Source organism: Fibrella musci (genome assembly GCF_041321105.1).
GTDB classification, from domain to species: Bacteria; Bacteroidota; Bacteroidia; order Cytophagales; family Spirosomataceae; genus Fibrella; species Fibrella musci.
The window spans coordinates 634387-749729 of sequence record NZ_JBGGWD010000003.1 but is presented as its reverse complement, the minus strand read 5'-3'; the positions used below and the strand labels follow the sequence as shown (position 1 = coordinate 749729).

At 55.4% G+C, this 115343-nt stretch carries 93 protein-coding genes and 1 pseudogene (2 of these 94 only partly in view); 54 read left to right on the top strand and 40 right to left on the bottom strand.

What is annotated here, in order from left to right; all coding sequences use genetic code 11:
- From ACAW74_RS13000 to ACAW74_RS12985, 4 genes are all read right to left on the bottom strand, one after another.
- Nucleotides 1-217: the beginning of a CHAT domain-containing protein gene (locus ACAW74_RS13000; RefSeq protein ID WP_370698629.1), read on the bottom strand. 1058 nt of this gene lie to the left of the window's left edge; the window shows 217 of its 1275 coding nt (coding positions 1-217); its start codon is at nt 215-217; the stop codon falls past the left edge of the window.
- Between the two features lie 108 nt (nt 218-325).
- Nucleotides 326-994, bottom strand: a complete 669-nt coding sequence (locus ACAW74_RS12995) for a hypothetical protein (RefSeq protein WP_370698628.1) — start codon at nt 992-994, stop codon at nt 326-328.
- A complete protein-coding gene (locus ACAW74_RS12990; protein WP_370698627.1) occupies nt 991-1920 on the bottom strand; it encodes an RNA polymerase sigma factor in 930 nt (309 codons plus the stop codon). The genes ACAW74_RS12995 and ACAW74_RS12990 overlap by 4 nt, the downstream gene beginning before the upstream one ends.
- 138 nt (nt 1921-2058) lie before the next feature.
- Nucleotides 2059-2259, bottom strand: a complete 201-nt coding sequence (locus ACAW74_RS12985) for a hypothetical protein (RefSeq protein ID WP_370698626.1) — start codon at nt 2257-2259, stop codon at nt 2059-2061.
- A 176-nt stretch (nt 2260-2435) separates the two neighbouring features.
- Between ACAW74_RS12985 and ACAW74_RS12980 the strand changes: the two genes are divergently transcribed.
- Entirely contained in the window at nt 2436-2984 is a 549-nt protein-coding gene (locus tag ACAW74_RS12980; protein WP_370698625.1) for an RNA polymerase sigma factor, read from the top strand.
- A gap of 71 nt (nt 2985-3055) precedes the next feature.
- Complete coding sequence (locus ACAW74_RS12975) at nt 3056-3751, top strand: anti-sigma factor (protein ID WP_370698624.1); 696 nt, start codon at nt 3056-3058, stop codon at nt 3749-3751.
- Between the two features lie 10 nt (nt 3752-3761).
- Here the strand turns inward: ACAW74_RS12975 and ACAW74_RS12970 are convergent, their stop codons facing one another.
- The gene (locus ACAW74_RS12970) at nt 3762-6542 is read right to left on the bottom strand and encodes a CHAT domain-containing tetratricopeptide repeat protein (RefSeq protein WP_370698623.1); all 2781 of its coding nucleotides are present in this window, start codon (nt 6540-6542) and stop codon (nt 3762-3764) included.
- A 115-nt stretch (nt 6543-6657) separates the two neighbouring features.
- Here ACAW74_RS12970 and ACAW74_RS12965 point away from each other — a divergent pair, with 115 nt between their 5' ends.
- From ACAW74_RS12965 to ACAW74_RS12935, 7 genes are all read left to right on the top strand, one after another.
- Nucleotides 6658-7071, top strand: a complete 414-nt coding sequence (locus tag ACAW74_RS12965) for a hypothetical protein (RefSeq protein ID WP_370698622.1) — start codon at nt 6658-6660, stop codon at nt 7069-7071.
- A gap of 134 nt (nt 7072-7205) precedes the next feature.
- Nucleotides 7206-9206 (top strand): caspase family protein, encoded by a 2001-nt coding sequence (locus ACAW74_RS12960; protein ID WP_370698621.1) that lies wholly within the window; start codon nt 7206-7208, stop codon nt 9204-9206.
- Between the two features lie 33 nt (nt 9207-9239).
- Nucleotides 9240-10808 (top strand): S1C family serine protease, encoded by a 1569-nt coding sequence (locus ACAW74_RS12955; protein ID WP_370698620.1) that lies wholly within the window; start codon nt 9240-9242, stop codon nt 10806-10808.
- A 359-nt stretch (nt 10809-11167) separates the two neighbouring features.
- Entirely contained in the window at nt 11168-13084 is a 1917-nt protein-coding gene (locus tag ACAW74_RS12950) for a caspase family protein (RefSeq protein WP_370698619.1), read from the top strand.
- 56 nt (nt 13085-13140) lie between these two features.
- A complete protein-coding gene (locus ACAW74_RS12945; protein WP_370698618.1) occupies nt 13141-16608 on the top strand; it encodes a tetratricopeptide repeat protein in 3468 nt (1155 codons plus the stop codon).
- Nucleotides 16609-16656: 48 nt separating this feature from the next.
- The gene (locus ACAW74_RS12940) at nt 16657-19044 is read left to right on the top strand and encodes a PEGA domain-containing protein (protein WP_370698617.1); all 2388 of its coding nucleotides are present in this window, start codon (nt 16657-16659) and stop codon (nt 19042-19044) included.
- 12 nt (nt 19045-19056) lie between these two features.
- On the top strand, nt 19057-19953 hold the full coding sequence (locus tag ACAW74_RS12935) for a hypothetical protein (protein WP_370698616.1): 897 nt from the start codon (nt 19057-19059) through the stop codon (nt 19951-19953).
- A 4-nt stretch (nt 19954-19957) separates the two neighbouring features.
- Here ACAW74_RS12935 and ACAW74_RS12930 read toward each other — a convergent pair whose 3' ends face one another.
- Both ACAW74_RS12930 and ACAW74_RS12925 read right to left on the bottom strand, forming a co-directional pair.
- Nucleotides 19958-20926 carry a hypothetical protein gene (locus ACAW74_RS12930; RefSeq protein ID WP_370698615.1) on the bottom strand — a complete coding sequence of 323 codons (969 nt, stop codon included), beginning with the start codon at nt 20924-20926 and terminating at the stop codon, nt 19958-19960.
- Between the two features lie 12 nt (nt 20927-20938).
- Entirely contained in the window at nt 20939-21808 is an 870-nt protein-coding gene (locus ACAW74_RS12925) for a hypothetical protein (protein WP_370698614.1), read from the bottom strand.
- Between the two features lie 73 nt (nt 21809-21881).
- On the opposite strand from ACAW74_RS12925, the gene ACAW74_RS12920 reads away from it, so the two are divergent.
- From ACAW74_RS12920 to ACAW74_RS12905, 4 genes are all read left to right on the top strand, one after another.
- Nucleotides 21882-22793: a caspase family protein gene (locus ACAW74_RS12920; protein WP_370698613.1), complete on the top strand. Its 912-nt coding sequence runs from the start codon at nt 21882-21884 to the stop codon at nt 22791-22793.
- 173 nt (nt 22794-22966) lie between these two features.
- On the top strand, nt 22967-24520 hold the full coding sequence (locus ACAW74_RS12915; protein ID WP_370698612.1) for an IPT/TIG domain-containing protein: 1554 nt from the start codon (nt 22967-22969) through the stop codon (nt 24518-24520).
- A gap of 27 nt (nt 24521-24547) precedes the next feature.
- Nucleotides 24548-25429 carry a hypothetical protein gene (locus ACAW74_RS12910; RefSeq protein ID WP_370698611.1) on the top strand — a complete coding sequence of 294 codons (882 nt, stop codon included), beginning with the start codon at nt 24548-24550 and terminating at the stop codon, nt 25427-25429.
- Between the two features lie 32 nt (nt 25430-25461).
- Entirely contained in the window at nt 25462-26916 is a 1455-nt protein-coding gene (locus ACAW74_RS12905; RefSeq protein WP_370698610.1) for an LbetaH domain-containing protein, read from the top strand.
- Nucleotides 26917-26977: 61 nt separating this feature from the next.
- Here the strand turns inward: ACAW74_RS12905 and ACAW74_RS12900 are convergent, their stop codons facing one another.
- From ACAW74_RS12900 to ACAW74_RS12860, 9 genes are all read right to left on the bottom strand, one after another.
- Entirely contained in the window at nt 26978-27769 is a 792-nt protein-coding gene (locus ACAW74_RS12900; protein WP_370698609.1) for a TPM domain-containing protein, read from the bottom strand.
- 96 nt (nt 27770-27865) lie between these two features.
- Entirely contained in the window at nt 27866-28291 is a 426-nt protein-coding gene (locus ACAW74_RS12895) for a TPM domain-containing protein (protein ID WP_370698608.1), read from the bottom strand.
- A gap of 87 nt (nt 28292-28378) precedes the next feature.
- Nucleotides 28379-28969: a LemA family protein gene (locus tag ACAW74_RS12890; protein WP_370698607.1), complete on the bottom strand. Its 591-nt coding sequence runs from the start codon at nt 28967-28969 to the stop codon at nt 28379-28381.
- A gap of 192 nt (nt 28970-29161) precedes the next feature.
- Entirely contained in the window at nt 29162-30265 is a 1104-nt protein-coding gene (locus tag ACAW74_RS12885) for a BamA/TamA family outer membrane protein (RefSeq protein ID WP_370698606.1), read from the bottom strand.
- Nucleotides 30266-30390: 125 nt separating this feature from the next.
- Complete coding sequence (locus tag ACAW74_RS12880) at nt 30391-31161, bottom strand: DUF4397 domain-containing protein (protein WP_370698605.1); 771 nt, start codon at nt 31159-31161, stop codon at nt 30391-30393.
- Nucleotides 31162-31243: 82 nt separating this feature from the next.
- Nucleotides 31244-32785: a SusD/RagB family nutrient-binding outer membrane lipoprotein gene (locus tag ACAW74_RS12875; RefSeq protein ID WP_370698604.1), complete on the bottom strand. Its 1542-nt coding sequence runs from the start codon at nt 32783-32785 to the stop codon at nt 31244-31246.
- Between the two features lie 137 nt (nt 32786-32922).
- Complete coding sequence (locus ACAW74_RS12870; RefSeq protein WP_370698603.1) at nt 32923-36036, bottom strand: SusC/RagA family TonB-linked outer membrane protein; 3114 nt, start codon at nt 36034-36036, stop codon at nt 32923-32925.
- Between the two features lie 146 nt (nt 36037-36182).
- Entirely contained in the window at nt 36183-36869 is a 687-nt protein-coding gene (locus ACAW74_RS12865) for a TIGR04283 family arsenosugar biosynthesis glycosyltransferase (protein WP_370698602.1), read from the bottom strand.
- A gap of 152 nt (nt 36870-37021) precedes the next feature.
- Nucleotides 37022-38500, bottom strand: a complete 1479-nt coding sequence (locus ACAW74_RS12860) for a DASH family cryptochrome (protein WP_370698601.1) — start codon at nt 38498-38500, stop codon at nt 37022-37024.
- A gap of 231 nt (nt 38501-38731) precedes the next feature.
- Here ACAW74_RS12860 and ACAW74_RS12855 point away from each other — a divergent pair, with 231 nt between their 5' ends.
- From ACAW74_RS12855 to ACAW74_RS12825, 7 genes are all read left to right on the top strand, one after another.
- Entirely contained in the window at nt 38732-39709 is a 978-nt protein-coding gene (locus ACAW74_RS12855; RefSeq protein ID WP_370698600.1) for a T9SS type A sorting domain-containing protein, read from the top strand.
- Nucleotides 39710-39863: 154 nt separating this feature from the next.
- A complete protein-coding gene (locus ACAW74_RS12850; RefSeq protein WP_370698599.1) occupies nt 39864-42287 on the top strand; it encodes a TonB-dependent siderophore receptor in 2424 nt (807 codons plus the stop codon).
- A gap of 135 nt (nt 42288-42422) precedes the next feature.
- On the top strand, nt 42423-44006 hold the full coding sequence (gene nadB / locus ACAW74_RS12845; protein ID WP_370698598.1) for an L-aspartate oxidase: 1584 nt from the start codon (nt 42423-42425) through the stop codon (nt 44004-44006).
- Between the two features lie 79 nt (nt 44007-44085).
- Nucleotides 44086-45294: a 5-(carboxyamino)imidazole ribonucleotide synthase gene (locus ACAW74_RS12840; protein WP_370698597.1), complete on the top strand. Its 1209-nt coding sequence runs from the start codon at nt 44086-44088 to the stop codon at nt 45292-45294.
- A gap of 7 nt (nt 45295-45301) precedes the next feature.
- Nucleotides 45302-46453 carry a helix-turn-helix transcriptional regulator gene (locus ACAW74_RS12835; protein WP_370698596.1) on the top strand — a complete coding sequence of 384 codons (1152 nt, stop codon included), beginning with the start codon at nt 45302-45304 and terminating at the stop codon, nt 46451-46453.
- Nucleotides 46454-46504: 51 nt separating this feature from the next.
- Complete coding sequence (locus ACAW74_RS12830; protein WP_370698595.1) at nt 46505-48013, top strand: S41 family peptidase; 1509 nt, start codon at nt 46505-46507, stop codon at nt 48011-48013.
- A gap of 216 nt (nt 48014-48229) precedes the next feature.
- Entirely contained in the window at nt 48230-50128 is a 1899-nt protein-coding gene (locus ACAW74_RS12825) for a tetratricopeptide repeat-containing sensor histidine kinase (protein WP_370698594.1), read from the top strand.
- Here ACAW74_RS12825 and ACAW74_RS12820 read toward each other — a convergent pair.
- Genes ACAW74_RS12820 through ACAW74_RS12810 form a run of 3 tightly spaced genes read right to left on the bottom strand, consistent with a single transcriptional unit; the run spans nt 50125 to nt 54247 of the window.
- Nucleotides 50125-52980: a phosphotransferase gene (locus ACAW74_RS12820; protein WP_370698593.1), complete on the bottom strand. Its 2856-nt coding sequence runs from the start codon at nt 52978-52980 to the stop codon at nt 50125-50127. The genes ACAW74_RS12825 and ACAW74_RS12820 overlap by 4 nt on opposite strands.
- 56 nt (nt 52981-53036) lie before the next feature.
- On the bottom strand, nt 53037-53555 hold the full coding sequence (locus ACAW74_RS12815) for a hypothetical protein (protein WP_370698592.1): 519 nt from the start codon (nt 53553-53555) through the stop codon (nt 53037-53039).
- A 32-nt stretch (nt 53556-53587) separates the two neighbouring features.
- Nucleotides 53588-54247, bottom strand: coding sequence for a response regulator (locus ACAW74_RS12810; RefSeq protein ID WP_370698591.1), 660 nt, complete (start codon nt 54245-54247; stop codon nt 53588-53590).
- Nucleotides 54248-54617: 370 nt separating this feature from the next.
- On the opposite strand from ACAW74_RS12810, the gene metG reads away from it, so the two are divergent.
- Entirely contained in the window at nt 54618-56735 is a 2118-nt protein-coding gene (gene metG / locus ACAW74_RS12805) for a methionine--tRNA ligase (RefSeq protein ID WP_370698590.1), read from the top strand.
- A gap of 110 nt (nt 56736-56845) precedes the next feature.
- Here the strand turns inward: metG and ACAW74_RS12800 are convergent, their stop codons facing one another.
- The 3 genes from ACAW74_RS12800 to ACAW74_RS12790 all read right to left on the bottom strand — a co-directional run bounded on the left by ACAW74_RS12800 (nt 56846) and on the right by ACAW74_RS12790 (nt 59348).
- A complete protein-coding gene (locus ACAW74_RS12800) occupies nt 56846-57259 on the bottom strand; it encodes a hypothetical protein (RefSeq protein WP_370698589.1) in 414 nt (137 codons plus the stop codon).
- Nucleotides 57260-57442: 183 nt separating this feature from the next.
- Complete coding sequence (locus tag ACAW74_RS12795) at nt 57443-58297, bottom strand: class I SAM-dependent methyltransferase (RefSeq protein WP_370698664.1); 855 nt, start codon at nt 58295-58297, stop codon at nt 57443-57445.
- 238 nt (nt 58298-58535) lie between these two features.
- The gene (locus ACAW74_RS12790) at nt 58536-59348 is read right to left on the bottom strand and encodes an alpha/beta hydrolase (protein WP_370698588.1); all 813 of its coding nucleotides are present in this window, start codon (nt 59346-59348) and stop codon (nt 58536-58538) included.
- A gap of 156 nt (nt 59349-59504) precedes the next feature.
- Here ACAW74_RS12790 and ACAW74_RS12785 point away from each other — a divergent pair, with 156 nt between their 5' ends.
- The gene (locus ACAW74_RS12785; protein ID WP_370698587.1) at nt 59505-60662 is read left to right on the top strand and encodes an ROK family transcriptional regulator; all 1158 of its coding nucleotides are present in this window, start codon (nt 59505-59507) and stop codon (nt 60660-60662) included.
- 25 nt (nt 60663-60687) lie between these two features.
- Here ACAW74_RS12785 and ACAW74_RS12780 read toward each other — a convergent pair whose 3' ends face one another.
- From ACAW74_RS12780 to ACAW74_RS12760, 5 genes are all read right to left on the bottom strand, one after another.
- Entirely contained in the window at nt 60688-60987 is a 300-nt protein-coding gene (locus tag ACAW74_RS12780) for an ImmA/IrrE family metallo-endopeptidase (protein WP_370698586.1), read from the bottom strand.
- Nucleotides 60988-60997: 10 nt separating this feature from the next.
- Complete coding sequence (locus ACAW74_RS12775; RefSeq protein ID WP_370698585.1) at nt 60998-62599, bottom strand: FAD-dependent oxidoreductase; 1602 nt, start codon at nt 62597-62599, stop codon at nt 60998-61000.
- Between the two features lie 14 nt (nt 62600-62613).
- Complete coding sequence (locus ACAW74_RS12770) at nt 62614-64761, bottom strand: hydantoinase/oxoprolinase family protein (protein WP_370698584.1); 2148 nt, start codon at nt 64759-64761, stop codon at nt 62614-62616.
- A 25-nt stretch (nt 64762-64786) separates the two neighbouring features.
- Nucleotides 64787-66094 carry a citrate transporter gene (locus ACAW74_RS12765; protein ID WP_370698583.1) on the bottom strand — a complete coding sequence of 436 codons (1308 nt, stop codon included), beginning with the start codon at nt 66092-66094 and terminating at the stop codon, nt 64787-64789.
- A gap of 81 nt (nt 66095-66175) precedes the next feature.
- The gene (locus ACAW74_RS12760; RefSeq protein ID WP_370698582.1) at nt 66176-67717 is read right to left on the bottom strand and encodes a DUF4127 family protein; all 1542 of its coding nucleotides are present in this window, start codon (nt 67715-67717) and stop codon (nt 66176-66178) included.
- Nucleotides 67718-67910: 193 nt separating this feature from the next.
- Between ACAW74_RS12760 and ACAW74_RS12755 the strand changes: the two genes are divergently transcribed.
- The 4 genes from ACAW74_RS12755 to ACAW74_RS12740 all read left to right on the top strand — a co-directional run bounded on the left by ACAW74_RS12755 (nt 67911) and on the right by ACAW74_RS12740 (nt 75235).
- A complete protein-coding gene (locus ACAW74_RS12755) occupies nt 67911-70940 on the top strand; it encodes a SusC/RagA family TonB-linked outer membrane protein (protein ID WP_370698581.1) in 3030 nt (1009 codons plus the stop codon).
- Nucleotides 70941-70948: 8 nt separating this feature from the next.
- Nucleotides 70949-72724 (top strand): RagB/SusD family nutrient uptake outer membrane protein, encoded by a 1776-nt coding sequence (locus ACAW74_RS12750; RefSeq protein WP_370698580.1) that lies wholly within the window; start codon nt 70949-70951, stop codon nt 72722-72724.
- A gap of 79 nt (nt 72725-72803) precedes the next feature.
- Nucleotides 72804-73940 (top strand): glycoside hydrolase family 10-like protein, encoded by a 1137-nt coding sequence (locus ACAW74_RS12745; RefSeq protein WP_370698579.1) that lies wholly within the window; start codon nt 72804-72806, stop codon nt 73938-73940.
- A gap of 89 nt (nt 73941-74029) precedes the next feature.
- Nucleotides 74030-75235 (top strand): n-acyl-d-glucosamine 2-epimerase, encoded by a 1206-nt coding sequence (locus tag ACAW74_RS12740; RefSeq protein WP_370698578.1) that lies wholly within the window; start codon nt 74030-74032, stop codon nt 75233-75235.
- A gap of 30 nt (nt 75236-75265) precedes the next feature.
- Here ACAW74_RS12740 and ACAW74_RS12735 read toward each other — a convergent pair whose 3' ends face one another.
- Nucleotides 75266-76384: a Zn-dependent alcohol dehydrogenase gene (locus tag ACAW74_RS12735; RefSeq protein ID WP_370698577.1), complete on the bottom strand. Its 1119-nt coding sequence runs from the start codon at nt 76382-76384 to the stop codon at nt 75266-75268.
- A gap of 99 nt (nt 76385-76483) precedes the next feature.
- Nucleotides 76484-77383 carry a DUF2911 domain-containing protein gene (locus ACAW74_RS12730; protein ID WP_370698576.1) on the bottom strand — a complete coding sequence of 300 codons (900 nt, stop codon included), beginning with the start codon at nt 77381-77383 and terminating at the stop codon, nt 76484-76486.
- Between the two features lie 51 nt (nt 77384-77434).
- Between ACAW74_RS12730 and ACAW74_RS12725 the strand changes: the two genes are divergently transcribed.
- A complete protein-coding gene (locus tag ACAW74_RS12725; RefSeq protein WP_370698575.1) occupies nt 77435-77995 on the top strand; it encodes an NUDIX hydrolase in 561 nt (186 codons plus the stop codon).
- 62 nt (nt 77996-78057) lie between these two features.
- A complete protein-coding gene (locus ACAW74_RS12720; protein ID WP_370698574.1) occupies nt 78058-78459 on the top strand; it encodes a hypothetical protein in 402 nt (133 codons plus the stop codon).
- Nucleotides 78460-78465: 6 nt separating this feature from the next.
- Here ACAW74_RS12720 and ACAW74_RS12715 read toward each other — a convergent pair whose 3' ends face one another.
- The 7 genes from ACAW74_RS12715 to ACAW74_RS12685 form a co-directional block, all read right to left on the bottom strand.
- Nucleotides 78466-78993, bottom strand: a complete 528-nt coding sequence (locus ACAW74_RS12715; protein WP_370698573.1) for an O-acetyl-ADP-ribose deacetylase — start codon at nt 78991-78993, stop codon at nt 78466-78468.
- Nucleotides 78990-80747, bottom strand: coding sequence for a hypothetical protein (locus ACAW74_RS12710; RefSeq protein WP_370698572.1), 1758 nt, complete (start codon nt 80745-80747; stop codon nt 78990-78992). Before ACAW74_RS12710 ends, ACAW74_RS12715 begins: the two co-directional genes overlap by 4 nt.
- A gap of 24 nt (nt 80748-80771) precedes the next feature.
- Nucleotides 80772-82415 (bottom strand): S8 family serine peptidase, encoded by a 1644-nt coding sequence (locus tag ACAW74_RS12705; RefSeq protein WP_370698571.1) that lies wholly within the window; start codon nt 82413-82415, stop codon nt 80772-80774.
- Nucleotides 82402-83091, bottom strand: coding sequence for a hypothetical protein (locus tag ACAW74_RS12700; RefSeq protein ID WP_370698570.1), 690 nt, complete (start codon nt 83089-83091; stop codon nt 82402-82404). The genes ACAW74_RS12705 and ACAW74_RS12700 overlap by 14 nt, the downstream gene beginning before the upstream one ends.
- A gap of 88 nt (nt 83092-83179) precedes the next feature.
- Nucleotides 83180-83836, bottom strand: coding sequence for a response regulator transcription factor (locus tag ACAW74_RS12695; RefSeq protein WP_370698569.1), 657 nt, complete (start codon nt 83834-83836; stop codon nt 83180-83182).
- A 13-nt stretch (nt 83837-83849) separates the two neighbouring features.
- Nucleotides 83850-84674: a sensor histidine kinase gene (locus ACAW74_RS12690; protein WP_370698568.1), complete on the bottom strand. Its 825-nt coding sequence runs from the start codon at nt 84672-84674 to the stop codon at nt 83850-83852.
- A gap of 125 nt (nt 84675-84799) precedes the next feature.
- Nucleotides 84800-85126: a HesB/IscA family protein gene (locus ACAW74_RS12685; RefSeq protein ID WP_015334120.1), complete on the bottom strand. Its 327-nt coding sequence runs from the start codon at nt 85124-85126 to the stop codon at nt 84800-84802.
- A 112-nt stretch (nt 85127-85238) separates the two neighbouring features.
- Here ACAW74_RS12685 and mce point away from each other — a divergent pair, with 112 nt between their 5' ends.
- The gene (mce, locus tag ACAW74_RS12680; protein ID WP_370698567.1) at nt 85239-85655 is read left to right on the top strand and encodes a methylmalonyl-CoA epimerase; all 417 of its coding nucleotides are present in this window, start codon (nt 85239-85241) and stop codon (nt 85653-85655) included.
- A 306-nt stretch (nt 85656-85961) separates the two neighbouring features.
- Here mce and ACAW74_RS12675 read toward each other — a convergent pair whose 3' ends face one another.
- Entirely contained in the window at nt 85962-86627 is a 666-nt protein-coding gene (locus tag ACAW74_RS12675; protein ID WP_370698566.1) for an ABC transporter ATP-binding protein, read from the bottom strand.
- A gap of 147 nt (nt 86628-86774) precedes the next feature.
- Here ACAW74_RS12675 and sucC point away from each other — a divergent pair, with 147 nt between their 5' ends.
- On the top strand, nt 86775-87992 hold the full coding sequence (sucC, locus tag ACAW74_RS12670; protein WP_370698565.1) for an ADP-forming succinate--CoA ligase subunit beta: 1218 nt from the start codon (nt 86775-86777) through the stop codon (nt 87990-87992).
- A gap of 140 nt (nt 87993-88132) precedes the next feature.
- On the opposite strand, the gene ACAW74_RS12665 is transcribed toward sucC, so the two are convergent.
- A complete protein-coding gene (locus ACAW74_RS12665; RefSeq protein WP_370698564.1) occupies nt 88133-88951 on the bottom strand; it encodes a M48 family metallopeptidase in 819 nt (272 codons plus the stop codon).
- Nucleotides 88952-89194: 243 nt separating this feature from the next.
- Here ACAW74_RS12665 and ACAW74_RS12660 point away from each other — a divergent pair, with 243 nt between their 5' ends.
- The 12 genes from ACAW74_RS12660 (at nt 89195) to msrB (ending at nt 100014) form a co-directional block, all read left to right on the top strand.
- On the top strand, nt 89195-89806 hold the full coding sequence (locus ACAW74_RS12660) for a fumarylacetoacetate hydrolase family protein (RefSeq protein ID WP_370698563.1): 612 nt from the start codon (nt 89195-89197) through the stop codon (nt 89804-89806).
- A gap of 85 nt (nt 89807-89891) precedes the next feature.
- Nucleotides 89892-90602 carry a glycosyltransferase family 2 protein gene (locus ACAW74_RS12655; RefSeq protein ID WP_370698562.1) on the top strand — a complete coding sequence of 237 codons (711 nt, stop codon included), beginning with the start codon at nt 89892-89894 and terminating at the stop codon, nt 90600-90602.
- Between the two features lie 252 nt (nt 90603-90854).
- Nucleotides 90855-92699 (top strand): M23 family metallopeptidase, encoded by a 1845-nt coding sequence (locus ACAW74_RS12650; protein ID WP_370698663.1) that lies wholly within the window; start codon nt 90855-90857, stop codon nt 92697-92699.
- A gap of 126 nt (nt 92700-92825) precedes the next feature.
- Nucleotides 92826-93275 carry a thioredoxin-dependent thiol peroxidase gene (gene bcp / locus ACAW74_RS12645; protein ID WP_370698561.1) on the top strand — a complete coding sequence of 150 codons (450 nt, stop codon included), beginning with the start codon at nt 92826-92828 and terminating at the stop codon, nt 93273-93275.
- 112 nt (nt 93276-93387) lie between these two features.
- Nucleotides 93388-94260: a transketolase gene (locus ACAW74_RS12640; RefSeq protein WP_370698560.1), complete on the top strand. Its 873-nt coding sequence runs from the start codon at nt 93388-93390 to the stop codon at nt 94258-94260.
- 72 nt (nt 94261-94332) lie between these two features.
- Nucleotides 94333-95265: an AAA family ATPase gene (locus ACAW74_RS12635; RefSeq protein ID WP_370698559.1), complete on the top strand. Its 933-nt coding sequence runs from the start codon at nt 94333-94335 to the stop codon at nt 95263-95265.
- Nucleotides 95226-95846, top strand: coding sequence for a hypothetical protein (locus ACAW74_RS12630; protein WP_370698558.1), 621 nt, complete (start codon nt 95226-95228; stop codon nt 95844-95846). Before ACAW74_RS12635 ends, ACAW74_RS12630 begins: the two co-directional genes overlap by 40 nt.
- 47 nt (nt 95847-95893) lie before the next feature.
- Nucleotides 95894-96847 (top strand): transketolase family protein, encoded by a 954-nt coding sequence (locus ACAW74_RS12625; protein WP_370698557.1) that lies wholly within the window; start codon nt 95894-95896, stop codon nt 96845-96847.
- A 93-nt stretch (nt 96848-96940) separates the two neighbouring features.
- Nucleotides 96941-97501, top strand: a complete 561-nt coding sequence (locus tag ACAW74_RS12620; RefSeq protein WP_015334107.1) for an RNA polymerase sigma factor — start codon at nt 96941-96943, stop codon at nt 97499-97501.
- Between the two features lie 30 nt (nt 97502-97531).
- Nucleotides 97532-98014 carry a hypothetical protein gene (locus ACAW74_RS12615; protein WP_370698556.1) on the top strand — a complete coding sequence of 161 codons (483 nt, stop codon included), beginning with the start codon at nt 97532-97534 and terminating at the stop codon, nt 98012-98014.
- A gap of 81 nt (nt 98015-98095) precedes the next feature.
- A complete protein-coding gene (locus ACAW74_RS12610) occupies nt 98096-98527 on the top strand; it encodes a hypothetical protein (protein WP_370698555.1) in 432 nt (143 codons plus the stop codon).
- Nucleotides 98528-99498: 971 nt separating this feature from the next.
- Nucleotides 99499-100014: a peptide-methionine (R)-S-oxide reductase MsrB gene (gene msrB, locus ACAW74_RS12605; RefSeq protein WP_370698662.1), complete on the top strand. Its 516-nt coding sequence runs from the start codon at nt 99499-99501 to the stop codon at nt 100012-100014.
- 41 nt (nt 100015-100055) lie between these two features.
- On the opposite strand, the gene ACAW74_RS12600 is transcribed toward msrB, so the two are convergent.
- A complete protein-coding gene (locus ACAW74_RS12600; RefSeq protein ID WP_370698554.1) occupies nt 100056-100778 on the bottom strand; it encodes a Bax inhibitor-1/YccA family protein in 723 nt (240 codons plus the stop codon).
- Between the two features lie 171 nt (nt 100779-100949).
- On the opposite strand from ACAW74_RS12600, the gene ACAW74_RS12595 reads away from it, so the two are divergent.
- Nucleotides 100950-102020 (top strand): DUF6807 domain-containing protein, encoded by a 1071-nt coding sequence (locus ACAW74_RS12595; protein WP_370698553.1) that lies wholly within the window; start codon nt 100950-100952, stop codon nt 102018-102020.
- 85 nt (nt 102021-102105) lie between these two features.
- On the opposite strand, the gene ACAW74_RS12590 is transcribed toward ACAW74_RS12595, so the two are convergent.
- A complete protein-coding gene (locus ACAW74_RS12590) occupies nt 102106-103236 on the bottom strand; it encodes an ABC transporter substrate-binding protein (RefSeq protein WP_370698552.1) in 1131 nt (376 codons plus the stop codon).
- A 343-nt stretch (nt 103237-103579) separates the two neighbouring features.
- On the opposite strand from ACAW74_RS12590, the gene tssD (ACAW74_RS12585) reads away from it, so the two are divergent.
- The 11 genes and pseudogenes from tssD (ACAW74_RS12585) to ACAW74_RS12535 form a co-directional block, all read left to right on the top strand.
- Nucleotides 103580-103834 (top strand): type VI secretion system tube protein TssD, encoded by a 255-nt coding sequence (tssD, locus tag ACAW74_RS12585; RefSeq protein WP_370698551.1) that lies wholly within the window; start codon nt 103580-103582, stop codon nt 103832-103834.
- Nucleotides 103791-104351: pseudogene (gene tssD / locus ACAW74_RS12580) on the top strand (type VI secretion system tube protein TssD); the annotation flags it as partial. The gene tssD (ACAW74_RS12585) and the pseudogene tssD (ACAW74_RS12580), both read left to right, overlap by 44 nt.
- Before the next feature lie 74 nt (nt 104352-104425).
- Nucleotides 104426-104641, top strand: a complete 216-nt coding sequence (locus ACAW74_RS12575) for a hypothetical protein (protein WP_370698667.1) — start codon at nt 104426-104428, stop codon at nt 104639-104641.
- A 15-nt stretch (nt 104642-104656) separates the two neighbouring features.
- Nucleotides 104657-105244, top strand: a complete 588-nt coding sequence (locus ACAW74_RS12570; protein ID WP_370698550.1) for a hypothetical protein — start codon at nt 104657-104659, stop codon at nt 105242-105244.
- 930 nt (nt 105245-106174) lie between these two features.
- Nucleotides 106175-108556, top strand: a complete 2382-nt coding sequence (locus ACAW74_RS12565; protein WP_370698661.1) for an RHS repeat-associated core domain-containing protein — start codon at nt 106175-106177, stop codon at nt 108554-108556.
- Between the two features lie 7 nt (nt 108557-108563).
- A complete protein-coding gene (locus ACAW74_RS12560; RefSeq protein ID WP_370698549.1) occupies nt 108564-108887 on the top strand; it encodes a hypothetical protein in 324 nt (107 codons plus the stop codon).
- Between the two features lie 368 nt (nt 108888-109255).
- Nucleotides 109256-110917 carry a S8 family serine peptidase gene (locus tag ACAW74_RS12555; RefSeq protein WP_370698548.1) on the top strand — a complete coding sequence of 554 codons (1662 nt, stop codon included), beginning with the start codon at nt 109256-109258 and terminating at the stop codon, nt 110915-110917.
- 155 nt (nt 110918-111072) lie between these two features.
- Nucleotides 111073-112740: an amidase gene (locus ACAW74_RS12550; protein ID WP_370698547.1), complete on the top strand. Its 1668-nt coding sequence runs from the start codon at nt 111073-111075 to the stop codon at nt 112738-112740.
- A gap of 168 nt (nt 112741-112908) precedes the next feature.
- Entirely contained in the window at nt 112909-114213 is a 1305-nt protein-coding gene (locus ACAW74_RS12545; protein WP_370698546.1) for an aminotransferase class I/II-fold pyridoxal phosphate-dependent enzyme, read from the top strand.
- Nucleotides 114214-114351: 138 nt separating this feature from the next.
- Entirely contained in the window at nt 114352-114537 is a 186-nt protein-coding gene (locus ACAW74_RS12540) for a BF3379 family histone-like protein (RefSeq protein WP_015334094.1), read from the top strand.
- A 303-nt stretch (nt 114538-114840) separates the two neighbouring features.
- On the top strand, nt 114841-115343 hold the 5' portion of the coding sequence (locus tag ACAW74_RS12535; RefSeq protein ID WP_015334093.1) for a rod shape-determining protein. Its footprint extends 523 nt past the window's final position; the window shows 503 of its 1026 coding nt (coding positions 1-503); the start codon lies at nt 114841-114843; its stop codon lies off the right edge, out of view.

The following is a 115343-nucleotide window of genomic DNA, read 5'->3' as shown; positions in this document are numbered from 1 at the left end:
CTTCGATATGATAAAATAACAACGCTGTTTTGCCAGAGGGGTCGTAGTCACGTAACGCTGCCGTAAGGATCTGTTGATTCAAGTATTGGGCATTTGTCCAGTGAAATCCTCGAGTATTTTGCAAGTTTTTGATAAACAGCTGATTCGTAGCTAAATGTTTATCGAGTCGTATGCGCGACAGCTCCTTATTCAAATTGCCTGTACTGAGCGAACGCATCGGTGTTTGACTATGACCGTTAATAGCGTAAAACAGCCAAATGCACAGGACGTGAAAAGAACGAATTACAGCATAGCACTGACTGGGCATGTTAGTTCGGAATCAAGATTATAAGGGTTGACGCTTGCCGTAGGTGTTGCGCTCAAGTGCAAACCGCTGCCCGGTTGGGGTGGTGAGCTGGAATCCGCCTGTTTCGGGGTCATCGCGTAGCCGCCATTGGGTGTCATCGGCTGGCAGGTCAGGTACGTAGAGTGTTAGCGTGGTGCCGTCGGTGCTGTAGGCGATGGGGTCGCTGCCGTCGGCGACAAACGTAACCAGGTACGTGGTAGTGCGGTAGTCGTCGGGGGTGCCGGCTGCGCCAAAACTCCGCTGTTCGTAAACAATAGTTGTTGTTAGTGAGGCATCCGCACTGAGCATCATATACGCGGGCCAGCCGAGGCCCACAAGTAGCACCAACGCGGCGGCGGCCCGCACCCAGGTACGTTGCCAGAACGGCATAGTCGGGTGGAGGGGCCGGATTCGGGATTCCGGCTGGGTGGGTACGTCGGGTGAAGCCGATTCCGTGGCCCATTCGGTCATCAGGTTATCGACAAGCGCTTCATCCGCACGGCGTTGTTCCTGATTTAGGTGTTGGTGAAGGGCCAGTTGCAGCGCCATCTCAGCGCGAAAATCGGGGTCGGTAGCCAGTTTTTCGTCGACCTCTGCCCGGCCGGCCTCATCGAGCAGACCATGCAGGTAGGCGTCGATCACCTGCCATTGGTTATCGGGCGTAATCATCGGGCAACAAGTTGGCGTTTACGTTGGATACAGTCGCGAAGGGCAGCATGGCTTTCGTTGAGCCGAACACTGGCGATGTGAGCACTCGAATACCCGACCCGCTCGGCAATGTCCTGCATATCCTGATCCGTAAACAGGGCTTCGATTGCCTCCGTCGACAGGGTTTGCAAATCGCTGTTGGTCAGGTACTGATGCTTCTGCCGAATCAGCTCCCGGCGTTTGTCGGGTAGTTTATCGAAGCAGTCGGCCAGCCATTTTCGGAGTTGGGCCATCGGCACGCTGTCGGGGAGTGCGTCGGGCGTGGCAGCGGGCAGAGGGTAGGGCTGATCGTCGTCGGCTTCGGTGCCGGGATAGAGTGGCCATTCAAACGAACCGGTATCCACATCTTCAATGGTAACGAACGAGGTTTCGAGCCAGGCGGTGGCGTTGCGCCCCCCCGATCGGTCGTGCCGAAGCTGGTGCAGGGCTTTATGGCGCGCAATGCCGATGAGGTAGGTCAGCACCAACGATTCGATAGATAGCTGCCGGGTGAGCCGGTCGAAAAAGGCACTGAATGTGTCGCTCACCACTTCGTCGGCCACGGCGGTGGTATGAAACTGATAATGCCGACGGAGGTAGCGCCCAACCGCGTCCTGATGCTGCGCCATCAACTGTGTTTGCGCATTAGCCTGTTGCAAAGGTGTTCCCTGCTGTGCCAGCCAGATCAGCACCTGCTCGCCCGCTACTCGTTTGGCAAACGCCAGCCAGTTGAGCCGTTGCTTGGTGGCCTTCCGCCGGATTGCCAATAGCGTCAGCAGAATTTGCTTCAACAGAAAAGGGCGTGTTGTGGCGGGTAACGGGGGTTGGTAGGCCGCCAGAAACTGCGCCAGTACAGGGCCAATTTTCCGCAGTAATGCCTCGTCGGTTGGATAGTCGTCTGCCTGCATAGGGTATGTGAAGTAAGCGTACCGATATATATTTCATGAAGACTACGAAAAGTAACGCCGCGCTACGAGAAACATAGCGCGGCGTTGGTATAATTGGCTATTTATGAACGCATACCCACTGGAAACAAGCTTTGAGAGTTAGCCGCCATTACCACCCGGTGGGCGGACAGGGGTCGTGGGTGGATCTTCGGCAACTGCTCCCTTCGGAAGGGTTGGGGCGGCTTTCGGTTTTACGGGTTCGACGGGGGGCGTTTCGCAGGCTGTTGCGACAATCATCAGCCCTGCGATTATCCCCGTCGCCAGCAGGGCCTTAGCCCCGGTCGACTTGTGCGTATTCATGGCGCAACAGGATTTGAGGTTGATGAAAACCGCCTTCGGGGACGTCCGCTAAAAGCTTTCGAAGTCCGTTTTCAAGAGTGTGTTGCGCCTGTTGGCCGGGTATCACAGGTTGCTTTAAAAAAAATGTTACTTTTTTTCTGGCCAGGGTATTCCTGCTAAAACACCGCCGCTCGCCCATGTCTGCTGATGAATTAGCTCTTTATGATGATTTGTGCTCAGATGATCGCCACCGGATCGAACGCGCCACGCGCCTGCTGACAAGGCAGGTAAAAGCACTGGCAACCAGAACCGTAACCGGCAATTCGGGCACGATCCATGACGTGGATGATCTCGTGCAGGATGTGGTATTGGCGGTGTGGCAGCAGATGCGAACGGGGCGCTTTCAGCCGCAGGCAGGCGTACCGCTGGGGGCGTACCTGCGGTCGGTGGTGTGGAACAACTGGCTGAAGGTGCTGCGGGAGCGCCGACAGCATGTTCCTGCCGAGATTGACGAGGGTAAACTGAACGACCTACTGGCGCCGACAACGCAGGATGACCCACGTATCGACCGGCTCGAGCGGGCTTTTCTGCGGCTGGGTGCCGCCTGCCAACGTGTGCTACGGCTTTTTTACTGGGAGGGTTACGCTATGGAAGAAATTGCCGAGCAGGTCGGCACGACCATCGACGCTACCAAGCAGCGTAAATACCGGTGTATGCTCACGCTGGGTACGTTGCTGGGCGAATGATCGACAGAATGTATCGTCCAGAAAACCTGTACCGTACCGACAGGCGTGCAGATGACAACGAAGAATGACCAATGAATCAACTCGAACAGTGGGAATGGATCGACGCCTACCATAGTGGCGCTCTTCCCGATCGCGAACGACAACGACTAGAAGAAAAAATGGTAACGGATGAGGCATTCCGGCGGGAAGCGACCGCGCTGGGCGCTGCCCGAACGGCGCTTCAGGAACTGGCCCTTACCGATCTGGTACGGCAAACCGTGCGGCAGGAGCTAGCCAGTGAGCAACGGCCCCGGTATCGCTGGCAAGGCTGGCGTTGGGTGGCTGCGGCCAGCCTGCTGCTGGTGCTGGGAATAAGTTACCTGACATTTAGCCGGGTCGACCTGGGTACGTATCGCAACGACCTGACCCTCACCGAGCGATACCGCCAGCTTCCCGATAATCAACCGGAAGAGGATGCGTTGACGGCGGCGCAGCGGGCTTTTTACCGGCAGTTTTTTGATGCGCAGGCCTATCTAGCTACGGGGCAACCCCGGCCGGCTATCGAGAAACTAGAGGCACTGGCTGCGGTGGAGGGCGTACGGCCTTATTTCCGGGACGCGGTCGCCTGGCATCTGCTCAACGCCTACCTGCTCGATCATCAACCCGACAACGCAGCGGCTACCTATCAGCGGCTGCTGCAACAATCGGCCTCGTCGTACCCCATCAGCCTAACCGACCGCTGGAAGGTGTGGTGGCAGATCCGCTGGCAGAAACTGGCAAGCGGGTAGGCAAAGTGAGTCAGGTACGTTGCTTCAACTGCCACCACCAGACGCCTATCCCTAGCACAACAGCCCCCGCCAACAGCCAGCTAACAGGAAATTTGGAGGCTGGCGGAAAAACCGGCTGGTGCTGCCCAATAAGAATCAGGTGCGCCCAGAAGTGGGGGGGCGTAAACGCGCCTCCGGCTGGCTGACTGTCCAGAAAGCGAATTTTGGCCCGTTGCAGCGCGACGTCGGAAGGTAAGCCCCGCTGAAGTTCTTCGTAGAAGAGCGTCGACAGGCGAGCGGTGGTGCCATCGTGGGCATTCCATAACGAGGCCACAGTTTGGGGGCAGCCAGCAGCGGCAAAGGCACGTGCCAGCCCTAGTAGCCCTTCGCCCGCCTGAAGCGGTCCGTTGCCACTCCGGCAGGCCGACAGCATCGTCAGCCGAACGTGCTGGAGCGGTAGGGTTTCGATTTCATGGGCATAGAGCCGGTGGTTGGCATCGGTCGGGTAAAAGGCTACAAACGACTCGTCGTAGTTTGTATGATTCGCTTCGGCGTGCGTGGCCAGGTGAATCAACTGGTGCGTAGTGTTTAAGGCCAGAAACTGGGCTTTGCTAGCATTGCCCCCGGTCGACTGCGTACCACCAACCGACCCGGCTTCGCGTTCGGAGCCCGGCAGGGGTGAATACTGTCCAAATGGGTTTCCGGGCGGAGTCGCCTGTGTAAACGGCGCCATACTCAGCAACAGCGGCGCGTCGGTAGCGCCGGGCCGCCGGGCCTGTACGAACCCCGCCGCCGAATACGCGTAGGTAATTGCCATGTGCCGGATCAGGTAGTCGTCGGGCCGGTTCGTTACGGCCAGTACCTCAAAGGGTAAATGGTGTAGCGGGCCATCACGCACAATCACTAGCCGCTCAATGTTCCGAAGGCTTGGCCAGACCGGTCGCAGCAGTTTGTCGAACAAGGCCTGTGCATCGGCCTGGCCCGCATACTGGAACGGGTCTGGGTTGCGGTAGACCTCGCGGCGGAAGCGCAGACAGAGCCGGGTGAGTTGCGTCCGGCTGATGGGTAGGCAACGTACCTGGGTACGGTGCTTGGTGGTTACGGTCAGCAGCAGCGAATCGGGGGTCAGGCTGTAGTGCAAAAAAGCCGTTTGTGTACCAAGTTGCTGTTGCAAGGTTGTGCTGGATACCTGATCGGTGGCCGTGGTCTGGCGAACAGGCAACATAGCCGGCACGGTCTGGCGTTGCAGCCGCCCCCAGGCCAGCTCGGCATCGACCAGTTCGGCCCGTAACTGGGGTAGCTGGCTGGCGTTGGGTTGATTGGCCAGCGCGTTTTTAGCTGCCGACAACCGGGCCTTCGCCTGTTGCCAGCCGACTCTGACCGCTGCTGGTAGCTGCTGCTCGCGCTGGCAACCGGCCAGCAATATCGCTGCACTGGCCTGCTCTTGTCGGGTACGTAGGGTTTGCAATTGTGCGGCGTCGGGCTGTTGTTGGTAACAGGCATAGGCTACGGCGAGGGCGTCTTCCAGCGCGGGCCGGAGTTTCGTCTGTATAAACAGGCGGGTAATGTCTGAGCCGTAGGTGGCCTGTAGGTGTGCACTCAGGGCCAGCGCCCGGTCGTAGGTCTGGTTGGCCAGCGACAAGTGGTTGGGCAGGCTGGTCGTCTGGTGCAGCAGTCGGGCTTTCCAGTAAAGACTTTCGGCCAGTTTAGGGCCATTCAGGAATTGCTGGACCGTCGGGTTGTCGGCCAGATTAGCCGCCCTAAACTCGACACTTACGGTTTGAATAGCCTGTTGAGCATAAGTGAGCGCCTGTTGGGCCGTTCCCCAGCGATTGTGCCAGTAGCTCAGGGCCATCTGATTCTGCCAGAGCAACACCCAGGCGTTACTGAGCGGCCGGGCCAGCGCCAGCGACTGAACAAAGGCTGTTCTAGCCGGGGCGGGCTGCTGACACAGCGTGTAGTAACGCCCTTTGGCCAGCGCCAGATAACTAGCCAGTTCGCGGCCCGCTTCGCCCGCCTGCCGGGCTAGCTGTTCGGTCTGACGAAGTAGGGGAAGCAGCGAATCGGGCTGTTGCCGTTGCAGTCGACAATCGATCAGGCCCAGCAGAAACCAGCCCCGGTTTAAGTCGCCGGGCCGGGTAATAACGGGGTAGGTACGTACCGCCTGCTGAAACAGCGAATCGGCTCGGTCGAGTTGACCGGTTTTCAGATAGAAATAGGCAAACTGGTTTTCGGCCACCGCTTTGTGCAGCTTGGTACCCGCCCGAGCCAGCAATCGTAGCTGCTTTTGAAAGAATTGAGCGGCCAGCCGGTAGTCGTGTTCTTCAAATAAATCAGTACCCCGATTGCCGTAATAAGCGGCTACATAGGTGGGCGTCTGGCGCTCGATGCCGGGGCGTCTGGCCAGGCACAGATCGGCCTGTTGCCAGCTTCGGTTGGCCGAGTCGGGCAGGTTCCGGCGGTGATACATCTCACCCAGACTCGCCCATAGTTTAAACTGGGTGCTGTCGGCTATTGGCCGAAGAGCAAGGCCCTTTTGGCAGGCGAGGGTGGCCTGCTGGTAATTATTATAGATGATATAATGAAGCGTGGCTTCGTCGACAAAGATGTTGGCTGCCAGGTCGAAGCGGCGTTGCGCGATAGCGAGTTGTTCGGCCTGCTGAAACAACCCGAGGGCCTGCTGAGGCTGCTCGGTATAAGCCGCGTTGGCCTGTCGCCAGAGGGCATCCGCCGACTGTGCCCATGTGCCTGTTTTTCCTAAAAAACAGAGTAACCAGCCGTTTACTACGATCACAATTTGCGCCTTTCTCATCTCACCGCAAAAAATACGAAAGAGCATGTTACTTTACTCGTAGTCAGGGAATATACGGGCAAACTCATTGCACAAACAGCGAATCTATTCACCTTTTCAACCAATGCACAAGTTCATGAAAAAGAACCTGCTTTTGCTGGTTTGTCTGCTCCTGACGCTGACGACCACTGTTTCCTTTGCTCAGACCAAAAAAGCTACCAAGAAGGTAGAGGTCGAGGGTAAAAAAGTAGCCCGGGCGCGGGGCGCGAACCCCAACATCAAGATGGATGAACCCACGGTAGACAAGCCCGTGCCTCAACCGGCCAAGAGCCGGGGGGCAGCCTGTTCGATTCACTTCGACAACCGGACGGGCCTGTATATCCGACTCTATGTCGACGGGAATTATAAAGGCACGATGGAACCCTGGGGCGATCGGTACGTGACCGTGGGCGATGGCTACACCACGATTTACTGTGTCTCGACGGGCGGCTCCCGTGAGTGGAATGCCTCGGGCGATTGCCGTGAGGCCTATGATTACACATTACGCTAACCAGTATTACGTCAGCTAAAGGGTACCTCAAGATACCAGTGTAGTGAGTAACGTGAGTGGGGAAGTCGGTCGGTGGCTGGCTTCTCCCTTTTTCATTAAAACCTAAATGAATAGTACTGTTAATTAACTGCCCTATGTTTCGCTTCGTCCTCCTCTTTCTACTTGGCCTCTCAGGTACGTTATACGCGCAGAAAAACCGCGCGCTTGTCGTTGCCATCGGCAACTACCCGCGCGAAACGGGCTGGGGTGTCATCGACGCCCAGAACGATGTGCCGCTCATTCAGCAGGTGCTGACTCGCCAGCAATTTGCCGACGTGACCTTGCTAACCGACCGGCAGGCCGACCGGGCAGGCATTATGCAGGCCTTCCGGGCGCTGATCGACCGCTGCCAGAAGGGTGACAACGTGCTGATTCATTTTTCGAGCCACGGCCAGCAGATTTCCGATCAGAACAACGACGAAGCGGATGGGTACGACGAAGCCATCGTTTGCTACGGGGCACCCAACCGCGCCGAGGGTGCTTTTGCCGATTACGACGGTAGCAAACACCTGCGCGACGACGAACTGGGGGCGCTCATCGACGAGCTTCGCCAGAAATTGGGGGCCGATGGCGACGTACTGTTGCTGGCCGATGCCTGCCACTCGGGCACCATCACCCGGGGCGGTGGCATCACCAAACACCGGGGTGGGGCACCTCTGAAAACCCGGCAGCATAGAGCACCCGCACAGGCTGCGAAACCGACGCCCTACAGTGTGTTCATCTACAAAAAAACGCCCAGCCAGACGGGTATAGCCCCATACGTGGCCATGTCGGCGGCCAATGCCAATGAACTCAACTACCAGTGCTTCGGGTCCGATGGCAAAGAGGTAGGGTCGCTGTCCTACGCGTTTAACCAGGCGATGCAGCAGGCGCGGGTGGGCGAGAGTTACCGCGACCTGTTTGCCCGGATTCAGTCGATTATGAAGCAGAAAGTGTCGGCGCAAACGCCGCAGATCGAGGGTGATCTCGACCGGCAGCTGTTTGGTGGAGCGGTGGTAGCGCAGGAGCCTTATCTGACGGTAAAAACCATTGGTGGCAACAACCGACAACTGACCCTTACGGCGGGTCAACTGGAAGGTGTGTTCGATTCGACACGGGTGGCTGTGTGCAGCAATGTAGCGCGCGATGCCAAAAGCAGCCCGGTGCTGGCCACGGGCGTGGTGGTCAGAACAACGCCGTACGCGGCTACTGTGCTGCTGGACAAAGCGCTGCCCGCGGGCAAAACCCCGGCCGACTACCGCGTTTTTGTGACCGAACGAAGCACCGGCGACCTGACAGTAGGTATCATTCTCGATAGCCTGACCGACAGGGCATTGCGGCAACGGGTGCAGGCTGAACTGGCCCAAAACCGCATGGCGCGTTTCACGGGGCAACCCGATCTGTACCTGAAAGCGAACCCACAGCAGGCCAACGCCCTGACGTTTTACCGGGCCACAGACGGCAGTCGGTTTGATGCCACCCCTGTTCCGGCCAATCAGCTGGCGCAGCTGTCGACACAGGTGCAGCGCTACCTGCAAAGCCAGTTTTTGCAGCGGACCAATTTTGCCGGCAATCCGTCGGTACAGTTCAGCGCTACGCTTGTACCCCTCCGGCGTGGGTTTCGGTCGGTAGCCGATACCACGAGCGCAGAGGTATACAGGCAGGGAGCGCTGCTGGGTTTTACGGCCTTTGCCGATACGGTGGTGCTGAAAGTTACCAACCTGGGCACGGTGCCGCTATATTATACCGTCATCGACATCATGCCCAATGGCGACGTGGCCGTGATGCTGCCCAACGCCTACCCCGACCGGCCTGAAAACTACATGGTGCCACCCGGCAAAACGGTGCTGTCGTACCGCTTCATCCGCTTTGAGCCGCCCTACGGCAAAGAAACCTTCAAGGTGTTTGCCACCACCGAACCGGTCGATCTGCGCCCGATCGTGGGACAGAGCCGCGGACCATCGAGCCGGTTTTCAAACCCACTCTCCCGTTTTTTCAACAGTACCAATAGCATGGCCCAGCAAGGCATGGGCACCCGGGGCGGCGGCACAGGTACGTTGCCCGACGATGCCAACATCGCCACCGTGAACTACGAATTCCTGATTTTGAAGAAATAACCGGTAGCCCATTGGGCCTACTCATCACCACCCATGCGCACAACCCTACAACTCACTTTACTGGCCCTGATAACCCTACCCCGGCTGGCTATGGGCCAATCGACACCCACTCAATCCGATGTACTGGAGCAGGCACTGGGCGGGGTAGTCACGGTCGCCATTTATCAGAACGACGAAAACGGAAGCCAACTGCTGGGCACGCGCGGCAGCAGCGAGAACCCCAACGCCGCCTATGCGCGCGCGCTCAACCTCTCGGGCGCGCGAGGGAGCGGATCCGGTTTTGTGGTCGAGCAGGGCGGCCAGAAATACGTCATCACCAACGCCCACGTCGTTGAGTCGGCGGCGGATGCGGCGGGCAGTATTGCCGTGTTTTCAATCAATCAGAAAAAGTACCCCGTGCGCGTGGTGGGTGGCGATGCCCTGTACGATTTTGCCGTACTGGCGTTCACCACGCCCCCCGGCCCTGAGTTGTCGGCGCTGGTGCTGCGCCCACAGCCGGCCCGGATCGGTGAGCGGGTATATGCCATTGGAAACCCGCAGGGCGAATATCCCTACACCGTTACCGACGGCATTGTGAGTGCCAAAAACCGGGCTCGTGGGGGCCTCACCGGCAAGTACGGGTTCCTGCAAACCACCGCCACCGTGATCTGGGGCAACAGCGGCGGCCCGCTGGTCGACGAGCGCGGGCAGGTACTAGGCATCAATTCGCAGATTGCCTTCGCCGATGCCCCCGATGGCTCGCAGATCTGGCTGTCGCAGATCAACTTCGCGCTGGAAACGCCCATTGTGCAGCGTCTGCTGACCGACGTGCTGACCAATGATGGGCTGGTGCGCCGGGCGTACCTAGGCCTCGAAATCTCGCAGCAAACCCGCACCGCACCCCGCGATAGCCGTCCCGATGGCCGTGAAGAACGTCCCCGTTCGCAAACCACCGACCCGGTGCTGTCGGCTATCCTGCCTGATTCGCCCGCCAAAGCTGCCCTGAGTGGGCGGGTGGGGCAGCGCATCGTGGCCGTCAATGGCGAAGAGGTACGTAGCGTGGAGGAAGTGCTGGGTACATTGGAGACCGTTCGGCCCGGCAGCACCGTCACGCTTACGTTCCAGCCCGAGGGGGGGGCAAATCAGGATGTAGCCATCCGGGCAGGTACGTTAAGCCCCGTCCAACTGGAGTCGATTGCGCGCTACGTGCTGGCTTCGACGCGCCTCTCGTTTACCGACGTACCTGGCGGCGGCCTGGCCGTGCAGATGACCCCCGACGAGAACACCTACGAGATGACCGACGATCGGAAATTTAAAAAGATACCGGCCAAATTTCTGGAGCAGAAAGAAGGCCGCGCCCCCGCCGACGCAAGTGCGACTACCAAAAGCAGTGCGGCGGCTGGTAACGTCCGGATTGTGGCGGCGGGGCTGCACAGCGAGCGGGGCAGCAAGCTCTGGCGGGTGAACAAGCTCAGCTACCTCGGCGCCGTGTGCCGCCTGATGGGCCTGACCGGCGTGGTCGATCTGGCCTTTGCCGACCCCACCGATGCGCAGAACGTCCGCTTCGCCCGTAAACTGCTCTCAGGGCAGGAGGGCGTCGTAAAAGCCTGTCTCTGGTACTGATTGAGACCGCCGTGTTTCCTTTGCTCGGGTTGTGCTAATCGGAGGGGGGAGAAGATCATACAACCTGCGGAGGTGGGCAGTATAGTACCGTTGCTAGTAGAAGCCTTATAATCATGCGCGATAGGGAAACTAGCCTGAGGCCGTCGCCGAGGTAAAACCCAATATACTGAACCGTACTTCTGGGCTGGCTTTGTGCTGGTCGAGTAGGTAAAATGTTCTTGAATTGCTTGCGGTTGAGTATAAAGATGTGGCTGCCAAGTAGCTCATCTGTTATCGGCAATTAAGTAGTAAGACAAACTCCCCACGGCCAGTTACCTGTTTCGTATCTCAAACTGTGCTAGCATACAACCGGAAACGCCTTGAAAGCAACCCTGACATTCCTGATCGGCTTATTCTTACCCCTGACCGTTGCGGCGGAATCGTGTCCTGTGGCTGCCACAACAACGCATCAACCACAGGGCGTTGGCTATCGTCTTGAACGTACCCCAGCCTGCCATGTTATTTCGGTTGGGATCAGCCAGTATCAGCTTGGGAAGACAAATCTTGGTTTCTCCAACGCGACCAATGACGCACGGGGCATGCTTGCCAGCATTCGGGAAGCCTACTGGCCGCGTAAACTGGCCGATTTGCGAAATAAGGTCGTTCCCCGGCGCAACGTATCGCTCACGGCTGAAGAACGGGCGACCTGGAATTACTACAAATCGTATGTGGCCTCCCCTAGGGATTCACTCGTGATCCTGGGCGCGGCTGATTCTCTACGGTTGGTGAGCCGGCGCGACTCCATCATGGCACGTTGGTTTTTTGCTCATACATTGCTCGACGAGCAGGCCACTGCCGATAATATCGTGAAGGCATTCGGCGAGGTTATCCGGCAGGCAGGCCCCGACGACACCTTTATTTTCGATTTTGCCGGCTATACAATTACGTCGCCCATCACCGACGAAACGCTGTTCGTTCCTTACTCCACGGCTCCCCTTTCTGATACCACCCAACTGCTGAAGGCGAGTATTCCACTCCGCAAACTGCGCGAGATGATGGAATACGTGAAAGCGCGCAACCAACTGGTTGTGATCGAAGCGAGTTATAGCGAACAGTTTGCAGCCGAACTGACTCAACTGCTCACCGAAACAGACCCCCGCAAAGCTGAGGTGCTCGACCGTAACCGAGTCATGGTTATCCCGAGTTTTGCCGGAGCCGACAACACATTCTGCCGGGATGGTACATACGCCAATGGTCCGCTGCATCACTTCCTGATCGCACTCCGACAAACGTCGTTGTTCGATCTGTTTACGAAACCTCGCGACGTAATGCTCGATGTGTGGCGGCAGGAGATGGACTGCTCACTTCGGACAACAGGAACTGCCGGGCCGTTTTATACGCAGTTCATCGTAGAACGCGACCTCATCAGGACAGCCCTGCGGTGGCAACAAAAACCTAAAACGCGGGGTGGAAAGGTCGGCGAAGGTGAACCCATGAAGCAGGCAAAACTGCCTCAAAGTCGCCATGCGATATTGATCGGAACGGATCGTTACCGGGCCGAAAAGGGTCTGAAAACACCCCTGAACGATGTGCGGGCCGTGGGGCAGATGCTGGTTGAGGATTATGGGTTCACAGTTCAGCGCCTCGAAAATCAACCCAAAGACAGCATCATGGCTGCGTTGGTGCAGGCGGTTCGTTCGCTCGACTCAACCAGTCAGTTACTTGTCTATGTGGCTGGTCATGGTAACTACGATCCCACCTTCGACGAGGGTTATCTGGTCTTCACCGATTCAAAACCAACGCGCCAGGACCCTTACCTGCAATCTTATCTACTGTTTGGGCAACTGGAAAACCTGTTGAATAACGCCCACTCCCGGCAGGTGATGCTCATGCTCGATGTCTGTTTTGGCGGTACGTTCGAACGGCGTATTTTGGAGAAGACCAGTGTACTCCGTTCGACAAAACCTGACGAGGCTACCGAAGCACAGCGACAAACCATCGACTATGCTACTCGCGTGCTACGCTACTACACGCGGCAGTTGATTACGTCAGGTGGAAAAAACGAAGTGCCTGATTTTCTGAACGGTGCTAGCAATTCGCCCTTCAACCAGCAGATTCAGCGCCTGCTATTAAGCCGGGGTGGTACGCAGCAATTCCTGACTGCCACTAACCTGTTTGCGGGTGTACAAAGCCTCAATTCAGGTCCACTCAGAAAAGGGTTTGGCCGTCATGAGCCACAGGGGGAGTTTGTTCTGCTACCGATTCAAAAGCAAGAAAATACGGAGCTATTCCGCTAGCTACTTAGCGCTGGCTCTACTGATCGCCACACTTGACCAGTAACACTCTGCTTCTTATGTCACGCACTTTACTGTCTTTTATTTGTCTGATGCTAGCCGTCAACGCGTGGTCGCAGCCGGGCGGGCGCGGAGGAAAAACGAATGCCTTTGTCCAAACCAATACCGCTGGCAGTGCCTATGGCGTCGTCGTGGGTATTTCGCAGTACCAGCATTTGCCTCCCCTACGATTTGCCGATCGTGACGCCCGCGTTTTTGCCGATTACCTGCTTCGTGTGGCCCACGTACCGCCCGCGCACCTTGAAGTCCTGATCGACAAGCAGGCGACGCTCGTCAACTTTACCGATGCGCTGACACAGGTACGTAAGGACGTACGCCCCGGCGACCGGGTGTACCTCTACTTTGCCGGTCACGGCGACATCGAAACCCGCACCGACAGTACCGACAACGCCATGCTCATGCTGGTGGGGGCTGCTCGCAAAGATTACAACGCGACTTTCGATAAATGCCACCTCCGCGACCTCAAACGATGGCTCGATGAACTGGCGGCGGCAGGTGCCGAGGTTATTTTCGTGGCCGATGCCTGCCGGTCGGGGGCGTTTGTGCTGGCGGGGGGGGCGTTGGGCCAAAGCCGAACCCTGCTGGGAATGGAACAGGAATGGGCCGGGCAGGTGAAATTGCTGGCCTGTGAACCGGGCGAACTGGCAATTGAAGGGCAAGAGTTTGGCGGTGGCCGGGGCCTGTTTTCCTACTGCCTCGTAGATGGGCTAATGGGCTTGGCCGACGGGGCGGGCGACAACGAGCGGGACGGCACTATCACCAAAGCCGAACTGGAAGCGTACCTGAAAGCAGTGGTTCGCAAAACAGCACGGCCACACGTGCAGAATCCACAGGTGCTGGGTGGCGAGGCCGAATTGCCGTTGGGAACATTCAACGCCGATTCGCTACAACGCTATCAGCAACACAAAAGCCGCGCTTTCACGCTGCTCACGGCCACCCAGACTAAAGGTCTTGATACTGATCTGCTCCAAGGACGGGACTCCACGACTCGCCGCCTCTATGGGCTGTTTGAGCAGGCAGTAGAGGCGCGTCGCCTGCTGCATCCGGCCAATCAATCGGCCTTACATTACCTACGCCAACTCCCGCCAAAGGGGAATACCAAGCTACTCGGCTTGATGAAGCGTAACCTCGTGGCCGCCCTTCAGCAACGTACCGACAATCTGCTACAACCTATGCTGACAGTCATCCGCGACGATGACGTACTCACGCCGGTCGCGCAGTTCGACTCGGCAATGGCTGAATTAGATGCCTCGATCGGTTTGCTGGAGCAGGATCATAACCTGCTGTCTAATCTGAAAGCGCGGCGTCTGTTTTTAGAGGGCAATAGGTTGCTGAAAACTGAACGCAGGCTGGCAAACACGAATGACAGCTTAAGCTTGCTGGCGCTGACCCGGTTTCGTCAGTCGGCCCGGCTCGAACCCAATATGGCTTATACATACTGGAAGCTGGCAGAAACCAGCTTTGTACTGCTTCAGGTCGATTCGGCGATGGCTTATCTGGAAAAGTGTCGCGAACTTCTGCCTAACAGTGTTGTCGTCTTGTATAAACTAAGCGAACACTACGCTGTCCGGCATCAGCTTGAGAAAGCCCGAAAAATGCTGGAGATGGCCCTGCGAATTGATCCTACTGACGTTGACATAAACCGCAAACTCGCCGAATTATATTATCAGGCGAAAAAGTCTGATCAGGGAAAACTTTACGTGCAAAAGGCGCTGGCAAGTATTGACAAACAATTTACCCGTCCTGACCAACAAGCTCAACGTCTATATGAAAAAGGATGTGTATTAGGCGAGACTGGGCAGCTCGATAAAGCCATTGCCTGCCTGCGCGAATCGATACGCATTGACTCGACCAACGGGGACGCTCTGCTAACGCTTGGACGATTTTATAATAAACAGCAAAACTGGGCGGCGGCTATCCGCACGTTTGAACGTATACTCAGGAAATACCCGGAGTTTAGCGTTGCTTACTCGGCATTAGCTGATGCTTACTTGAAGGAATATGATCAAACCCATGAACCGGGATTGTTGCAAAAAGCACAAGTGTGCGTTGATGAAAGCCTGATAAGGAACCCAGGTAATATACTGGCCTTGTTCGCCCAAAGTATCATCCTATTTAACCGGGAAAGATACATTGATGCCTTACCCTATATCCAGAAAGCCATTCTCGGCAACCCATCCATCGCAGAAGCCCATTTTATGCTGGGTGGCGTACTGGCGATGAAGGGCGATACGGTAGCGGCCCGCCTGAGTTTGCAACGAGCGGACTCATTAGGCTATCAAAGCGCTCATGCTAAACAGTTATGGGGGTTCTTGTCGGAAATGCGTAAAGACTTTCCATCTGCCGAGCGCTACTATCGTCAGGGGCTGGCACTCGACTCGACCAGTACCGATATTATGGCAGGGTTAGCCCGCTCAATGCTCAATCAGGAAAAGCGGGCTGAACTCGCCTTACCGATTTATCAGCGTCTGCAACGGCTACAGCCTGGCAATGAAACCTACTGGCTCTCACCGGGCTACATTTACATCTACCAGAAAAAATACGATGAAGCCCTGACGATGTTTCGGGAGGCCACGAGGGTGAGCCCTCAAAAGGGATATAATCAGATGCTGGTTGGGCAAACGTACCTGTTTCTTAAACAATATCAACCCGCCGCTGAGTCGTTCGAAAAAGCGTTTCGGCTCGACAGTACCAACGCCGACTATGCCATCCGAGCCGCCCGGATTTATAACGACAACTTGAACCAGCCCGACCGGTTGTTTGCGTTGGCCCGTCGGGTGGTGCTGCTCGACTCGGCGGTGTTTGTACGCGCACAATCCAAAGAACGACAACGACGGTTTGTAGATGCCGTGGTGATGCTGTATCTCGCCGCCCGGCAACCAGCCCAGCATGAGGAGGCGATTTACTGGCAGAAGCGAATACTGGCGGTCTGGCCAAACAACGGCTATGCCAGCGAATATTGCTACCAGATTGGCAATAGCTATGTGGTGCTAAATCGCTTTGCCGAAGCGGCAACCTACCTGCGAGATGCAATTCGGTACAAACCCACCGAGGTCAAGTACCGTAACTTATTGGCGACGGCGTTGATCCGCGATAATAAACCCGCCGAGGCCGAGGTGGAAGCCCGCCGCGCCATTCGACTCGATTCGTCTAACCTCAGTGTCAACTTCAACCTCGCTGTTGCTGTTCTGCGTCAGGGTCGCTATGCCGAGGCTTGGCAAGCTATTCAGCACGTGGCGCGTATTGCCCCGGCCGATTCGTGGGAAGCTCCCTACCTCTCTGCTCGCTGGTATGCTCGCCAAGGAAACGCTACTGAAGCACTGGCCCACCTGGAGACTGCCTTGACGCGTGGTTTGGGTAACATTGACCCGACAGGCTTTCAAACTAATTCCGACTTTGATCCAATTCGACAGATTGAAGGATACATTCGGCTAATGCATCAGTATTTTCCGCTACTGAAAAAGTAAGTAAACTACAGCGAATTTTGCATTTCCGTAAATCCACACTCGCTACCCATGAATCGACTGCTACTCACTTGTTTAGTTGTTGCTTTTGCCCGTTTTGTATCCGTAGCGCAGACCGAGCAGCGTGGCGCGAAAATAGGTAATCTACCGGCAGATACGACACAATATAGCCTTGCCTACGCTCAGAAGTATGCCCTGCTGATCGGCATTGACAATTACGAAGCAAAATCGGGCTTTCCGGCACTGCGGTATGCCGCCGCCGATGCCTCGGCCCTGGCGCAGGTGCTGATCACCCGTCTGGGGTATCCGCGTAAGAATGTACGGCTGCTGCTCAACGGAGCCGCCACCCGTCGCAACATTCAGAACGCGCTGGAGGCCTTCACCCGCGACGATATGGTCGAAAATAGTCAGTTGCTGGTGTTCTTCGCGGGACATGGCTCCACCACGGGGCGCAGTGGCAACCGGCGACGCGGTTTTCTGGTACCTGCCGACGGCAACGATGCCGAACTGAATGCCTCGGCCATTGCGATGGACGAATTGCGCCAGCAGGCCGAGTTCCTGCGGCCCAAGCACACACTTTTTCTGGTCGATGCCTGCTATGGCGGGCTGGCGCAAAGTCGGGCGGGTATACCCACGCTGGCTTTTCTGCGTAACGTCTGGAATCAGCGCTGCCGCGAGATCATCACGGCGGGTAGCGCCGACGAAACCGTGCTCGAGTCGGGCGAGTGGCAGCACAGTGCGTTTACGAAAGTGCTACTCGACGCCATCGACCGGGGCGAAGCCGACACCAACGGCGACGACGTGATTGTGGCCAATGAACTGTTTGGGTACGTTCAGCAACGAGTGCCCTATTATGCCCAGCAGAAAGGCGGCAAACAGACGCCGCAGTTCAGCACCCTGACCCCCGAGACCGGCACATTCCTGCTCGAACTGCGGCCGGGAGCGCTATTGCGGGGCCGAAACCAGAACTTCGTACCCACCGATACCGACATCAGCCGGAAACTTAGCAGCCGCCTTGTCGTGACGGCCAACGTACCTACGGCGTCGGTACGCGTCAATGATCAGGAGGTAGGCTACCTCAGCGATGGCCGGTTTACCTATTCGCTGGCACCGGGGTATTACCGCGTTGAGGTCAGCAAGGATAAATATGACGTTGAACGCCGCGAGATCGAAGTACGACCCGATACAACCCTGAACTTGTCGGTTGCGCTGACCCAGCGCGTGTTTGACGTGCAGGTACGTACCGACCCGGCCGACGCGCTGGTGTGGATCGACAACCGGCTGCTTGGTCGCGGTGACCAGACTATCTCGCTCGAAAAAGGGCGACATGCGCTATCGGTGCAGAAGGAGGGCTTCCTGCCAGACAACCGCGTGCTCGACCTGCTCAACGAGACAACCATCCCCGCCCGGCTGTCTCCAGTCCGGGCAGCGGTAGAGGTGCTGTCGGTGCCTGCGGGGGCCACGGTCATGGTCGATAGTGTGGTGGTGGGGCGCACACCCGCCTCTTTTTCGCTAGCCTATGGTCCTCATCTGGTGCGGGTGCAGCAACTTGATTACCTCACCAAAGACATTCCACTGGATATCAGAGAACCCACTCGTGTTTCGCAGGCCATCACGTTGGCCGAAGACCCCAATGGCCGACTAATGCGAAAGCGCATCCAGGATCAGCTCAACCGACGGATGGCGGCTAATTTCGGGCTTTCAGCTATTAGCCTGCTTGGATACGTGTATCTGAACAAACTAGCGGCCGACAACCGAGCCGAGAGTACGTTTCTGACCCAAACCGCCGATCGCCAGAAACGGGGGAGTTGGCAAGTCGGTAAGCATGTTGCACTGGCCGCAGGTACGTTGGAACTGATTGCCGGTTTGCTCAACGTGCGAAAGATGGTGCGCTTCCAGCAGGGGCGGCTGTTGGTCCGCGACCTAGATGATGCCTCGTCGGAACTGCGCCCCTACCGCTGGGGGCTGGTGACCGAGGCCTACAGCTACGGCCAGTTTATGTATGACCAATTCGGGATTGGTGGCTACTACGGCGCGGTCACGTATCAGGCCCTGCCCACCGCCACCCTTGGCCTTGGTTATGATTACTCGTTCTTCACGCACGGACCCACGGTCGACCTGCGCCAGGAGGTTACGACCATGCGGTTGCGGCCCCTGCTGCTGGCCACTATTGGCTACGCCATGAATGGCACCCGGCAGACTGTTACCTCCACGCTGGGCATTCAGGAACAGGTGCAGGCCAAACCTGGCCTCACGTATCGCCTCGGGGTAGGACTACGTTCACATTTCTTCGCCCGCTGGAATGTGGGCCTGAACGCCGGGCTCTTCTACAAAAACGAACCGGGCGTTTCTGTCAGCGAAACGCGCTCGGGGTCTATCAAGCTGGATGCCTACGAGAACGTGGGATCACTCTGTTTTTTACTGGGCCTTTCTTTCTGACCACCGTTCACTATGAAACTCCTCGTACAAATCGCCATTGGGTGTTTGATGCTGTTCCTGATCGGATGCCTGCAACAAGAATTGACCCCTACACCTGACCAGAACACCCGCAGTTGTTTGATCCGACAGGTCGATAGCTACGATGTGCAGGGCGGCAACTGGTCGCTTCGGTCGCAGGTCTTCGACTACAACAAGGCGGGCGATCCGATCCGGCAAACGTTTATCGACAGCAAGCGGAACATCACCAAGATCATTACAATTGAGTATGATGGCCTACGCCCGACGCGCATCAACCAGTATGAAGGTGAGGCCGAGACGCCTGCCAATCTGACGATGTATAAAACGCTGGTGATCAGTGCAAACTACGACGTGATCATTGACCATACCTTCGAGCGGCGGGATAACAATCAATACGCCGAGACGGTCACGCTGGCGAAACAGTTTTTCCGAAACCAGGCAGGAGCACTGAAGCTGAGACGGACCGATTTTGTCACGCCAGCCGCCACGCCTGACAGTATTGGCACCCGCCTGGGTACGTATTGGCGCAATGAATACGACGCGAAGAATGAAAATGTCGTGCAGCGTTTCTTCAAACAGGCCGATTGGGCGCAGGAACAGGTGCAGTATACGCAGGGGGGCTTCGACATGAATGGCCGCAGCCCCTGGAATGCCAGCCTCTGGCTAGCCTACACGCGCAGCTTAGGCCCCGATTTCCGGACAGGTGAGGGGTTCTGGAGTGAAAACAATATTGCCCTCCAGGCGGGCGGTACGGGCCAGACCACGTTCTTCTACAACTATGAGATCAACAGCGCTGGTTTTCCCTGCGTGGGCTATGTTAAGCGAGCAGATAATGTGGTTGAACCGGGGCAGTCCTATTATTACTATTACAATTGCCCCTGCTCACGATAAGGCGCTAACGCTGTGTGTACAGCTGACTGGCTTGTTCGGGCAGGCCGCGCCGGGCGAGAAAAAGCGCCAGACCGTCGCGGTAGAGGGTATTCTTTGGCGAAAGACGGTGTGCTTGAAGGTAGGCGCGGTGCGCTTCCGGAAAGAAGTGGTTGCGCTCGTAGAGGGCGGCGCTCAGGAAAGCCGATAAGGCAGCATCGGAGCCGAGTTGAGCCATTAGCTGCGCGGCTTCAGTTTCTACCTGCCTAAAAGCTTCGGTCTTGGCCAGGGTGAAGGTATAGCGGGCGCAGTTAGGCGTTCCTTTCGGAAACACGGACCAGTAGTAGACGACACCACGCTCCAGAAACGGTTTGTTGGGCACAACGAGCAGCGTAGTGTCAGCAACATCGATTTGATACAGCAGGTTGGCCTTTTCGTCGTAGTTATCGTAAAAAGCGAGCGTGTAGAGAGCCGTTTGCGAGGCGCGTTTCCAGCTAAACCGAATGGCCGAATCACCGGCAATAGCCGCGTCGTAATCCGGGCTAAGCATCAGCGGCGTGGTACAGCCATCGCCTCGGCTGCGGCGCCCTTTCCGCCCCACCAGGTCTGAGGCGTAGGCCTCTACTTCCACCGCGGCGTTGGTAAGGGCCTGCCAGAACGTAGCGAAATAGGTGTTCATGGCTCGGGCAACTTCGTCGGTGGCGGGTTGGCGAATCCAGTCGGCCAGGCGGGCAATACCTGCCTGATGACGAAGTGTGATGGGTGTAGCTCCGTCGGAAGCGAGTACCAGAATCGCGTCTTTGCTCAGTTTGGCTTCGTAGGTCGATTGTAGCTTCAGCCGACTGATCGGTCCCGCCAGCACCTGCCATGGTTCGCGGGCCGAGGCGCGATACTGGATAGGTCCGTCGGCGTACAGAACCGTCAATAAAGTGGGGGTAGCCTGCGCTATTCCCCACAGCGGGCCGATACTGAGCAGCAACGCAACGAGGTGCTTCATGGTGGGTAGTGGTTACTGTTGCAAGTTGGTGTAGAAGACCCTGGCATTACCCTTGAGCGAGTTGATTTCCTGCAACAGCCCTTCTGTCTTGTTTTCAATATCGTACTGAATGCGTTTGATCAGTTCGTTGCGATCGCGCGGTTTCAGTTGCCCACTGGCTACGTCGCTCATCCGCTTCAAAACAGAATTGAGCGGTAGCAGAAACGTGCGGTGTAGCTGATCCAGCGATCGGTTAAAGAACAGGTCGGCATCGGCATTGAGCTTTTCGCTACCCCATAAACTGCGAATTTGCTGCCGGAAGGGTTCTTTGTTGGCCAGCAGTTTTTCGTAAGCTGCATTGACACGGTCGATCTCATGGTTCAGTTTCTCGAAGTCGGCCCGGCTCTCGAAGGCCCGTTGTCCGAAAAGCGTGAAGGCCGTAATCTCGTTATAGACCAGTTCCAGGTACGTGTCGGTCTGCGACGTGAGGTCGTTGTACAACTGCGCTTTCCGGTCGGCCAGCGATAGGGCTGGCCGCATGCTTTCGCTGCTGTTGTCGCCCCGGCTAGTGGTCGCTGCCCGTTCGATCAACACGGCCGTTAGTGTAAACGTAATGTTGTCGCCCACCAGCTCGGGGGTGTCGTCGAGGGTGTGCCAGATAATCTGCCGGTTGGTGCCGCCCCGTACCTGTCCCAGCCCGTTGCCCTCGGTGTGTTGCAGCGGAATCGTTTGTGAACCGTTCTGGCAAACGGCTTTTACCAGAAACTGCTGACTCGGCAACGTACCTGTCAGGTCATAGGTCAGCATAATGTCGTTACCGAACGGTTCGTGGCGGATGTTTTGAATGACTTGGGCTGTCACTACCGTTGGCAAAAGAAGCAGGCCGATCAGGCGAACTACCATATAATAAATTGGGAAGAGACGTATTCGGGACGAAAGTATCCAAATAGCTACATTCCAGTCTATTAGTCAATATATGGGATTTATTTATCACAAGCGTCGGTTAGTGTTTACGCTTCTTTTTGGGCTGATTTTAGTAAACGGTGGACGGCTACAGGCCCAAACAGTGCAGGGGACCAGTGCACCGGGGCGATACGCTATCCGCAGCACGAACCAGACTACCCGAACTGATTATGCGTTGCTGATTGCCAACGATACGTATGCCGACCCGGCCTACACGAAATTGGTCAACCCGGTCTACGATGCCCAGCAGATCGAGGCCGTGTTACGCGAGCGGTTTGGTTTCCAGACCACCCTGCTCACCACGGCCAATCGCGACAGCTGCCTGCGCCAGTTGCGCCGCCTCGCCAACCGCACCTTCGGCCCCAACGACCAGTTGTTTGTCTACGTAGCGGGGCATGGCGATTTCGACCCGGTATTCAGGCAGGGGTACGTGGTGTTGCGCGACGCCCGGAAAAGCGACGAAACCTACGCCCAACACCTGTCATTCCCAGATTTACAGAATATTCTGGGCAACCTGCGCTGCCGTCACGTGCTGCTGACGCTCGACGTGTGTTACGGTGGCACCTTCGACAACTACTTTGCTACGCAGGATCTGGCGGCGTTTCGGGGCGATAGTCTGAGTCGGGGCGGCCGGGTTGCCGATGCCGCTAGCCCAACCGCGTTCATTTACGAAAAGTTGAAACCCGCCACGCGCCTGTACCTGTCGTCGGGTGGGAAAGAAGTCGTTGCTGATGGGCAGCGGGGGCAACACTCGCCTTTTGCAAAGCATTTGCTGGCCAAGCTCGAAGAAGCCGCGCAAAGCCAGTATAAGGTGTTGACGGTTAGTGAATTGAAGGTGTACCTGGAAAAGCAGAACCTGCGGGTAAAAATGGGCCCGTTCCCGCCCAATGAATCGAACAGTGATTTTCTGTTCATTGCCAGATAGACCACGCCGCCTAAAATACTGACTAGCCAGTATGGCGGCGTAGCCGGCTGGGCCGCAACTTCTATCTTGGTTAAAGAGCACCGGTAGCGAAAGCCTGTTCTGTAGGGTTTCGTTGTTACTTCTTGGTGACCAATGGAATATACAGTTGTCGAAACGCCATCCTCTGTCTATCTATGAACCGTTTATCACTCATCGTAGTACTGTTACTGGTCAGCCTGACAGCCTGCGAAAAGAAAAAATATCCACCCCAACTCACCGCCGTAAGCCCATCCCGAGCGCCCATTTTTGATGAGGTGGTGCTTACAGGCAGCCAGTTTGGTGATAACCCGACGGTGTTATTTGGCGGTGAAGTCGCCGATATCCTAAGCCAGTCGGAGTCGCGGCTGACGGTCGAGGTTCCCTACATGTCGCTGGGGGCCACAACCGTGCGCGTGCAAAACGCCGACGGTAGCTCCGACCCGTTGCCGTTCACGGTACAGCAACCCCTGCCCTATGCCACCGACCTGACCCCGTCATCAGGCCGTGTTGGGAGCACCGTTCTGATCGAAGGCAGCTTCCTCAACGGGGTAACGGAAGTGCGATTTGGCGGGGGGACGTCGTCGCCAGCCTCATTTCAACAGGTGGGTGATGCCATCCGGGCTACCGTACCCGCCAACTCCACCACTGGTACGATCTGCCTGCGTAATGCCGCCGGGGTAAACTGTAGCTTTCGGACGTTTACCATCGACATTCCGCAACCCGCGCCGGTGATTGGTGGCCTCAGCCCCAGCCAGGGCGTTGGCGGTACGGAGATCACCATCAGCGGGCAGAATCTCCAGAGCGTTCAGGAAGTGAAGATTGGCGGACAAACGGTGGCCGCCCGAAGCAATACCAGCACCAGCCTGAAAGTGACCGCCCCTACGTTCAGTAGTCTGGCCGACGTTGCCGTGACCGTCCGTACCAGCGGAGGGACGTCGAACGCATGGAATTTTAAAGGTGCCCCCACGCCAAGTATCGACAAAGCCCGTTGCGTACCTACGGGGCTGATTCCTGGCTCGGCGCTTACGCTAAAGGGTAGCCATTTCAACACGGTGTCCGAGGTGTGGGTGGGTAACGCGGCCGTTCCGGCGAGTCAGTTTATCCGCAGCAGCGCCGATGAAATAACTCTGAAAGTGCCAGCTGGCGTGACTAATAGCGACGTCAATGTACGGATCGTGAATCAATACGGTACCCACGCAGGCGAGAACTTCGCCCTAGTTACAAGTGGTAGCGGACTCAATACGGGCAACGTCGGTACAGGTAGCACAACGCCGATTCTAAGCTACCAGAGCGACGCCTGCCGCCCCAACTACTTTCTGTTTTGCTACAACGGGAAATGGGTGAAATACTACGTAGATAACAATCCGCTGACTGGGGCAGTAGGTTGCGAAACCGGCATTTTCTACACAACGAGTACGCTCGGCGGGTCGGCCTACAATGTGTACACAGAGCGATATACGGCGGCGGCACCGCCATTCACACTGATGCTGGAGTTGACTTCCGACAAGAAACAATTCACAGGTTTTGTGGTCCTGACCGCACCAAACGGTGAGCGGTTCTTTGGAAACGTCGTAAAATCTGGACAAATCAATGCTGGTGATATTATCGCTATGTCGCCGACAACCGGTACGGTTGTTCGGTTATGTGCCTTGCGCAATGAGGGTAGCTCCCAATACATCAGCGGGCAAGCCTGTAGTGTCTGTAAATGAATTGCCTTCCCCGCCTTTTGACGACCTATGAACAAGTACCTTTTTATCTTCTTCATCCTCACTGCCCTGCCAACATACGCCCAAAAAACGCGGGCGGAGAAGCTGGATTCGGCCTATAACGACCCGTTCTTTTTTCCGACGGTATCGGCCATCATTCTGCCGAAAGGGTTTGTGGAAGTGAACAACTTCGCCAGCCTGTTCTCGACCAATCAGCTATTTACGAACGAGGCGCGCCGGACCAATTTGAATCTTCGGCTGAGCCAGTTTACCAATCAGTTGCAGTTCACATGTGGCGCCTCGGCAACGAGCCGGTTCAACATCGGCGCCGATCTGCTCTACACAAAACTGAGGCTCGACGCTAACCCCGATGCGTCTGGCTGGGGCGTTTTTGGCCCAGCGTCGACCGCCCTTGACACACAAGAAGCATTTACGCAGGTGGGGCTGCGGGTACGTTGGAAACCCGTTGCCCGCAACCGAAGTCTGCTGCTTCAGGGAGGTCTCTACCTGCCTATCTACAAACCCGGCGAGAGCCAGACGCAGCTACAGCTACAGGTAATCCGGGTGTATGAGCTAGGCCGTAAGCTGTTTCTGTATGCACAACCCGGTCTGGTCTATTCATTGCCAAAGCAACAATTACGTGGAAGTTTGGCTATCCCCATTACGGCGCTGGTGCAATACCAGCTTCAGACCCGTCTGGGGCTGGTTGGGCTGGTCAACCATACTGCTGGACTTACCAAGAATGCCGACGGTGTTTTCGCGCAAACCAGCTGGAACACGCAGGTTGGCGCGGGCTTACAATATCAGCCGTCATTACAAGTTGGTTTCAGTGCGTTTATGACGCAGTATATCCTGGGCAAAAACAGTGGAATATTTCAGACGGTCAATCTCGGTATTCGGGTCATTATATAAGTATGTCTACTGTAGAATTACGAATTCCCACTATGAGCCAGATCTATCGACTTATTCTTGCTTTTCTATTGATCGTCAGTGTGTTTACGGCATCGGCTCAGACGCTACTGATTGATTACAATTACCAACAGCCAGCCGCCAGTCGGTGGGCGACGCTCGTTGGCGCCGACACGGTATACCGCCCAGACCGAAATATCCCGATGCGCCGTGTTCAAGATGTGCGCGTGGTGGTGCGGAACGTGAATATGGAGGCTCTACGGCCCGAACTGGTCATTCGGCAGGGCCTTAGCCTCGACTCGTCGCTACGCACAACAATGTCGTCTTTACTGACAACCGTGGCCTCGCTGGCGGCTCCCGCCGGGGTCGATCTGAAGTCGATGATGGGTATGAAAAGCCGGGGAGCGGCGCCCACGCAGTTGCTCTACGCGCCCATGCAGGTAGATCTCGACGACGTGCGTGGGTTCGAAACGGCTTCAGTGGTCGATCTCGATGGCCTGATCCGGAACCGGCTGAACGAGGTGCACAAGTGGCAGCAGGTACGTGAGCAACTGCGGCAGATTCGCTACGACCCTACGCTGCCTAAACAGGAGGCGCAACGTCGTTGCCAACAGGCGGCGCAACAGCTAACGGCCTCGGCGCAGACCCTATTGGCCGACGAAGCCCAGGCCCGCCAGGCTGTGGAACGTATTGCGGTCGAAAATGCAGAGTATTTAAAGTTTGCGCTGGCGACCCTACAGCACCGAACCGTTTCGGCAACGGCGTCTGTAACAACTACGGCAAGGGGTGATCAAGCAGCGCCAGTTTTTACAGACTTTGTGATTGCCGAAGCCGTTCGGTTGCATCAGAAAGCTATTCCCGAGGATCTGGCTAGTCAGCTCTCTCAGGTACTTGGCGATGTGGTTACGCACTATCAGGCAGTACAACGTAACCCCTACGCGACTGTTTTTCAGGCGAAGGCCGACAAGAATACAGAGTCGGTGCTGCTGCAATTTTATGAGAGTACACCCGCCGGTGCGGCCCGGCGATTGGTACGGAGCGAGCCGTTTTCGTTGGCCCAGCCCAATCAACTCCAGATTGTAACGAGCTTCGGCCTGTCATTCATCGCCTATAGCCAGCGATTACAGTCGTACGGGGTCGTGAATGGAAAAGTGGCTGCCTCTGAGTTGGACTGGCTGACGCCCGCGCTATCGGGCTTTTTTCACATGATTAGCCGGTCGGAAACGGCGCGGGTGCGGCTTGGCGGACACCTGGGCGTGGGTGTGCCGCTTACTGAGGCGAAAGGCGTTTGTTTTATGATAGGGCCATCACTGGCTGTTGGCCGTAGAAGTAACGTGTTGGTGAATGCTGGGGCTTTCACTGGGCGGGTAACCCGACTGGGAGCAGGCTTGCAGGTGGGCGATGCCTATTCAGGTACGTTACCCACCGCCACCCGGTATGAATGGGGATTTCACGTTGGGGTATCTTACCAGCTAAACCTAAAGCGTTAACCAACGCAACGGCCGCTTGGCTGTTTGCTTGGCAGACTTACAGGGGAAACTATACGCTGTTTTAATAATCGCCGCCTGCACCACCGCCACCAAAGTCGCCGCCGCCGAAGCCGCCAAAACCGCCGCCGCTGCTGCCACCGCCACCCCAGTTGCCTGAGGAATTACCCCAGCCTGAGAAGGTGCTGTAGGGGAAGAAAACGGGACCCCCACCACCACGGTAGCCTGTGCCGCCCCGGCCACCACCGCGCGATTTGATGAAGATGTAGAGGAAGAAAATGATGAACGCGATGATCAGGAACGTACCCAGCGGGCTGCCCTCTTCGGTGTCGGCTGGGTCGGCTTTATACTCGCCACCGGCTCGCCGGAAGATCTCGGTGGTCGCTTCGTCGAGGCCCTGATAATACTGCTGCTGCTTGAAGTTAGGGACAATGATCTGGCTGATAATCCGCTTGGCGATGGCGTCGGGGATGGCTCCTTCCAGCCCCCGGCCGGTGGCGATGTAGATCTTCCGATCGCCGGTGGCCCAGAGTAACACAAGCCCGTTGTTTTTGCCTTTCTGGCCGACGCCCCACTTCCGCCCAATCGAGAACGCATAGTCGGCAGGCTCATAGGGCTGCGTCGATTTGACAATCACTACGGTTACCTGCGACGACGTTGAGTCGTTGTAGGTAACCAGTTTTTGCTCGAGTTGAGCCTGCTCGCCGGGCGAGAGCATGCCCACCAAATCGTTGACTAAACGGGGCGGTGCCGGGCGGGCGGGCAACTTATCGTCGGGAACCTGCTGCGCCCACAGGTGCGGCGCAACCAGCAGGCTGATTGCCCAGATAAGCAGCAAAAGGGGACGTGTAGGCAAGGTAGGTGCGTTCACAAGGCGTGTCGTATCGAAGCCTTCGCTTCGTCGTTTACAAACAGGGTGTTTTCAGATAGCCAAAGCTGTTGCCTGGCGGGCTTACCCAAACGAAATATCATCGGGCAGTTCATTGACGTCGTCGGGTGCGCAGGGAAAATACTGTTTCAGTTGTTGTCCCGCCTGCTCGACGCCCAGGCTCAGGCCCGTCACCAGATCGTTGGCCGCAAAGTGCTGGCGCATCAGGCTTTTGGTACTGTCCCAAAAATTTGCAGGCACTTTGGTGTTGATACCCGTATCACCGACAACGGCAAACTTCCGGTCGCCATACGCCACGTAGAACAGCACCCCGTTCTGCTCCTTGGTCTGGTGCATGCCGAGGTGTTGAAACACGGCAATGGCGCGTTTTATGGGGTCGCCTTCCGGGCACTGCTCTTCCAGATGCACCCGGATTTCGCCCGACGTATCACGCTCAGCCTGCCGGATGGCGGCCATCAACTGCGCCTGCTGATCTGCGGTGAGGGTCATAAGTAATTGAGTGAATGAGCGAATGAGTGAATGAGCGAAAAGGGCAATTCCCTAAATTCACTCATTCGCTCAATCACTCATTCACCATTATTTCGTGTCAAAATCAACCGTGGGGGCGGTTTGGGCGGCTTGGCTGGCTTCGAACAGCCCTTTGCGGCTAAATCCGAAGATACCCGCGAAGATGTTGTTCGGGAACGACCGCACCGACCGGTTATACTCGGTAGCGACGCCGTTGAAGTCGTTGCGGGCTACTGAAATCCGGTTTTCGGTGCCTTCCAGTTGCGCCTGTAACTCCGAGAAGTTCTGCGTGGCTTTCAACTGCGGATAGCTTTCAGCCACAGCCAGCAGGCGCGAGAGCGAGCCGCTTAGCTGATCTTGCGCAGCCTGGAATTTCTGGATGTTTTCGGGCGTGAGCTGATCGGCGTTCAGATTGATACCAGTGGCGTTGGCGCGGGCCTGAATCACGCTTTGCAGGGTGCTTTTCTCAAAATTAGCTGCTCCCTGAACGGTCTTTACCAGATTTGGAATCAGGTCGGCGCGGCGTTGGTACTGCGTCTGCACGTTGGCCCAGGACTTATCGACCTGCGTGTCTTTATCAACTAAGCCGTTGTATGAGCTACAGCCATACATACCCAACAGGGCAGCCACAACGACGAAAATAATTAATCCTCTTGACATGGTGTTTGCGTGGTTTGCTTGAAATGGTTTCGGTCCAGTAAACGCGTCAAAGCTAGTAACAGTTATGAATTATCGATAAGCATTTATCAAGGGTAGGTGCTAGCCGATGCCAGACGGCCCTACAAATGGACAAGCGGACCCTACTTTCCAGCCTGAGTAAGGTTACTCAACGAAGGGATTGATCATACGTCTTTAGAAGGCCTCACCGATGGTCAGATAAACCCCACTGGAACCCGTGCCGGTATAAGGAGCCCCTCGCCCATAGTCGAGCCGGAGGTTGACTAGATCGCGGTTGACCCGAAAACGCAGGCCCGCTCCGTAGGCCGCTTTGGGGTCGTTGAGCCGGAGAAAATCGCGTTGATTGCCCAACGTACCCACCGATCCGAAGGCAACGACACCTAGCCGCCCCCATACATTCACGCGCAGTTCGGCCTGAAGCAGCGCCAGGTTATCGTCGCGGTAACGGCCCTCGTAGAAGCCGCGGCCGCGTTTGGTCCCACCCAGCAGGGAGAGTGCGTTGAAAGGGGCAACCCCGCCCGTGGTCACACTCAGCACATAGTTGAGGGCCAGCGTCGTGCGTCGGTTCAGCGGATGATACGAGGCGACGTCGGCTACCCAGCGGTCGAAACGTACCCCGCTACCCACGGCCTTTCCCTGGCTTAGAAAAGACAGGTCGGCAACCAGACCCTGGCTGGGGTAAAAGACATTGTTGCGCGAGTCGAAAAACAGGCCCGTGCCCACACCCGACAGCACACTGCCCAGGCCGCCAGATACGTTGCCTGTGGCTAGTAAGCCGTCGGCCGTAACGCTGGTGATGGCGTAGTTCTCGTATTGATAACGAAGGCCCGCATACAGGCCCCGCCCCGGCTTACTCGGGTTGGGTTTCGAAATGCGCCGGAACACATTCACCCGAACCCGAGGAAAGTTAACCCCGTAGAGCTCGTTGGGTACGTCGCGCTGCCCCACGCCGAAGAAAAAGTAATTGTATTTGTAGTAACCCAACTCGCCATTAGCGAAATACAGGTTGTTTTTATAGAAGACCTGAAAAGGCAGGTAAAAGAGCAACTGTTTGTTCTGCGTGTAAACTGCCCCGAGCGTCACTTGCGAAGGGCGCACATTGCGCGCAGTATCGCCCCGAAAGCGGAACGTGGCCGTAGCGGCTACGCCATAGCCTAGCCGGGTTTCGGGTGTATAATAAAGAACGGGCAGCGGGAGCAGACTGAACCGCTTGGGCGGAGCCGTCGAATCGGGCGGGGGGCAGGCTAGGAGTGTGGTGAGCAGGAGCGACGCATACATACACATCTATACGCCGAATACCACCCGAAGGTTTTTAACCCAACCCACAGGTACGTGTTAAACGAAAAGCGGCCAGCCCGTTGGATGGGCTGGCCGCTTTAACGAATGGGCGTATAGGATTGACGCTATCGGTTCACATAACCGTTTAGGGCGGGTGCTGCGGTTCCCGTGCGGCCGGTTACGCCCCGAGCAAACAGCGTGAGTACCCGGCCATCATTAGCGCTGGTGAAGGCATAAGTTGTCCCGATGTTAGTGGCCGACCCCGTCGCGCGCAATAGGAACGACTGGCTACCGATAGCTGGCACCGTTATGAATGACGATGCGGCTTTATACGCTACTTGCCGGGCAACGACCGTCGTGCCGTCAGCGAGCAGTACGTCGTACGTGGTCGTTCCGGGAATCAGGTTCACAAACCGGACGTAGAAATTGGTCGTCGGGCTAAGTGGTGCTAAGTCATCTTTCAGCAAGAAGGTTTCAGGCTGCGAGCCGGTGCCTGTTACGAACAACGAGTAGTACGCGTTGTCGTCGAGGGTGGCGGTTGTCGAGCCAATGGCCGTAGCGCTGGCGACTGTCGTGGTGGCAGGCGAAGTCAGGCTCAGCGATACCGAACCGGGCGATGCGATGGCGTAGTTGCTGCCCGTGCCGGGGAAGGTGCTATTGAATGGCAGACCGACGGCAAAACCGGGGCTCGTGGCCGTGGCGCCGCTCGGCGCGTTGGCACTGAATTTTTTGCCGTTGATAGCCAGTTCAATACCGCCCGGCAGATCAGGCGCGGCGTTGATCAGCTTCAGGCGGGCGCCCGAGGTAACCATATCAGCCGGAATAGACAGCGCGTTTTTCTCGCAGGAAGCCAATAGCAGCCCTACCGACGCGACGAGATAAAGAAGGTGTTTCATAGGAAAGAGTTTAATGTTTGAGGTTTAATGTTTGACGTTGGTTGTGCGAACGTTAAACATTAAACCTCAAACATTAAACGAATTAAGGTTGAGTGAACCACACGGGTTTGGTGTGGAAATCAAGATCGAAACCGCCGATTTTGGTCAGCGCCGGGATGTTCCAGACATACTCGGAGTTGTAACGCGGGCGGAGCCGTTGTACCGGTTTGCCCCCGTTATCGCCGTAGAATGTGTTGGGCAGGGCGAACGTTGGGAACGCATCGGCGCTGTAGTTATAACGGCGCAGATCGGCCCATTGCTCCAGGAAGCCCCAGCCCCACTGCGCAATGTACTTCTGCGACATGATCTGGCCGAGCGTGAGGTTGGCAGCGACAGTCGGCACCACCAGCGGGTTGTTCAGGAAAGCCGTGCGGTCGGCGCTAGGTACGTTCACATACGAGGCCGTCATGTGAGCTTCGATGCCTTTTTTGTACGCGGCCAGTGCCGTAGCCTTGTCGCCTTTGATGAAGGCTGCCTCGGCTTTGATGAACTGTAACTGGGCGTAGGTCATCAGTGGCAGCGGTCCTTTGTCGGTAAACAGGAACCGACCCAACGTACCCACGGGTGGGTTTACGTTGACGGGCAGGCCCCACACGTTTACCGTGCGTGAGGCTACCGGCGCTGAGGCGGCCGTCGACTGACCCTGACCCGGATTCAGGCCACGGTAGACGCCGTCGACGCTGGGAACGAGCATAATCGGCAGGCGTGGGTCTTTCACCGTGGTCACCGTACCATCGAGCAGCCGGAGTACGTAGCTCGACTGGACAAACGAGTTCATGTTCTGGCGAATAGGGCCAAAGAAGCTGGCATCGGCAGTGCTCAGGCCGTTGAAAGTCATAACGGCGTCGTCGGCATTGCTCACGAGTGAACTATCCACATACTGCATCACCTTGTCGGGGTTGTAGGTCCCTTTCTTGTTCGACAGGTGGTGGGCGTTGATTGCCAACAGGCCGTAGGCAAAGCGTTTCCACTTGATGCGGTCGCCTTTGTAGATCTGGTCACCCCGCGCCAACTGCACCGACGAAACGTTGCCATCGGCCCGGTTCAGGTTCTGGATCGCATCGGTTAGCAGTTGCTGCACCTTGGTATACACCTCCGGCTGCGTGTTGTAGCTGAAGATGTTCTTGTTGGGGTCGAGGTCATACGCTTCATCGAGGATAATCTCGCCGTGTACGTCGGTCAGCATCTGCCAGCCCCAGGCTTGTAGCACAAGCCCGACGCCCGCGTAGTCCCATTTCTGGTTAGTCTGTGCGTCTGAAATCAGATTAAGCAGGTTACGCCCACCGCGCCAGTACACGTTCCGCCACAGTTCGCCACCCGCATCGCTGGCCGGTACGTACCCATGTAAGTCCCAGGCATCGTTGGCCGCCGCCGAACTCTGCCAGTTCTGGACGTAGCGGCCAATATACCGGGCGTCAAACTGAATCCCCAATGCATACTGGTTCTGGATGGGAGCCAGCAACAGAGCCGCCTCCACATCGGTGGGGTTGTTGGGGTTCTGGTTGATGTCGAGGTAGTCTTCGCAGCTACTCAACAGCAGGGCCATCCCGACAAACAGGATAGCGATGTATGATTTAAATCTCATGATAAAGAGGGTTACTGTCTTCTGTTCATCGTCCTCTGTTCACTGTCTTCTGTTGGCTAACGCCAGAATAGACTTGCGCCATCTAACAGAAGACAGTGAACAAAGGACGGTGAACAGAAGACTCAAAACTGGTTTCATTAGAAGCCGACACTGATACCAACGTTGTAGGCTCGGGGCAGCGGAATATTACCAAAGTCGATGCCGTAACCGCCCGATCCACCCGTTACGCTGTTGCTGGCGTTCACGCCGGGGTCGCCGCCCGTATAGTTGGTCAGCAGCAACAGGTCGGTGCCGGTTGCAAATACGCTGAGCGATTTGAACACCCGCGAATTGGCCAGTACCGACGGGGGCAGGGCGTAGCGCAACGTTACTTCCTTCACGCGTAGCCAGTTTATGTTCCGCTCGATGAAGGTTTCATCGGCCAGCGTACTTTGCGACGTAGCCGTTGGGCCGTAGAATGCGTTGTTGTAGTACGGGATCACCTGGATGTTGTTAGGCGTCGGGTTGGCGGTGTTTTCCAGCCCGTCTTTCAAGACACCCTGAACGATGCGCGGGGTTTCACGGTCCAGTGTTTTGGTGCTTAGCCCATTCCGATACAAGTAGTCTTCCGTCGCGTTAAATACGTCGCCGCCCTTCCGGATGTCGAGCAGGAGGTTTAACGACAGGTTTTTGTAACGGAATGTGTTCAGGAAGCCCATCGTGAAGTTGGGGTTCCGGTCGCCTACGACGCGCCAAACGGTTTCAGTGATAGGCAGGCCCGTAGCTGGGTTGATCAGGATGTCGCCCCGGTCATTACGTAGGTAGGAGTTACCCGTCAGTGTCGTTATCGGACCACCCGGCCGGGCGCCGTTCCGAATATTGAGGTAGATCCAGGTGTCCGAATTGTAGAACTCCGTCAAGTCGTTGGGCAGGGTTTGCAAACGGCTGTTCGTCTTCGTGAAGTTCAGCGTCGAGAACCACGAGAAGTTGGGCTTACGGATCGGCTCGGCCGTCAGCGATAGTTCAACGCCTTCGTTGTACAGGCTACCGCCGTTGATGGTTTTCAGGACGAAGCCTGTACCGTAGCTGATGCGCAGGTCGCGGATGATCTGGTCGCGGCTCGTGGTGCGGTAGTAGGCCGCGTCGAGACCCAGCCGACCGTTGAAGAATTGCAGCGCAAACCCGGTTTCAAACGAGTTGACTTTCTCGGGGCGCAGGAACGGGTTGGGGGCCGTGAAGCCGTAGCTGAAGCCGCCGCCCGTGGTGGTCTGGCTTTCGTAGGCCTGATTGGTGCTGTAGGCCGGAGCTTCTTTCCCCACCTGCGCCAGCGACACCCGGAATTTACCCGAGCTTAATGCCTTGCGGAAACCGCCGTCGGGCAGCACGTCGGTGAACACAAAGCTCAACGAAGCCGAGGGGTAGAAAAACGAGCGGTTAGCCGCCGGGAACGTACTCGACCAGTCGTTGCGGCCCGTTACGGTCAGGAACAGGTAATCATCATAGCCAATGGTAGCATCGCCAAATGCCCCGATCAGCCGCCGTTGTGCCAGCGTCGACAGCGATTTCTGCGTCAGGGGGTCGGTGTTGTTGATCGACGTGAACTCGGGGTTCAGGAACTTCTCACCCCGGGTCGCCAGCGTGTTGGTTTCGTTGTCGTAGATCGCCTGCCCCACGCGCAGTGACGTGCTCACTTTGCCAAACTGCTTTTTAGCCGTCAGGAAATACTGCCCCGTGAAGACGCGGCCGTTGTCGGTTGCCTGGTCGAGCGACCCCGCAATCACCCCACCGGCCCGGTTCGACTGCGGATGGTATTTGATGAGGTAATTGGCCGAGTACACGTCCAAACCCACACGGCCCGTAAAGGTCAGCCAGTCGGTGAAGGTGTAGTTCAGGCCGATGTTAGTGATCGCCCGGTTGATACGGTCGCGAAGCTGATTCTTGTTGACGTCGAAATAGGGGTTTTCAATCTCGGTCCCTGCCGTCGTCACACGTTTCCGCAGGCCAGTCGTCGGGTCGATGTATTCCCGGATGTTATCATTGGCTGGCCATGACAGCAACCCCAGCAAAAAACTGTTGGCACCCTTCGATACCTTCACGTTGTCGGTGTTGATGTACTGAATCGTCGATTCGAGCGAGAGTTTGTCGGTGATCTTGGCCGTACCCCCCAGCGTCAGGTTCAGACGCTTGAGGTTGGTGGTTGGAATAACCCCTTGGCTGCTCAGGTAGCCCGCCGAGAATCGGTAGGTATAGCGGTCGGTACCGCCGTCGAACGCGATGTTGTGGCGTTGGCCCAAGCCCGTGCGTAGGAACCCTTCGCTGTTGTTGTAAAGCGTGTCGGCTTCCGTGTAGCGGGGACCGAAGGCTGTAAAGCTGGAGTTTTGCGACAAACCGTTGTTGCCTTGCCCGTATACGCGCTGCACCTGCGGCAGCGGACCCGGCTGTTGCCAGGTAAACGTCGAGCTGTACGAGATACGGCCCTGTCCCGCCCGACCTTTCTTGGTCGTGATGATGATGGCACCGTTGGCCGCGTCGACGCCGTAGAGCGCGGCCGCCTCAGGCCCTTTCAGCACCGTGATCGACTCGATATCGTTCGGGTTGATGTCCTGCGCCCGGTTCGAGAAGTCGACGGTGCGGTTCTCAAACGAGGTAGCCGAGTTTTTCGACGCCACGAAGCTGTTGCTGGCGGCCGTGTTGTTGCTGATGGGCATCCCGTCGATCACATACAGGGGCTGGTTATTGCCGCTGATGGAGTTGACCCCGCGAATCAGCACGGTCGATGACGAGCCGGGCATCCCGCTCGAGGTAGCTACCTGCAGACCAGCTACGCGGCCTTGCAGGGCGTTGATATAGTTGTCGCGCTGCGAGGCGGCCAGTTCGTCGCCTTTTACTTCGGCGGTGGCATAGCCCAACTGGCGTTTTTCGCGCTTGATGCCCAACGCCGTAACAACGACCTCGTTGAGGTTGCCGGCTTCGGGAGCCAGCGAAACATTGATGACGTCGGCCGTACCAACGACTACGTCGCGTGACTTGTTGCCGATGAAGCTGATACGAAGCGTTTGGCCGGCGTTGGCCTGAATGCGGAAATTGCCGTCGGCGTCGGCAGTGGTACCGCGCGACGTACCCAGCACCACGACGCTGGCTCCGGGAACGGGTGAGTTGTCTTCAGCCGATGTGATTTTACCCCTGATCTCGCGGTTCTGTGCAATGGCCATTCCCAATGAAAGGCCAAACACCACCACAAGCAGCAGGAGTCGACGTAGCGATTGCTCCATAGTTGAGGAAGGTTAATGAAATGATAATGATTGTCAGCAACAAATTTGTCTATAGGCTGACAGGATTAAAAGAGCGTTAAGTAGTTATTAGTATTAAAATTTAAAATATGAGTATATAAACTTAAGTATGTCGATAGATTTGTTAACTAACGGAGTAATTGTCTATACGTTTTGGCAATCCGATTCGGTGAGACATGGCATCTGAACAAAACGACGGCTGTCAGATTGGCCAATTGCACGCGCAACCACGAGTTTCGTTCATATTTCCGGGCCGATACAACTACGTTCTTTGGAATGATAGCAAAACGGGCCATCTGTTCCAGTCGCGTAATGATGTCGAAGTCTTCCATGATGACAAACCGCTCATCGAAACCGCCGAGCTTATCGAACAGATCGCGTTGTAGAAACAGCGTCTGATCGCCACCCCGGCTGGCGACCCCGCCAAAACGCGTGGCATAACTGTTGAGCCGCAGCAACAGGTGGTTAGAGTCGAAGCGAAAGCGGTACCGACCCGCCGGATACCCGTCGGCAATGGCCCGCTGAATGTCGGAAAGAAAATCGGGGTGGAGGCGCACGTCGGCGTGCACAAAGTAAAAGACATCGCCGGTAGCGTGGGCAGCACCGTGGTTCATCTGGGCAGCGCGGCCCGGTCGGGGTGAGGTCAGCACGGTAGCCCCGGCGCGGCGAGCCAGTTCAACCGTCTGGTCGCGGCTCCCCCCATCAACGACGATCACCTCGGCCAATTGAGTATCAGAATAGGTAATGGCATCGGTAACAACCTGCGTAATGGTTGCCCCTTCATTCAGAGCCGGAATAATGACGCTGAGCTTCATGTAGGTATGTACGGAAATGAGATACGGTAGGGATTGGGGTAATTAATGGACAATGTACGATGCACAATGAACAATGGGTTCGCGTCAGCCAATTGTGCATTGTGCATTGTGCATTGTGCATTGTGCATTGTGCATTGTGCATTGTGCATTAATTACCGATCGCCGACCTGCCACGTTGCGGGGTCGACGATGGGTAGCGGGTATTGTTTACCCAGCGTTATGCCGTACGCTGTCTGCTCAGAAGGGGTAAGGGTCGATACCTGATGCACCTTATCGGCAGGTACGTTGGCGAGTTCGGGCAACCAATGCTTCACGTAAGCCCCCTGCTCATCGTAGCGACTGGCCTGACCGAGAATATTGAAGTAACGGGGTTGGTTGCCGCTACCTGAGCGCGGATCGTTGCCGACACCGGCCTGGTAATTCCAGTTGCCCCAGTTGCTGCACGGGTCATAATCGACCAGCTGACTTTCGAACCACATGGCGCCCCAGGTCCAGTCGATGCCGAGCTCTTTGACCAGAAAACTGGCTACGTTCTGCCGACCCCGATTGCTCATAAAGCCCGTCTGAAGCAGCTCCCGCATGTTGGCGTCGATGAATGGGATGCCTGTTTCACCTTCGGTCCATCGCCCAAACAGGGCCAGATCGCGCTCCCATTTTTTACTGATGTCGTACCGAATGCCCGATGGCTTGAAAATGCGCGTGCCGAATTTGAGAGCAACAAACCGGAAGAAATCGCGCCAGATCAATTCAAAAATAAGCCAGTAGGTTGAGTCGTTGGCGACTCGTTCCTGTTCGTAGCGTTTGATGTCATGATAAACTTGCCGGGGCGACAGGCAGCCGTGCGCCAGCCAGGCCGAAAACTTGCTCGAATAGTCTTCACCCAGCAGGCCGTTGCGGGTCTCTTTGTACGTTTTGATCAGCTCGCGGTCCCAGATGTACCCGTTCAGTCGGGCCAGAGCCACCGACTCACCACCCCTGAACGGCACGGCGGCACGTTTGTCGGGGGTAGCGGCTACGGCCTGCGTCTCGGCGTCGAACCCAAACGTATCGGGCGTAGGCAGGGCACCCGCTTCAATATGGCCCGCCAGATTGATCTGGTCCGGCGTCGCGACGAGCGGACGTACCTGCACCTGCTTTTCCACCTGCTGACGAAACTGCGTAAAGACGTCAGGGAGCTTGACCACGTTGAAGGGCAGATCGCGGACGTGGTAGAGCGTACTGGTCCAGAAAAACTCGATATCGATATTGAGCGGTTTCAGCCGTTTCGACAGCGCCGACTCTATGTCGGTTTCTTCCGACGTTACTTCCTTACTGGCATATATGGCGTCGGCATCGACCTCTTCGGCCAGATCGGCCAGGATCCGGGCGGGGTCGCCTACTCGCACAATGAGATCGCCGCCCCGGGCTCGCAGGCTGCTCCGTAAATCGGCCACCGATTCGAGCAGGAAATTGGTGCGCAATAGCCCTGTCTTCTTGATGTTGAGCGTAGGCAGCAGCCGAAACGCCGCCGGGTCGAAAACATACACGGGGAGTACCTGCCGGGCCTGCGTGCAGGCGGCCGCAAAGCCTTCATTATCGTGCAGGCGCAGATCATTACGAAACCAATAGAGAATCCGATTGGGGGTGGTCATGCCGAGTTGTTGATTGAGTCGATACGTTCTCAACCGCTACCCGAACTGAAAAGTTAAGAAGCGTTTACAGGACCGCCAGGCGGCTCTGGCCAGTCGACAGCGCTAATCTGCTTACTAAGTATACCAGAAAGTGATGTCGTGTACAGGTGGCATGTTTATTGTTTTTATTTAGGTATATACATTGGTCTATTCGTATACACTATACTGCTCACTGCGCTCACCTCCACCGTCATGAAACAGGGTCTATTAACCTGCCTATTCAGCCTATGGCTGCTGGCTACTGCCGGAGCACAAACCTGCACAACTACGGCCGCTGGTAATTGGGCAACCAACACGATCTGGAGTTGCGGAACGGCACCGTCGGGTACGTTTTCCGGAACGATCATCATTGAGCATAACCTGACGATCACCAGCGACATTACGATCAGCGGAAAAGTAACCATCATCCTTCGCAACAACGCTACGCTAGACGTGCGGGGGAAAACCACGTTGCTATTATCCAACAACCAGTCGACAGTCAGTATAGGGGCGGGATCGAGTGTGAGTGGCCAAAATGCCAATTCGATTATCACCATCGGGACGGCACCAACCAGCCACTCGTACCGGATGAACGGCGCCGCCGCCATCAGTGGCCCGGACGTGATGACTAACAACGGGTTATTGAGCGCGCTGCCCGTTGAGCTGACCTACTTTCAGGCCACCCCGGAGGGCCGCTACGTGTCGCTGTCGTGGCAAACGGCCAGTGAGCAGAACGCCGCCCGGTTTGTGGTGGAACGCAGCCGCGATCTGGGCGAATTTTTGCCCGTAGGTACCGTTGAGGCCGTTGGTATGAGCCAGGTACGTCAGCAATATGGGCTACTGGATACACAGCCATTGAGTGGTACAAGTTATTACCGCCTGCGCCAGCTCGATCAGGATGGACGGTCTGTGGCGGGGCGACCCGTAGCTGTTCAGCGCGACGAAACCCGGCCGACGTTGCTGGTGCTGGAAAACCCCGTGTCGGGAACTGTTGTGCGGCTGAATACGCAGGGACTCGACGGGGCCACTTACCAACTGACAGACACGCAGGGGCGGGCCATTGCTGTAACAGGTCAGGCTCAGGCAAATGGTGAAGTGACCCTCACTCTGCCCGCACAACTAACGGGGGTGTATGTACTGACGGCCTGCCATCCCGGCGGGGTCGTAGCCAAGCGTATCCTGGTCAGGTAGGGTTTATACGCAGCCATAAAGACGCAGATTGAGCCTACGATTTCTACTATTTAGACAAATTCTATAATTTTTCCTCAATAGTTTTGATTGAATCTAAATAGCCACAACCTTTGCGCTATCAATACTAAGTCTAAATAGAAGTATTGATCAGCGCATGACCTCTTCGATACGTACCAACGCCATCATATTCCTTGCTCTTTGTTTACCAGTAATCAGTTTTGCCAACCCAACCAACCGGCCTGATTCGACCTACGTACTAACCAACGACGATGACAATCAGCGGGGTAGTGTACATGGCCGCATCGTCACGCAGGATGGGCAACCCGCCGCTTATGTGTCTATTACAATTAAAGGCACAGCTAAAGGCACCACCACGTCTGACGACGGTAGCTATCACCTGCGCCATCTGGCCCCTGGTGAGCACACCCTAGTGGTATCATTTGTTGGTTTGCAAACGCAGGAACAGACCATTACGGTAACGGCCGGCCAAACGGCTCAACTCGACCTGACGCTGACCGAAACAGCCCGGCAACTGGGCGAAGTGCAGGTGAAAGGGTATAAATCGACCAATCAGGTGCCGGTAGCGGTGGGCAAAGTGGCGATCAAGCCGATGGACCTGCCCCAGAGCGTCGCCGTGGTAGAACGCGACGTGCTGGATCGTCAACAAACCCTCCGCCTCAGCGACGTGTTGGCCAACACCAACGGCGTCTACATCTCGGGGAGCACGGGCGGTTTTCAGGAAGAAATTTCGGCTCGCGGCTTTGCGTTCGGGAGCAGCAATACCTTCAAAAACGGCGTTCGGTTCAATAATGGGGTCATGCCCGAAGTATCGTCGCTGGAGCGGGTTGAGGTGCTCAAAGGCTCATCGGCCATTCTGTTCGGTAACGTAGCCGCCGGTGGCATCCTGAACCTGGTGACCAAAAAGCCACGCTTTGAGGCGGGCGGGCAGGTGTCGATGCGCGTCGGGAGCTTTGGTTTCTACAAACCCTCGTTTGATGTGTACGGTGGCCTGACGCAGAACATCGCCGTGCGCCTGAACGGTACCTACGAAAATAGCCGCAGCTTCCGCGACGACGTGCGCGGCGAACGAATCTACCTGAACCCGTCCATTCTGGCGAAAATCGGTGCTCGTACCGACCTGTTGCTCGAAGCCGATTACCTGCGCGACAAACGGACGCTCGATTTCGGGATTGGAGCCATCAACTACGCCATTCCCGACGTACCCAGAAATCGGTTCCTGGGAACGGCCTGGGGCTACAATGAGGTGAAGCAGACGGGTGTAACGGCCACGCTGACCCACCGCCTGACCGACCAATGGCAGGTACGTGCCACGGGGGGGCTGCAAGATTTCAGCAGTGACCAGTTTGGTACTACCCGCCCCAACGCCAGCAGCCAGTTTATCAAAACCAACGGCGACTGGCAGCGCGGTATCCAACGTACCCAGGTCGATGAAAAATACTATATCGGCCAAATCGACTTGACGGGCCAATTCAGCACGGGTACGATCAAACACACGCTGCTGATTGGTGCCGACGCCGACCAGTACCGCACCAACACAACGGCTTTCAACCCGCTGGCGAAATACGACACCATTAACGTCTTCAACCCCGCCAAGTACCGCCTCCGCACCGACGTACCCACGCTAACCGCCCGTCAGCTGACGCAGGCACCCATCGACCGGGCCGGGGTGTATGTGCAGGACCTGATTGCCCTGACCAACAAACTAAAAATGCTGGCCGGGGTACGTTGGAGTTACCAGCAAACAAGCAGCACCGTTACGACGCTGAACGACAACAAGGCCACCACGACGACCAACTTCGACGATGCCTTCACGCCTCGCTTCGGGCTGGTGTACCAACCCCGCGAAACCACGGCCTTGTTTGTGAGCTATGCCAACTCGTTTGCGCTCAATACGGGTGTCGACGTGGCGGGCAACGCGCTGCCACCGTCGTTCATCAACCAGTATGAAGCAGGTATCAAAAACGACCTGTTCAACGGACTGCTGTCGGCCAACGCCACGGTGTACCAGATCAAAAACAGCAACCTGGCCCAGACGAGTCTCGAAAACGGCAATACCAACGCCAACATCAAAGAACTGGCAGGCGAAGTGACGAGCCGCGGCGTGGAGGTCGACGTGAAAAGCAAGACCATTCGTGGGTTCTCGTTCCTGGCGGGTTATAGCTACAACGAAACGCGCTACACGCAGAGCAACACGTACATTGTGGGGAGTCTGCTGCGCTACAACCCGAACCACACGGCCAACGCGAGCCTCTTCTACACGCTGCAACGCCCCGGCTTCGGGCAGGGCCTGCAACTGGGCTTCACGGCCTTCTACGTGGGCGAACGGCAGGCCGGCCGCTCAACGCGGGTGACCGTGGCCAATGATACGTACCGGCTGATCGAATTGCCCGCCTACACGCAGCTGAACGCCTCGGTTGGGTACGTTCGGGCCCGTTACGCCATCCGCGCCAACGTGACCAACTTGCTGAATCAGCTCAGCTACAACGTGCACGACGACAACAGCATCAACCCTATCGCTCCGCGTCAGGTATCGGCCACGCTCTCGTGGAACTGGTAGGCGTCTACGATAAATAAACGCCACACAAAAAGGGCTCCGTTGCGCCGTATCTGGGGGATATCGCGCAACGGAGCCCTTCCTGATTATAAAGTTACCGGCGGATAACGATCTTTGAGGCACTAAACGGTAAACCTGATGCCCCACTCATTCGATTATTTAATCATCGGCTCCGGCATTGCGGGGCTGAGCTACGCCACCAAACTTGCCCGGCATTACCAACAGGAGGGGCACGACATTCGGATTGGCGTAATCACCAAAGTACAGGCCGACGAAACCAACACGAAGTACGCGCAGGGGGGAATTGCCGGCGTATGGTCGCCCGACGATACCTTCGAGAAACACATCAACGATACGATGGTGGCGGGCGATTACCTGAGCGACCCGCATATTGTGGAGATCGTGGTGCGCGAAGCTCCGCAACGCATTCAGGAACTGATCGACTACGGCACCCGCTTCGATAAAGAAGCCGATGGCGACTACGACCTGGCCAAAGAGGGCGGGCATTCCGACAAACGGATTCTGCACTTCAAAGACATCACCGGAGCCGAAATCGAACGCGCCCTGCTCGACACCGTCAAGCAATACCCGAGCATCGAAATCTTCACCCACTACTTCGCCGTCGACCTGATCACGCGCCACCACCTGGGCGAAACCGTGCATCGCTACGACTCCAACAACGAATGCTTCGGCGCGTTTGTGCTCGATACCAATACCGGGCAGGTCGAGCGGTTTCTGGCCCGCACGACGCTGGTGGCTACCGGCGGCATTGGGCAGGTCTACCAGAACACGACTAACCCGGTCATTGCCACGGGCGACGGCATCGCCATGACGTACCGCGCCAAAGGGATTTGTAAGGACATGGAGTTCATCCAGTTTCACCCGACGGCGCTCTACGAACCCGGTAAGAAACCCAACTTCCTCATTTCGGAGGCGGTACGGGGCTTCGGCGGTATTCTGAAAAATATAAAGGGCGAGACGTTCATGGAAAACTACGACGACCGCCTCTCGCTGGCCCCGCGCGACATTGTGGCCCGCGCCATCGACTCCGAAATGAAAAAATCGGGTTCGCAGCATGTATACATCGACGTGACCCACTGCGATTACGAGAAATTTATTGAGCACTTCCCCAACATTACGGCCTATTGCAAAGACAAACTCGGCCTCGATTTGCGGAAAGATTTCATCCCCGTTGTGCCGGCGCAGCATTACATGTGTGGCGGTATCCGGGTCGACGAATATGGCCGCACGAACATTCACCACCTCTATGCGGTGGGCGAATGTGCCTGCACCGGTCTGCACGGGGCCAACCGCCTGGCCTCCAATTCATTGCTGGAAGCTATCGTGTTTGGGCACCGGGCCTATGAGAAATCGGTCGAGGAGTTCGGCGAGACGCAGATCCATCAGGAGATTCCGGTTTGGGATGACAGCGGCACGACTCACCCCGAAGAGCTGGTGCTGGTGACGGAGATCAAACGCGAACTGGAAGCCATTATGTCGAACTATGTGGGTATTGTGCGCTCAAACCGCCGCCTCAAACGGGCGATGGACCGCCTCGAACTGCTTTACATCGAGCACGAGGAACTGTACCGGCAATCGAAGGTGTCGGTGCCCATTACCGAACTACGCAACATGATCGAAGTGGCCTATCTGGTCATCAAAGCCGCCATGTCGCGGCGCGACAACCGAGGCCTGCATTTCAATATCGACAACGTAAAGTAGAGCCCGCAGCGGCGGACCGTGCAATCCCTTGCGGCTTATCACGCGTCAGCAACAAAGAGTGGCGACTCCGCTAGTAACTATGAACCAAAACCATCCGGCGGCTGAGACGCAAAGGGTTGCGTCTCTACAAAATCAAACCATTGGCATATTGGGCGGGGGGCAACTGGGCCTCATGCTTATTCAGGCTGGCATCGACTGGAACCTGCGCATTCACTGCCTCGACCCCGATCCGCAGGCCCCCTGCAAAGACCTCTGCACCCAATTTACCGTCGGCTCGCTTACCGACTACGACACCGTGTACCAGTTCGGGCAGTCGGTCGACGTGCTGACCATCGAGATTGAAAAGGTAAACGTCGACGCACTCGAAGCCCTCGAGCGTGAAGGCAAGCGCGTGTATCCGCAGCCATCGGTAATCCGGCAGATTCAGGATAAACGTACCCAGAAGCGATTCTATCAGGCGCACAACCTGCCCACGGCCGATTTCATCCTGACCGACGACCGGGCGCATGTAGCCCAGCTCGTACAGGACAGCTTGTCCCGCCCCGGCGGGATACCTGAACTGCTTCCCGCTTTTCATAAGCTGGGCCGCGACGGCTACGACGGGCGCGGCGTGCAGCGCATTGCTACACCCGCCGACGCCGACAAGGCCTTCGACGCACCCGGCGTGCTCGAAAAAGCGGTCGATTTCGAGAAAGAACTGGCCGTGATCGTCGCCCGCAATGTGGACGGGGAGGTACGTACCTTCCCGACGGTCGAGATGGCGTTTCATCCGGAACTGAACCTGGTCGAATTCCTTTTTTCCCCCGCTGACATTTCGCCATCTGTCGACGAGCAGGCGCAGGCGATCGCCCGGCAGGTGGCCGAGGCCTACGGCATTGTAGGGCTGCTGGCCGTTGAGCTATTTTTGGATAAACAGGGCAAGGTGCTTATCAACGAAGTGGCCCCGCGTCCGCACAACAGCGGTCATCACACCATCCGGGCCAACCGCACCTCGCAGTTTGAACAACACTGGCGGGCTATCCTGAACCTGCCGCTGGGCGATACCACCGCTCACGGCCCCGCCGCGATGGTGAACCTGCTGGGCGATCCCGGCTACAGCGGCCCGGCGCATTACGAGGGGCTGGGTACGTTGTTGGCCATGCCCGGCGTATCGCCGTTTTTTTACGGCAAAGCTCAGACCCGCCCCGGCCGCAAAATGGGCCACATCACCGTGCTCGATGAGTCGGTGGCGGCGCTAAAAGAAAAAGCGTTGCTGGTGAAAGACAGTATTCGGGTAATCAGCCACTGACAGGCACATGACCATCGCCCCGCTCGACCTGATTCTGCTGCTGGGAACAGTACAGGGGTTCATCCTGGCGGGGTTGCTGTGGTTCAGTCGGAAAGGGCGCCGCCTGTCGAATCGGCTGCTGGGCGCCCTGCTGTTCTTTCTGGCCCTGATGAGCTTCGCCATGAGCGTGCCAATCGTACATCCCTGGATTGGTGTTGCGCTCGACCTGATCCCCTGGATTATGGTGATGCCGCTGGGGCCACTTATCTACTTCTATACGCAGTCGGTACTGGATCCGGCTTTCCGGCTGGGCCGGGCCGAGCGGTGGCACTTCTACGCTGTGCTGCTTGACTGGGGAAAGCCAATCATCGGCTGGACATTCGCCATCGGCTGGCTGGTGGGCCTGATTCCGAAGGCAGACGGCCCCGACTGGGGGCAGGCTATGCAGGCCTATGACACCTATGCCGACATCCCGCGCTGGCTTTCGCTAACAACGTACCTGATCCTGACCCGGCTGAGGCTGGTTCAGTTTGAGCAGTCGGCGCAAAGTACCGAAGCGACGCAACGAAAACGCAACTGGCTGCGGCAGTTCATGAATGGGATCATCGGCTTGCAGGCGATCTGGCTTTTATTCATGCTGACGTACCTGATTCCCGGCTGGCGTGTCCCGCTGATCGAGCAACTCGGCTGGCACCTGGTGTACGTACCCATCACCATACTGATCTACTGGCTGGGGCTGCGTGGTTATCAGTGGGCGCGTGAAGAAACCGAACCAACACTCACCAAAGCCAGCGGGGCTGAACTGACGGCCGAAACGGTGACACAGGTGGCCGACGCCCTGACCCACGCGATGGAAACCGACGGGCTCTATCTGAACCCCGAACTGACCCTCGATAAACTGGCCCGACATACACAACTGAACCCTAAGCTGATTTCGGCCGTCCTGAACCAGCACCAGGCGACCAACTTCAACGGATTTGTGAATGCCTATCGAGTCGAGGCTGTGAAGCAACGCCTGACCGACCCCGCCTATGCCCATTTCACGCTTACGGGCATTGCCTTTGCGTGCGGCTTCAACTCGCAGGCAACCTACCAGCGGGTTTTTAAACAGCTAACCGGCTTTTCGCCGAAGGAATACGCCCAACAATCAGGCAAAAACAGCAATCAAATCAGGATTTGAGCAGTTTGGGGTGATTACGTAGCCTTGCTTTGGCAGAAATGACCAACAGCTATGAAAACGGCACGCCTCCTTACGGCCCTGCTTTTAGGCATTAATGCCACCCTCGCTTTCCCGCAGAGCGATTCGCTCCGAACGCGCCTCCTGACACCCACTGCGATGCAGGCCGACGTTGCCTACCTGCGCCGACTGTTGCAGGAAACGCACCCCGGCCTGTATCGCTACGTCCCCCGGCCGGTCATGCAGGTGCGGCTGGATAGCCTGGCCGGGCAGTTACAGCACCCGCTTCCTTTCTATGCGTTTTACGGGAAAATTGAGGGTCTGCTGGCCAGCATCCGGTGTGCGCATACGCATGCGCTACCGCACAAAGACTTCGACAACCTGTTTAGGCGTACCTGGAAAACACTGCCCTTCTTTATGCTGCCAACCCAAGACAAGTCTTATGTGCTGTTTTCTGGCGATGAGCGCGTAAAACCTGGGTATGAATTGCTGACCATCAACGGCCAGTCTATCAAAGCGATTCAGGCCATACTGGAGCCCTACCACTGGGACGACGGGTTTATCCAGACCTCCAGAAGCCAGACGATGAAAGGCTGGTTGTTTAATCTGTTTTATTACTGGTTCATCGACCAGCCCGATACGTATCGCCTCACGTTTAAGAGCCTGAGTGGCGACACGGTGCGCGTGGAGGTACCTGCCATGGCTGAAACGCCCGTCTTCAATCAGATGAAAAAGCTGGCGGTCAACAAACAAATGCTGTCGTGGTACGTCACGAAACCAACCCGCCACCCCTGGCGCGTATCCTTTCCCGACGACGTACCCCAAACGGCTCACCTTCGGCTCGACAGTTTTGGTGGGAAAGGGATAAAGAGCAACGCCGAAGCCGTTACGACGTTTAGCGCGTTCATGGACAAACTCATGGCAACGCTGACCAAAAAAGGGATTCAGCATCTGATTGTTGATCTCCGTGCCAATCCCGGCGGCTGGGATAGTCAGGGTATCGAGTTATTTCGGTATCTGGCGAAGGCAGATACGGCGGTTCAGTATTATGCCCGGCAACACAGCATTACCGACAATAGTGAGTCGGAGTTTATTCAGTTCTCCGATTTATCCGAAGCGGATCGTAAGAATGTGAAAAATGAACTGGAACGCGAAGCCGACAGTACCTTCACCCTCAAGGGAAGCGGCGCTACATTCATGCCCAAGCCCAACCGATTTCGAGGCAACGTGTACATCCTGATGGACGGAGCGAGCGCGTCGACCACGTCGGAGTTTCTGGCCGTAGCCCATGCCAACCGGGTCGGAACGTTTATTGGCGAAGAATCGGGCGGGGCGTATGAAGGGGGCAACGGCGGCAGTTTCGTGCACCTGACGCTGCCTCAGTCTGGTATCCAGGTAACCACGCCGCTTGTTTCTTACCGCAACGCCGTGCCCGAACCTTCTCAGAAAGGCCGGGGTACATTACCCGACCACGCCGTCAGTTTCACCCTCGACAACTTGTTGAACCATACCGACGCGGTACTGGACTACACAAAGGAACTGATCCGAAAGGGCGGGAAGTGAACCGGTAGCTGCACGCAACGTACCTAGCCTTTATCACGGCGGAGCCCAAACCCGCCCCGGCGGCAGAATAGGTGGTATTATTGTGCCTGATGTATTTATTAAGCACTTGAAAGACAAGGCTATTTTACTAATTACGCATTCAGGTAATTAGTAGGTAGTAGTCCTAAAGTTTACGTTCTTGCAACAGGAAGACGAACATGTATACCACCTTCTTTCATGCGTATTTCCCTAACGATACTCTTGCTTGCCGTGTCTTGCAAGGTGGTACTTGGCCAATCTGGCGAAGTCGATAGTCTGCGGGCAGCATTGCGGAAATTACCACCAGTCGGTACGTCGGCTGTATCCGATAGCAACCGGTTACGCTTATTGTATAATTTAAGTGAACGGGATCATACAGATAAGCATGCCTCAACGTATCTCCAACAGAGTAGTGCTTTAATTAACCGTTGGCGATGGACAAAGGCTAAACCTTGGCAGTCGCTTTACGAAGGTCAGCTGCTGTTTCGGCAGAACTACATTTATCAGGCAATTGAAAAACACCTTGATGCGCTCACCAACGGTGAAGAACAGCGGCTTTCACCATTGTTTATTGCTACATGTCATCGCCGGTTGGGTTCCGACTATTTTGTGTTGCAGGAATATTCGCTGGCCTTAAACCACTATAAAAAAACGCAGTATTTCTATCTACGAAGTAAACCGCCAGTACCGTACATTGAACAGGTAGCTGTCAGAAACAATGTTGGTTTATGTTATCTGAACCTAAAAAAATATAATGAGGCAATCCAGCAATTTAAGTCGATTCTGGCTGATAGCCATCAAGCGAATGATAGCGTAGCGCTTTCCTGGACCTATTCAAACCTGGGCACTGCCCAACGGGATGCCGGTCAGCACAAACAAAGCATTGATAGCTTTGGAAAATCCATTGCATTCGATACAGAAGGCCCCGAGTCGGTAGCGTTTACAACCAGTGAACAGGCGTTGGCGTATCTGGCCTTGGGTGATTCGCTAAAAGCATTACAATTGAGTAATAAAGCTAAGAAATTAGCTGCTAGTAAATCATTTTTTGATAGTTATATTGCTAAAAATGCTTATCAAATTGAACGAAAGAATCGTCTTTTTAAAGCTGCATTAGCTGATTTAGAATACTACGATTCATTACGACTAAATGATGATAAAATTCTGAAGAAACGAAGCATCGATAGCTTTCGCCTAGCCTATGAGAATCAGAAAAAAGAAAGAGCTATAGAGCGGCAGAGTGTTCAGCAAAAGGCTCTCTTAATTACCATACTTGTGGTCGTATTATTTAGTGGGTATTTTGTTTTGAATCAGGTTAAGTTGAGGCAAAAAAATCGAAAAATAGAAGAGCAGAAAAGAATTATTGAAGTCACGAATACGGAGTTAATGACGCTGAACCAGGAATTGGAAGATCGGGTGGACGAACGTACCCGGCAGCTTCAACTGGCTTATGACGAAATAAAAACAGCAATGGTGCAGGGGCAAACCCTGGAACGAAAACGCATGGCGTCAGAACTGCACGATAACTTGGGCAGTATGTTATCGGGTATTCGTTTTCAGATGCAGGCCATTGAACCCGACGCGCTCCACCCTGCTGAACGCAATGTCTACGGGCGAGTGCTGGAAATGCTCGGCGAAGCCTACCACGAGGTTCGTCATATCTCGCATAACCTGCTACCCGCCGTACTGGAAACTCACGGACTGTATGCAGCCCTCTCGAAACTTGTAGCCGATCTGAACGTCAACAAACGAATTCAGTTTACGCTTCTAGCCGACTCAACACCGCATTTCGGCCAAACCACCAACGTCGAACTGTATTGCATTCTGCTCGAACTGATCACGAACCTGCTAAAGCACTCAACGGCTACGCGTGTTGTGATTGCTTTTTCCGACTGCCCCAACCATACAGGCATTGAACTACATGATAACGGACTATTATATGATTTTCAGGCCAACGCCGCTGGAAAAGGACTCAATAGCGTACTTAGCCGGGCCGAACGGGTCGGGGCCACCATCAGACACCACCCCAATGAACAAGGGGGCAATTGCGTTGAGATTTGCGTGCCGCTTGCTGAACGCTATGTATACTTGGGCAATTAAGCTAGATATATAGTATCTGTGCCAAGGTTTGGCGGCAGAGCAGTTACGTCATACACATCTGCCAACTCCACAATCGGTGTGTCTATATTATCTAGAAAAAGCAGGAAGAAATAGCCCAGTGCTGCTAGCCCATGCGTTAAGGTTGGGTTGAACTCGGTGTGGGCTACCTCATTGGTCGACTGAATGTACCCGTGCGGAAAAGGCATCCGGCTGTCAACGTACTTGGCGAGGAGCATATCGGCAAGTGGCATTTTTAGCATAAGGGGACGGTGAGTCACCTTTTGAAACAAGACCGACTGAAGCACCTTATAGGTGATTGATTCCTTGATCTCGCTAACGGCTACACGTTGGTTTGCCAGCTTATGTTGGACCGTCTTGAGGGCTGCATCGAGCTTTTGCCATCTTCCGGTCAAGCAACCTCTGAAACACTCCTCGAACATGCGTTCGTAGGGGCAGATTTTAGCTAGTTGCCCTAGAAAGAGTGCTATACCCAGCCGGTCAGCCTCTGAGGCCGTTTCGAAACCGACATTGCCATCCGCCATTTTCTTAAAGCAAAACCAGGTGCAGCGATTGCCATACCAGATGGCCTCCCGGCAAATTACGAACCCAATGTCGCGGGCGGCTTTCAGAAACCGTTGCTGCGGCATAAATGCTAAGGCCGCTCCCAGCCCTACATCAAGTAGGGCTGGTTTTCGCAGTCGCCAAGCTAGCTTGTCGATTCGGTGTTTGAACTCTCCTGCTTTAGGAAAGGGATTTCGATAAAGTTCAAAGACGTTATAGCCTGCTATTGCAAGCGCATCAATCATCTGGCCTTTTAAATGAAATTCATCGCGCGGCTTGCTTTGCTGGGCCGTGGGCTCAAAGTATGGCCCAACCGCCTCGGCAATGAGTTGAGCGCGGGCCGTCCCGAAACTCTGCATGGCCTCGGCTGGATTGTCACCATACGACAACCCACCAAAACCTTTGACTTTTTTCGTAAAATGGGGCGAAGCCTTTGTGTCGATGAACCCGGCATCGGCCAGACGGCGGTAGGTGTAGGTGATCGCGTCGAGTGCAGCCAGTACGTGCTGCCGATGCAGAAAGAGAATGGCCGAGTCGGTTCGGGTGTAGCTCGCCAGTGCGTTACGGAGCTTAAGCTGGAAGGGAATTTGCCGCTCGTTGAGTTTGGTGGAAATAAGTTCGATAAACAAGTTAATGCCATCGATCTTACCTTCTAAATTGTAGTAAAAGCGTGTCCAATTGGCCGAATCCTGTGCCAGCAACCGCTGTCCGTTCACCCACAAATCGTCGCTGGATTCTTTCCCGTCATTGGGCCGAACGATAAAGTGTGGAAAGAGGCGTTTAACGTATGAATGACGCCCTTTTTTCGCATTCCGGGCGTCGTGACTAAGGTATACAAACGTACCTGGCTGGGCCATCCGGCGGCAGCTTTCTTTCCGAATAACCAGTTGACCGGTTTTTGAAGCGCCCTCGACTCGCCACCAGAGGTCCTCATTGAACTGAATCTTTTCGGCATCAGGCGTTTCCGCGGCTCTTCCTTTCCGCGCCGGGTTATCCTGTTTTCCCAAATTACCCGTATACCAGCGGTAGATATATGTTTCAAGGGGTAGTTGGTCTTTCCCAAGGCCAATCTTCGTCCGATCCTCAACCAGTTTAGCTGCTAGTTCGTCGAGGTCAAGCATTGTTCCCTTATGGCTTTGTGCGTTTACACACTGTCGTCGCGTTGGTTTTCGAGGAGCACGTAGCCAGATCGGCGGTAGGGGTGGTTGGTTTGGTACATTTGGCACGATCAGCCCGGATTCTTTGTCAGGCTTCATTAACAGGCGTTTAGCCAGATCAAGCCACCGGGGAATCTTTTCTTCAGAGATGCTAGAAAAGCCGATCCGTTGAAGCAATCCAAAGTAGTGCTGTTGCAGTATGACTAATCCGAGAAACTGCTGAAGCCGAACCGGGTTGATAGCCCGGTAAAATGTATAGTGACTTAGAAAGTGGTTGAACGGCTCGATACTATTCCCAAACTCTGTCTCAGCATTCCGGTTACCAATCATGAAGTAGTGCAACACGATATACCAAGCACTTGCCAGATCCCAGTGCACGTCGCCCATGTCCGCCATTTCCCAGTCGATCAGGCCTTCAATTTCACCATCAGGAGCTAGCAGGATGTGTTCGCTTTTGAGATCGAAGTGGATCAGCGCATCGTCGTTCCAGGTAAGATGCTTCAGCTTATTTAGCAGCTTGGCTCCGTCCGCCAGCAGTTGATTACTCACGTCAGCCTGTTGGGGGGTGGGCGTACCAGCGAGCAGGTCTTCCAAATCGCGTACTGTCTGCACCATCAGCAGGGGTTTCCGATACCCAAACCGATTGGGCCAGCCTTTAGAAGCTACCTTTTTGTGAGTGATCGCGTGTGCAGTAGCCAGCACCGGCGCGAGCTTTTCATAGAATGCCTTCTGTGTGGCCGGCGACGGTGCCGAGTTCCAGACGGGTGGCTTTCCCGCAAACTTGCGCTGAAACAGCAGATACTGATATCGATCGTAGCCGACAAATGCATTCAGTTTGGGAAGCCTTGCCGCCCTGAACAACTCAAGCACATACGCCTCGTTGCGAATACTCGACAAATAAGTAGCTTCGTTGAAACGGGCTTGTTTTGCCAGGTACGTAACTTTTTCAGAATGCCCCGACACGTAACCTGTCACCTCAAAAACGCTGTTGCGCGTTTGTTGAATGCCCGCCAGATCACGTTCGACTACGCGGAGCGACTCCTGATCCCTTACAGTTTTTTTTCGGTCGAACAAGGCCGCCACTAAGGTGGAATTGAGCAGATGGCTGCCCAACTGGTATCCAGTAAAAAGCATGGTGTGACAGAGAGAGATTAGTCGGGTTGCCGGGGTCAGTAACCCGACCGAACCATTTATCCATTAGCTGCGGCGGTGTCGCCATGACCGGGCGTCTTCGAATCCATCGTTTCGATAACTGTTTCAGAATCAAACAAGGATTTGGTATCAAATTCAGCGAATTCTCGCTCAATCGTCGTACCTCCTGTGTTGTTACTGGACTTGCTGAATTGCAAAAAGAACGCCCCTCTGTTTACCCAAATCGCCATCTTACCGGGCGTATCCACGTCGACTTTCCGTAGTTCATTCAGATCAAAAGAAAACACGATGCCAACCGATGCAAGCTTGTCGCCCTCTGCCTTAACGAGGCGACGGAACATAAGCCACGACGTTTCGCCATTGACGAACGGATACCGGTCTCTTTTTTCCAGTTCAAAATCGTACTTCCAGACAAACCAGTGGAGATCGCCAACGGGTACGTCGGTAGTCGAGGCGGTTAGTTCGACACATTCGTCAGGGGTGGGTTTCAGGTCATGCGGGTATGCCTTGAAGTACTCGACAACATCGTTGATGTGCCCCACTCTCGTAAGTTCCATACGAAAAAACAGATTAAGAGTAAAAATTTAGTTTATTCAAACTCAACAAGGCCGTGGCGCAGGCCCCAGCGCATGAGGCCGATGGCGGTGCTGACGCCTACTTTTTTCATCAGATTGCGGCGGTGCGTTTCGACCGTCGTGCTGCTGATGTAGAGCTGTTCACCAATTTCGATGTTGGTAAGGCCGTCGGTAATCAGTTTCAGGATTTCCAACTCCCGTCTGGTGAGGGCGGTCACTTCGTCGAGGGTGGTGGGTTCATCCGTCGGCCGTGGATTGCTTGATTCAGACAGCTTTCGCTGAATACGGCTGCTGAGATAGCGTTCGCCCGCGTGTACCGACCGGATTGCCTTGATGAGTTCGGGCTTTTCGGCGCTTTTTACCACGTACCCAGCCATGCCCACTTCGAGCGCATCGCGGATACACTGCGGGTCTTCGTTCATGGTCAGCATGATGAGGCGGGTTTTCAAATCGCGTTCCCGCGCTTTGCTAGCCATCGCCAGCCCCGACAAGACGGGCATCTGGTAATCGGTCAGGACAACATCGACCGGGTTAGCTGTGATGAAGTCCAGGGCCTGCCAGCCGTTGTGCACCGTGCCCACCACTTCGAACCCATCGACGGATTCGAGGAGCATGCGCAGGCCATCAGCGACAATGGGATGATCGTCGGCAACTAAGATGTGGATAGGGGCCATGTGAGCAGGTAAAACAAAGGTAAAATACAGTATACTTTATAGTTAGTGGTTAAGCAAATGTATGAACCTGAGTAACTTAGCCATCTACTGTCTGGATAGTATTTTTGGGTAGTATTAATAAAATCAATACTGATTTCCTGAAAAGGATACGGCTACGATGGCGCTTCTTTGTCAGGTGCGGCTGGGTACGTTGCCTAATCTGGATAAAGGATTGAAACCGCCGAGGCCTGAGGTAACCAGTTAGCGCCTGAATTGGCTAATTTTGCGGCCCAACGAAAATGAGTTTGACAGTTAAGGTTTGGTAGTTGACGCTGCGGTGCTTACGGGCGAACCGCCTCAAACCCCAAACCGAACCGTTAGCTAAGCTGATATGCCTCTCGACAATCCACAACGATATACCGTTACGGCGGCGCTGATCTACGCCAACGGGCCGATTCACATCGGCCACTTGGCCGGCTGCTACCTGCCCGCCGACATTTATGTGCGCTATCTCCGCAGCACGGGCCGTGACGTGGCGTTTATCTCCGGCACCGACGAGCACGGCGTGCCCATCACCATTCGGGCCAAAAAAGAGGGCATGACGCCGCAACAGGTGGTCGATAAGTACTACACGCAGATCAAGGATTCGTTCGAGCAGTTTGGTATCTCGTTCGATATTTATTCGCGCACCTCGAACCCGGTCCATCACGAAACATCGCAGCAGTTTTTCACGACGCTGTACGACAAAGGCTATTTCGATGAAGAAGTGACGGAGCAGTATTTCGATGAAGTGGCCAACCAGTTTCTGGCCGACCGCTACATCGTGGGTACGTGCCCGGTTTGTGGTAACCCCAATGCCTATGGTGATCAGTGCGAACGCTGCGGCACAGCCCTCAGCCCGAATGAACTGATCGAGCCCCATTCGACGCTCTCGGGGTCGAAACCCGTGAAGCGGCAAACCAAGAACTGGAACCTGCCCCTCGACCGGATGCAGCCCGATATTGAGGCCTACGTGAACAGCCATACCGAGTGGAAAACCAACGTGTTTGGTCAGTGCCAGTCGTGGTTGAAAGAGGGCCTGCGCCCCCGCGCCATGACCCGCGACCTCGACTGGGGTATCAAGGTGCCGCTGCCCGATGCCGACGGTAAAGTGCTGTATGTCTGGTTCGACGCGCCCATCGGGTATATCTCGATGACCAAAGAATGGGCCGAACAGCAGGGCCGCGATTGGGAACTGTACTGGAAAGACAAGGACACCAAGCTGGTGCACTTCATCGGGAAGGACAACATCGTGTTTCACTGCATCATCTTCCCCGCCATGCTGATGGCCGAAGGAAGCCTGATTCTGGCCGACAACGTACCTGCCAATGAGTTTATGAACCTCGAGGGCGACAAAATAAGCACGTCGCGCAACTGGGCGGTCTGGCTGCACGAGTACCTCGAAGACCTGCCTGGCAAGCAGGATGTCCTGCGGTATGTGTTGACGGCCAATGCGCCTGAAACCAAAGATTCGGAGTTTACCTGGAAAGACTTCCAGACGCGCAACAACTCCGAATTGGTAGCCATTCTGGGTAACTTCATCAACCGGGCTGTGGTGCTGACCCACAAGTTCAACGGTGGCGTGGTGCCGGGCGCGTCGGTGGCCGACGATGAAACACAACGAGCGCTGGACCACGCCCTACTCGACGAACTGGCGCAGTACCCCGACCGGATCGGGCAGGCGATCGAGCAGTACCGGTTCCGGGAGGCGCTGGGGCTGCTGCTCGATGTGGCGCGGCTGGGTAACAAGTATTTTGCCGAAACCGAACCCTGGAAAGTCGCCAAAACTGATCCGCAGCGGGCCAACACCGTGCTGAACCGCGCCTTGCAGATCGCCGCTAACCTGGCCATTCTGTGTGAGCCCTTCCTGCCGTTTACGGCTGAAAAACTCCGTGCTCAACTCAGTTTGACCGAGAAGCTCGACTGGACCAACGCGGGCCGCGCCGATCTGCTGGTAGAAGGCACGCAACTGGCACCGGCCGAACTGCTCTTCGCCAAACTTGAAGACGATTTTATTCAGGTACAGATCGATAAACTCAACAAAACCAAAGAGATGAACGCTGCCGAACAAGCTGCTGCTCCAACAGATGGCACGCCCGAATCCGTAGAGACGCAATCCCTTGCGTCTCCTGCTGCCCCCAAAGACACGATCACATACGATGATTTCGTGAAACTCGACATTCGCATCGGCACCATCACCGAAGCCGAGCGCGTACCGAAAAGCGACAAACTGCTGAAGCTGCGCGTAGACGATGGCATGGGCGGTCGGCAGATCCTGAGCGGTATCGCCAAGCACTTTACGCCCGAAGAACTGATTGGTCAGCAGGTAACGTTCCTGGCGAACTTGGCCCCGCGCAAAATGATGGGGCAGGAGTCGCAGGGGATGATCCTGATGGCTGAAGATGCCGACGGCTCACTGGCTTTGCTGCCGCCGCACAAAGCGGTCTGGAACGGCGGGACGGTATCGTAAGTAGCTGAACGCGAAGCGCGCGAAGGCAAACGCGAAGGGCGCAACGAGTTTTTGGCAGAATAGATGTCTGCTATAAAAACCCGTTGCGCCCTTCGCGTTTGCCTTTGCGTTTAAGGGTTCCCGTATTTGGCGGAGCGGATGGCCTCCCATTCTTTGGCGGTACCCCCGTTGCTGAAATGCTCGTCTTCGTCCTGCATTTCCTGATCCCACGAATAGGCCGTTGTGAACTGACCGGATGGCGAAAAATCGACCTGAAGCACATTGGCGCGCGGGTGCCCGTCGCGTTTCCGGTTTTGGTAGAGCTGTTGCATCGCCTCCGTCACTTCCTCCGAAAAGTCGGTCGTGAGGGGGTGATCTTCGCCGGTTGGGTCCAGATACGTGCCGGCAAACTCGATGTCGGTGGCGTGGTTGGCCGGGTCGCTGAGAAAATGGACCGTGAGGCGGCAGATGGTCCAGTCGCCCTGAATCTGCTCCGTAGCCGCGTCGATTAATGAAGTATAGATCGTGTTGGTCGTCATGCGCATAACGTCAGGTACGTAGCAAAGGTACGCCAAAACAACGGGAGGTGACCCGACGACGTACCCAGCACGCCCCGATTGTGGAGTCTGGCGATGTTGATCCTGCAGAGAGGGTTTGGCCCCCGCCCGATCTGACAAAACACGGCCATTTATAACCCGAATTATAGACGGCCATACTAATTGCGCCAGTTACCGATTAACGGTTACGAGCAGGTAAGTAGCCGATAGGCAGGTTGTATCAGGGTCGTCACTTTTATTGAGACTGTTGAACAAAACAGTCAGTTCATGCTGCAATTCTTCGGCCCGGCCATTTTTCTCTGCCGCTTCGAAGGCGTTCATTGTAGGACCGTAAAAATTCTTGAAAACGTTTACGAATTCAGACGGCGGATAAAGTGCATTAAACGTAAAGGTATCCCGCTCGAAGGAAATCTGTTCGGGGGCTATACCCGCTGCACCAAAGCGTTCGATTACCTGATCATCTATCCCCCACAGCATAGGGCTGATAAACCCCTCGGGCGGGGGCGGCGTATAGGCAAAGCTAATCTTTAGTATCTGCGCAACCAGTGTAGGGTCGCCTGGTATCCAGTTACCCATAATGATGCGCCCACCCGGGCGGGTTACGCGAACCATTTCCCGCGCCACGTCAACTGGTTTCGGAGCAAACATGGCTCCAAAGATACTGATAACCAGATCGAACGATTGGTCGTCGAGCTCGTGCAGATCAATCGCGTCACCCTCCTGAAACCGACAATTGTCGAGACCAGCAGCCTGTGCTCGCCTGTTGCCGGCGTCAACGAGGTTCCGGGCGATGTCGACGCCCAGGACGGTTGCGCCAAGTTGGGCGGCGGGTAGAGCCGTCGTGCCGTCGCCGCAGCCCAGATCAAGGATGTTGAGCCCCTTTGGGATACCTAGTTTGCCAACCAGCGCTTCGCCACTTTCCCGCATGGTCTCGGCAATCCGGGTAAAATCACCCTTCTCCCACAATGCTTTGTTCGGATTCATATCGGTGTTTTTTAGTGAAACACCGTAAAAAGTAAGGCTAATTAATTGGGCAGTCGTACCGTTGACTAAGTGGTCTTATTTACAGGTAAAAATTTACCGATTACTAAGAATTCAAGAGATTAGTAATTGGTTTGTTGTATCTAACAAATAAACAAAATTAGGTACGTATGTTTTTGTTACGTTGCTTAACTAATTTCGTACGATTGACAAAAAAACAAGTTTGATTAAGTGGATAATTGTCTGATTGAATTAGCGATAGATATGCTAAAAATTACTAATATTATTGAGTAAAGGTTTCGAAAAATAGCAGCGTATCAGCTAGGTGCTGTTCCCAATAAGGCCACTCGTGCCCACCGGGAAATTCCGCATAGACGTGGTCGATGCCTGCCGCGAGCAGGGCTTCGTGTAGGTCGCGGTTGGGCTGGATAAGCGGGTCATCGACACCGCAATCGAACCGGATCGGGCAGAGCCTTGCCCGGTTTTTTTGTGCCAGCGCCAGCACGCTTTGCTCGGTCGGGTCAGTTTGGGCGTAGTGGGCCAGTTCTTCTTCCACAAACTGCGCCATCTGCGGCAAATCGGTAATAGACGACAGCCCGCTCACCGCCCGGAAGCGGTCGGGGTAGGCCATGCCCAGCCGCAACGCCCCGTAACCACCCATCGATAGTCCTGCCAGAAAGAGCGCATCCGGATCAACAACGTACCCACGGGCAGTGGCGGCTTCGGCAACGGCGCTGGGTACGTCGTCCAGAATCCAGCGGTCAAACTGGTAAGCGTTGTGAGGCAGGTAGCCGCTGCCATCGCCCCAAAGACCATCAGACGGCATGGCGAGCGCAACGGGCTTTAGCTGCCCACTATCGATGAGCCGGTGCGCCGTGCGGTGAGCGCCGCCTTTCTGCGCCCACGCCCAATGGCTGCCGTACACGCCATGCAGCAGTACGACCAGGGGGAGCGGCTCAGGGGCCGACAGTTCAGTCGGGGGGAGCCAGAGCGTGATGTCGCCGCGCCCGCGCAGGTTGGGCGTTTTTACGGTTATCTGTAGTAGTCCCTCGTGCTCAAAACGTGGGTCGGAAATGTCAAGGGTTCGGAATGGCATAGTGCGTGATAATAGGTTGACAACGTACCCAGCGCGTTCGTGACAACTGACGCGGAATCGCCCCCAAAGTAACGGATAGCCGTTTTTTATAGCTGAACTCTATCTTTGTCTGGGCTACCGAAACTGCGTTCGGCTTAGTTGGGATAGGGACATGGAATGAGAAGTTTTCTTGACAATCTAGGCGCTGGCAACAACCAAAGTCTGCAAACCCGAAAAATCATCCAATATCTGTTGCGTGAAAAAGGGAAAACCGTGCTCGAAATCCGGGACTTCTGCGGGCTTAGCCTTCCCACGACGATCAAATTCGTCAATGAACTGGTCGATAAAACTATCCTGATCGAGTCGGGTAAAAAAGAGTCGTCAGGCGGGCGGCGGCCAACGGTCTACAACCTGAATCCAGATCAGGGCTATATCGTTGGGGTAGAGTTGTTGCTTAAGTCGTTCAGAATGAGCATTATCAACCTGCACCACGAAGTAATCTACGACTACGAGACGGATAATTTCGACATCAGTCAGCGCGACGCGTCATTCGACTTTGTAGCCCGCACGGTACCGACGCTTATTCGTAGCAAGGGCATTGCCGAAGAGAAGATTCTGGGAGTAGGCATTGGGATAACGGGCCGGGTCAGCCATGCCAAAGGCATCAGTTACTCGTTTCTGCATTTCGACGAACCCCTGACCGAGCGACTGGAAAAGCTATGGCCCTACCCGGTATATATCGACAACGACACCCACTTCATGACCATGGGCGAGCAGGTGTTTGGGCTGGCCCGCGACAAACAGAACGTGGTGTATGTCAACCTGAGCCGGGGGTTGGCGGTCGGCCTGATCTCGAATGGGCAAATCCATAACGGCCATTCCTACTTCGCGGGGGAGTTTGGACACGTTACCTTTTTCGACAACGACAAATTGTGTATCTGCGGTAAGAAAGGCTGTCTGTCGACGGTTGTTTCGGGCGCGGCGCTGGAAGAAAGCTACGCCGAAAAAACAGGGCGCTATCTTCCGTACCGGGACTTGCTCGCTCTGTCGAAACAGGGCGACCGGGTGGTGAACGAGTTGCTGTCGGAGATGGGCGAACAGCTTGGAAAAGCCTTATCCATGCTGATCCAGGTGTTTAACCCCGAACTGCTCATTCTGGGCGGGCGCTTTATCGACGTGGGCGACTACCTGAACTACCAGATTATTCGTGGCCTGAGCCTGCACAGCCTGCCCCAGCTCCTGGCCGACTGCGAATTTCAAGTGTCTCCGCTGGGCGAAAAAGCCGAAATGCTCGGGGCTTACGCGCTGGTGATCGAAAAGGTGTTTGCGCCTTGACAGACCGGGTTACCGGTCGCTAGTATTAGCCTCGCAACAGGGTTTCGGCAAAGGCTTGGGCTATCGTCTCTTCATCCTGGCGCGAGACTGTAAGCCCTGCGTCGTGGATGAAAAAATGCCCTAATTCGTGCGCCAGAATAGAAGCCTGCGCCAGCGAAGCATTCAGATTGATGCAGATGGTGCGGGTTTTGGGATGGTACTCGCCCAGCGTAACCGGGTGCCAGCGTTCGTACCGAACCACTACCCCTGCCCGGCGCGCCAGTTCGGCCACGTCACTGGTGCCGTAGCGTTGCATAACCTGTTTAGCGAGTTCAGAGCCGGTCATCTGAGTAGGGTTAAAGAGCGTGGCGGTGGGGGTCACCTTCCGACAGAACGAGGGTATCGGGCCAGCGAATTTCCACGCCCCGGCTGATCAGCACCGACTGGAAATCGGCCAACAGCGTTGGCGTGTCGCGGACGTGCCGGGGTGAGACATCACGTTCGAGGCAATAAGCCAGCAAGTTTCCCACCGATTCGCCGATGTTCCACTCGATCGGATGCAGCCGGTAACAGCCGTTGGTGATGTGTGTGGTGCCAATGTTCTTACAGACCGGCAGCAGATTGTCGACCCGTTTTGGCAACAACGCACCCAACGGAATCTGAAACGGCAGGCTTTCGACATCCACGTAGTTGTCGCCGCCCACGCTGGGGTGCAGATCGATGCGGTAGAAACCCAACCCTACCGAATCGGCAAAGGGTTCGGCCAGGGTTTCGCCCGGTCGTAACTGAGCTGACAGGTGCTGTTCTCTGATCGTGAACGCCGCCTGAATACGCCTCGACTCGCGGATATAGGGCCGTTTGGCCAGGCCATCGGTTGTGCCAACCACGTCGGGCCGGAGTTTCAGCCCCCGAAAGCCGAGTTCGGTTTGCAGGTAATACAGAAAGGAGAGGCTTTGCGCTTTGGCTTCCTCAATGTACTGGGTATGTTCGGCCGGGGTGGCGTGGCACAGATCGCCCAGCAAGTAATCGATTTGCGGGTAGTTGACCAGCGTAATGTCCGACCCGAACGCCCCCGGCTGAAACTGCTCTTTGTCGAGAATGCGCCGGTACGTCCACAGGCCCGCAAAGGCTCGGTTGGGTTCGCGGTTTGGCTGGAAGGTATAGTGAACGGGTTGCAGCGTGCGCGGGCTGAGGCCCGTCAGCTGGAGCAGCGGTCCCGGCCAGGGTGGCGACAGCGACGGGATAAATTCGCGCCAGAAATCATACGTCGCGGGTTTGTCGATGGTCCAGTCTTCGCCCTCGTGGTAGCTCATCGCAAAACACATCGAAAAGGCCTGCACATTGCCGGGGCGGGCATCCGGCAGGGCGCTGGGTTCTCCGGTATCGGCCCGGCTCTCCGAGCCTGTCACGTATTCAGTGCCGGTAAGTGGCAACAGATCGCCTAGTTCGGTGGCATCGACAACATAGCGGGCCAGAATGGAAACCGTTTCGCCAGTTGGGGTATGCTGTAGCGTTACCGATTGAACGACATTGCCTTCGCAGGTGGCGTCGATGGGTGCGTGTTCATACAAAATCGTCAGGAGCTGACGGTCGATGTAGGGCTGTAGCATCGCCTGCAACACGCGCAGAAACACGAGGGGTTCGGCACAGAGCGGCGATACCCAGCCATTACCGGGGTTGAGCGTTGGGTTGGCGCGGGCCTCGTCGGTCAGCGGGTAGTGGGTGCGGTAATAGTCCCGAACGCGCTCGCGGAAAGCCCGGTACGTTTGGGTGCCGCCAAATTGCTCGATCCAGCCGTGTTCGTCGGGTGGGGTAGCCTGGGTGGTAAACTGCCCGCCAATCCAGTCAGAATCGTCGGTCAGAATAACGGATAGTCCGGCTTCGCAGGCGGCCAACGCGCAGGCGCATCCGCCCACACCGCCACCAACGATCAATAGTTCTGTTTGTAAATGATCCATTCGTCAGGAGTCTGTTACTGCTTGCGGGCGGCAATCAGCACAATGGGTTCGTCGCCGGGTCGGTTTTCGAGTTCGGTTTGGGCCAGCGCCAGCGCCTGCTCCAGTTCGGCCAGCCCCGATAAGTTGATGATCCGGTTACCGGTCAGTATCTGGATGTCGGGCAGGCTGCGGCCAGCATCGCCAAAGTTGGTCAGGTTGGTAATGACTTGCTCAAGCTCGGCTGCCACCTGGCTGATTTGGGTCGTGTATACCTCTGCCTGATTGCGTTGCAGCCGCACAACACCTGTTTTGTCTGTAACCCGAACGGCAAGCTGTCGTTTTCGAAACAGGCCGAAAAACGTGCTGGATTCGGTCTCGACGCCAAATGCGTACAGGCCGCTCGTTTGGCCCAGCAACTGCACCTCAGGTACGTTGGCCCGCATCGACCGCGCCGCCGCCGCCCGGCAATCGTCGAGGGTGGTGCGTTTGGCATTGTCCTCTTTTCGGAGTTCGGTGGTGCCGAAGGCCGTGGCCCGCACCAGGTTCCGCCGAATGTCGACTTCGATCTGCACTTCGATGGTTTCGGGCAACGCGCCTATCTTCATGACCGCTTCGGTAGCTTCGCGCCGGACGGCCAGAATATCTTCGGGCGAGGGGTCGACCATGTTGCGCTCGATGGTATCGCGTACCATCGCCAGCGCCACGCCGATGGTTGAGATCACTTCGGCTTTTTTGGCAAGCCGGGCGGGCAGGCCCATCAGTTCGCCCGTAAACAACACCAGCGAAGCGGCACCTCCGCCGCCGCCAATCAGTTCTACGGTATTGCGGTCGAGGTGGTATTCGGCGATGAGTTCGTCGAGCTGTTTAGCCACCTTTCGGCACGAAATTTCCAGCACCAGCCGGGCGGTCTCTTCGGGTGTTTTTCCGATTTTATCGGCCAGGGGTTTAAACGCCAGCCGGGCGGCTTCGGTACTGCCTTTGGCAAAGGCCGTATCGGGAATAATGCCGAGCAGGTTGGCCGCGCAGGTGGGCGTGAGGGAAAACCGCTGCCCCTCGGTGGTTTCGATGGCCGTGTAATCGTCGGCGTCTTTATCGGTGGGGCGCAGGTGCACCAGTCGGGCACCGGTAAACAACTCGGTGGGCTGGAAGCAGGCGTAGGCGAGCCCCGCAATATGCGCCGACCGGGAACCCACATCGACCAGCTTGCCCCCGGCTTCGCGAATCATGCTGCCGCCGGCAATGGCCAGTGTGCGCACGTCGAGGGTGTTCAGGTACGTTCGATGCCCGCCCACACGCGCATTTTTGGTCTGGGGTTGTCCGTCGCGGATGACGGAAATATCGGCACTGGTGCCACCCACCTCGATAAAGATGCCGTCGGATACCCGCTCGTGCATGAGGGCGCCCGCAATGCCCGCCGCCGGGCCAGAGAGCATGGTCATGATGGGGCGGCGGTGTACTTCTTCCACGCTCATTACGCCACCATCGGAGCGCATAATCATCAGCGGGGCGGTGATACCTGCCTGTTTCACGCACGCATCGGTCATGGTGGCCGTGTGAATCATTTTGGGCAGAATCGCGGCGTTGATCACGGCGGTACGGGTGCGGGTACGTAGTCCATAGAGCGTCGATACGTCGTGTCCGCTGGTGGCGAGTAACCCTGCCTGCCGGGCCCGTTCGCTCACAAACACTTCGTTCTCGTTCTGGTCGACGCCAAAGGCCTCCGACGCTACAACCACGTCGACGCCCTGCTGCCGGAACGTCTGTAGTTGCCGGTCGATATACTCGTTGTTTAGCTGCCGATTCGGGCAGAAGGCATGTTCGGTGTGCAGCCAGCGATTCGGCGCCAGTTCGATGTCAGGTACGTTGGTGTCCGACTTCGCTTTGAGGGCTTCCCAGCCGCTGCCCATGCCAATGATACCGACTTTGGCGACGTCGCCTTCAAGCAGGGCGTTGGTGGCCTGCGTGGTCGAGTGGGCGATAAACAGGACATCGTCCGGGTCGACGGAGAGCTCGGCCAGGGCGCGGTTGATGGCGTTGATAATGCCCAAGGCTACACCCTGCGTGGCATGGTGCGTGGTCGGCACTTTCAGTTGCGAGATGACTTCTCGCGTGGCATGATCGACCACGACTACGTCGGTAAACGTACCGCCAACGTCGATACCTACCCGGACTTGTCTTTTCATGAGACGGTTTGTGATCAATACGGGGTCAGAAGAACAGCGCGGCGGCGATCAGTAGGCCCACGATGCACACGAGCATGGCGGGAAGGAGGGTTTCTTTCGTCAAGCCTTCGACGGGTACGCCCACAAAATTGGCGATCCAGACGTTGTGCGTGTTAGTCGGGTCGCAGATGTTCTGCACCTGCACGACGCACATAATCGCCGCCAGTAGGGCCAGTGCCGGTAAGATGCCCGTCGCGAACATAATCGTGAACAATCCCACCCCAATGCCGAAGATGTTGAGCGGCCCCCGGTAGAGCGACAGGGGCGACAGCAGCCCGAAAAAAGCGATGTAGAAGAACGCCGACCCGAACGGCAGGGCCACGATCAGGGGTTCGAGGGCGGTTTTGATGGGAGGGAGGTTCAGCGCGTTGAGCAGCATACCGATGCCCATCATCAGAATGGCCGCCGGAGCGCCGTCTTCGATGCCTTTAATGGCCGACGACGCCAGCATCTGAATGGACGTGCGCAGGTTGGTGGTGACGACGCCGTAGAGCGACCCGATGATGAAAGCCGCGATGAAATCGAGTTTGATGCCGAGCGCATTGAAGCCGATGAACAGGACGAGGGGTACCACCGGCGTGAGCAATGCAATGGCGGGAACCGCTTTCCGTTTGGCGGGCTTCGTGGCGGGAGTGGTTTCTTCTTTGGCGGCTACGGCCGAGAGCAGCAACACCTCGCCCGACCGTTTGGCGGCGATGAGCGCGTAGACGATCACAAACACAATCATCAGCCCCAGCAGAATAAAGGCAAACGTAAGGGCCTGGGCAGGCATGGGCTGGTTATCGGGCAGTTGGAGTAATTGCCGGTAGAGAGTAAAGAGAATGGGGTTGAAAATGAAGCCCGTCGCAAAGGCCAGCAGAAACAGCACCCCTGCCAGCTTGCGGGGAATGCCGAGGCTCATCATGATGGGCAGCACCAGCGACCCAACGGTGATGATGGCGCCCAGCCCCTGCAAAGTCGTGAAGAGGATGGCCGTTACCAGCATCAGCCCGAAGGCCACCACCAACGGGCGCTCACCGCCAAATTCGGCCGCTCGTTTGATGATTTCTTCCGCAATGCCCGCCTGAATCAGCACCCGGCCCATCATGGCACCGGCAAACACCGCCACATAAACGGGCGCCAGTTTGACCGAGCCACCGGCAATGATTCCGTTCAGAATGTCGGTTGCGTTGAACCGGGCAAGTACCGCAATCAGCACGGCCATGGCGGGCAGCGCAATCAGGGCGGGCATCTTCCGCAAAAACATCAGCGTGGCAAAGACCAGAAAGATGAGGAGTAAACCGATGGCTATCATAAGGGCACGTTTAGGCAATCAACTGGCTGATGAAGGTATGCTGTGGCTGGGCAGCGGACAAACGCGGCCTATTTGGTATGGTCACGGGCGGACGGTTACGTCGAAATCGATTTCGGCTTCGAAGGTGCGGTTCCAGGGCAGGCTGAAGCGCAGGTTTGTGAGGGAGCACTGTCGGCCGCTGGCTGTTGAGAAAAACCCGGCGGCGACCTCGCTGGCAATGGGAGCTAGCTCCTGCTGGCAATAGGCTTCTATCGATGTTGTCTGTTCATCGGTAAGCCGGTAGGGATTCCACTGGTTGGCGCGGCAGCGCTTGTTGGCATTGGGCCGGATAATGGAGTGATAGGTGTAATCGTCGAGCAGCCGGTTCAGCATAAACCACACCTGCGCCCGCTGCATACGGCCGATCGCCGCCCTGTTCTGTTTGGCTACCACGCGCGACACGCCCGCCAGAATGCCGTGGGGGAGGGCCGTGCCGATGGTGTTGCCCGCCGTATTCCAGCAGGCATACCCATACGCCCGATCAAAGATCGACGCTTTTTTGAGGGCTTCCGTAAACGGAATGTCGCCGCCCTGCACATCGCCTTTGGGGTCCACATCGGCGATGATCAGGCCTTTGGCCGGGCTGTTGATAATCTGGCTGGCAAACTGCTGTGCGCTGCCGGGAGTAAAGCGCGACGCAAACACATAATACAGTAGATCAGCCTTTTGAGCGTCGGTTACCTCCTGCGCCCCCACGGCGTTCAGGTGAAAACTGACGGTCTGCCGGAGGGGCCGGTCTTCGTAGGGCATGATCGTGTTAGCGGCTGTATCAGACGAATAAATCGCCTTGATACGCGGATGATACCCATATAGGTCAGCGACAGCACGGGCCAGCAGGAGCATCGATACTTCGTCGGCGCCCGGTTGAATCGCTACCCGCGTGGTCAGTTTAGCCTGCTGAACGGTCGTGGTCAGCGTCTCGCGGTCGCGGATGTGAACGCCCTTTGGTTTGGCGTCGTCCTGCGAGACAATCAGGAAATCAAACACCTTCTCGTTGGCCAGTTGAACCGCCGCCTGGTTGACGCGCAGGTTACGCGCTCGCGCCTGTTTGTAGTCGGTCAGGGCCGTGGCGGGGATATCCGCTTCGAGTTGCCGGGTCAGTTCCTGCTGAGAGGGGTCGGGCGAGACCTCGGCCCATTTGGCTAATTTCTCCCGGTAGCTTTCGTTCTTCCCGTCGGCGGTTGGTGCCAGGCGCATAATCACGCTGGAGCCGTAAATCTTCAGGGCAGGGGCTTTCCGGCGCAACTCACGAATCACCGCAATGCGTTTCAGCGCTTCGTTTTCGGCGACACCATGAACGCGCGACCCCACCAGTCCCCCGTAGGCAAGCATATCGACCGAGATAATGGCCGCGTCGAAGCGGGTCAGTGGCTGGGTACGTAGCCAGCGGATAAGCTCATCGGACTTCCCCACCTCCGTGAACCGGCCGAGTAGCGCGCGCGGAGGCGTCACTACGTCGACATCGCCAATCTTGCCCATCTGCACCGGAAACTGCAAACAGGGCGGTCGGTCGTCAAGCGGAATCAGCAAAATACGGGCTGTGGCCTGTGCGTCAGCGGGGGGGCTGGCTAGCAGGGTGTACAAAAGGCTTAAACACAGCAAAAACCACCGGAGCATGATAAAAGACGGGTTTTGGGGGGATGGACGAAACAAAAGTCTGAATAAATCAGCGCTATCCAAATTAACTTTAATAAAAATTTTATAAAAGTTTTAGTAATTTATTTAAAAAGGCTAGGTTTGTGCATCATCCAGATACTAGTCCTTTCCGTTTAATCCTATGAAACAAGTTGTACTACTCTTCCTGCTGACGTTAGGCTGGACCTCGGCAATGGCGCAGTCGATCGCCATCAAAGGGAAAATCATTGACGGCGACACTCGCGAAGCCGTCGTTGGCGCTAACGTCGCCGTAAAAGGCACCAACAAAGGCACCTCCACCGATGCCAATGGTGCTTTCTCGCTCGCTGTCGACAAAGGCGCTACGTTGATCGTGTCCAGCATTGGTTACGACAACGCCGAGGTCGCCGCTACCGAAGATTTGGCCATTACCCTCAAACCCAACGACCGCACCCTGTCGGAAGTGGTGGTAGTGGGCTATGGCGTCCAGAAAAAAGCGAACCTGACCGGGGCGGTCACCCAACTCAAGTCGACCGACCTGCTGAAACGGCAAGTGGGCACCACCAGCAACCTGTTGCAGGGCCTGGCACCGGGCGTATCGGTGTTTCAGGGGTCGGGTAAACCCGGCGCCGACTCGCCCACCATTCGGATTCGGGGTATTGGCTCTATTTTTTCCAGCCAGGCTCCGCTGATTCTTATTGATGGGGTCGTGTCGAGCCTCGACAATGTGGATGCCAATGCTATCGAAAGCATTACGGTGCTGAAAGATGCCGCCTCGACGGCCATCTACGGCTCACGGGCGGCCAACGGCGTGGTGCTCGTCAGAACTAAGCGGGGCGGCACGAACGGAGTCAAGGTTGGCTATAACGTCTTCGTAACGAAGCAGGAGGCGACCAATATTCCCGAGAAAGTGAGCGCCGTGGAGCACATGGAACTGAGCAACGTGGCGCAGCGCAACCAGACGGGCAATCCCAATGCGTTTGTGTTTTCGCAGGCGCTGATCGACAAGTACAAGAGCACCGCCCCCGACAACCTGGAGGTGTTTAACAACGACTGGGTGAAACTGCTGCTGACCAACAGTGGCCTGATGCAGAACCACAACCTGACGGTCGAAGCGGGCAGCGAAAAAGCGAGCCTCTTTGCCTCTGTGTCGTACCTGAACCAACAGGGGCTGATCCCGAACAACAGCTACAACCGGTTCGACCTGCGTCTGAACCCCGACATCCGGTTCAACGACAAACTCCGGCTCACGTCGGTGCTGTTCTTCAACCAGTCGACCCGGACGGAACCCGCTGGCGGTAGCCCCGAATTCATTATCCGGCAGGCGATTGGTCTGCCCGCCACGGGGCCGGCCAAGTTTGGCGATGGCATGTATGGCGACGCGGGGCAATCGAACCGGCGTAACCCGCTGGGGCAGGCCGAGTCGAGCGGTCTGTTGCAGGTAACCACGCCTAGTTTTCTGGGAAAGGCGTCGTTTATCTACACGCCCGTCAAGGCACTGGAAATTGAAGCGAGTGCCGCGCGGGAGCAGTGGTATCCCAACACGAAGCGGTTCCAGAAAAACTACAACGTATATGCGCCCAATATCGCCAACAAGTCCTACGATCTGGTAGCGCCCTATCCCGGCACCAATGCGCTCTCGGAAAGCTACTCGACCAACTACCGGACAACGTACCTGGCGCAGGCTACCTATACGTACCGCGATACCAAAAACGAAGCAAAGCTGCTTGTGGGCGCTCAGTCGGAGGAAGGCGTTACCCGCAGCCTGGGGGCCTCGCGCTCTGATTTTATCAACGAAGAATTGCCCTATCTCTCACTGGGCGGCGCCAACCGCGACAATTCCGGCGGGGCCAATGAATATGCGCTGGCCGGTTTCTATGGTCGTTTGAACTACGCGTTTCAGGACAAATACCTGCTCGAAATAAACGGCCGCTACGATGGCTCGTCGCGATTCGCTCAGGCGCTCGACAAGCAGTGGGGCTTCTTCCCGTCGGCCTCGGCTGGCTGGGTGTTCAGCAACGAGAAATTCTTCTCGGGCCTGAGTTCGGTGATTTCCTTCGCCAAAGTCCGGGCTTCCTATGGCACGCTGGGCAATCAGGGCGTACCTGAGCTATACCCGTTTGCCGGTACGTATGCCTCGGGCAACGACTATTATTTCAACAATACCATCAACCAGGGTCTGGCACTGACGGATGCCGTTAATGCGGGCACCACCTGGGAACAATCGACGCAGTTCGACGTAGGGGTCGATTTTCAGTTGCTCAAAGGCCTGAGCATCACGGCTGACTATTACGTCCGCAAGATCTCGGATATTCTGATGCGCCGCCCAATTCCGGGCTACGTGGGCCTGAATCCGGCCCTGCTGAACCTGGGTAAAATGGAAAACCGGGGCTGGGAACTATCGGCTACATACCGCAACCGCATCGGTGGGCTGCGCTACGACGTAACGGGCGTGCTGTCTGACGTACAGAACAAAGTAACCGAGCTGCCGGGCGTGCCATACATCGACGAAGGGCTGCTGCGCTCGGCCGAGGGCTACCCGCTGCGGTCGTATTTTGGGTATCAGGCCGTTGGTTATTTTCAATCGAAAGAAGAGATCGCGTCTAGCCCGACGCATTTCTTCACGCCCGCTCCCGGCGATATTAAGTATGCCGACCTGAACGGGGATGGCAAAGTGAACGCCGACGACCGGACCTTTATCGGCAACAACTTCCCCCGCTACGAGTACAGCATCAACGCCAACCTGTCGTATGGCATTTTCGACCTGAACCTGTTTGGGCAGGGCGTGGGCCGGAAAGAAAACTACATCTCGGGCACGGGGGCCTGGCCCTTCTTCGCTGGGGATTTCATTCCGTCGCTGCTGGCGATTCACAAGGATTACTGGACGCCCGAAAACCCCAACGCTACGTTTCCGCGCCTGCTCCCTGCCATTGGCGTCAACGGAACGAACTCGTCGTTCTGGGTGAAAAATTCGGCCTACTTCCGCCTCAAAAACGTGAACCTGGGTGTGCAGATGCCCCAAACCTTGACCAATAAGCTGGGGATCGGGTCGGCTCGCCTGTATGTGAGCGCGCAGAACCTGTTCACCATCACACCGTTCTGGAAAGGTTTCGATCCGGAGATCAACAACAACACGGCGGAGTTTTACCCGCTCATCAAAACCTACACCATCGGCCTGAACCTGAAATTCTGAACATCGCCATGAAAAAGACATTCCCGATTATCGCGCTGGCCCTGTTGGCACTTGGTTGTAAGGATTTCCTGGACCGCCAGCCGCTGGATACCCCCTCAAGCGCCACGTTTTACGCCAACGAAGCCGAAATTCGCATCGGCCTGACGGGTGTTTACAACGCCGCCTTCTGGAACAGCCGGGGCAACGTACCTGACTTGAAACGCGTTGAGGGCACCACCGACCTTATTATCTCCCGGAAAACCGACCCCGAAGCACTCGTGGCGATGGGCAACCAGGGGCCGTTTGTGATTGGTAACGCTATGTCGGAAACGGGCTGGCAGCAGGGCTATCGACTCATCGCTCGCGCCAACGACCTGCTCGAAGGCATGAAACGGGGGCAGGCGCAAACCAGCCCCACCGGCTATGCCCGGATGCGGGGCGAAGCGCTGACGCTGCGGGCCTGGGCCTACCTGAACCTGATAACTTGGTATGGCGATGTGGTCTACTACACCCAGCCGCTTCAGCCCGATCAGTACGAAACGCAGGCCCAAAGCTCGAAGGAAGAGATTGCCAAAGCGCTCTACAAAGACCTCGACGAGGCCTATGCCGGGCTGGAACTCAACCCCGCCGAACGGGGCCGGATGAGCAAACACATGGCGCTGGGCATCAAAGCCCGGCTGGCCATGCTCATCAAAGATTATGCGACGGCTGCCGAGGCGACCAACACCATCATCAAAAGCGGCAACCACAGCCTGAACCCCAACTATCAGGCGCTGTTTACACTAGCCGGACAAACCGCCAACGCGGGCCGGGAGGTGATGGGGCAGATGATGTACCCCGCCGAAAACCCGAACATTGCCTCGTGGCAGGTGGTGGGCTACACGCCGCGCCAGACACTGGGTGCCCAGAGCAACAACTTCCCGACGCAGGCGATGGTCGACAAGTTTGAATGCATCGACGGAAAACGCATCGACGAATCGCCGCTGTACGACCCCGCCAATCCCAGCCGTAACCGGGATCGCCGCCTCCGCTGGACCCTCTACATGCCGGGCGATACCATCGAGGTCAGAATGGTGAAAACGGCCAGTCTGCCCTACCAGAACCCCAATCAGCGGTTTATCTACAATATCCACACCGACCAGATTTTTCGCTACAACTGGAATACACAGAAGTACGATGTCGTCAACGGCAACCCTGACTTCGTGACCTCGTCCAACAGCGTGTGGCAGTTCGGCGCTACGGGGGCCGTGGGTGGTGTTGGGTACGTCTGGCGTAAGTACAATGACCCCGACCAGTATGCCTGGGAACTGAAAACGCCGTTTATCCTGATGCGTTACGCCGAAATGCTACTGACGTATGCCGAAGCCAAAATTGAACTGAACCAGATCGACGCATCGGTGACGGATGCCATCAACGCCGTTCGTCGGCGGGCAGGCCAGCCGGCTGCTACGGTCTCTGATCAGGCCAAGCTTCGGCAGTTGGTACGCCGGGAGCGGGCCGTTGAATTTGCGACCGAGGGCCTGCGCCTGTTCGATATTCGGCGCTGGGGCATCGTGAAAGAAGCGCTGAACGGTCCCATCGTCGGCGCAGCCCTGAACCCGGCCAACGTACCTGCCGTCCCGACGTTTGGCGCCAAAGGATCGGTGCAGGACCTGAACGACATCCCAGATTACTCAGCTAGCGTAGCCCAGCGCATCAAGAGCCGGAACGAAACCCGCGTCAACGTCGACAAGCACGCGCTCTGGCCAATCCCGCAGGGTGAGCTGGATAAGAACAAAGGCCTCAAGCAGAATCTGGGCTGGTAGTGCCCGTGTGCCGGGGAATTAGCCGCAAGTTCCTGATAACAAGTAGAGACAGCTAACGACAATGTATTACTCAACTTTAATGCGTAAACGCTTTCTTCTCAGTCTGTTGTGTGTCCTGCCTGTCCTGTTGGGGCAGTGCAGGCACGCAACGTCCCCGCCGCCTCGCACCGATCCGCCCATTTCCAGGTACGTTCGGGGCGTCTGGCTCACTAATGTAGGTAGTCAGGTGCTGGGTACGTCGACCGGTATTCGCGAGGCTGTAAAAACCTGTCGACAGAGCGGCATCAACCACATCTTCGTGGTCATGTGGAACAAAGGCCGGACCTTGTACCCGTCGGCGGTAATGAAAAACACCTTCGGGATTGAAATTGACGAAACGTTACGGGGCCGCGACCCGCTCCGTGAACTAATCGACGCGGCCCACGCCGATTCGATCAAGGTCTATGCCTGGATGGAATATGGTTTTGCCGCCGAAAACAACGGCTTCGGTGAACATATCCTGCGCCTGAAACCCCAATGGGCCGCCCTTGGGCAAGATGGCAACGTCATGGTGAAGAATGGCTTCAAATGGATGAACGCCCTCGACCCGGAGGTGCAGAATTTCATGCTATCGCTGTTGAAAGAAGTAGCGACCAACTACCCTGACCTCGACGGTATTCAGGGCGACGACCGCCTGCCGGCCCTGCCCACCGAATGCGGCTACAACCCGGCGATTCTGGCGGCTTACAAGCAGGAAACGGGCGGCTCGGTGCCCTCCGATCATAAGACAGACCTCAACTGGGTAAACTGGCGGGCCAATCGGCTTACTCTGTTTGCTAAACGGCTTTATACCGAGCTGAAAGCCATTCGCCCTAAGCTACAGATTGCCATGGCGCCCAGTATCTACCCTTTTGCCAAAACGGAGTATCTGCAAGACTGGCCAACCTGGGTGCAGAACGGCTGGGTCGATCTGATTTCCCCGCAGATCTATCGCTACAACATCGACGCCTACCGCACTGAGCTGACCAAGATCCTCACGCAACAACTGCCGGCCAACAAGCGGAGTCTGCTGGTGCCGGGTGTGCTACTCAAGGTCGGGAGTTACAAGCCCGACGAGAGTTTTTTGCAGGCCATGATCAGCGAAAACCGGCGTCAACAGCTCAATGGCGAAATCTTTTTCTACTACGAAGGGCTAACCGAACAGCCCAGCTTTTTCAAAACCTATTCTACGAATTGATTGCGTGGATACAGTATACTACGTGACGATGGCCATTATCTTTCGCCTGATTGTCTCCGTTGCATATCCACCCTCCCCGATTTATGCTCATGACTGATTTAGACCAGTTTGCCGACCTCTATAAGCGCGAGTTACTATCCAATATTATTCCCTTCTGGCAGACCTATTCGGTCGATACTGAGCAGGGTGGCTTTTTTACCTGCCTGAATCGCGATGGCTCCGTGTTCGATACCGATAAGTTTATGTGGTTGCAGGGGCGTCAGGTCTGGACGTTTGCCATGCTCTACAATCGGCTCAGCCCGAAAGCCGAATGGCTCGATATGGCGCTCCACGGGGCTGATTTTATGGAAAAGCACGGTCGGGCTGACGACGGAAACTGGTACTTTTCGACCACCCGCGCGGGCAAACCGCTGGTGCAGCCGTACAACATTTTCTCCGACTGCTTTGCCACGATGGGCTTCGGGCAATTGTACAAAGCCACCAACGAGCCCCGCCACGCCGACATCGCTCAGGCTACGTTTCAGCGCATTCTCGACCGGCGACATAACCCCAAGCGACATTGGGATAAAAGCGTGGAAGGCACCCGCCCGCTGAAGAATTTTGCGCTACCAATGATTCTCTGCAACCTGTCGCTCGAACTGGAACACCTGCTGGATGCGTCGCTGGTTAATAACCTGATCGACGAGTGTATCCACGAAGTGATGGAAGTTTTCTACGACGAGTCGCTGGGACTAATCCGCGAAAACGTCTCGCCCGACGGCTCGGTGGTTGATAGTTTCGAAGGGCGGCACCTCAACCCCGGCCATGCCATCGAGGCCATGTGGTTTATCATGGATCTGGGCGAACGGCTCAATAACCGTCAGCTCATCGAGAAAGCCAAAGACCTGACGCTCCAACACCTCGACTACGGCTGGGATCCGGTTCATGGGGGGATCTTTTATTTTCTCGACAGTAAAGGCTACCCCTCACAGCATCTGGAATGGGATCAGAAACTCTGGTGGGTACACGTCGAAACGCTGGTGGCGTTGCTGAAAGGCTATCAGTTCACGGGCGACGAACGCTGCCTGACCTGGTTCAAAAAAGTACACGACTATACCTTCAGCCATTTCCGCGATGCCGAATACGGGGAATGGTTTGGCTACCTCAACCGGCAGGGCGAGGTGCTGCTGCCCCTGAAAGGCGGCAAGTGGAAGGGCTGTTTTCACATTCCCCGCGCCCTGTATCAATGCTGGCAGGTGCTGGAGAAACTGGAAAAAAACGCCGTTGGCAACGGTACGTTAGCTGCCAACACGTAAGGATAGTCGCTGTGTCGCCTGCGTGGCTGGTCAGTCGTTGTTGAGCAGAATAACGCCTTTGGCATTCCGGCCCGCGAGCATATCGGCAAAGGCGTCGCCCAACTGATCGAGCGTGTAGGTGCGGGTAACGAGTTCGTCCAGCAGCAGATCGCCCTTCTGGTAGAGACGTTGCAGAATCGGGAAATCGATGTCGGGTCGGCATTGGCCGTAGAGTGGGTTGATGTAGACCTTATCCCACTCGAAGAGGTTCATGTCGATGCTGATTTCCTGCTCGATACCGCTTACCTGACAGGCAATTCCCGCGTTGCGGATCATGGCTAGCGGCGCCGCGCCCAGCGCCGGGATCGCCGTGCATTCAAAGGCGTAGTCGGCACCGCGGCCGTTGGTCAGGGCCTTTACCTGCTGAGCAGCCTGCAACAGCCCCACGTCGGCGCGATCGGCCAGCAGGGTGTGCGTAGCGCCGTAGCGGCGGGCCATGTCGAGGCGATTGGCGTTGACGTCGATGGCAATGATCTGCCCCGCTCCGGCGATGCGCGCCCCCTGAATCACGTTGAGGCCCACGCCGCCCGTGCCGAGCACGACCACACTGCGCCCCGGTTTCACCTTCGCCGCGTTGACCACTGAGCCGTAGCCCGTCATGACGCCGCAGCCCACAATGGCGGCCGATGCAAAGGGAATATCCACCGTAATCTTCACCGCCGCGGCTTCGCGCACCACAGTCTGCTCCGACAACGTACCCAGACTAAACGACCGCTCGATGGGCTGGCCGCGCCACTGGGTACGTTCCGGAGCGGCATGGCCACCGCTCGCCCGGTTGCCGCTCGTAACCGGCGAATTCACTTCGCAAATGTGCTGATTGCCTTCCAGGCACTGAAAGCACGTACCGCACGGAATGGCCCAGTTGAGCATTACAGCATCGCCCACCCGGAAGCGCGTCACCAGCGGCCCTACGTCCTGCACAATGCCGGCCCCTTCGTGCCCCATCACCAGCGCCTTGCCCCACGATTGCGAGTCCCAGTCGGTGTGGCAAAGGCCCGCGGCTTTAAGGAGTACCCGGATCTCATCGCCCTGTGGCTCGTGTACAGTGATGGTGTCGATCTGGAAGCGGCCAGTGCCGTCGGTGATGGCGGCTTTAACGGAATAGGACATGGCGGTGGTTTGGCTAACGAAACAAACAGGCTGATAACGACAAAAGCCCGCCAAAAATGGACGGGCTTTCGCGGAAAAGAATGCACTATTCTGACCAGATCAGGCCTTTTTCTTGCCTTTACCTTTGGCGGGCATAGCCACGGGCATTTTGGCCTGATAGTCGGTGACGCCTTTGGCAATGGCATCTTTAAAGAACGGGAACGCGGCGTCGCCCGAGGTTTCGCCCATTGCCAGCGCTTTTTGAGCTACGGGCAGCGCTTCGGCATACTTACCCATTTTGCCCAGCAACTGCGCTTTCACCCACAGGTTGCGGTAGTTCTCTTTCTGAGCAATGGCTTTATCGACATACGCCAGCGACTCTTCCAGTTTGCGACCTTTCGAGAGGTTGTAGTTGGCGGCGGCCAATAGCGTACCGGCATCATCGGGTTTTTCGGCAACGGCCTTGTCAATGCCCGCCATAGCCAGAGCCGTCGTGTTGACGCCGAGGTTAGCCGACGCTTTTACGTCAGCCCACATGATGTCCATGGTGGCGGTGCTGTCGGTGACGTTGTTGATTCCGATGGTGAACGTTTCCACCTTTTCGCCCAGTTTGCTCGGCGTCATGCTTACGCGCAGGGCATCTTCTTCCTGCTTGTAGGTTTGCTCGGTTACACCTGCGTTTTTAGTGAAAATAAGGATCCACTTATCGGCCGCGGGGATCGACATGATGGCGTAGGTGCCAGCCGGCAGGGTCTGGCCATCGATGGTCAGGTCGGTCGAGGTGGTGAAAGCGGTGGCGCCGTTGGCACCCGTCCGCCACACTTTGCCCATTGGCACAAAGGCGTCGGTGAAGGGTGTGCGGCCTTTCAGGCTGGGGCGTGAGTACTTAACGGTGAGGTCGGTAATACCAACGGTTTGCATGATGGTGGCACCTGGGCTGGGTGAGGGCAATTTCACCTGAGCTGTAGCAAGTTGCACCGACAGCAGCAGACCAACAGCCGAGAGCATCATTTTTTTCATGATACGAGGGGTTTTTAGACGTTGTTTGGGTGCGAAATTGGGTAAAAAAAGATGCACCGCCAACCGCTCCTTCAACTACTACGCCAACATACCCCGGCCGACGCCAATGAAGCCGCCATGACGGCCCAGACCATTGCCTTCGTGGAGGCCAATCCCGAGTGCTTCGAACGTTCCCTGCTGATCGGACACATTACAGGGTCGGCCTGGATTCTGTCGTCGAATCCATCCGTTACCAACGTACCTGGCGAGCCCAAAGCCTTACTGATTCACCATCGCAAACTCGACCGGTGGTTTCAGCCCGGTGGCCATGCCGATGGTAACCCCAACGTGGAGGCGGTGGCCCGGCAGGAGGCCGAGGAAGAAGTTGGCCTCGCCGACCTGCGATTAGCCAGCCCGCAGATCTTCGACGTCGACGTACACCCGATTCCGGCCCGCGGTAACATTCCGGCTCATTTACACTACGATATCCGCTTCCAATATTTTTCTAATGACCAAATTTTACTTGGTGAAAACAGGGAAGTGAAAAATACCCAATGGGTTACACTGGATGAGGCCGAACGTTTGGCGGATTCTGAATCAATTAGCAGAATGGTTAGAAAAAGTAGGATTTAAGCCGTCAACTCTGTGGTCGTTTTTTAGGTTTTACCTTTAGAATAACAAAACCACAGAACGATATGAAACTGGTATTCTCACTGCTGGCTGGCCTTGGTCTGCTGGCCTGCGGCAACGATACGTCGGCGCAGGACGATGCCAAACTCCGCAACGATCCCACCTATTCGACGCATAACTACAAGCACCCTAACAAGGCGGCTGCGGCCCGGCGTTGGGAAGGCGATAAGGGCGTTGAGGTGAGGCCCCCTTATGGATCCGCCAACCGGCAGGCCAACTACAAAAATCAGGCGCCCAACCAACTGCCTTCGGGTGGTGTCACGGTTGATCATGTGACTGATGAGCAGCTGGCGAACCGGAATTACAAGGCTCAGAATCAGAAGCTGCGGTCTACTGAATCGAGCGAGAGCGAAGTGGCCCGCAAACGGGAGAAAGCGCCCAAGAGCGGTTCAACGATGGGTGAGTAAACGGGGCTACAGCTTGGCCAACGCCTGTGCATATAAGGTGTAATTGTCAGCATCGAAGCAGACAAAATACACTTTCTCAATAGATTGGTTAGTTTCCAGGAAGCCTGCTACGGTGCGAATCGCCACCTGGCAGGCTTCTTCTTTTGGGTATCCATAAATACCCGTGCTGATATTCGGGAAGGCGATCGTTTTCAGGTCATGCTGGACCGCCACCTCCAGCGAGCGTTGGTAACAGCTTGCCAGCAGGGTCGGCTCGTTTAGGTGCCCACCGTTCCAGAGCGGGCCTACCGTGTGGATAACGTACCTGGCTGGCAGGCGGTACCCTTTTGTGAGCTTGGCGTTGCCGGTTTTACAGCCACCCAGTAAGCGGCATTCCTGCACCAATTCGGGGCCCGCTGCCCGATGAATGGCTCCATCAACCCCTCCGCCACCGAGTAAACTGCTGTTGGCTGCATTGACGATAGCATCTACTGCCAGTTTGGTGATGTCGCCCTGTTGCAGCTCAATCGTAGCGTGTTGGTAGGTGAAGGTCATAAGTGCGCCAAAGCGGGAGACTGATAGAGGTAGAAGGCTGGCCAGTAGGCTTCGGTCCAGAAAATACGGGCGGGTTGCCGGTTGGGCAGTACCTCGTAGGTAATCAGGTAATCGTACTGCCCTTTATCGAAATCGGCCATGGCGGTGGATTTATCGATAAAGTAATTGACAAAGCCAGGATAGTCGGTGTACACAAAGGCATCCGGGAAACGGCCTGCCGGCGTGTAGCGGGTCAGAATTTGCCGTTGTAGCACCGCCAGTCGTTCGTCTTCTGATAACGTAGCTACCATGGCAACAGGTACGTCCCCCTCAACCTTCCCACCCAACTGCCGCTTGTATTTAACCTGAGTCAGCTTCATATCCTGAATATGGGCCAGTTCGCGGGCCAGGGTTTTCTGGCTGCGCGGGGCCACGTTATCGAAGATGGGGTCGATGAGCACTCGCTTCGTGTCGGGGAGGGTTTTCAGGTACGTTACTACGTCCCACATAGGATTGCTGACAAACGAGGCCTTTACTAGCGCCCAGCCTTCGTAGGCGTTAGACGCTACGTACAAGGCTAATAACCCATATACCACCCATGCCCGATTTGTGGTGCGGAACAGCCAATACAGGCCATACAGCAGCGGGAAAAAAGCCAGGCACCTAATCGGCAGCGTATGGGTATGGTAGATAGTCGAAGCGTGAAAGATGGTGACCGTCAGGAACAACAGGTTCCCTAGCAGCAAGGCCGCTATGCCTCGTTTCGGGTAAAACCGCCAGAACGCCACACAACCCACTACAACCAGCAGCCCCTGCCAGACGGTGGGGTTCCCCACCACACTGTCGCGGATGTATGTCCAGTTGAAATAGGTCGGCTGCGGGGCACCGCCTACTTTCATGAGCATTCCGCCCAAAAAGGCTTTCAGCACCACAAAACTGTCGGTAAACAGGAACGGCATGGCGAGGAGCGTACAGAGCAGCAGCGCAGCCAGAACGCCCGCTGCCCGCCGCCAGCTAAAGCCCATTTGCATGAGTAAGCCGCCCAGCAGAAACGGAAACGTAAACACAAAGAGCAGTCGTTGGCTGATCATAAGCGCCATCACACCCAACACCACCAGCGGCAGACGCCATGATCCTTCGCGAAAGTCACCCAGCAGTACCAGCAGACTGGCCACCGCAAACAGCGCATAGGCCAGCGCCTCGGGCCGTACAACGGGGGCACCAGCCAGCACGTCGAAGGATAAACACAAGAGCACTACCAGCGGAAAACGCATGGCGCGGGGCAGCAGCACCACTTGACTTTGGTAGATGATCCGGATGCACCAGAAAAGCAGGCCAAAGACCAGCAGAAGCTGTACCGTACGGCCGGCTACCAGCAGCGGCACCCGATCGGTGAGGTAGTTGTAGACGGTTTTGTCGACGATGCCGAACGCATCAATGGGAGAAAGATGCCCAGCTGCGGCTGCGGTCAGCAGGTTCAGGCCGCATTGGCCAATGGCGAGCAGATAAAAGACCAGCACCATGGGAATACCCGGCCAGTCGAGACAGCGGGGCGTGGCGCCATAGAGCATAAACACGCCTGAGTCGGCAATAAACTGTTCGTCAGTAGTGAAATAGCCGCTGAGTGGTGGTCGTATATAGCTAATAAACAGGGCGAAACCGAGCGAAATGGCAAAAGCCAGATAGCTCCAGCGTAGGGTAGCCGCCTCCGTTTGGCCATAAGGTGAATGGGAAAGGGCGGTAGGCTCAGATAAGGTTGGTGGAGATAGACGCATAAGCAAATATCACTGCGATTCTAGTTATAAGCGCATATATTTTACTGTCCGTGATTTTGTACTGGTTGTCATAGTAAGTAGATACAGGCCGCGCTCCATAAATGGAACGCTGAACGATTGACCAGATAGCAGGTGCTCCTGGTAAACGACTCGACCCGTCAGGTCGGCTATTTGGATGGTGGCTTCCTGGCCGGGGTCTGTTTCGCTCCAGAAGACATTGAGCGGATCGAGGCCACTAACAGGGTTTGGGTAAAGCGACACGGCAGGTGCATCGGCACCGTAGCGACGCCGGGCTACAACGGCGGCTCGCCCAAACGACGGTATGCCATAGCCGTAAAAATTGTTGGATGAATTGGCCTGAGAGCCCGACAGCCGGAGGCTTTCACGTACCTGAGCCGCCGTCAGCCGTGGGTGGGCCTGCCAGAAGCCCGTTGCCAATGCCGCTACCAGCGGCGACGAAAACGACGTGCCATTTCCACTAACGATGGTCCCGTTGGGCGAGCCAAGCACCGTACCAACGCCCAGCGCAACCAGATCGGGCTTTAGGCGGCCATTGGGCGTGGGGCCAACCGAACTAAAGCTGGCCAGCTGCTCGGTTCGGTCGATGGCACCGATGGATAAAATCGACGGGGAATCGGCCGGTGCACCGATGTATCGCCAGGCGTTGTTACCCTCGTTGCCTGCCGAATTAACGACCACGATGCCCGCTTCGCCCGCCCAGGTTGCTGCCCGGCTGACGATGGTTCGGGTGCCCGTCAGGTCGGCGTAGGTATGGTTATCGGCGGGGTTATCAAAGGTGGTGTAGCCCAGCGAGGAGTTGATCACATCGACGCCCACGCTATCGGCATATTCGGCTCCGAAAAGCCAGTATGCCTCTTCGACAGGATTTTCGGTGGCAGCTACCTCGGTTCGTAGCAGCACGTAAGAAGCTTTGAACGCCGGACCGTAGAACTGGTTGGGCAATTCACCCGCCATCACTGATAGCACATTGAGGCCGTGCGTGTCATCGTCGTAGACATCGGTCTCGCGGTCGGCAAAATCGTAGGTAGCTACAATTCGTTTTTCGGTAAACAGATTCTGTAGAAAAGGGACCTGATTGGCCCGCAGAAAGCCCGCATCCAGAATGCCCACGAGCATGCCTTCGCCCCGAAAGCCCTGTTCGTGCATCTGATCGACGCCCAATTGCCGGAGTTGAAAATCGGCCTGTCCGTAACTCGGTATTGTCTTGCCAAATTTCTGGGTACGTTGCTCACCGTCGGCCGCGGCATTCTGGCGGGCATTTACGTTGTTGAGTACCCGGCCCGTTTCCAGGCCCTGCACGTAGGGGAGTGCCAGCAACGTGGGTAGTAAAGCTGAATTGGCTTCGACCAGCGCCGCATTGAGCCACCGCGACGTGTAGAGCACCCGTGCGCCCGCCTGTCGCAGTCCCTGTACATAAGCTGGTGTGACGGGCAAATCGCGGCTGGTAATGGCGATACCCTGCCGTTGCCGCCGGGCTACCGATCGGGCCGATAAAAACTGCGTAGGCTGGCTGACGCTGAAGGGCGTGTTGGCCTTGTCCCGAAAAATAAGCAGATACTGACCAGGCCGTTGAGCCTGCATGGGGCGTGCGCCCAGCAGCAGCATAAGCAGCAACAACAAGCCACCCCAATACCTATTCCTTCCCATATGCAACCGCTCTGAATACCTGCCGAACCCCAAAATCGATCTGCGCTTTACCGAGGCAAGCCCCCGTTGAGCAATACTGCAACGCCACCCGCTCCTTGTAGACTAAGCCAATCTGTCGGGCATAGACTTCAACCCGTTTCGTGCGCGATACCAGCGTTGAATCGTCCTGTTGCACAACCTGCACCGTTTCGTCAAAAAGCCGACTGCCAACGGTATAAGGCTGACGTACCTGCCGGGCCTGATATAGGTCTTCGTCGAACGGATTGAACTGATTGCCGTTCCAGCGGTCGCGCTCCTGAACCGGAAATTGTAACTTCACGAAATCGGTGCCGTTTTCGGTGCGAATGGCAGCGCGGTCCGTGAGCCGGGCCGTCCAGAGCGAGTCGGGTGACCAGGTGCCCGAGGTCGTCGTTCGGCGATAGCGTTGCAGGCGATAGGCAGGTTGCCCCGTCACGTCGGTATAGCTGCTGCCAACGGTTTCCTTGAGCTGATAGGTGGTGGTCACAGGGGCCGCCGTCAGCGAATAGCGCTGCTCGGTTACGTCGTAAACGACAAACCGACCCGTTTCCAGCGGCATAAAATCCTGACCTACGCTGATGGGTTCTGTAGCCGATGGCGTACAGGCCAACGAAGCCATCGAGCCGAGGCCCACGACCAGAACAGACAAGTAACGCATACGGAAAATTAATGTATTTTCAGACTGATTGGGTCCGGTAGCTGGTAGAATCAGTCGAAAACAAGCGGGTACATACCAGACCTGCCGCCTAGACCAGGTCGTTTTTGAAGGCGTAGGCTACCATACCCGCCGTGTTTTTAGTGCCGGTCTTCTCCAGAATGCGCAGCCGATGCCCTTCGACCGTGCGCGGGCTCAGGAAAATACGGTCGCTGATTTCGGCCGTCGATAGCCCCTCGCAGATTAGCTTCAGCACCTCTTTTTCACGCTCCGACAGCAGAATTTTGCTGTTGTACAACGGCGACTGCTTCACAACCGTCGTTTTGTTGGTCATCTTCCGAAGCATCGCCCGCGACACAAACTCATTGAGGTACACGCCTTCGTCCATCACTTTCCGAACGGCCTTTTCCACTTCGTCGGGGTCCGAGTCTTTCAGCAAATAACCACTCACGCCTTTTTCCAGCAGATGCAGCACCATCCGGTCTTCGTCGTGCATCGTCAGCACGATGATCTTGATAAGCGGGTAATGTTCGCGGAGGTAATCGGCCGTGGCGGTGCCATCCAGCACGGGCATTTGCAGGTCGAGCAGCACCACGTCGGGCATTTTGCGGGGAATTTTTTCGATAAACTCCTGCCCGTTACTGGCTTCCAGCACCAGCTCGAAATCGGCTACCTGCCCCAGAATGGAGGCAATACCGCGCCGAAATAAATTGTGGTCATCGACCAACGCTAATTTGATCTTAGCCATGATAAAAGGCTGCCTAATGACTACGCGTTTCAACATGAATGCGGGAGCCACGCCCCGGTGCCACGTCGAACGTCGCGTGGCCGTCCACTACGCTCAATCGACTCTCAATATTCCGCAAACCTAAGCCACTGCGCTGATCTTTCACCACATCGTCGTAATCAAAACCCTGCCCGTTGTCGATCACCGACATCCTGACGGCATCTTCAATGCACACAAACTGCACCTCAATAAGCGTGGCCGAAGCATGTTTGATCGCATTGTTGAGTAGTTCCTGCGCAATACGGTAAAACATCAGTTCCTGCGCCGCGGTCAGTCGCTGGAGCGTGCTGGGCGATTCGAGCGTCACGGTAATGTCGGGCGTGCTGGCTTTTTCGGTCAGTTCTTCAATGGCGGCTAGCAACCCGAACCGCTCCAGCGTAGTCGGCACCAGATCGCGGCTGATACGCCGCACATTGCTCATGGTTTCGTCGAGCAGCGCGCGGGTTTTCTGTACCTGCTGCGTGCTCATCTCCAGATCGACCGATTCATCGCGGTCGATACTCCCGTTAGTGGGTTGTTCCGACAACACCGCCAGTCGGCGCTCCAATTGGTTCAGACTGAGTTTGGTAACCGACAGCATCGTGCCGATTTCGTCGTGCAGGTCGCGGGCGAGGCGGCGGCGTTCGGCTTCCTGCCCCTGGAAGGTCGCCTCCATCAGTTCCTTCCGGTTGGCTTCGCGGAGTTCGTTGAGCGCAAGCAGATGACGTACCTGCCGGTTCTGATAGAATGCTACGAAGAGGATGATGAACAGCGTCATCACCACCAACATGGCCGATCCAACGGCAATGTATAGCTTCATGTACAGATCCAAAGCGCAAATGGGGTTTAAGCGACTTATAAATATAAAAAACCACCCCTAAACCGCACGGTCGGGGTGGCCTATTTTAGAGTATCCGGTCAGAGAAATGATGCAAACGGCTCGCCTCAGACGGCAAAACTCTCACCGCAACCGCAGGTACGTGACGCATTCGGGTTTTTAAACTGAAAGCCTTTGCCATTCAGACCATCCGAAAAATCGAGTTCGGTACCGGCCAGATACAGCAGACTTTTGCGGTCAACGTAGATACGAATCCCTTTATCTTCAACCACATGGTCGGTGGGTTGCTGTGCCGTGTCGAACTGGAGATCATACATCAGCCCGGAGCAACCGCCACCCTGCACCGCCACCCGAATAGCGTAATTATCGTTAAGGCCGTCTTTCTGGCGGAGTTCCACAATTTTATTCTTGGCCTGTTCAGTTACCGTAACCATGTTTGTATAGCTCGTTTCCAGCAAAACAACAGGTTGAAAGGCCAAAGTTCACGAGCCGTCGTTATTTGGCCCGTCGGGTTCATACTCACACATCGAATTCTCCACGTATCCTATGTTTACCAACGTCGAACACATCGGTATTGCCGTCCGCGACCTAACCGCCTCCAATGACCTGTTTAGCCTGCTGCTCAACATCCAGCCCTACAAAGCTGAAGAAGTCCCGTCGGAGGGCGTTACAACATCTTTTTTTCGGGTCAACCAAACCAAGATTGAACTACTGGCAGCTACCAAATCCGACAGCCCGATTGCCACGTACCTGGAAAAACGAGGAGAAGGTATCCATCACCTGGCGTTTGAGGTCGATGATATTCTGGCTGAGATGGAACGGCTTAAAGCAGCGGGCTTTACCCTGCTCAACGACGTACCCAAGCGCGGAGCTGATAACAAGCTCGTCTGTTTTGTGCATCCCAAGACGGCCAACGGCGTACTGGTTGAGCTCTGTCAGGAGCTAAAAACGGAAAACCCCTAAGGGGAGTTGAAGCCCTCAGGGGTTTGAAACAAAAAAGCCAAGCGAGACTCCCCCTTGGCTTTCTGATTTACTCAACGTTATGAAAAACTTTTCTTTTCGATACAAGTATAAAACACAATTCTGAATTAATGGTTCGTCTGCCGATAAATTCATGTAGTAAACTGTGTAAGTGGCTATTTATCAGTTAGCTATCTTAGATTAAAAAGTGATTAAAATATGTTTTTTCGAGTATTTAATACTAATTGAGGCTAGTTAGGTGCTGGGTAAAGACACTTACTAATACCTGTATTTATACTTAATAAGGGTTCATTCAGCCTTCACAACACGGCCATCGCGCAAGGTTACCGAGCGGTCGGCCAGGGTTGCCAGCGTTTCGTTATGAGTAACGATGATGAAGGTTTGACCGAAGGCATCCCGCAGGTCGAAAAACAGCTGATGAAGCTCTTCGGCATTGCGTGAATCGAGGTTACCGCTGGGTTCGTCGGCAAAAACGACAGCCGGCTGATTGATCAACGCACGGGCTACCGCCACCCGTTGCTGCTCTCCCCCCGACAGTTGGGCTGGAAAATGTTGCTGCCGGTCGGTCAGGCCGAGGCGGCTGAGCAATTCGGCGGCCCGCTGCCGTACCTCATTCTCGTTGCGCCCCGCAATGAAACCCGGAATGGCTACGTTTTCGAGGGCCGTAAACTCAGGCAGCAGGTTATGAAACTGAAAGACGAAGCCAATCTGCTCATTGCGAAACCGAGCCAGTTGTTTGTCGTTCAACGAGAAAACGTCCTGCCCAGCCAGTGTAACGGAGCCACCATCGGGGCGGTCTAACGTACCCAGAATGTGCAGTAGGGTACTCTTGCCGGCACCCGATGCCCCCACAATCGAGACGACCTCGCCCGCGTCGATAGTTAAACTGACGTCGTTCAGGACAGGCAGCGGCCCGTAGGCGCGGCGTAGGTTGGTAGCATGGAGTATGGGCATTGTACAGTTTTCAGTATGCAGTTCACAGTATACAGTTATCTGGTAGGCTCATGCGTTCCCGCAGTAGAGGAACAACTGCATACTGTGAACTGGATACTGAAAACTGTTTTAACTTGCGGCCCAAAATTAACGCGTGTTGCTGTCCGTATGAACATCCACGAATATCAGGGTAAAGAAATATTGAAGCGCTACGGCGTTCGGATTCAGGAAGGCATCGTGGCGGAGTCGCCCGAGAAGGCCGTCGAAGCAGCGAAGCAGATCATGGCTCAGACAAACTCGAAGTTTGTGGTCGTGAAGTCGCAAATCCACGCGGGAGGCCGCGGGAAAGGAAAAGTCAAAGGCGGCGAGCAACGCGGTGTAGCCCTGGCCAAATCGGTCGATGAGGTGCGCGATATTGCTAAAAACCTGATTGGCAACGTACTGGTTACGCACCAAACCGGCCCCGAAGGCAAGAAAGTAAATAAAGTGCTGGTGGCGCAGGACGTGTTCTACCCCGGCGAAACCGAGCCAAAAGAGATGTATCTGGGCATTCTGCTCGATCGCTCGAAGGCCTGCAACGTAATCATGGCCAGCACCGAAGGCGGGATGGACATTGAAGAGGTGGCCGAAAAAACGCCCGAGAAAATCGTAAAAGAGTGGATCGACCCGGCAGTTGGCCTGCAACCGTTTCAGGCCCGCAAAATTGCGTTTGGCCTGGGCATGACCGGCGAAGCCTTCAAAGAGATGGTCAAATTTGTGACCTCGCTCTACAAAGCTTATGTCGATACCGACGCGTCGATGTTCGAGATCAACCCCGTTCTCAAAACGTCGGACAATAAAATCATGGCGGTCGATGCTAAAGTAAACATCGACGACAACGCCTTGTACCGTCACCCCGATCTGGCCAACTACCGCGACGTAACGGAGGAAGATCCCCTCGAAGTGGAAGCGTCGGCCAACGACCTCAACTATGTGAAGCTCGACGGGAACGTGGGGTGCATGGTGAACGGTGCTGGCCTCGCTATGGCCACGATGGATATCATTAAACTGTCGGGCGGTGAGCCGGCCAACTTCCTCGACGTAGGGGGTGGAGCCAACGCCAAAACGGTAGAAGCGGGTTTCCGAATCATCCTGAAAGACCCCAACGTGAAAGCCATCCTGATCAACATCTTCGGTGGTATCGTTCGCTGCGACCGCGTGGCTACTGGTGTTGTAGAGGCCTACAAAGCCATCGGCGACATTCCGGTGCCGATCATCGTTCGGTTGCAGGGTACCAATGCTGCTGAAGGCGCCAAAATCATCGACGAGTCAGGGCTGAAAGTACAGTCGGCCGTCGAACTGAAAGAAGCCGCCGAGAAAGTTCGGCAGGTAGTGGCGGCGCTGTAAGGCGTATAGTCTGGAAAGTCTGTAAAAAAGAAGTCCGGAGTCTGGAAAGTCAACTTTGTATTGCTTGCGCCGTACAAACCGATTGACTTTCCAGACTCCGGACTTCTTTTTTACAGACTTTCCAGACTACAAATCCGCGATTAACCTTTGTAATATTTCATGGCCTCCGGCAACAGTTTCTTCAGATCATCGATCCGGCGTTGATCGGAGGGGTGAGTCGACAGGAATTCGGGTGGTTTGTTACCGCCGCCGGCCTGTGCCATACGCCCCCAGAAACTGATGGCCTCGTTGGGATTGTAACCTGCCATGGCCATAAATACCAGTCCGAGCTTATCTGCTTCCGACTCTTGCGCCCGGCTATGAGGTAGTGCCCGGCCAACTTGGTAGGCCACAGGGAGGGCTACGCCCACTGCCTGATACAGAATTGCCTTTGTGGCACTGGTGTTGGATTGCGCTTTTGACCCAGCAAAGGTTTGGCCAGTCTGAATCAGGCCATTGGCCAACAACCCTTCGCTCATGCGTTCGCGACCATGCTCAGCAATAGCGTGCGAAATCTCGTGGCCCATTACAGCAGCGGCCCCGGCTTCGTTTTGGGTATAAGGTAAGATACCTGTGTAGAACGCTACCTTGCCGCCGGGCATACACCACGCGTTGACTTCAGGGCTTTCAATCAGCGAAAACTGCCATTGATATCCCGCTAGCCGATCCCCAAATCCGTTGGCGTTCATGTAGCTTTCCATAGCCTGTCGTAACCGATTACCAACGCGCTGAACCATTTCGGCCTGTGTGTTGCCACGAATGACCCGGCTGGTGTCGAGTACGCCCTGATAGCTCTGAAAACTCAGCGGGAACAACTCGGCATTGGAAACGATAGCTAATTGTCGTCGGCCCGATATCGGGACCGTCTGGCAGCCAATGAACAGGCCAATGGCTACTATACTGGCAAGAATTGTTTTCATTATGTTATTAGAAAGGAAGTGTCGATTATCCCATAAGGACTTGCATAAGACGTGCTTTGTTTAAGCAAGGCGCGCAACGGGAAAATTTGTAACCCAATTTTAACCTCAGCTGCTTGCTGATGCCTGATTCGGTGGACCGTTTGCTGGCCATTGTGCGTCGCGCGCGGTTACGCCACGTTTATCCCTTAGATTTGCAGCGAGTTCATTTGTTTAATAGCCCTTACCGTACAGGGTAACGTCTGCATGAAGATCATTGCCGTTGGCCGCAACTACGTCGAACACATCCGGGAACTGAATAACGAACAGCCCGATGACCCCGTCATTTTTACCAAGCCCGATACGGCCATTCTACGGAACAACGAGCCTTTCTATTACCCCGATTTTTCGCAGGATGTGCACCATGAGCTCGAAGTGGTGGTGCGGATCAGTAAGATGGGCAAGCGCATCGAAGAGCGGTTTGCCCATAAATACTACGATGAAATCGGGCTGGGAATCGACTTCACCGCTCGCGATATCCAGAGCAAGCTAAAAGCCAAGGGACTGCCGTGGGATCTGGCCAAAGGGTTCAACGGGTCGGCACCCATCTCGGGGTTCGTGCCAAAAAGTGAGTTTGCCGACATTCAGAACATCAATTTTCAGCTCGATGTCAATGGCGAAACCCGGCAACAGGGAAACACCAGTCTGATGTTGTTTAAGATCGATTATCTGATCGCCTTTGTGTCGCGCTACTTCACGTTGCAAACTGGTGACCTTATTTTCACCGGCACCCCAAAAGGCGTTGGGCCGGTGCAGGTGGGCGATCGGCTGGTGGCCACCCTTGAAGGCCGCGAACTGCTCAACTTTGATGTGAAATAAGCATAAAGTGGCTAGTTGGGTAGTCGAGCAAGGCTAGCTACTCAACTACCCGTGAGGCATGTACTTATAAACCAGAATACACCACTTGAAACTATCCATACTTATCCCAGCCTACAACGAAGAGCGCACCGTCGAAGGGATTTTGCGGCGCGTGGCCGACGTGGCGTTGGCGGGTCAGGTTACCAAAGAAATTATCGTTGTCAACGATTGCTCAACGGATCAGACTGAAGCGCGCATTCGGGCGTTTCAGGCAGCCAATCCGGCGGTCGATGTGCGTTATTTTCGGCATGAGGTCAACCAGGGTAAGGGGGGCGCCATCCATACGGCTATTCGTCAGGCGACGGGCGATTACCTGATTGTGCAGGATGCCGATCTGGAATATGACCCCGATGAATTCAATGTCCTGCTGAAGCCCGTGCTGGCGGGCGTGGCCGATGTGGTCTACGGCTCGCGGTTTATGGGCGGGCGGCCCCACCGGATTCTGTTTTTCTGGCATTCGATCGGCAACAAGATTCTGACCATGTTGAGCAACGCGTTCAACAACCTGAACCTGACCGATATGGAAACCTGCTACAAGCTGATCCGGACGGATATGGTGCAATCGATGCCCCTGCTCGAGAAACGGTTCGGGTTTGAGCCGGAAGTGACGGCCAAACTCGCCCGTATCAAGAATATTCGGTTTTACGAGGTGGGTATTTCGTATTATGGACGTACCTACGCCGAAGGTAAAAAAATCAACTGGCAGGATGGTTTCCGGGCTATCTACTGCATCATTCGGTACGGCTTATTTCGTTAGGCCATAAGAGCCGCCACACCTAACGGCGGAAAACAAAGCGCAACCGTGCGAAGTAACTCCGCAGCGACAAGCCGGGACTACTTCGCCTGTAAATACCCTTATTGAGTGATCGTTCGTACCGTACTGCTACTGAGTTGGCTGGGCATAACCGCCGTCTTCGCCCAATCGAAAAAGCCCGCCAGTCCGTTGATTCAGCCGGGTTATCTGGCCTTCCCGATCAATCCAGGGCAGGCAGGCTCGCTCTCGGGCGGTATGGGTGACCTGCGGGGCAACCACTTCCACGCAGGGCTCGACATCCGCACGGGTGGGGTAGAGGGCGTGCCGGTACACGCGGCCGCCGATGGGTATGTATCCCGCATCGCCGTATTTACGGGCGGCTACGGAAACCTGCTCGTGCTGAAACATCCCAACGGCCTCTCGACGTATTACGGGCACCTGAAAACGCTCAACGACACGCTGGGAACGTACCTGCGTTCGGCGCAGTACGCCAAGCAGACATTCGAGATCGACTTGCGCCCCGAACCAAATCAGTTTCCGGTCAAAAAAGGCGATATCATTGCCTTGTCGGGCAATACCGGCGGATCGGGTGGGCCACACCTGCACTTCGAAGTCCGCGACCCCAACGATAACCTCATCAATCCACTGCTCTACGGTTTCTCAGAACTGAGCGACGACGTACCCCCATATTTTGAGCGGATTGCCCTGCGCACAATGACGCCCGAATCGCGGCTCAATGGGGAGTTTGGAAGGCAGACCTTCGTGCCGGTACGCCGCGCCGATGGCTCCTACGCCCTGAGCCAGCCCATTTCGGCGTCGGGGCTGCTGGGTATCGAGCTGCTTGCTTACGACAAAGCCAACGGATCGCCTTACCGGAATGGCCTCAACTGCGTCGAAATCAGGCTCGACGGACAGGAGGTGTTCGCTTACAGCATGAACGCCTTCCCGCACGAGCAGACTCGGTTTATTAACGTTCACATGAACTACGAGGCCGAGCAGCTGACCGGCCAGCGATACCACCGGGGCTATATTGCCGATGGTAATCAACTTAGCCTGTACCACACTAATGCCTACCGAGGTCGCCTGCCGCTGCTCGACGGCAAACCCCATGAAGTGACCGTCACGCTCTTCGACAGCTACGAACACGGGGCCACGCTGCGATTTACCATCCTGCCTGAAACGGCACCTGCTACCTTGCCCGCGGGATCGATCCCCGAAGTCGATACGACCGCACTGGCTGCCCTATCGGCCACAGCCACACCCTCGGCCACCATCACGCCCGACGACAATGTGCTGAAACTGACGGTGAAAGGCCTGCCGGGGACGCCACCCAACGCGCGGTTGTTTGTGGGCCGCAACGCGACCGAACTGCCCGTGGCTTATGTGCGCGATGGCAAAGCAACGTACCTGATCGACCTGAACAAAACGCTGCCTGATTCGGTGCAGGTGGGGCGTGGGCGGGTGCCGCTCAATTTCCGGCAGCGGGTACTGCCCGGCCACCCCGACGTGGTGAACGCGGGTAACGTGAGCATTCGCTTCAACATTGAATCGCTGTTCGATACGCTTTATCTGGCCACCCGCACCCTGCCTGGTAACCTGTTGGAAATCAACCAATACACCATTCCTCTCAACGATGTCATCCACGTCCGTTTTACGCCAACTTACCCGGTGGGCATCGATACGCTGCGGACCAGAGTGTACGCGCTTAACAACGGGCGGCAGAACTTCATAGGCGGCACCTGGACGGGTAACCGCATTGAGTTTACGACCCGGACGCTGGGCCGGTTTGGTCTGCTCACCGACGTAACGCCGCCCGCTATTCGCATTGTGAGCGCCACACCCAACGGCATTACCGCCCGGATCAGCGACGATCTGGCTGGGATCGATAAGTTCAGGGCGTTTGTCAATGGTGAGTGGGTACTGATGCAGTACGACTATAAACGGGCGCTAATCTGGTCGGATAAACTAGACCCCGAGACGCCGTTTGAGCCCGATGCGGAAGTGAAAATCCAGGTACGTGACCGGGCCGGTAATGTAGCCGAAGCGATCGCCACAATTGCCAAACCCGCTGCCCCCCGGCCCGTAAAACGTCGGCGATAACTGGATGGGTTGAAGGGTATGTTTAGCCGTCTGGTGCATTCTATCCATACATACCCGACTGAAAAGCAGCGCGGCATTGAACTTTAGCCGGTTCAAAATGTATGTTTGTGCCACAATTTCGACGCTATGGCTCTCTCTGTCGGCGACCCTGCCCCTAATTTCACTACCCACGATCAACACGGCAATCCGCTGCAATTGTCCGATTTCAAAGGTAAAAAAGTAGTGCTCTACTTTTATCCCAAAGACGATACATCGGGTTGTACGGCGCAGGCCTGTAGCCTCCGCGACAACTACGCCGATCTGAAACAGGCGGGCTACGAAGTCATCGGCGTGAGTGTCGACAGCGAAACGTCGCACCAGAAATTCATCAAGAAATATGACCTGCCATTCACCCTGGCTGCCGACACCGACAAAGCGGTGGTAGAAGCCTACGGCGTATGGGCAGAAAAGTCGATGTACGGCCGGAAGTACATGGGTACGTTACGCAAGACCTTTATCATCGACGAGAACGGCATCATCATCAACATCATTGAGAAAGTAGATACCAAAAACCACGCAAAACAAATTTTAGAGTAGTCATTGGCCGGCGGCGTCATTGGTGCGGTCCGCCGCTGCGGGGCATTCGTAGTCAGTATCTCATAACAATGAATGACCACTAATGACGCGTAGCAACTGACGCCGAAGGCAAATGACATTGAAGATTATGGAAATCGAACAACTTGAACACATCGCGTCGCAGGTACGTCGCGATATTCTGCGGATGGTAACCGCTGTTAATTCGGGCCACCCGGGTGGGTCATTGGGCTGCACCGATCTGTTTGTCGCGCTGTATTTCGACGTGATGCGTCTGAAACGTGGGGCCGACGAACAGCCCGTTTTTGAAATGGATGGGAAAGACGAAGACATCTTCTTTCTGTCCAACGGCCACATCTCACCGGTGTTTTACTCGGTACTGGCGCGGGCTGGTTACTTCCCCGTTGCCGAACTGGCCACCTTCCGCAAGATCGACAGTCGCCTACAGGGGCACCCCACCACCGCCGAGCACCTGCCGGGTGTGCGGATCGCGTCGGGGTCGCTGGGGCAGGGGCTCTCGGTGGCAGCCGGGGCTGCTTTCGCCAAAAAACTGAACAAAGACGATAAGCACGTGTATGTGCTGATGGGTGATGGCGAGCAGCAGGAAGGCCAAATCTGGGAAGCGGCGCAGTTTGCTCCCAACAAGAAGCTAGGCAACCTCACGGCCATTATCGACCTTAACCACGCGCAGATCGACGGTACCACGCAGGGGGTTAATGATAACCGCGACCTTGGCGAAAAATACCGGGCGTTCGGCTGGAATGTAGTGGAGATGCAGGGCAACGACATGGCCGACATCATCAAGACGCTGAAGAACGCTAAGAACGACCCCGACGTACCTACGATGATCCTGATGCACACGCTGATGGGCTATGGCGTCGATTTCATGGCGGGTAACTACAAATGGCACGGCACGGCGCTCACCACCGAACAGCTCGCCAATGCCCTTGGCCAACTGCCCGTTTACGCCGGACAAGAAGATTACTAATCCGCCTCTGACAAACCTTATAGGCGGTCCGCCACTGCGGTTTCAAAACCTATAAGGTTTAGGGTTGTCCCCATGCAGATCGAACGCCTCCTTATCGAAAATTTCAAGTCCATTGAACGGATCGAGCTCAAAGAGCCCAATCCGTTCACGGTCTTTGTCGGCCCCAACGGCTCCGGCAAATCGAATATTTTCGAGGCGCTGGAGTTTGCATATCTAACGACTCGAATGCCAGAAGATGTAGTTGTTAGTCTTTTTGGCGGTGGCAGCAACATTTTACGGAGAGGTACTTCTGTTGGAAATCATAACTTCTATTTAAAAGGAGATGGATTCGAAGTTCTTTACGACACAGTAGCTTACGATGATAAGAATCTATCAGCACTAGGGCAGTTTGAAAACTTTACTCGCCTTTTTATTGGTAATGAACGTCTTGTCAAGCTAAAATTCACAGACGACAAACGGTTGACTGTTTCTGCAAGTAACATGGAGACAGTGTTGAAGCGATTATTGTCTGACGAGGTTCTGAGTAAAGAAATTCACGAATGGCTCGTGCTATTCATTCCTGGTTTCAAAAAGGTAGAGGTCGTCTCAGGTACGTTCGACAACAAGGATACATTGCTCGTCTATGAACAGACTGTAGAAAAGCCATTCACCAAAGACCTGATTTCTGACGGGACGTATTACATTATCACGCTGTTGACGGCTGTGTATCAATCCGATGAACCGCAGTTTCTATGTATCGAAGAGCCTGAGAACGGGCTTCACCCTCAAGTGCTGATGTCACTCATTGAGTTCTTCCGAACGATGTGCGCAGAGAAAGGCCATTATATCTGGCTTAATACGCACTCTGAAGCAGTGGTTCGGAAACTGACTACCGATGAGTTGATTTTAGTCAACAAGGTGAATGGTACTACGCAAACGAAGCAGATCAAAGGCAAGGATATCTATGACATTCCAACCGATGAAGCTTGGCTTACGGGTACATTAGGAGGAGGTTTGCCGTGGTGAAAGTGGGCTTTCTTGTGGAAGGCGGATGCGAACGCATTGTGTTAAAATCCGCTGCCTTTCAGGCATATTTAGCCGAAACGCGAATTCAGCAAATCGGTGATGTGATTGATATGGACGGCAAGGGCAATCTGAAAGTGAGTAGTAAACGGATGCAGAGCCAAGTGAAAACGTTGCGTGATCTGGGCGCCGAATGGATCGTGGTTTTGCGCGATTTAGACAATGCCGTTTCGTTTGATACCGTGAAGGCGGAGGTTTATCAAGCTGACGATATCATCGCCTGCATGGCTGTACAAGAATTAGAGGCTTGGTTTGTAGCGGACTCAGGTACGTTGTCAGTACTATTCGGAACGTCGTTTTATCACGATGCCCCAGAAACAATTTCGAAACCAGCCGTTTTTTTGCATGATCAACGTGTGCAGTATACACAGCGGGGTATCAGAGACAAGAAAGGATTTGCTACGGCTATGGTCAATAACGGCTTCTCCATTGAACGGGCGGCGGCGCATCCCAACTGCCCGTCGGCGCGGTATTTTTTAACCAAATTACAAACCCTCGCCTCAGCAAACGCTTCGGCGAATTAATTAACCGGGATACGTACCTGCCGGGTACGTTGCCATCATAAACGACCATGACAAAATTCGAGTATACCGACAAAAAAGACACCCGATCGGGCTTCGGCGCGGGTATTTACGAACTGGGCAAAACCAATCCCAATGTGGTGGCCCTCACAGCCGACCTCGCCGGGTCGCTGAAGCTCGATAATTTCATCAAGGAGTTTCCCGACCGCTTCATCCAGTGCGGGATTGCCGAGGCCAACATGATTGGCGTATCGGCGGGCCTTACCATCGGTGGGCACATTCCGTTTGCGACTACGTTTGCCAACTTCGCTACGGGGCGTGTCTATGACCAGATCCGGCAGTCGGTGGCATATTCGAAAAAGAACGTCAAAATCTGTGCCTCGCACTCGGGCCTGACGCTGGGTGAAGACGGTGCCACGCACCAGATTCTGGAAGATTTGGGCATGATGAAAATGCTGCCCAATATGACGGTTATCAACACCTGCGATTACAACCAGACCAAAGCCGCGACCATCGCCATCGCCGAGTACGACGGGCCGGTGTACCTGCGGTTCGGCCGTCCGGTATTGCCCGTATTTACGCCGGCCGATCAGAAATTCGAGATCGGAAAAGCCTGGCACATGAGTGAGGGCGACGCCTGCTCGGTGTTCGTTACGGGGAATCTGGTATGGGAGGCCGTACTGGCTGGCGAGCAACTGGCTGCCGAGGGTATCGAGATCGACCTGATCAATATTCACACGATTAAACCGTTGGATACAGAGGCGGTGCTGGCGTCGGTGACGAAAACGGGTTGCGCCGTATCGGTCGAAGAGCACAACATCCTGGGTGGTCTGGGCGAGAGCATTGCGCACACGCTGACGCAAAACCTGCCGAGCCCGCAGGAATTTGTGGGAACGAAGGATACCTTTGGCGAAAGCGGCACGCCCGACCAGCTGCTGGAAAAATATGGCCTGAAAGCCGCTAATATTGTTGACGCCGTTAAGCGGGCGATGGCACGGAAATGAGTTTACAGTATACAGTTTACAGTACACAGTTGCAGGTCTATCCTAGCGCCAGCCAACTGTATACTGTAAACTGTATACTGTAAACTGTTTTTTATGACTGACCAGGAACTACTCGAAAAATACCGCGATCCGTCGAGCCGGAACTATGCCTTTAATCTGTTGGTGAAAAAGTACCAGCAGAAAATCTATTGGCATATCCGTAAGATGGTGATTGATCACGACGATACTGACGACCTCGTGCAGGAGACGTTTGTGAAGGTATGGGCGAGTCTGGAACAGTTTCGGGGCGACAGTCAGTTGTATACTTGGATTTACCGCATTGCCACCAACGAATGCCTTAACTTTCTGAATAAGAAGCGGCGGCGCTTTTTTCTGCCAATCGGCGACGTAGAGGGCGAGTTGATGGAGAAGCTCGAAAGCAACTCCGATTACACAACCAGCGGTGGTGATCCCAGCGGCGAAGAAGTACAGATGGCTTTGCAAAAAGCGTTGCTTAAACTGCCTGATAAACAGCGGCTCGTGTTCAACATGAAGTATTTCGACGACATGAAGTATGAGGAGATTTCGGAGATTACCGGTACGTCGGTCGGGGCGCTGAAGGCATCGTATCACCTGGCGGTCAAAAAGATCGAGGATTTTTTAACCAATCGTTAAACCTCTACACCGGCTGAACGTCAAAGCAATATGAACAGGAAACAACCGATACGATTGGAAGAGCTGGATGCGGGACATCCGTTGCGTCGGCATCCGCTTGAGCAGATGCAGGCCGGTGTTCCCGACGGTTACTTCGATACGTTGGCCTCGCGGGTGCAGGCACGGGTGGCTAAACCGCAGGAAACTACACCGCTCATCAGCTGGTCGTGGGGCCGTACGGTAGCCTCACTGGCTGGGGCAGGGCTGGTAGCCGCGTTGGTCTGGATTACGTGGCCACAGCAGCAGCATAGCGTGGGGCAGGAGTCGCTGAGTGGGGTGAGCGATGCCGCGATTGTCGCTTATCTGGATGAGCAGGGCCTCAACCCCGACGAAGTACAGACGATGCAACCCGATCAGGCGATTATCAACAGCGATTCGACTACTATCCAGTACCTCGACCTTCAGCCCGATGCCATCCGGCGCGAGTTGGATATGCAGGACATCAGTGAAGAACTGAATACCGTAGGTTCTTAATCTTGACGCTGCTGTCATTCGGCAGTGGACGTGACAACAATGTCGAATGACAACAGGGAGTCTAATGACTATATTGCTACTATGAGACAGTTATTTTTAGCCATTCTACTACTGACGACCCTCTCGCTGACCCACGCTGAGGCTCAGAACGGCTCGCAGAAAATCGAATCGGCGAAGATTGGCTACATTACCAACCGGCTGAACCTAACCACCGAGCAGGCACCCCAGTTTTGGGCCGTTTACAACGAGTATAACGGCAGGAAGAAAGAACTGAACCGCAAAATCCGTCAACTGACCGGCGAGAATACGAAGCAGGGCATCATTGATGATAAAGCCGCCTTGTCGAACCTAAAGGAGATCAACGCCGCCCGGCAGAGCCTGGGTGAGCTGGACGATCAGTATATGTCGCGTTTTCTGAAGGTCATTTCGCCTCAACAACTTCAAGAGCTTTACAAAGCCGAGCGAAACTTCAATCGGATGTTGCTCGAAAAACTCAATAGCGGGCAGGATTAAGCTGCGCCACTACGTCGAAAAAAGCTTGCCTGTCTTAGCAGTAATGACCCCGGTTGTTGCTGCTGAGACAGGCAAGCTTTTTTATTGCTACCCCTTGCCAAACAAGGTCCCTCATTGGTCAAAGACTATGCCTAAACGTTTATTCGTATGATGCTCACTCTCTCCGATTCGAAAAAAGAAAGACGCCAGATAGGCATCATATGTATCTTTTGGCCTGAAACGCAGTGCTTCAGCTTGAACACGCTTCATTTTACGTTTAGAAATTATTTTATCCGTTTATACAAAAAGATAATGGCGTATTAATTGTATTTATCGAGCTATACCGATTTGCAACCCAGTAGTAACCAACTGTGCACGTAAACGAAAACCGGTATGTCTGTTTTATGAGCCCACTTGTACCTAATTCAAAATCGCTGCCACTGAAGGCCGCCTACGCGCTAATCACAAGGGAGAACGGATCTTGCTGAGGCAATAATCTTGATCGTTATAAACCTTGATAAAGCGTATAGCCAGCTTTTTGAGCGAAATAAAAGCCAATTGTGCTGGCCTGAGAGATTAATTCTACCATCCTTAAGCGCATGGTTAGCGAACTTATAGTGGGCGTTATTGTGCTCTGGCTAATTGCCGGTTTGACTATTCTGGCTGTAGTGATTATCCGTAACCTTAGGCGCAATAAATCGGATCAATAAGTATAAATAAACTAGCTAGTAAATCGACTACAACTGTTGAAAAGAGCTTACCAGTTTGGCGAATGAGGTTTGTTTTTAGAGTCTGTGTAAGATCGTTTGATTGATTGAATTTACTGGAAGATGTAGGTTCTTTTTTGGGTTAGAGTGTCACTCAGGGGCGGACCGCTTGGTCTGTCTCTGAGTTTTTTTAGGCCCTTGTTTCGGGAGCTAATCAGCGCCGCAACTTGTTTTCTGATTACTGCGGGTAACGTACCCAACGCCAATCCAAATAAGCCCAATTCGTTGTCGACCAACCGCCTTTTTCTGATCTGTGCTTTGTTACTCATTGGGGCACTGGGGTTCTATGGCTACTATGGAGCCACCCCCCGACCGCCGCATCGGCGCCCTCCCGGTGTAACGTCTCCACAGGGCAGGCGCGTCGTGAAAACCGACCCCGAATGGCGCGACCAACTCAGCCGCGCGCAGTATGCGGTGATGTGGGGCGGCGAGACAGAATGGCCAAACAGCAGTGACCTCACCAATGAGCATCGGGCCGGTATGTACCACTGCGCCGGCTGCCATAACCCCCTGTTTGCGTCGGCTACCAAATATGATTCGCATACCGGCTGGCCCAGCTTTTACGGGGCCATCGTCGCCAACGCCGTTTATACCGAGCCGGATGGTAACCGCACCGAGGTACGTTGCGCGGTCTGCGATGCGCACCTGGGTCATGTTTTCAACGACGGCCCGGACCCCACCGGCCTGCGCTACTGCATCAATGGAGATGCCTTGACATTTGACCCCAAAAATAAGGTCTGACCGATATTGGCCAGACCTTATTCAGGACTTGGTATATGAGTTCATTTCCGGTTACCCAGGAAGCGCAGCAGGTACAGAAACAGGTTGATGAAATCGAGGTAGAGCGTCAGGGCGCCCATAATAGCTTCTTTGCGGTCTTCGTCTGTACCCGCGTTTCCGATGATGTTCATCGCCTTGATTTTCTGGGTATCGTAGGCCGTTAGTCCCGTAAAAATCAGCACACCCACGAAGCTGCTGATCCAGTATAGCGTCTCGCTGTGCATGAACAGGTTGACGGCCGAGGCGATAATAAGGCCAACCAGCGCCATCAGCAGCAGGTTACCCCAGCGCGTCAGATCCGATTTGGTGAAATATCCGTAGGCGCTCATAGCCCCGAACGTACCCGCCGTGACGAAAAACGTAGAGGCAATGGAGCCTCCGGTAAAGACCAGAAAAATCGACGCTAGCGTAAGACCGTTCAGGATGGCATAAACCAGAAACAAGGCCGTTGCGGTGGTGGCCGTCAGGCGATTGATCATGGCCGAAAGCGCCATTACCAGCCCTACTTCACCGAGCAGCAGCCCGTAAAAAACAAGCCGGTTTCCAAAGATGATCGTCAGTAACGTCTCCGACGAAGCGGTCCAGATCGAAATAGAGGCGGTAACCAGCAGGGCAACAGTCATCCAGCCGTAGACCTGCGTCATGAAAGTCGCCTGCTCGCGGGCAATGGCTTCCGGCGAGAGGTAAGTGGGCTGAAAGGGGGATTGGTTTGGTTGGGATTCCATATCTTGATTGAGAGCGGTTTAGTAGTCGCGAATATAGAAAAAAGTCGATGTAGCCTTACCGCACTTGCCCGTCAACTTACGTCGTGCTGGCGACGAGTTGACTATGTGGCAAAGAGCAAAGTAATCTGGCCGCGATTTTGGCTTTATGGGTTCTAAACCAACCCGATTGCTATGCGTTTTTCTCCCGCTTTGTGGCTGCTGGCCCTGCCGTTGCTAGCAGCGCAAACCTCTTTAAACCAACTGGAACTGGCCAACCCGCCCGCCAAAAAACAACAGGTGACCTTGAAACGGGGCAAAGAGCGTGTAGATGTGCTGGTTGATGGCAAACTGTTTACAGCCTATATCTACCCTGATGCGTCGGTGTTGAAGAAGGGCGCTCTTTTTCCCATTCTGACCGCTACGGGCAACCCCATCACCCGCGGCTGGCCGATGGAACCCCGCCCCGGCGAACGCGTCGATCACCCGCACCACGTGGGTATGTGGTTCAATTATGGCGATGTGAACGGACACGACTTCTGGAACAACTCCAACGATATTGACCCCAGCCACAAAAGCCCGATGGGCACCATTGTGACCACCAACATTGCCCGGCTGAATGAGGCAGGCAACCGGGCAGAGCTGACCGTCGAAGCCGACTGGCGTGGCAAAGACGGCAAGACCATGCTCCGGGAAACGACCCTGTTTACGTTTGAAGCCGACGGCCCCACGCGCCGCATCGACCGACAAACGACACTCACGGCGCTGGATCAGGATGTAACGTTCAAAGACAACAAAGAAGGGATGATTGCCGTGCGTGTGGCCCGGCAACTGGAACACCCCTCAACCAAACCCGAAGTGTTTACGGATGCCAGCGGCAAGGCCACGCCTGTAGCTGCGCTCAACAACGAAGGCGTCACCGGCAAATACCTGAGTGCCAAAGGAATCGAGGGTGATGCCGTGTGGGGAACACGGGCGCCCTGGGTCGAACTCACCGGTACGTTACCGGGGAATGAAGCTGTGAGCGTCACGCTTTTCGACCATCCCAAAAACGTAGGTTACCCCACCTACTGGCATGCGCGCGGTTATGGTTTATTTGCGGCAAACCCGATGGCGCCGAGCGTGTTTTCAAATGGGAAAGAGGCTGCTATGGATTATGTGCTGAAAGCAGGTAAGTCGCTGACGTTCCGCCACCGTTTGCTGATCGAGCCGGGCACGGCAACGGCTCAGCAACTGAGCAAAGAGGCTGAGCGCTTTGGGAAATAAACGCTGATAAGCGTAGTTCGAGTCTGGCACAGAGCCACTTAATTGGGTTTGTGCCAGACCTGTTTCGTTGTAGGGTATGGCGTCTCTAAATGCACAGGTACGTATTGTACCAGTTGGCATAGTTGGGCAGCAGTCCCTGCGCCAACAAGCTGTCGATGGCTTCACCAACCGCTGGGTCGGGCGTTAGATCCGCCAGTTGGCAGTGCCCTGACTGGCTGGCTTCCAGCGTGGCCGCATACATGGGTCCGGCTGAATAGTGCGTCGTGGGGTTCATTGCGATGGGGCCGCGTGGGCTGTCGAAGGTAAAGGTATCCAAGTGGCTCAGTTCGGCGTAGCCCTGCGTACCAAGTTGGTCCAGGTACGTTGGCAGAAAGGCCGCCGCTTCGTAGGCCAGCAACGAAAACAGATTGGGCCGCCGCCCGCGCCGCCGCAGTGTCTCTTGGAATTGATCGTTGAGCGGGTTCGTCAGCCGCTCCGACCAGGGAACGTACCCACGAATGCCGTCGAGCCGGTACGGTACCGTGGCCAGGAGTTGCTCTTCCAGCGCGAGTGGGGCTACCCATGTTGGCAGACGCTCGGGCAGTTGGGCGTACAGTTCGTAAAACTGGCTGGCCATATCGCCCGAATAGAGTGCTGTAATGGACTGCGCTTTGCCCTCCGCAATGCCAGTTTGTACCTCTGCCAACGTTACATCAGCCGCTTTATGAGCCGTGACGACGTACTTACCCATCTGACTGCCGCCCGCCAAAACCCCGTGCATCTGGGCGTATCCCTGGAGGTAGCCCGCTTCGTAGAACGAGGCTACCTGCATCACATGGCCAAGGGCGGCGGCATCCCGGCCCATGAGCCAGCTACCCATACTAGCCTGAAGCGAATGATGGTAGATGTGCGGTGAAGGCGGAAGGCCAGTAAAGAACTCACCCACCACATCAAGCAATAGCAGCAATCGGTTGGCTGCGGCGAACATGGGGGCAAGGGCGTCGGAAACGCGGCGGCTAAGCATCCCAATCACCACGTCGGCCCCTTCCTGAAGCAGAAGCTTCTGTGCTTTGGCCTGCACATCCAGCGAATCGGTTCCAAAATTAACGGCCTCCATCACTACCCGCGTGTTGGTGAGGCCCGCCTGGGCAAGCCCCGCTTTCAGGCCATCAGTCAGGTCAAATGGTAGGGTAGGGTATAGCGACGATTGGGGTACTAATAGGCCAATAGTAGTCATAGAGCAGAAAGAAAGAGAGGTCTAGGTGGGTACGATCTTGATGGCGCTGACCGTGGAAACGCACGCTTGACAGCCGCAAGTACGGGTACAGTCTGAATGTGTACATATGATCCCGAAACGGAGCGCATAAAAGTGGTCGTTCAGCCGGGATTCGCCAAGAGTATTTATTAGAGGGCACCAGCTGGGTACGTTCCGATGTCGCCGCTTACTCAAAACAAATTGCCTTCGGGGGGGCATTAAGTCGTGAGGTACGTACATTGGTGACTAATCGGCTTAGCCGTTACGGTGCGACCGGTCAACTAGCCAGTCGTAACGGCTCACAGCGCGGCCAAATGCGTAAGACATGGCATCATTCACAGCATTTCTGGAAGTAGGCGGGAAGAAATACCCCTTGTATCGATACGAGCTCTACGTGCGTCAGGAGGTTGACGAACTAGGTCGACCGGCTTCGCCCGTGCTGGGCGGCACCATCACGTGCACGCTGACTATCCCCGCTGATCAGGACTCATTTCTGTATCAGTGGATGGTCCGGGGGCGCGTACGCCTCGCCTACCATGCAGCAGGATGGCAAAGTGCGCCTGTTACAGGCCTCGTCTAAAGCGACCGAGAAGACAATCAGTTTCTTCAACGCCTATTGCACGGGGTTGGACGTCAGCTTTCTGCCAGGTCAGGGTGGGCCTTCTTCCTCCAAAGCAGGCAGCAGTCAGGTTCAGCTACAGATCAGCCCCCAGCGGATTGCGATCGGTGCTGTTGTACATGACAATAATTGGCCACTGGAAAGCCACGGCGCCGGTGAATCGTTTGTCAAGCAACGAACGACCCTGCAAGTTTCTCAGCCCACTTTAACGTTTGCATCGGCGGGGGCTACAATTCCGGCTATCAGTACTCCAATGGTCGCCAGCGGCCCTCCAGCGGCCGCCATTGAGAGCCAGGTTTCGACCTGCCCGGAATCGGTACGGGCGGCTTTGCAGCGAGCCGTTGATGCCAATTGCAAAAAAGCGAAAGCGTCGTGTAAAGGCAATGATTCCTGTGCGATACTGGCCGTAAAATGGGAAGCGCAGCGGGCCTGTGCCATGGCCCGCTGGAAGATCATGGTGAAATGTTACAAAGGCGGCGACACTCGCCACAAGGAGGAGGTGAATAACCGATTTAGAGGTATGGCTCATTGTGAGGAGCTTATACTCAAAAAATGCCGACCCAATCCCGAGCCTTCGTTACAGCCCGCCCCCCAACCGGCTCCAAAGCCATCGTCATTACCCAGCCCGCCAGCCCGCAATATGACCCCAACTTTATCCGGAAAATGGAGCAGCTAACCGGCCTGACGGGGGCAGCTCTACTTATCTACCTAATTATATCGGAAGGCTCACGGCTCTTTCCTCCCCGAAACTTAATTCCCATCCCTTAAATTCGCTTATAGCCTATGACCAGCCAAGACCTCCTCGCCCAACTACGGGTGGCTTTCGCTAACGTAGCGCAGCCGACCGATACGCAACTTATTTACGACAACTCCGGCACGCACGATGAATGTGAGCAAATCAAACGGGCCTTTGCGGGACGTACCTGGCAATCGCTCGACGTACCCTTCATGGTTGAGGAGCGCAACAGTTATTCGTGTTTCAGCAGCGAGGCGTTCCACTATTATTTCCCGGCATTTGTGCAATTGATACTGATCAACTTCGACGAGGCCGACGACCTCCCGCGCAACCTGGTCAGCGCGCTCACCCTGCCTACTGAGTATGATGCCGTGGCCATGGCTGGGCGGGTCAAGAACCTAGGGCTGGACAAGCAGATGCCTGAGGTTGACTTTGATTACATCCTGCGAAACCAACTGCATTTTACCAATCAGGATGTTCATAATTTCTTCGCCCGCTATGGGGCGTTTAGTCGGGAACAGGGTCGCGTTACCCGCCGGTTTCTGCAATACCTGCAAACGGAACACGCCGACGAGTTTTTCCACGACGAGCCCGCCACGGCTATCCAACGCTATTGGTTTAAGTTTACCGACTAAGCCGCTACCGGCTGAGGTGCAACCTGTTTCGCCTATGTATTGCTAGCGCCTACTTTCGGGCTAGCTATAAGTAAGTGAGCATAATTAAAGTATACCATTTGTGAAAGGCTAGCTTACCACGCTTCTTGACCAATCGCTTGGCAGTAGGAGTAGGCAATTTAAAGCTATCACAAATAAACATTAAACTAAAAATAGTTACTTGGGAAAATAGCGTTTAATTCTGCTCAATTACTTATTCGCAGTAAGCTAGGTCTCGAACAAGTTGCCAAACTATAGCCATGCCAAAATTAACAGAACAAGACGCCATCAAAATAGCAGCATATGCCCTGCAAACCTACAAAATGGGATTCGACACCTCTGAAGGGTTTCAGGCTCGGTATGTGCAAAACAAGCTACTTCGAGATGGGCAAATCGATTCTGTATGGATTATATCATATGTGACCCCACCAAGTCTGTTCGAACAGCATGACCATTTTATGTACATCAGCGATACTAAAGGTGAAGTATTATACACAATGACATAAAGTGGTTACGTAGGGTGATAAACATCAGTACAGGTGAGTTTAAACATGCACCTTTTTAAAGTACCTTATTGATCCGTGAGTGAGTCTGTAAGGGCAGGCAAGGTAACTATGCTACTGCTGGGTCTCATGGGCAGATGCAAGAGAAAAGACTTTACGAACTAATTCATGGGTCAATATTAGAACTAGCCTCGTCAGATCGACCGGATGGGCCTTAATATGTCGACTACGGGCAGTGATAGCGAAGAAGGTACATAGGTATATGTTGTAAGAGACTTGTGGTTAGTGCCCTCTAAACTGTTCGTTAGCAAACTAAAAGCGTTAGAAGCCGTTAACGAGTTCTACCAGTTAGGTGAGCCAAGTCGTATGTTAAGCTGGATTTATGGCGATGAAGTAAAAGTTCCAGAAAATTTTTGATGAATGTCGCCGTTGGGCGTATAGCTACAACGAGCAAGGCTTGCTGGTTGGGCAAACCGACCCGCTGGGTGCACAAACCCGCTATGTCTATGATGAGCAGGGGAGGCTCATTACCGTTGTCAATGCGCTGGAGCAAACCACGCAACTTCGCTACGATGAGCGGCATCAACTGGCGCACATCATCACACCAGACGAGCAAATCCGATCAAGAGGCTATGATGCGCTTGGGCGCTTGACAACCCTGACCGACCCGATGGGCGCTGTTCAGGTGCGCCGCTACGATCGGTCGGGCCAACTGGTCCAGCTTACCGAGCCGGATGGAACCCAACAAACACTGGTCTACGATGGAGTGGGTAACGTAATCGAAGCTCGTCAGAGTGAGCAATTGGTTACGTTCACATATACTGGCCAGAGTCGGTTGAGTCAGCGGCGGCAGGCTGGGCAGCAGGTGGGCTTCAGCTATGACAAAGAAGGTCGGCTGACGGGCCTGACCAACGAAGCAGGCCTGCTGTATCGCTTTGGGCTGGATGCCAACGGGCAGGTAGTGGAAGAAGAAGGCTTCGATGGCTTGCTCCGCCGGTATGAACGCGACGCCGCTGGCCGGGTGACCACCGTATTGCGCCCCGCCGACCGATACACCACCTACGCGTACAGCCCAACCGGGCAGATCAGGACAGTGCAATACAGCGATGGCACGACCGAACGCTACGACTACGATGAAGTGGGGGCCTTGATCCGGGCGGAGAACGAGGCCACGACGGTGCGCCTGGAACGCGACGCGCTGGGCCGGGTACGTTGGGAATCGCAAGGCGAGCATTGGGTCGAGTACAGCTATGACGCGCTGGGGCAACGTACCCAGGTACGTTCATCGCTGGGGGCCGATCTGGCGCTTGCCTACGACGCGCTGGGCAATGTGCGACAGATGGCGGCGGGTAGCTGGCAGGCCCGGTTTGGCTACGACAGCCGGGGCTTGGAAGTGCAGCGCACCCTGAGCGGGAATCTGCAGATCGGCTGGCAACGCGACGCGGCCGGTCGGCCCACACAGCAGCGCATTACGGCGGGCAGCCACGCTACTCGACAACGTACCTACCAGTGGCAAACGGGGGATATCCTGAGCCAGATTGAGGACAGCATGACGGGCATAACCCGCTACGAGCACGACGTATTCGGGGCATTGACCAACGCGCACTATGGCGATGGAAGCCAGGAAGTGCGTCGGTCCGACGCGGTGGGTAACCTCTACGAAAGCGAAGCCAAAGACGACCGACAGTATGGGCCGGGTGGGCAGCTTCTCAGCAGTCGGGAGGCGACGTATCACTACGACGCTGAGGGCAACCTGACGCAGAAGATGACCCGCCAGGGCGAGGTCTGGCACTACGAGTGGGCGGGCAACGGTATGCTGACCAGCGTACTGCGCCCCGATGGACACCGCGTGTCATTCACCTACGACGCGCTGGGTCGCCGCCTGAGCAAGCGCTACAAAGGCAAGACGACGTACTGGCTATGGGAGGGCAATAAACCTCTACACGAATGGGCGGAGCTGGGCCTGGACGGTACTAACACTGAGGCGATCATCACCTGGCTGTTCGAGGAAAATAGTTTCGCACCCATTGGCAAGTTGCAGGGCGCCAGCCGCCAGAGTATCCTGACCGATCACCTGGGTACACCGCTGGATATGGTCGATCAGGGCGGGCAACGTACCTGGTCGGCGCAGACGACGGCCTACGGGCGGGTACGGATACAGGAAGGCACACGGGCGGCTTGTCCGTTCCGGTTTCAGGGGCAGTACGAGGATGTGGAGACGGGCCTTTACTACAACCGCTTCCGCTACTACGATCCGCAGCAGGGGGGCTATGTCAGTCAGGATCCTATTGGGTTGAAAGGTGGAATGGGGTTATACAGCTACGTTGAAAACCCCGCGACGTGGAAAGACGTTGCTGGGTTAAGTGGTATGCCTTCTTTTGATGAGTTGAAACAGATGGCGCAGACCACCTTAGATTTTTCAACTTCTAAAGATGGAGCTGTATTTTGGTCTGGAAAAAATATGAATACTGCTCAAGAATGGGCAAAACGGGTGGGTAAGACAACGCTTGAACAGACTGTTGGTGGTAAATATTTGGATGAACTAAAATTATTCGAAAACTTGCCAGGAAAGCAAGCGGCCGAAATTTGGGATATTGCCTCCAAGCGTTTTGCAGAGTCCGCCTCCGGAACGGTGAGTGTGTTCTCAACGGGTGCTAAAAAGATCGGAGATTACGGTATGCGAACTTGGTGGAGAATCGAGAAGCCGGCCCTGTTGAAGAATTCGCTTGTGTCATCAATCATACGAATGCGGAAAGATGGATTGCCTGTGGGTTCTGTCAAGTGTAAATAAATTGGCTATGGGGGAGAAAAAACTTAATTCAGATGAGTTTGCTTTTATGCAAGCACTAAAGGCCGATTTTTCAACAGGCCCAATGGTTGAGGTTAATATAGAAGCTGGTTACAAGATTAAAATTATTGGTAGAGGTGAACAGTTATTTTACCAGCAGGAGGATAAGGCACTCATCTGTGAAATTCAGGTACGGAATGATCTTATTTATCGGGATAGTATTAAAAGATGGGATGACGGTAGCTGGATTGATGAAAATCAAAAAGAGATAATACTTCATCGTATCATAAACTACTTCAGGATGTTTCAAGGTGTAGAGGCCAAAGTAGTTTGAACCGAGTGCCTTGCAAGGTAGAGGAACACGCTATTCCGTAACTAGAGTCAATGTAAGTTGTCAAGTAGCCATATTATTATTTTATTTTACTAAACTTATAAGGCATTTAGCTTCGCCCCAACCGGTAAATTGCAGGGCGTGAGTCGCCACAGCGGTTACCTGAGTACGCATTTGGTGGCGATCGATCAAGGTGAGCAACGTACTTGGACCGCGTTATCCGGATCTGCTAGGCTTGTCAGTAGGAGCGATTTGTCTGTCGACAACGTACCTGAGTAGAGCTTGTACAGCAGCCGTTTAAGTCCGTCTTTTTTGATTTTATAACAAAAACGGGTGTGCAGAAACGGGGGGCGTTTGCGTTATTTACGGTAATGAGACAGAAAACGTATTGGATTCGGCCCCTGGCAATGGCCGTTTGCGCTGGCCTTGGCATTGCCACACAAGCTCTGGCCCAATCGATGGTTGTGAGACCACAAGGCCAATTTGATCAATGGTCTTACAAAGACCCCGCTACTGACTCGATCCCCGGTATCAGCCTCGACAAAGCCTACCAACTACTGAAGGGCCGCAAATCGGTGCCCGTTACGGTTGGGGTGGTCGATTCGGGTATTGATATAGCCCACGAAGACCTGCGCGACGTGGTTTGGGTAAACCCAAACGAAAAGCCGGGCAACAACGCCGACGACGATAAAAACGGGTACGTTGATGATCTGAACGGCTGGAATTTCATGGGGGCGAAAGATGGCACGACCTACGAAGCCGATCAGGATGAGGTGACGCAGATCATCACGCTCTGGGAACCCAAGTATGGCAATGCCGACCGGACTAAACTCTCGCCTGCACAACAAAAGCAATATGATATTTACCAGAAAGCCAAAGCCCGGGTTGGCGAGGCCGACTCCCGGTTTGCTTACTGGCGCTATGTCATTCGGGATCAGACCCGCTACGAGGCGGGTATCGATCAGGTAATTCAGGCGGTGAAGGATAAACCCTTTTCGGCCGAAAGCATCGCCAGCGCCGAGGTAGGCAAAGACTCTGCTGCCCTTGGGGCCCGGTCGTTTATGAGCGAACTATTCATGGCGCAGTTTGGTACGTTCCAGAACATGGGCGACCGCCTGAAACTGGTGTACTCACGCCTGAAACCGTTGCTCGAAGGCGAAATCGACAAGCACGAGAAAGAAGTCGCTACGGCCAAAAACGGTCGTAAAGCCGTAGGTGACAACCCCGACGACCCAAGCGAGCGGTACTACGGCAGCCCGAAACTGGTTATTGGTAGCTCGGAAGAACTGGCCATGCACGGAACCCACGTAGCAGGCATCATTGGCGCTAAGCGGGGCAATAACGTCGGCGTCGATGGCGTGGCTGATAACGTCCGCCTGATGATGGTCGGCGTGGTGCCCAGCGGTGGCGATGAGCGCGACAAAGACGTGGCCAACGGCATCCGGTATGCGGTCGACAATGGGGCCAAAGTGATCAACATGAGCTTCGGCAAGCGTTTCTCGCCCTACAAAGACGCTGTCGATGCGGCCATCCGCTATGCCGAATCAAAAGATGTATTGCTGGTGCATGCGGCCGGCAACAACGCCGAGAATGTGGATTCGCTGCCAACGTACCCACGGCCGCAGTATGAAGATGGTCAACTGGCGAAAAATTATATCACGGTGGGGAATTCGACCCGCCGGATGGATTCGGGCCTGCCCGCGTCGTCGTCGAACTACGGCCAGACGAGTGTCGACTTGTTTGCCCCCGGCACCGACATCGATGCCACCACGCCGCACAACGCCTACCAGAGCCTGACTGGCACGAGTATGGCTGCTCCGTGCGTAGCGGGGGTCGCGGCACTGCTTCGGTCGTATTTCCCCAAACTGACCGCCGTGCAGGTGAAGGAGATCTTGATGAAGAGCGCTTACAAGCCTGATGTTATGGTGCGCGTGCCAGGTACCAACCGGATGGCCCCTTTCAGCACCCTTAGCATTTCGGGCGGTATCGTCAACGCTGCCGAAGCCGTGAAGCTAGCCATGACGGTGAAGTAAACCGGAAGGATTGGAGTATCATGCAAGCCCCGACTGGCCCCGCCAGTTGGGGCTTGTCAGTTTAAAGGGCAGTAAGGCTATAACTGGCTTAAAAAGAGGTGGGACGAAGCGCATGTAGCCCAACGATTCAATCGGTCAATTGCCGATATTGCGGTATGCATAAATCGTTACGTTTCATCACACTCTGCGCTGTCTCCTTTGCGGCTGGCGCGTTCTTCAACCATCACGACGACCCCGCTCAGCCCCTCACGGCCGAAATGGCCGACGTTGCCTCGCGGGTATTTGGGATTCCATTTACACAGGCCGAGCGCGATTCGATGCTCGACAACCTCAACGATCAGCGCAAAGACTTCGAAACCATTCGGGCGGTCGATCTGAAAAATGATGTGGCCCCGGCGCTCTATTTCAATCCGTTGCCAACGGGCTTCCAACTGCCGCAGGGGGCCGATTCGTTTGCGGCGTCGGTGGTGGGTCAGATACGTCTGCCGGCTAATCGCGACGAGTTGGCTTTTTACACCGTCGCGCAATTGGGTGAACTGATACGTACCCGGCAAATCTCGTCGGAAGAATTGACTCGTTTTTTCCTGAACCGGCTCAAAACCTATGGGCCGCGCCTGTTCAATGTGATTACGCTCACTGAAGAACTGGCGATTGAACAGGCTCGCCGCGCCGATGCCGAACTGAAAGCAGGAAAGTACCGGGGGGCCTTGCACGGCATTCCCTACGGTGCCAAAGATTTGCTGGCCCGCCGCGGCTACAAAACGACCTGGGGTTCGGTGCCGTACAAAGACCAGAAACTAGACTACGACGCCACGGTCGTCAAACGTCTTGAAGAAGCGGGAGCCGTGCTGTGTGCCAAACTGGCCGTTGGCGAATTGGCCTGGGGCGACGTTTGGTTTGGAGGGATGAGCCGCAACCCCTGGAAACCCGAAACCGGCTCGAGCGGCTCCTCGGCGGGCTCGGGCAGTACGGTATCGGCTGGCTTACTGCCCTTCGCCATCGGCACCGAAACACTGGGCTCCATCGTGTCACCTTCGACGGTCTGCGGCGTCACGGGGCTGCGCCCCACGTTTGGGCGGGTCAGTCGGCACGGGGCTATGGCACTGGCCTGGTCGATGGACAAGATTGGCCCTATGACGCGGAGTGTTGAAGACTGCGCACTGGTTTTCCGGGCTATTCAGGGCCCCGATGGCTTCGATCCCACCGTACTAAAAACGCCATTTAAATACGCGGCGCTGCCATCGCTCAAAGGCGTGCGGGTGGGTATTGTACAAAAAGCATTCGACAGCGAGTATCCGAACAAAGCCAACGACCAAGCTACGCTCGAAACTCTCCGCAAGCTGGGAGCTACGCTCGTGCCTATTGAGTTGCCGCCGTTCCGCTACGGCGCGCTTTCGCTCATTATCGGTGTGGAAGGTGGGGCTGCATTTGACGAGCTCACCCGCTCGGGTCGCGACGATCAGATGGTGCGGCAAATGAAAGCCGCCTGGCCCAACGAGTTCCGGTCGGCGCGGTTTATTCCGGCGATCGAGTACGTGCAGGCTAACCGCATACGTACCCAGCTTATCAACCAAATGTACGATGTGCTCAAAAAAGCGAAGGTCGATGTGTATGTCACGCCAACCTATGCCGGTGGTAATTTGACACTCACTAACCTCACGGGGCATCCGTGCGTAGTGTTACCCAACGGGTTTAATGCCGCAAAAACGCCAACGAGCATTACCTTCAATGGACAGCTTTTTGCCGAAGGGCAGATACTCGCCGTAGCCAAAGCCTACCAGGACGCCACCGACTGGCACAAAAAACACCCTACGCTTAATTAAGCATTAAAAAGTAAGCGTGGAAGGACTTGACTGTAGCCGAATGTTACGTTCTGGACTACGTAGCGCGTACTCTGTTTCCTTAATTCTTTATTCTTAATTCTTAATTTATGTATTTTTGCACTAAACATGTTAAAAACAAGCCATTAAGGCTTAAAACGGCAATATAAAGTGGATTTATTTGAGAAGCTACGAACCAATCTTGGTCCTATCGGCGGCGCAGCACGCGAGTATAACGGTCACCACTATTTCGCGTTTCCGCGTCTGACGGGTGAATTAGGGCCGCACATGACCTTCAACGGTAAGAAGATGCTCAACTGGAGCCTGAATAACTATTTGGGCCTGGCCAATCATCCCGAAGTGCGTGAAGCCGACGCGCAAGCCGCTGCCGACTGGGGGTTAGCCTATCCGATGGGCGCCCGCATGATGTCGGGCAACAGCGAACTGCACGAGCAACTGGAAAAAGACCTGGCTGAGTTTGTGGGTAAGGAAGATGCCTTCCTGCTCAACTACGGTTACCAGGGCGTCATGTCGGCGATTGAAGCGCTCGTCGATCACCGGGATGTGATCGTTTACGATGCGGAATCGCACGCCTGCCTGATCGACGGTATACGGCTGCATAAGGCCAAGATGGGTGAGTACTACAAATTCAACCACAACGACATGGCTAGCCTGGAGAAAAACCTTCAGCGGGCCACGAAGAAAGCTGCCGAAAAAGGCGGTGGTATTCTCGTGATCACCGAAGGTGTGTTCGGCATGTCGGGTAAAGTTGGTAGCCTGGATCAGATTGTCGCGCTCAAAGAAAAATACAACTTCCGCCTGCTGGTCGACGACGCCCACGGCTTCGGTACGATGGGCCCCACGGGCGCAGGCGTAGGCGAACTGCTCAACTGCCAGGACGGTATCGATATTTATTTCTCGACGTTTGCCAAGTCAATGGCAGCGATCGGTGCCTTTGTCGCAGCCGACCACGACATCATCATGTACCTCAAATACAACATGCGTTCGCAGACCTACGCCAAGGCCTTGCCGATGCCGTTTGTAGTAGGTTGCATGAAGCGACTGGAGCTGATTAAGAAACACCCCGAACTGCGCGAGAAGCTGTGGGAAAACGTGCGTGCGCTGCAAAACGGTCTGCGCGAGCGGGGCTTCAACATCGGCGAAACCACATCGCCCGTTACGCCCGTACTGATGCAGAACAACGGCGGGGTCGTAGCGGCGGCTAACATGATCAAAGACCTGCGTGAAAACTATGGGGTCTTCTGCTCAATTGTCGTATACCCGGTTGTACCGAAAGAGGTAATCATGTTGCGGATCATCCCGACGGCGGCTCACACGCTGGAAGATGTCGAGTATACGCTGAACACCTTCAGCGCCATCTCCGATAAGATCGAAAATGGCTTCTACGTGCAGGAAAAACCCTCTGGATTGACTGCAATGGCCGAATCGGCCGTCACGGAGACTGCCGCTGAGTAAGGTATTGGGGTTTAAGTAGGATTATTCGGTTATTTTTTTGACGTGCCTCTTGTTGTGTATGTCAGAATAGCTATATTTCCGCCGAAATGCGCGTTTTTAGCGTATTTAAGCACTTTTTCACACTTAAACCCCAATCGTATGACACGCTTTGAGGAGATTAAAAACCTGGTTATGTCGCTAGAAGGAGACTTTGATAAATTCTACGATAAAAAGAACCAGGCCGCCGGAACTCGCGTACGGAAAGGCATGCAGGACTTGAAAACGATGGCCCAGCAGATCCGCGCTGAAGTTCAGGATCAGAAAAACGCTGCTACTCAAAAGTAATCGTTCACTGCATCGAACTCGCTAAACCCGCTCTAACCTTGTGTTGGGGCGGGTTTGGTATTTTTAGGGCAGGCTGTGAGTTCCTCAAGAGCCTCTAATTCGCTAACGCTCACGGACAAAAAGAAAAGTCCATTCAGGCAGTGGGCTAAAGTTCTATTTAATTATCCCTACTTTTGTCATAGCAATCGGTCATTAGTCATTAGTCATCGATTATTGGTTGCTTACACGAGTTACAGATTGTCCATGACTAATGACCAGTGACCCCAACACGCAAGCTCTGCTTATATACGTAACCAGCCTGAAATGGGACTTTTTAATTTTCTGACCAGCGATATTGCCATTGATTTGGGGACGGCTAATACCCTCATTATTCACAAAGACCGGATCGTAGTAGACGAACCGTCGATCATCGCTATGGACAAAGTCAGCGGGAAAGTGCTGGCTATTGGGCATAAGGCGATGCAGATGCACGAAAAGACCAACGAAAACATCAAGACCATCCGCCCGCTGAAGGATGGCGTAATCGCCGACTTTACGGCTGCCGAGCTGATGATCCGGGGGCTGATCAAGATGATCGAATCGGGCAATCGGCTGTTTTCGCCGTCGCACCGTATGGTCATTTGTATTCCGTCGGGCATTACGGAGGTAGAAAAACGGGCTGTCAAAGATTCCGCCGAACACGCAGGCGCCAAGGAAGTATACATGGTGCACGAGCCGATTGCCGCAGCTATCGGTATCGGTATTGATATTACCCAACCCAACGGCACCATGATCGTGGACATTGGGGGTGGTACTACCGAAATCGC

Excerpts from the sequence above, each read along its gene's own strand:
- ACAW74_RS12540 (WP_015334094.1), top strand. The coding sequence starts at position 114,352 with ATGACACGCTTTGAGGAGATTAAAAACCTGGTTATGTCGCTAGAAGGA.
- ACAW74_RS12550 (WP_370698547.1), top strand. The coding sequence starts at position 111,073 with ATGCATAAATCGTTACGTTTCATCACACTCTGCGCTGTCTCCTTTGCG.
- ACAW74_RS12715 (WP_370698573.1), bottom strand. The coding sequence starts at position 78,993 with ATGACCTTCACCTACCAACACGCTACGATTGAGCTGCAACAGGGCGAC.
- ACAW74_RS12790 (WP_370698588.1), bottom strand. The coding sequence starts at position 59,348 with ATGCCATTCCGAACCCTTGACATTTCCGACCCACGTTTTGAGCACGAG.
- ACAW74_RS12885 (WP_370698606.1), bottom strand. The coding sequence starts at position 30,265 with ATGTATGCGTCGCTCCTGCTCACCACACTCCTAGCCTGCCCCCCGCCC.
- ACAW74_RS12855 (WP_370698600.1), top strand. The coding sequence starts at position 38,732 with ATGAAACAGGGTCTATTAACCTGCCTATTCAGCCTATGGCTGCTGGCT.
- ACAW74_RS12750 (WP_370698580.1), top strand. The coding sequence starts at position 70,949 with ATGAAAAAGACATTCCCGATTATCGCGCTGGCCCTGTTGGCACTTGGT.
- ACAW74_RS12755 (WP_370698581.1), top strand. The coding sequence starts at position 67,911 with ATGAAACAAGTTGTACTACTCTTCCTGCTGACGTTAGGCTGGACCTCG.
- ACAW74_RS12990 (WP_370698627.1), bottom strand. The coding sequence starts at position 1,920 with ATGCAGGCAGACGACTATCCAACCGACGAGGCATTACTGCGGAAAATT.
- ACAW74_RS12710 (WP_370698572.1), bottom strand. The coding sequence starts at position 80,747 with ATGCGTCTATCTCCACCAACCTTATCTGAGCCTACCGCCCTTTCCCAT.
- ACAW74_RS12745 (WP_370698579.1), top strand. The coding sequence starts at position 72,804 with ATGCGTAAACGCTTTCTTCTCAGTCTGTTGTGTGTCCTGCCTGTCCTG.
- ACAW74_RS12705 (WP_370698571.1), bottom strand. The coding sequence starts at position 82,415 with ATGGGAAGGAATAGGTATTGGGGTGGCTTGTTGTTGCTGCTTATGCTG.
- ACAW74_RS12895 (WP_370698608.1), bottom strand. The coding sequence starts at position 28,291 with ATGACCCTCACCGCAGATCAGCAGGCGCAGTTGATGGCCGCCATCCGG.
- ACAW74_RS12575 (WP_370698667.1), top strand. The coding sequence starts at position 104,426 with ATGCCGACCCAATCCCGAGCCTTCGTTACAGCCCGCCCCCCAACCGGC.
- nadB (WP_370698598.1), top strand. The coding sequence starts at position 42,423 with ATGCCCCACTCATTCGATTATTTAATCATCGGCTCCGGCATTGCGGGG.
- ACAW74_RS12695 (WP_370698569.1), bottom strand. The coding sequence starts at position 83,836 with ATGGCTAAGATCAAATTAGCGTTGGTCGATGACCACAATTTATTTCGG.
- ACAW74_RS12850 (WP_370698599.1), top strand. The coding sequence starts at position 39,864 with ATGACCTCTTCGATACGTACCAACGCCATCATATTCCTTGCTCTTTGT.
- ACAW74_RS12890 (WP_370698607.1), bottom strand. The coding sequence starts at position 28,969 with ATGTCAAGAGGATTAATTATTTTCGTCGTTGTGGCTGCCCTGTTGGGT.
- ACAW74_RS12635 (WP_370698559.1), top strand. The coding sequence starts at position 94,333 with ATGCAGATCGAACGCCTCCTTATCGAAAATTTCAAGTCCATTGAACGG.
- ACAW74_RS12985 (WP_370698626.1), bottom strand. The coding sequence starts at position 2,259 with ATGAATACGCACAAGTCGACCGGGGCTAAGGCCCTGCTGGCGACGGGG.
- ACAW74_RS12975 (WP_370698624.1), top strand. The coding sequence starts at position 3,056 with ATGAATCAACTCGAACAGTGGGAATGGATCGACGCCTACCATAGTGGC.
- ACAW74_RS12880 (WP_370698605.1), bottom strand. The coding sequence starts at position 31,161 with ATGAAACACCTTCTTTATCTCGTCGCGTCGGTAGGGCTGCTATTGGCT.
- ACAW74_RS12840 (WP_370698597.1), top strand. The coding sequence starts at position 44,086 with ATGAACCAAAACCATCCGGCGGCTGAGACGCAAAGGGTTGCGTCTCTA.
- ACAW74_RS12610 (WP_370698555.1), top strand. The coding sequence starts at position 98,096 with ATGAGACAGTTATTTTTAGCCATTCTACTACTGACGACCCTCTCGCTG.
- tssD (WP_370698551.1), top strand. The coding sequence starts at position 103,580 with ATGGCATCATTCACAGCATTTCTGGAAGTAGGCGGGAAGAAATACCCC.
- ACAW74_RS12815 (WP_370698592.1), bottom strand. The coding sequence starts at position 53,555 with ATGGAACTTACGAGAGTGGGGCACATCAACGATGTTGTCGAGTACTTC.
- bcp (WP_370698561.1), top strand. The coding sequence starts at position 92,826 with ATGGCTCTCTCTGTCGGCGACCCTGCCCCTAATTTCACTACCCACGAT.
- ACAW74_RS12835 (WP_370698596.1), top strand. The coding sequence starts at position 45,302 with ATGACCATCGCCCCGCTCGACCTGATTCTGCTGCTGGGAACAGTACAG.
- ACAW74_RS12570 (WP_370698550.1), top strand. The coding sequence starts at position 104,657 with ATGACCAGCCAAGACCTCCTCGCCCAACTACGGGTGGCTTTCGCTAAC.
- ACAW74_RS12765 (WP_370698583.1), bottom strand. The coding sequence starts at position 66,094 with ATGATAGCCATCGGTTTACTCCTCATCTTTCTGGTCTTTGCCACGCTG.
- ACAW74_RS12735 (WP_370698577.1), bottom strand. The coding sequence starts at position 76,384 with ATGTCCTATTCCGTTAAAGCCGCCATCACCGACGGCACTGGCCGCTTC.
- ACAW74_RS12740 (WP_370698578.1), top strand. The coding sequence starts at position 74,030 with ATGACTGATTTAGACCAGTTTGCCGACCTCTATAAGCGCGAGTTACTA.
- ACAW74_RS12775 (WP_370698585.1), bottom strand. The coding sequence starts at position 62,599 with ATGGATCATTTACAAACAGAACTATTGATCGTTGGTGGCGGTGTGGGC.
- ACAW74_RS12600 (WP_370698554.1), bottom strand. The coding sequence starts at position 100,778 with ATGGAATCCCAACCAAACCAATCCCCCTTTCAGCCCACTTACCTCTCG.
- ACAW74_RS12970 (WP_370698623.1), bottom strand. The coding sequence starts at position 6,542 with ATGAGAAAGGCGCAAATTGTGATCGTAGTAAACGGCTGGTTACTCTGT.
- ACAW74_RS12820 (WP_370698593.1), bottom strand. The coding sequence starts at position 52,980 with ATGCTTTTTACTGGATACCAGTTGGGCAGCCATCTGCTCAATTCCACC.
- ACAW74_RS12590 (WP_370698552.1), bottom strand. The coding sequence starts at position 103,236 with ATGACTACTATTGGCCTATTAGTACCCCAATCGTCGCTATACCCTACC.
- ACAW74_RS12810 (WP_370698591.1), bottom strand. The coding sequence starts at position 54,247 with ATGGCCCCTATCCACATCTTAGTTGCCGACGATCATCCCATTGTCGCT.
- ACAW74_RS12910 (WP_370698611.1), top strand. The coding sequence starts at position 24,548 with ATGAACAAGTACCTTTTTATCTTCTTCATCCTCACTGCCCTGCCAACA.
- ACAW74_RS12620 (WP_015334107.1), top strand. The coding sequence starts at position 96,941 with ATGACTGACCAGGAACTACTCGAAAAATACCGCGATCCGTCGAGCCGG.
- ACAW74_RS12830 (WP_370698595.1), top strand. The coding sequence starts at position 46,505 with ATGAAAACGGCACGCCTCCTTACGGCCCTGCTTTTAGGCATTAATGCC.
- ACAW74_RS12555 (WP_370698548.1), top strand. The coding sequence starts at position 109,256 with ATGAGACAGAAAACGTATTGGATTCGGCCCCTGGCAATGGCCGTTTGC.
- ACAW74_RS12660 (WP_370698563.1), top strand. The coding sequence starts at position 89,195 with ATGAAGATCATTGCCGTTGGCCGCAACTACGTCGAACACATCCGGGAA.
- ACAW74_RS12915 (WP_370698612.1), top strand. The coding sequence starts at position 22,967 with ATGAACCGTTTATCACTCATCGTAGTACTGTTACTGGTCAGCCTGACA.
- ACAW74_RS12700 (WP_370698570.1), bottom strand. The coding sequence starts at position 83,091 with ATGCGTTACTTGTCTGTTCTGGTCGTGGGCCTCGGCTCGATGGCTTCG.
- ACAW74_RS12800 (WP_370698589.1), bottom strand. The coding sequence starts at position 57,259 with ATGCGCATGACGACCAACACGATCTATACTTCATTAATCGACGCGGCT.
- ACAW74_RS12785 (WP_370698587.1), top strand. The coding sequence starts at position 59,505 with ATGAGAAGTTTTCTTGACAATCTAGGCGCTGGCAACAACCAAAGTCTG.
- ACAW74_RS12875 (WP_370698604.1), bottom strand. The coding sequence starts at position 32,785 with ATGAGATTTAAATCATACATCGCTATCCTGTTTGTCGGGATGGCCCTG.
- ACAW74_RS12690 (WP_370698568.1), bottom strand. The coding sequence starts at position 84,674 with ATGAAGCTATACATTGCCGTTGGATCGGCCATGTTGGTGGTGATGACG.
- ACAW74_RS12980 (WP_370698625.1), top strand. The coding sequence starts at position 2,436 with ATGTCTGCTGATGAATTAGCTCTTTATGATGATTTGTGCTCAGATGAT.
- metG (WP_370698590.1), top strand. The coding sequence starts at position 54,618 with ATGCCTCTCGACAATCCACAACGATATACCGTTACGGCGGCGCTGATC.
- ACAW74_RS12665 (WP_370698564.1), bottom strand. The coding sequence starts at position 88,951 with ATGAAAACAATTCTTGCCAGTATAGTAGCCATTGGCCTGTTCATTGGC.
- ACAW74_RS12930 (WP_370698615.1), bottom strand. The coding sequence starts at position 20,926 with ATGAAGCACCTCGTTGCGTTGCTGCTCAGTATCGGCCCGCTGTGGGGA.
- mce (WP_370698567.1), top strand. The coding sequence starts at position 85,239 with ATGTTTACCAACGTCGAACACATCGGTATTGCCGTCCGCGACCTAACC.
- sucC (WP_370698565.1), top strand. The coding sequence starts at position 86,775 with ATGAACATCCACGAATATCAGGGTAAAGAAATATTGAAGCGCTACGGC.
- ACAW74_RS12720 (WP_370698574.1), top strand. The coding sequence starts at position 78,058 with ATGAAACTGGTATTCTCACTGCTGGCTGGCCTTGGTCTGCTGGCCTGC.
- ACAW74_RS12920 (WP_370698613.1), top strand. The coding sequence starts at position 21,882 with ATGGGATTTATTTATCACAAGCGTCGGTTAGTGTTTACGCTTCTTTTT.
- ACAW74_RS12955 (WP_370698620.1), top strand. The coding sequence starts at position 9,240 with ATGCGCACAACCCTACAACTCACTTTACTGGCCCTGATAACCCTACCC.
- ACAW74_RS12870 (WP_370698603.1), bottom strand. The coding sequence starts at position 36,036 with ATGGAGCAATCGCTACGTCGACTCCTGCTGCTTGTGGTGGTGTTTGGC.
- ACAW74_RS12825 (WP_370698594.1), top strand. The coding sequence starts at position 48,230 with ATGCGTATTTCCCTAACGATACTCTTGCTTGCCGTGTCTTGCAAGGTG.
- ACAW74_RS12685 (WP_015334120.1), bottom strand. The coding sequence starts at position 85,126 with ATGGTTACGGTAACTGAACAGGCCAAGAATAAAATTGTGGAACTCCGC.
- ACAW74_RS12780 (WP_370698586.1), bottom strand. The coding sequence starts at position 60,987 with ATGACCGGCTCTGAACTCGCTAAACAGGTTATGCAACGCTACGGCACC.
- ACAW74_RS12625 (WP_370698557.1), top strand. The coding sequence starts at position 95,894 with ATGACAAAATTCGAGTATACCGACAAAAAAGACACCCGATCGGGCTTC.
- ACAW74_RS12615 (WP_370698556.1), top strand. The coding sequence starts at position 97,532 with ATGAACAGGAAACAACCGATACGATTGGAAGAGCTGGATGCGGGACAT.
- ACAW74_RS12725 (WP_370698575.1), top strand. The coding sequence starts at position 77,435 with ATGCACCGCCAACCGCTCCTTCAACTACTACGCCAACATACCCCGGCC.
- ACAW74_RS12965 (WP_370698622.1), top strand. The coding sequence starts at position 6,658 with ATGAAAAAGAACCTGCTTTTGCTGGTTTGTCTGCTCCTGACGCTGACG.
- ACAW74_RS12995 (WP_370698628.1), bottom strand. The coding sequence starts at position 994 with ATGATTACGCCCGATAACCAATGGCAGGTGATCGACGCCTACCTGCAT.
- ACAW74_RS12935 (WP_370698616.1), top strand. The coding sequence starts at position 19,057 with ATGAAACTCCTCGTACAAATCGCCATTGGGTGTTTGATGCTGTTCCTG.
- ACAW74_RS12865 (WP_370698602.1), bottom strand. The coding sequence starts at position 36,869 with ATGAAGCTCAGCGTCATTATTCCGGCTCTGAATGAAGGGGCAACCATT.
- ACAW74_RS12560 (WP_370698549.1), top strand. The coding sequence starts at position 108,564 with ATGGGGGAGAAAAAACTTAATTCAGATGAGTTTGCTTTTATGCAAGCA.
- ACAW74_RS12860 (WP_370698601.1), bottom strand. The coding sequence starts at position 38,500 with ATGACCACCCCCAATCGGATTCTCTATTGGTTTCGTAATGATCTGCGC.
- ACAW74_RS12675 (WP_370698566.1), bottom strand. The coding sequence starts at position 86,627 with ATGCCCATACTCCATGCTACCAACCTACGCCGCGCCTACGGGCCGCTG.
- ACAW74_RS12960 (WP_370698621.1), top strand. The coding sequence starts at position 7,206 with ATGTTTCGCTTCGTCCTCCTCTTTCTACTTGGCCTCTCAGGTACGTTA.
- ACAW74_RS12730 (WP_370698576.1), bottom strand. The coding sequence starts at position 77,383 with ATGAAAAAAATGATGCTCTCGGCTGTTGGTCTGCTGCTGTCGGTGCAA.
- ACAW74_RS12925 (WP_370698614.1), bottom strand. The coding sequence starts at position 21,808 with ATGGTAGTTCGCCTGATCGGCCTGCTTCTTTTGCCAACGGTAGTGACA.
- ACAW74_RS12945 (WP_370698618.1), top strand. The coding sequence starts at position 13,141 with ATGTCACGCACTTTACTGTCTTTTATTTGTCTGATGCTAGCCGTCAAC.
- ACAW74_RS12640 (WP_370698560.1), top strand. The coding sequence starts at position 93,388 with ATGACATTGAAGATTATGGAAATCGAACAACTTGAACACATCGCGTCG.
- ACAW74_RS12940 (WP_370698617.1), top strand. The coding sequence starts at position 16,657 with ATGAATCGACTGCTACTCACTTGTTTAGTTGTTGCTTTTGCCCGTTTT.
- ACAW74_RS12770 (WP_370698584.1), bottom strand. The coding sequence starts at position 64,761 with ATGAAAAGACAAGTCCGGGTAGGTATCGACGTTGGCGGTACGTTTACC.
- ACAW74_RS12905 (WP_370698610.1), top strand. The coding sequence starts at position 25,462 with ATGAGCCAGATCTATCGACTTATTCTTGCTTTTCTATTGATCGTCAGT.
- ACAW74_RS12650 (WP_370698663.1), top strand. The coding sequence starts at position 90,855 with ATGGGTGACCTGCGGGGCAACCACTTCCACGCAGGGCTCGACATCCGC.
- ACAW74_RS12595 (WP_370698553.1), top strand. The coding sequence starts at position 100,950 with ATGCGTTTTTCTCCCGCTTTGTGGCTGCTGGCCCTGCCGTTGCTAGCA.